General features: G+C 68.2%; 89 protein-coding genes and 4 tRNA genes (1 of these 93 only partly in view). 47 read left to right on the top strand and 46 right to left on the bottom strand.

Annotated features, from left to right (window positions below; genetic code table 11):
- A partial coding sequence (locus V7Z82_RS18105) for a DUF7455 domain-containing protein (RefSeq protein ID WP_442927583.1) occupies positions 1-165 on the bottom strand: 165 nt, incomplete at its 3' end.
- A 183-nt stretch (positions 166-348) separates the two neighbouring features.
- On the opposite strand from V7Z82_RS18105, the gene V7Z82_RS04290 reads away from it, so the two are divergent.
- On the top strand, positions 349-2,427 hold the full coding sequence (locus tag V7Z82_RS04290; protein WP_442927574.1) for a DNA gyrase/topoisomerase IV subunit B: 2,079 nt from the start codon (positions 349-351) through the stop codon (positions 2,425-2,427).
- 54 nt (positions 2,428-2,481) lie between these two features.
- Here V7Z82_RS04290 and V7Z82_RS04285 read toward each other — a convergent pair whose 3' ends face one another.
- Complete coding sequence (locus V7Z82_RS04285) at positions 2,482-4,923, bottom strand: DNA gyrase/topoisomerase IV subunit A (RefSeq protein WP_334148290.1); 2,442 nt, start codon at positions 4,921-4,923, stop codon at positions 2,482-2,484.
- Between the two features lie 46 nt (positions 4,924-4,969).
- Between V7Z82_RS04285 and V7Z82_RS04280 the strand changes: the two genes are divergently transcribed.
- Entirely contained in the window at positions 4,970-6,091 is a 1,122-nt protein-coding gene (locus V7Z82_RS04280; protein ID WP_334148289.1) for an alkaline phosphatase family protein, read from the top strand.
- A 14-nt stretch (positions 6,092-6,105) separates the two neighbouring features.
- On the opposite strand, the gene sepH is transcribed toward V7Z82_RS04280, so the two are convergent.
- Positions 6,106-7,152, bottom strand: coding sequence for a septation protein SepH (sepH, locus tag V7Z82_RS04275; protein ID WP_334148288.1), 1,047 nt, complete (start codon positions 7,150-7,152; stop codon positions 6,106-6,108).
- Between the two features lie 198 nt (positions 7,153-7,350).
- Here sepH and V7Z82_RS04270 point away from each other — a divergent pair, with 198 nt between their 5' ends.
- Positions 7,351-7,644: a DUF4193 domain-containing protein gene (locus tag V7Z82_RS04270; protein WP_105725536.1), complete on the top strand. Its 294-nt coding sequence runs from the start codon at positions 7,351-7,353 to the stop codon at positions 7,642-7,644.
- Positions 7,645-7,733: 89 nt separating this feature from the next.
- Here V7Z82_RS04270 and V7Z82_RS04265 read toward each other — a convergent pair whose 3' ends face one another.
- Positions 7,734-8,207: a DUF3093 domain-containing protein gene (locus V7Z82_RS04265; RefSeq protein WP_334148287.1), complete on the bottom strand. Its 474-nt coding sequence runs from the start codon at positions 8,205-8,207 to the stop codon at positions 7,734-7,736.
- Between the two features lie 3 nt (positions 8,208-8,210).
- Here V7Z82_RS04265 and dut point away from each other — a divergent pair, with 3 nt between their 5' ends.
- The 5 genes from dut to dxs all read left to right on the top strand — a co-directional run bounded on the left by dut (position 8,211) and on the right by dxs (position 15,078).
- Complete coding sequence (gene dut, locus V7Z82_RS04260; protein ID WP_334148286.1) at positions 8,211-8,681, top strand: dUTP diphosphatase; 471 nt, start codon at positions 8,211-8,213, stop codon at positions 8,679-8,681.
- The gene (locus V7Z82_RS04255) at positions 8,674-9,261 is read left to right on the top strand and encodes a DUF3710 domain-containing protein (RefSeq protein WP_045280190.1); all 588 of its coding nucleotides are present in this window, start codon (positions 8,674-8,676) and stop codon (positions 9,259-9,261) included. The genes dut and V7Z82_RS04255 overlap by 8 nt, the downstream gene beginning before the upstream one ends.
- Entirely contained in the window at positions 9,258-9,992 is a 735-nt protein-coding gene (locus V7Z82_RS04250; RefSeq protein ID WP_334148285.1) for a DUF3159 domain-containing protein, read from the top strand. The genes V7Z82_RS04255 and V7Z82_RS04250 overlap by 4 nt, the downstream gene beginning before the upstream one ends.
- Positions 9,993-10,145: 153 nt before the next feature.
- The gene (locus V7Z82_RS04245) at positions 10,146-12,983 is read left to right on the top strand and encodes an aconitate hydratase (RefSeq protein WP_334148284.1); all 2,838 of its coding nucleotides are present in this window, start codon (positions 10,146-10,148) and stop codon (positions 12,981-12,983) included.
- A 154-nt stretch (positions 12,984-13,137) separates the two neighbouring features.
- A complete protein-coding gene (gene dxs, locus V7Z82_RS04240; RefSeq protein ID WP_334148283.1) occupies positions 13,138-15,078 on the top strand; it encodes a 1-deoxy-D-xylulose-5-phosphate synthase in 1,941 nt (646 codons plus the stop codon).
- 9 nt (positions 15,079-15,087) lie between these two features.
- Here the strand turns inward: dxs and V7Z82_RS04235 are convergent, their stop codons facing one another.
- From V7Z82_RS04235 to V7Z82_RS04210, 6 genes are all read right to left on the bottom strand, one after another.
- Positions 15,088-15,576: a hypothetical protein gene (locus V7Z82_RS04235; protein WP_334148282.1), complete on the bottom strand. Its 489-nt coding sequence runs from the start codon at positions 15,574-15,576 to the stop codon at positions 15,088-15,090.
- Complete coding sequence (locus tag V7Z82_RS04230) at positions 15,573-16,178, bottom strand: hypothetical protein (RefSeq protein ID WP_334148281.1); 606 nt, start codon at positions 16,176-16,178, stop codon at positions 15,573-15,575. The genes V7Z82_RS04235 and V7Z82_RS04230 overlap by 4 nt, the downstream gene beginning before the upstream one ends.
- On the bottom strand, positions 16,175-16,849 hold the full coding sequence (locus V7Z82_RS04225) for a TetR/AcrR family transcriptional regulator (protein WP_334148280.1): 675 nt from the start codon (positions 16,847-16,849) through the stop codon (positions 16,175-16,177). The genes V7Z82_RS04230 and V7Z82_RS04225 overlap by 4 nt, the downstream gene beginning before the upstream one ends.
- A 39-nt stretch (positions 16,850-16,888) precedes the next feature.
- On the bottom strand, positions 16,889-17,578 hold the full coding sequence (locus V7Z82_RS04220; RefSeq protein WP_334148279.1) for an SPFH domain-containing protein: 690 nt from the start codon (positions 17,576-17,578) through the stop codon (positions 16,889-16,891).
- Between the two features lie 101 nt (positions 17,579-17,679).
- Positions 17,680-19,122 (bottom strand): glycerol-3-phosphate dehydrogenase/oxidase, encoded by a 1,443-nt coding sequence (locus V7Z82_RS04215; RefSeq protein WP_334148278.1) that lies wholly within the window; start codon positions 19,120-19,122, stop codon positions 17,680-17,682.
- A complete protein-coding gene (locus tag V7Z82_RS04210; RefSeq protein WP_334148277.1) occupies positions 19,119-19,715 on the bottom strand; it encodes a TetR/AcrR family transcriptional regulator in 597 nt (198 codons plus the stop codon). Before V7Z82_RS04210 ends, V7Z82_RS04215 begins: the two co-directional genes overlap by 4 nt.
- Positions 19,716-19,735: 20 nt before the next feature.
- Between V7Z82_RS04210 and V7Z82_RS04205 the strand changes: the two genes are divergently transcribed.
- Genes V7Z82_RS04205 through V7Z82_RS04195 form a run of 3 tightly spaced genes read left to right on the top strand, consistent with a single transcriptional unit; the run spans position 19,736 to position 23,910 of the window.
- The gene (locus V7Z82_RS04205) at positions 19,736-21,370 is read left to right on the top strand and encodes an FAD-binding oxidoreductase (RefSeq protein WP_334148276.1); all 1,635 of its coding nucleotides are present in this window, start codon (positions 19,736-19,738) and stop codon (positions 21,368-21,370) included.
- 1 nt (position 21,371) lies between these two features.
- Positions 21,372-22,271: a YegS/Rv2252/BmrU family lipid kinase gene (locus V7Z82_RS04200; protein ID WP_334148275.1), complete on the top strand. Its 900-nt coding sequence runs from the start codon at positions 21,372-21,374 to the stop codon at positions 22,269-22,271.
- A 1-nt stretch (position 22,272) separates the two neighbouring features.
- Complete coding sequence (locus tag V7Z82_RS04195) at positions 22,273-23,910, top strand: GMC family oxidoreductase (RefSeq protein ID WP_334148273.1); 1,638 nt, start codon at positions 22,273-22,275, stop codon at positions 23,908-23,910.
- 77 nt (positions 23,911-23,987) lie between these two features.
- On the opposite strand, the gene V7Z82_RS04190 is transcribed toward V7Z82_RS04195, so the two are convergent.
- From V7Z82_RS04190 to V7Z82_RS04175, 4 genes are all read right to left on the bottom strand, one after another.
- On the bottom strand, positions 23,988-26,129 hold the full coding sequence (locus tag V7Z82_RS04190; RefSeq protein ID WP_334148271.1) for a 3-hydroxyacyl-CoA dehydrogenase NAD-binding domain-containing protein: 2,142 nt from the start codon (positions 26,127-26,129) through the stop codon (positions 23,988-23,990).
- Positions 26,129-27,334 (bottom strand): thiolase family protein, encoded by a 1,206-nt coding sequence (locus V7Z82_RS04185; RefSeq protein WP_334148269.1) that lies wholly within the window; start codon positions 27,332-27,334, stop codon positions 26,129-26,131. Before V7Z82_RS04185 ends, V7Z82_RS04190 begins: the two co-directional genes overlap by 1 nt.
- Before the next feature lie 73 nt (positions 27,335-27,407).
- The gene (locus V7Z82_RS04180) at positions 27,408-28,601 is read right to left on the bottom strand and encodes a ribonuclease D (protein WP_334148267.1); all 1,194 of its coding nucleotides are present in this window, start codon (positions 28,599-28,601) and stop codon (positions 27,408-27,410) included.
- A complete protein-coding gene (locus V7Z82_RS04175; RefSeq protein ID WP_334148265.1) occupies positions 28,594-29,175 on the bottom strand; it encodes a DUF3000 family protein in 582 nt (193 codons plus the stop codon). Before V7Z82_RS04175 ends, V7Z82_RS04180 begins: the two co-directional genes overlap by 8 nt.
- Before the next feature lie 25 nt (positions 29,176-29,200).
- Here V7Z82_RS04175 and V7Z82_RS04170 point away from each other — a divergent pair, with 25 nt between their 5' ends.
- Positions 29,201-30,355, top strand: coding sequence for an alpha/beta hydrolase (locus V7Z82_RS04170; RefSeq protein WP_442927573.1), 1,155 nt, complete (start codon positions 29,201-29,203; stop codon positions 30,353-30,355).
- Here the strand turns inward: V7Z82_RS04170 and V7Z82_RS04165 are convergent.
- Complete coding sequence (locus V7Z82_RS04165; protein ID WP_334148262.1) at positions 30,339-30,770, bottom strand: SufE family protein; 432 nt, start codon at positions 30,768-30,770, stop codon at positions 30,339-30,341. The two genes, V7Z82_RS04170 and V7Z82_RS04165, sit on opposite strands and share 17 nt — an antisense overlap.
- 19 nt (positions 30,771-30,789) lie before the next feature.
- On the bottom strand, positions 30,790-31,683 hold the full coding sequence (locus tag V7Z82_RS04160; protein ID WP_334148259.1) for a sulfurtransferase: 894 nt from the start codon (positions 31,681-31,683) through the stop codon (positions 30,790-30,792).
- Positions 31,684-31,829: 146 nt separating this feature from the next.
- On the opposite strand from V7Z82_RS04160, the gene zapE reads away from it, so the two are divergent.
- The 3 genes from zapE (at position 31,830) to V7Z82_RS04145 (ending at position 34,842) form a co-directional block, all read left to right on the top strand.
- The gene (gene zapE, locus V7Z82_RS04155; RefSeq protein ID WP_334148257.1) at positions 31,830-32,873 is read left to right on the top strand and encodes a cell division protein ZapE; all 1,044 of its coding nucleotides are present in this window, start codon (positions 31,830-31,832) and stop codon (positions 32,871-32,873) included.
- Between the two features lie 128 nt (positions 32,874-33,001).
- Entirely contained in the window at positions 33,002-34,240 is a 1,239-nt protein-coding gene (locus V7Z82_RS04150; protein ID WP_334148255.1) for an ammonium transporter, read from the top strand.
- Between the two features lie 20 nt (positions 34,241-34,260).
- Positions 34,261-34,842 carry a type II toxin-antitoxin system PemK/MazF family toxin gene (locus V7Z82_RS04145; RefSeq protein ID WP_442927572.1) on the top strand — a complete coding sequence of 194 codons (582 nt, stop codon included), beginning with the start codon at positions 34,261-34,263 and terminating at the stop codon, positions 34,840-34,842.
- Here the strand turns inward: V7Z82_RS04145 and V7Z82_RS04140 are convergent.
- Positions 34,808-35,965, bottom strand: coding sequence for a DUF1611 domain-containing protein (locus tag V7Z82_RS04140; protein WP_334148252.1), 1,158 nt, complete (start codon positions 35,963-35,965; stop codon positions 34,808-34,810). The genes V7Z82_RS04145 and V7Z82_RS04140 overlap by 35 nt on opposite strands.
- Positions 35,966-36,209: 244 nt before the next feature.
- Here V7Z82_RS04140 and V7Z82_RS04135 point away from each other — a divergent pair, with 244 nt between their 5' ends.
- The gene (locus V7Z82_RS04135; protein ID WP_045280209.1) at positions 36,210-36,593 is read left to right on the top strand and encodes an SPW repeat domain-containing protein; all 384 of its coding nucleotides are present in this window, start codon (positions 36,210-36,212) and stop codon (positions 36,591-36,593) included.
- 65 nt (positions 36,594-36,658) lie between these two features.
- Here the strand turns inward: V7Z82_RS04135 and V7Z82_RS04130 are convergent, their stop codons facing one another.
- The 4 genes from V7Z82_RS04130 to V7Z82_RS04115 form a co-directional block, all read right to left on the bottom strand.
- On the bottom strand, positions 36,659-37,996 hold the full coding sequence (locus tag V7Z82_RS04130; RefSeq protein WP_334148249.1) for a flavin monoamine oxidase family protein: 1,338 nt from the start codon (positions 37,994-37,996) through the stop codon (positions 36,659-36,661).
- 79 nt (positions 37,997-38,075) lie between these two features.
- Complete coding sequence (locus tag V7Z82_RS04125; protein WP_334148247.1) at positions 38,076-39,125, bottom strand: 2,3-butanediol dehydrogenase; 1,050 nt, start codon at positions 39,123-39,125, stop codon at positions 38,076-38,078.
- A 25-nt stretch (positions 39,126-39,150) separates the two neighbouring features.
- The gene (locus V7Z82_RS04120; protein WP_334148245.1) at positions 39,151-39,702 is read right to left on the bottom strand and encodes a TetR/AcrR family transcriptional regulator; all 552 of its coding nucleotides are present in this window, start codon (positions 39,700-39,702) and stop codon (positions 39,151-39,153) included.
- 47 nt (positions 39,703-39,749) lie between these two features.
- Positions 39,750-40,175 carry a GIY-YIG nuclease family protein gene (locus V7Z82_RS04115; RefSeq protein WP_334148244.1) on the bottom strand — a complete coding sequence of 142 codons (426 nt, stop codon included), beginning with the start codon at positions 40,173-40,175 and terminating at the stop codon, positions 39,750-39,752.
- Positions 40,176-40,323: 148 nt separating this feature from the next.
- Between V7Z82_RS04115 and V7Z82_RS04110 the strand changes: the two genes are divergently transcribed.
- From V7Z82_RS04110 to V7Z82_RS04100, 3 genes are all read left to right on the top strand, one after another.
- Positions 40,324-41,505 carry an aminotransferase class I/II-fold pyridoxal phosphate-dependent enzyme gene (locus V7Z82_RS04110; protein WP_334148243.1) on the top strand — a complete coding sequence of 394 codons (1,182 nt, stop codon included), beginning with the start codon at positions 40,324-40,326 and terminating at the stop codon, positions 41,503-41,505.
- Positions 41,506-41,580: 75 nt separating this feature from the next.
- Positions 41,581-42,597, top strand: coding sequence for a glutaminase A (gene glsA, locus V7Z82_RS04105; protein ID WP_334148240.1), 1,017 nt, complete (start codon positions 41,581-41,583; stop codon positions 42,595-42,597).
- Positions 42,594-44,258: an MFS transporter gene (locus V7Z82_RS04100; RefSeq protein WP_334148238.1), complete on the top strand. Its 1,665-nt coding sequence runs from the start codon at positions 42,594-42,596 to the stop codon at positions 44,256-44,258. The genes glsA and V7Z82_RS04100 overlap by 4 nt, the downstream gene beginning before the upstream one ends.
- 42 nt (positions 44,259-44,300) lie before the next feature.
- On the opposite strand, the gene V7Z82_RS04095 is transcribed toward V7Z82_RS04100, so the two are convergent.
- Positions 44,301-44,373, bottom strand: a tRNA-Val gene (locus V7Z82_RS04095).
- 151 nt (positions 44,374-44,524) lie between these two features.
- On the opposite strand from V7Z82_RS04095, the gene V7Z82_RS04090 reads away from it, so the two are divergent.
- The 4 genes from V7Z82_RS04090 to V7Z82_RS04075 all read left to right on the top strand — a co-directional run bounded on the left by V7Z82_RS04090 (position 44,525) and on the right by V7Z82_RS04075 (position 45,315).
- A tRNA-Gly gene (locus V7Z82_RS04090) sits at positions 44,525-44,597 on the top strand.
- A gap of 54 nt (positions 44,598-44,651) precedes the next feature.
- Positions 44,652-44,722 (top strand) — tRNA-Cys (locus V7Z82_RS04085).
- A gap of 30 nt (positions 44,723-44,752) precedes the next feature.
- Positions 44,753-44,824: transfer RNA gene (locus tag V7Z82_RS04080), tRNA-Val, on the top strand.
- Positions 44,825-45,120: 296 nt separating this feature from the next.
- Positions 45,121-45,315 (top strand): histidine ammonia-lyase, encoded by a 195-nt coding sequence (locus V7Z82_RS04075; protein ID WP_334148236.1) that lies wholly within the window; start codon positions 45,121-45,123, stop codon positions 45,313-45,315.
- A gap of 119 nt (positions 45,316-45,434) precedes the next feature.
- On the opposite strand, the gene V7Z82_RS04070 is transcribed toward V7Z82_RS04075, so the two are convergent.
- Both V7Z82_RS04070 and V7Z82_RS04065 read right to left on the bottom strand, forming a co-directional pair.
- Positions 45,435-45,731, bottom strand: a complete 297-nt coding sequence (locus V7Z82_RS04070) for a DUF7882 family protein (protein ID WP_334148234.1) — start codon at positions 45,729-45,731, stop codon at positions 45,435-45,437.
- A 15-nt stretch (positions 45,732-45,746) separates the two neighbouring features.
- Positions 45,747-46,100 (bottom strand): hypothetical protein, encoded by a 354-nt coding sequence (locus V7Z82_RS04065; protein WP_334148232.1) that lies wholly within the window; start codon positions 46,098-46,100, stop codon positions 45,747-45,749.
- A 404-nt stretch (positions 46,101-46,504) separates the two neighbouring features.
- Here V7Z82_RS04065 and V7Z82_RS04060 point away from each other — a divergent pair, with 404 nt between their 5' ends.
- The 3 genes from V7Z82_RS04060 to V7Z82_RS04050 all read left to right on the top strand — a co-directional run bounded on the left by V7Z82_RS04060 (position 46,505) and on the right by V7Z82_RS04050 (position 48,376).
- Positions 46,505-46,843 carry a DUF7882 family protein gene (locus V7Z82_RS04060; protein ID WP_334148230.1) on the top strand — a complete coding sequence of 113 codons (339 nt, stop codon included), beginning with the start codon at positions 46,505-46,507 and terminating at the stop codon, positions 46,841-46,843.
- Between the two features lie 119 nt (positions 46,844-46,962).
- Positions 46,963-47,913: a manganese catalase family protein gene (locus V7Z82_RS04055; protein WP_334148228.1), complete on the top strand. Its 951-nt coding sequence runs from the start codon at positions 46,963-46,965 to the stop codon at positions 47,911-47,913.
- 19 nt (positions 47,914-47,932) lie between these two features.
- Positions 47,933-48,376 carry an SRPBCC family protein gene (locus V7Z82_RS04050; RefSeq protein ID WP_334148226.1) on the top strand — a complete coding sequence of 148 codons (444 nt, stop codon included), beginning with the start codon at positions 47,933-47,935 and terminating at the stop codon, positions 48,374-48,376.
- 367 nt (positions 48,377-48,743) lie between these two features.
- On the opposite strand, the gene V7Z82_RS04045 is transcribed toward V7Z82_RS04050, so the two are convergent.
- The 3 genes from V7Z82_RS04045 to V7Z82_RS04035 are packed head-to-tail and all read right to left on the bottom strand — an operon-like array spanning position 48,744 to position 51,027.
- Complete coding sequence (locus tag V7Z82_RS04045) at positions 48,744-49,046, bottom strand: DUF7882 family protein (protein ID WP_334148224.1); 303 nt, start codon at positions 49,044-49,046, stop codon at positions 48,744-48,746.
- 51 nt (positions 49,047-49,097) lie between these two features.
- Positions 49,098-49,415, bottom strand: a complete 318-nt coding sequence (locus tag V7Z82_RS04040; RefSeq protein ID WP_334148222.1) for a DUF7882 family protein — start codon at positions 49,413-49,415, stop codon at positions 49,098-49,100.
- 55 nt (positions 49,416-49,470) lie between these two features.
- Positions 49,471-51,027, bottom strand: a complete 1,557-nt coding sequence (locus V7Z82_RS04035; RefSeq protein WP_334148220.1) for a glycosyltransferase family 2 protein — start codon at positions 51,025-51,027, stop codon at positions 49,471-49,473.
- 205 nt (positions 51,028-51,232) lie between these two features.
- Between V7Z82_RS04035 and V7Z82_RS04030 the strand changes: the two genes are divergently transcribed.
- Together V7Z82_RS04030 and V7Z82_RS04025 are read left to right on the top strand one after the other, a co-directional pair.
- A complete protein-coding gene (locus V7Z82_RS04030) occupies positions 51,233-51,496 on the top strand; it encodes a hypothetical protein (RefSeq protein ID WP_334148218.1) in 264 nt (87 codons plus the stop codon).
- Positions 51,493-51,951 (top strand): BLUF domain-containing protein, encoded by a 459-nt coding sequence (locus V7Z82_RS04025; protein ID WP_334148216.1) that lies wholly within the window; start codon positions 51,493-51,495, stop codon positions 51,949-51,951. Before V7Z82_RS04030 ends, V7Z82_RS04025 begins: the two co-directional genes overlap by 4 nt.
- Positions 51,952-52,020: 69 nt before the next feature.
- On the opposite strand, the gene V7Z82_RS04020 is transcribed toward V7Z82_RS04025, so the two are convergent.
- The 10 genes from V7Z82_RS04020 to V7Z82_RS03975 form a co-directional block, all read right to left on the bottom strand.
- Complete coding sequence (locus V7Z82_RS04020; protein ID WP_334148214.1) at positions 52,021-52,188, bottom strand: hypothetical protein; 168 nt, start codon at positions 52,186-52,188, stop codon at positions 52,021-52,023.
- Between the two features lie 393 nt (positions 52,189-52,581).
- Positions 52,582-53,373, bottom strand: coding sequence for a polyprenol monophosphomannose synthase (locus V7Z82_RS04015; protein ID WP_334148212.1), 792 nt, complete (start codon positions 53,371-53,373; stop codon positions 52,582-52,584).
- Positions 53,374-53,395: 22 nt separating this feature from the next.
- Complete coding sequence (locus V7Z82_RS04010) at positions 53,396-54,022, bottom strand: class F sortase (protein WP_334148210.1); 627 nt, start codon at positions 54,020-54,022, stop codon at positions 53,396-53,398.
- Positions 54,022-55,185, bottom strand: a complete 1,164-nt coding sequence (locus tag V7Z82_RS04005; protein ID WP_334148208.1) for a glycosyl hydrolase family 8 — start codon at positions 55,183-55,185, stop codon at positions 54,022-54,024. The genes V7Z82_RS04010 and V7Z82_RS04005 overlap by 1 nt, the downstream gene beginning before the upstream one ends.
- Entirely contained in the window at positions 55,185-56,030 is an 846-nt protein-coding gene (locus tag V7Z82_RS04000; RefSeq protein ID WP_334148206.1) for a DUF4397 domain-containing protein, read from the bottom strand. The genes V7Z82_RS04005 and V7Z82_RS04000 overlap by 1 nt, the downstream gene beginning before the upstream one ends.
- 28 nt (positions 56,031-56,058) lie before the next feature.
- A complete protein-coding gene (locus V7Z82_RS03995) occupies positions 56,059-58,071 on the bottom strand; it encodes an ArnT family glycosyltransferase (RefSeq protein ID WP_334148204.1) in 2,013 nt (670 codons plus the stop codon).
- The gene (locus tag V7Z82_RS03990) at positions 58,068-59,534 is read right to left on the bottom strand and encodes a glycosyltransferase (protein ID WP_334148202.1); all 1,467 of its coding nucleotides are present in this window, start codon (positions 59,532-59,534) and stop codon (positions 58,068-58,070) included. Before V7Z82_RS03990 ends, V7Z82_RS03995 begins: the two co-directional genes overlap by 4 nt.
- On the bottom strand, positions 59,531-60,007 hold the full coding sequence (locus V7Z82_RS03985; RefSeq protein WP_334148199.1) for a GtrA family protein: 477 nt from the start codon (positions 60,005-60,007) through the stop codon (positions 59,531-59,533). Before V7Z82_RS03985 ends, V7Z82_RS03990 begins: the two co-directional genes overlap by 4 nt.
- A 100-nt stretch (positions 60,008-60,107) precedes the next feature.
- The gene (locus tag V7Z82_RS03980) at positions 60,108-61,457 is read right to left on the bottom strand and encodes a cryptochrome/photolyase family protein (RefSeq protein WP_334148196.1); all 1,350 of its coding nucleotides are present in this window, start codon (positions 61,455-61,457) and stop codon (positions 60,108-60,110) included.
- Positions 61,458-61,496: 39 nt separating this feature from the next.
- Positions 61,497-61,910, bottom strand: coding sequence for a DoxX family protein (locus tag V7Z82_RS03975; RefSeq protein ID WP_334148194.1), 414 nt, complete (start codon positions 61,908-61,910; stop codon positions 61,497-61,499).
- A gap of 118 nt (positions 61,911-62,028) precedes the next feature.
- Between V7Z82_RS03975 and V7Z82_RS03970 the strand changes: the two genes are divergently transcribed.
- Positions 62,029-62,802 (top strand): GIN domain-containing protein, encoded by a 774-nt coding sequence (locus tag V7Z82_RS03970; RefSeq protein ID WP_334148192.1) that lies wholly within the window; start codon positions 62,029-62,031, stop codon positions 62,800-62,802.
- 19 nt (positions 62,803-62,821) lie between these two features.
- Here the strand turns inward: V7Z82_RS03970 and V7Z82_RS03965 are convergent, their stop codons facing one another.
- The gene (locus V7Z82_RS03965) at positions 62,822-63,772 is read right to left on the bottom strand and encodes an alpha/beta fold hydrolase (protein ID WP_334148190.1); all 951 of its coding nucleotides are present in this window, start codon (positions 63,770-63,772) and stop codon (positions 62,822-62,824) included.
- Positions 63,773-63,937: 165 nt separating this feature from the next.
- On the opposite strand from V7Z82_RS03965, the gene V7Z82_RS03960 reads away from it, so the two are divergent.
- The 5 genes from V7Z82_RS03960 to V7Z82_RS03940 all read left to right on the top strand — a co-directional run bounded on the left by V7Z82_RS03960 (position 63,938) and on the right by V7Z82_RS03940 (position 68,773).
- Positions 63,938-65,095 carry a sensor histidine kinase gene (locus V7Z82_RS03960; RefSeq protein ID WP_334148188.1) on the top strand — a complete coding sequence of 386 codons (1,158 nt, stop codon included), beginning with the start codon at positions 63,938-63,940 and terminating at the stop codon, positions 65,093-65,095.
- A complete protein-coding gene (locus V7Z82_RS03955; RefSeq protein ID WP_334148186.1) occupies positions 65,092-65,775 on the top strand; it encodes a response regulator transcription factor in 684 nt (227 codons plus the stop codon). Before V7Z82_RS03960 ends, V7Z82_RS03955 begins: the two co-directional genes overlap by 4 nt.
- Positions 65,776-65,801: 26 nt before the next feature.
- Positions 65,802-66,161: a YnfA family protein gene (locus tag V7Z82_RS03950; protein WP_334148184.1), complete on the top strand. Its 360-nt coding sequence runs from the start codon at positions 65,802-65,804 to the stop codon at positions 66,159-66,161.
- Between the two features lie 122 nt (positions 66,162-66,283).
- Positions 66,284-68,212, top strand: a complete 1,929-nt coding sequence (thrS, locus tag V7Z82_RS03945) for a threonine--tRNA ligase (protein WP_334148342.1) — start codon at positions 66,284-66,286, stop codon at positions 68,210-68,212.
- Positions 68,213-68,239: 27 nt separating this feature from the next.
- The gene (locus V7Z82_RS03940; RefSeq protein WP_334148182.1) at positions 68,240-68,773 is read left to right on the top strand and encodes an HIT family protein; all 534 of its coding nucleotides are present in this window, start codon (positions 68,240-68,242) and stop codon (positions 68,771-68,773) included.
- A 3-nt stretch (positions 68,774-68,776) separates the two neighbouring features.
- Here the strand turns inward: V7Z82_RS03940 and pdxY are convergent, their stop codons facing one another.
- Positions 68,777-69,628, bottom strand: a complete 852-nt coding sequence (gene pdxY / locus V7Z82_RS03935) for a pyridoxal kinase PdxY (RefSeq protein WP_334148180.1) — start codon at positions 69,626-69,628, stop codon at positions 68,777-68,779.
- A 46-nt stretch (positions 69,629-69,674) separates the two neighbouring features.
- On the bottom strand, positions 69,675-71,012 hold the full coding sequence (locus V7Z82_RS03930) for an aminotransferase class I/II-fold pyridoxal phosphate-dependent enzyme (protein ID WP_334148178.1): 1,338 nt from the start codon (positions 71,010-71,012) through the stop codon (positions 69,675-69,677).
- Between the two features lie 104 nt (positions 71,013-71,116).
- On the opposite strand from V7Z82_RS03930, the gene pdxS reads away from it, so the two are divergent.
- Both pdxS and pdxT read left to right on the top strand, forming a co-directional pair.
- Complete coding sequence (pdxS, locus tag V7Z82_RS03925; RefSeq protein ID WP_334148175.1) at positions 71,117-72,016, top strand: pyridoxal 5'-phosphate synthase lyase subunit PdxS; 900 nt, start codon at positions 71,117-71,119, stop codon at positions 72,014-72,016.
- Positions 72,006-72,626, top strand: a complete 621-nt coding sequence (gene pdxT, locus V7Z82_RS03920; protein ID WP_334148174.1) for a pyridoxal 5'-phosphate synthase glutaminase subunit PdxT — start codon at positions 72,006-72,008, stop codon at positions 72,624-72,626. Before pdxS ends, pdxT begins: the two co-directional genes overlap by 11 nt.
- On the opposite strand, the gene V7Z82_RS03915 is transcribed toward pdxT, so the two are convergent.
- Together V7Z82_RS03915 and V7Z82_RS03910 are read right to left on the bottom strand one after the other, a co-directional pair.
- Positions 72,623-74,005 (bottom strand): pyridoxal phosphate-dependent decarboxylase family protein, encoded by a 1,383-nt coding sequence (locus V7Z82_RS03915; RefSeq protein ID WP_334148172.1) that lies wholly within the window; start codon positions 74,003-74,005, stop codon positions 72,623-72,625. The two genes, pdxT and V7Z82_RS03915, sit on opposite strands and share 4 nt — an antisense overlap.
- Before the next feature lie 70 nt (positions 74,006-74,075).
- Positions 74,076-75,002 (bottom strand): aminoglycoside phosphotransferase family protein, encoded by a 927-nt coding sequence (locus V7Z82_RS03910; RefSeq protein ID WP_334148170.1) that lies wholly within the window; start codon positions 75,000-75,002, stop codon positions 74,076-74,078.
- A 219-nt stretch (positions 75,003-75,221) separates the two neighbouring features.
- Here V7Z82_RS03910 and V7Z82_RS03905 point away from each other — a divergent pair, with 219 nt between their 5' ends.
- Positions 75,222-76,100: a DUF402 domain-containing protein gene (locus V7Z82_RS03905; RefSeq protein ID WP_334148168.1), complete on the top strand. Its 879-nt coding sequence runs from the start codon at positions 75,222-75,224 to the stop codon at positions 76,098-76,100.
- Positions 76,101-76,120: 20 nt separating this feature from the next.
- Here the strand turns inward: V7Z82_RS03905 and V7Z82_RS03900 are convergent, their stop codons facing one another.
- Positions 76,121-76,807: a dienelactone hydrolase family protein gene (locus tag V7Z82_RS03900; protein ID WP_334148166.1), complete on the bottom strand. Its 687-nt coding sequence runs from the start codon at positions 76,805-76,807 to the stop codon at positions 76,121-76,123.
- An 88-nt stretch (positions 76,808-76,895) separates the two neighbouring features.
- Here V7Z82_RS03900 and V7Z82_RS03895 point away from each other — a divergent pair, with 88 nt between their 5' ends.
- From V7Z82_RS03895 to V7Z82_RS03860, 8 genes are all read left to right on the top strand, one after another.
- The gene (locus V7Z82_RS03895; protein WP_334148164.1) at positions 76,896-77,657 is read left to right on the top strand and encodes a YebC/PmpR family DNA-binding transcriptional regulator; all 762 of its coding nucleotides are present in this window, start codon (positions 76,896-76,898) and stop codon (positions 77,655-77,657) included.
- 45 nt (positions 77,658-77,702) lie between these two features.
- Complete coding sequence (gene ruvC / locus V7Z82_RS03890) at positions 77,703-78,284, top strand: crossover junction endodeoxyribonuclease RuvC (RefSeq protein WP_334148163.1); 582 nt, start codon at positions 77,703-77,705, stop codon at positions 78,282-78,284.
- A gap of 9 nt (positions 78,285-78,293) precedes the next feature.
- The gene (gene ruvA, locus V7Z82_RS03885) at positions 78,294-78,914 is read left to right on the top strand and encodes a Holliday junction branch migration protein RuvA (protein WP_334148161.1); all 621 of its coding nucleotides are present in this window, start codon (positions 78,294-78,296) and stop codon (positions 78,912-78,914) included.
- Positions 78,907-79,932 carry a Holliday junction branch migration DNA helicase RuvB gene (gene ruvB, locus V7Z82_RS03880; RefSeq protein WP_334148159.1) on the top strand — a complete coding sequence of 342 codons (1,026 nt, stop codon included), beginning with the start codon at positions 78,907-78,909 and terminating at the stop codon, positions 79,930-79,932. The genes ruvA and ruvB overlap by 8 nt, the downstream gene beginning before the upstream one ends.
- A 72-nt stretch (positions 79,933-80,004) precedes the next feature.
- Positions 80,005-80,421 (top strand): preprotein translocase subunit YajC, encoded by a 417-nt coding sequence (locus V7Z82_RS03875; protein WP_334148157.1) that lies wholly within the window; start codon positions 80,005-80,007, stop codon positions 80,419-80,421.
- 56 nt (positions 80,422-80,477) lie between these two features.
- On the top strand, positions 80,478-82,226 hold the full coding sequence (secD, locus tag V7Z82_RS03870) for a protein translocase subunit SecD (protein ID WP_334148155.1): 1,749 nt from the start codon (positions 80,478-80,480) through the stop codon (positions 82,224-82,226).
- Positions 82,226-83,215: a protein translocase subunit SecF gene (gene secF / locus V7Z82_RS03865; protein WP_334148153.1), complete on the top strand. Its 990-nt coding sequence runs from the start codon at positions 82,226-82,228 to the stop codon at positions 83,213-83,215. The genes secD and secF overlap by 1 nt, the downstream gene beginning before the upstream one ends.
- A 68-nt stretch (positions 83,216-83,283) precedes the next feature.
- The gene (locus tag V7Z82_RS03860; RefSeq protein ID WP_334148151.1) at positions 83,284-85,536 is read left to right on the top strand and encodes a RelA/SpoT family protein; all 2,253 of its coding nucleotides are present in this window, start codon (positions 83,284-83,286) and stop codon (positions 85,534-85,536) included.
- Here V7Z82_RS03860 and V7Z82_RS03855 read toward each other — a convergent pair.
- On the bottom strand, positions 85,523-86,074 hold the full coding sequence (locus V7Z82_RS03855) for a type IV toxin-antitoxin system AbiEi family antitoxin (protein ID WP_334148147.1): 552 nt from the start codon (positions 86,072-86,074) through the stop codon (positions 85,523-85,525). The two genes, V7Z82_RS03860 and V7Z82_RS03855, sit on opposite strands and share 14 nt — an antisense overlap.
- 64 nt (positions 86,075-86,138) lie before the next feature.
- Positions 86,139-87,503: a DUF349 domain-containing protein gene (locus V7Z82_RS03850; RefSeq protein ID WP_334148145.1), complete on the bottom strand. Its 1,365-nt coding sequence runs from the start codon at positions 87,501-87,503 to the stop codon at positions 86,139-86,141.
- 232 nt (positions 87,504-87,735) lie between these two features.
- Between V7Z82_RS03850 and V7Z82_RS03845 the strand changes: the two genes are divergently transcribed.
- Positions 87,736-88,974, top strand: coding sequence for an NAD(P)/FAD-dependent oxidoreductase (locus tag V7Z82_RS03845; RefSeq protein ID WP_334148144.1), 1,239 nt, complete (start codon positions 87,736-87,738; stop codon positions 88,972-88,974).
- A 17-nt stretch (positions 88,975-88,991) separates the two neighbouring features.
- On the opposite strand, the gene V7Z82_RS03840 is transcribed toward V7Z82_RS03845, so the two are convergent.
- Positions 88,992-89,276, bottom strand: a complete 285-nt coding sequence (locus V7Z82_RS03840; protein WP_334148141.1) for a hypothetical protein — start codon at positions 89,274-89,276, stop codon at positions 88,992-88,994.
- A 183-nt stretch (positions 89,277-89,459) separates the two neighbouring features.
- Here V7Z82_RS03840 and V7Z82_RS03835 point away from each other — a divergent pair, with 183 nt between their 5' ends.
- A protein-coding gene (locus tag V7Z82_RS03835) for a CAP domain-containing protein (protein ID WP_334148139.1) crosses the window boundary here: on the top strand, positions 89,460-89,972 show its 5' portion. Its footprint extends 348 nt past the window's final position; only the first 513 of its 861 coding nucleotides appear in the window; it begins with the start codon at positions 89,460-89,462; its stop codon lies beyond the right edge, outside the window.

Below are 89,972 nucleotides of genomic sequence, written 5' to 3'. Positions count from 1 at the left end.
GCGGAGCTTCTCTTCGTACTTGCGGCCGTGGTGGGCGCAGAAGAGGAGTTCGGAGCCGTTGACTTCGGCGGCGATGTACGCCTGTGCGCCGCAGGAATCGCAGCGGTCCAAAGCCGTCAGTCGGAACTCGACGGTAGAGGTCTCACGTTCGGTTGTAGCGTTCATCTCGGTGCCTCCTCGAGGTGTCGGGTTCGCTGTTGGAGCGTGCTCAATACAACCACGCAGAACCTGCATGCATGCCCGGATCACGGCGTGTTTCGCTCAGCGCGTACGCGGACCACCCCAGGTCGGCTCCGCCGGGGAGTGTCTGCGGGCCGCGGGGCCCTGTCGAGAATAGACTCGGAGATTGTGACCGCCGAGTATTCCGCCCATCATCTCCAGGTGCTCGAAGGACTCGAAGCCGTCCGCAAACGTCCCGGTATGTATATCGGCTCGAACGGATCGCCCGGGCTCATGCACTGCCTCTGGGAGATCATCGACAACGCCGTCGACGAAGCCGTCGCGGGCAACGGCACCAAGATCGACATCATCCTGCACGCCGACGGCAGCGTCGAGGTGCACGACTTCGGCCGCGGCATCCCTGTCGATGTCGAGCCGCGCACCGGTCTGACCGGTGTCGAGGTCGTCTTCACCAAGCTCCACGCCGGCGGCAAGTTCGGCGGCGGCTCGTACGCGGCATCCGGTGGTCTGCACGGTGTCGGCGCATCCGTCGTCAACGCGCTCTCGGAGCGTCTCGACGTCGAGGTCGACCGCGGCAGCAAGACGTACGCCATGTCGTTCCACCGGGGAGAGCCCGGCATCTTCACGGACTCGGGGGAGAAGCGCCCCGACGCCCCGTTCCGCCCGTTCCAGGACGGCAGCGAGCTGCGCGTGGCCGGCAAGGCCCCTCGCGGCGTCACCGGCACCAGGGTGCGCTACTGGGCCGACCGCCAGATCTTCACGAAGGATGCGGCATTCCAGCTCGGCGAGCTGGAGAACCGCGCACGCCAGACGGCGTTCCTGGTCCCCGGCCTCGAGATCGTCATCCGCGATCACCGCGCGGAAGAGCACATCGAGACGTCCTACCGCTACGACGGCGGCATCTCGGAATTCGTGGACTACCTCGCATCCGATCCTCCTGTCACCGACAACTGGCGCATCCAGGGCTCCGGCACCTTCAAGGAGACCGTTCCGGTGCTCCAGGCCGACGGCCACATGATCGCGACCGAGGTCGAACGCACCTGCGAGGTCGACATCGCCCTGCGCTGGGGAACCGGCTACGAGACCTCGATCCGCTCGTTCGTCAACATCATCGCGACGCCGAAGGGCGGCACGCACCAGCAGGGCTTCGAGCAGGAGATGCTCAAGGTGCTCCGGGCGCAGGTCGAGCAGAACGCCCGGCGCCTCAAGGTCGGCAACGACAAGCTCGAGAAGGATGACGTGCTGGCCGGCCTCACCGCCGTGCTGACGGTCAACGTCCCTGAGCCGCAGTTCGAAGGCCAGACCAAGGAGGTGCTCGGCACCCCGGCCGTACGCCAGATCGTGGCGCAGGTGCTCCGCAAGGATCTCGGGCAGCGGTTCAGCTCGACCAAGCGCGACGACAAGATCCAGGCCACGCAGCTGCTCGACAAGATCGTCGCCGAGATGAAGGCCCGTGTCTCCGCGCGTGCCCACAAGGAGACGCAGCGTCGCAAGAACGCGCTCGAGTCGTCCACGCTGCCGACCAAGCTCGTCGACTGCCGCACGAACGAGGTCGAACGCAGCGAGCTCTTCATCGTGGAGGGCGACTCGGCGCTCGGCACCGCCAAGAACGCGCGCAACAGCGAGTTCCAGGCGCTGCTGCCCATCCGAGGCAAGATCCTCAATGTGCAGAAGGCCTCGGTCGGCGACATGCTCTCGAACGCCGAGTGCGCATCGATCATCCAGGTGATCGGCGCCGGCTCCGGTCGGTCGTTCGACATCGACGCCGCACGGTACGGCAAGGTGATCCTGATGAGCGACGCCGACGTCGACGGTGCGCACATCCGCACGCTGCTGCTGACACTGTTCTTCCGCTACATGCGTCCGCTGATCGAGCATGGCCGGGTGTTCGCGGCCGTGCCGCCGCTGCATCGCGTGATCGTGATGAACCCCGGCTCGAAGCCGAACGAGACGATCTACACCTACAGCGAGCAGGAGATGCACGCGCTGCTGACGAAGCTGCGCAAGGCGGGCAAGCGCTGGCACGAGCCCATCCAGCGGTACAAGGGACTCGGTGAGATGGATGCCGAGCAGCTCGCCAACACCACCATGGACCGCTCCGGACGCCTGCTCCGCCGCGTACGCATGGAGGATGCCGAGGCTGCCGGCCGTGTCTTCGAGCTGTTGATGGGCAACGAGGTCGCCCCTCGTCGCGAGTTCATCATCGAGTCGTCCGATCGGCTGTCGCGCGAGGCCATCGACGCCTGATCCGCCGCGGTGGGATCACCGCGGCGGATCGGAGCGTCGTCGTCGACCGCGCGATCAGACGATCGTGCGGCCGATGCTGCCGATCACACCCTCGATGGGCTGACCGGAGGCGTCGCGACGTGCCCCCGCATCGGGGAGACGGCGGACGGCGCCGGTGGGATCGACCGCCTGCGCGGGAGCGGGGCCGACCCAGGCCACGGTCAGTCGATCCTCGCCCTTCAGGAACGAGTGCGCGCGCACCCCGCCGGTGGCACGGCCCTTGGCCGGGTACTCGGTGAACGCGGTGACCTTCGCCCTGCCGGCATCGGTGCCCGGCAGAATGCCCTCAGCGCCGGACACCGTGGCGACCACGGCGCTGTCGGGAGCATCCACCACGCCGAAGAACAGCACGGACGATCCTGCGCCGAGCTTGATGCCCGCCATGCCGCCGGCCGGCGCGCCCTGCGGGCGCACGGTCGAGGCGGCGAAGTGCAGCAGCTGCGCATCCGTGGTGATGAAGACGAGCTCAGCGTCGTCCGGTGCCTGTGCGGCACCGACAACGGCATCGCCGGCCTTCAGCCCGATGACCTCGATCTCCGGACGCACCGGCAGCGTGGTCGGCACGATGCGCTTGACAGTGCCCTGAAGCGTGCCGAGCGCGATCGGCGTCTCGCTGTCGAAGCGCAGGAAGCCGATGATGCGTTCGCCGCGCGTCGTGATGTTCAGGTAGTCGCGCAGCGGCGTGCCTGCGGCCAGCTGGACGGATGACGAGGGAACGGACGGCAGGTCGACCGGGGAGAAGCGGACCACTCGCCCGGCGCTCGTGAGCGCGCCGACCTCGGAGCGCACCGTGGTCTCGAACGTCGTCAGGATCGCGTCGTGCTTGCTTCGACGCGCCGGGACCGTGAGCTCCTGGCCCTCGCCGAGATCGATCCGCACGGCGCGGCCGGTGGTCGAGAGCACCAGCACGGTCGGTGCATCAGCGATCTGCAGGTCGACGGCGCCCTTGGTCGCGCGGGGCTTGGGCGGCGCCGCGTTCATGAGCAGGGTGCGACGCGGCGTGCCGTAGGCCTCGGCCGCGGCATCGAGCTCGGTGGCGACGGCGTTGCGCAGCAGGGCGGGGCTGCCGAGGAGCTCCTGGAGCTTCGCGATCTCCGCCTTGAGGGCGTCGCGCTCGGCCTCGAGCTCGATGCGGGAGAACTTCGTCAGACGGCGAAGGCGCAGCTCGAGGATGTACTCGGCCTGGAGCTCGCTGAGATCGAACACCGAACGCAGTCGGCTGCGCGCCTGCTCGGAGTCATCGGACGATCGGATGACCTGGATGACCTCGTCGATGTCGAGGATCGCGATCAGGAGGCCCTCCACGAGGTGCAGGCGCTCCTCGCGGCGGGCGAGGCGGTAGCGGCTGCGTCGGGTGATCACCTCGAGCCTGTGGCCCACGTAGACGCTGAGCATCTCCTTGAGGCCGAGAGTCCGCGGCTGGCCGTCGACCAGGGCGACGTTGTTGATGCTGAAGGAGTCCTCCAGCGGCGTCAGCCGGTAGAGCTGCTCGAGCACGGCGTTGGGGTCGAACCCGGTCTTGATGCCGATCGCGACACGGAGGCCGTGGTTGCGGTCGGTGAGGTCGGTGACGTCGCTGATGCCCTGCAGCTTCTTGGACTGCACCGCATCGCGGATCTTCTCGATCAGACGCTCGGGACCGACCATGTACGGCAGCTCCGACACGATGATCCCGGTGCGCCGAGGACCGAGCGGCTCGACCGAGACCTTGCCGCGGACCTTCAGCGCACCGCGCCCGGTCGCATACGCGTCCTTGACGCCGTCGAGGCCCATGAGCACGCCGCCGGCCGGGAAGTCGGGGCCGGGCACGAACTCCATCAGGTCCTCGGTCGTGGCGTCCGGGTGCTCCAGCAGATGCGTGGCGGCTGCGACGACCTCGATCAGGTTGTGCGGCGCCATGTTGGTCGCCATGCCGACGGCGATGCCGCTCGCGCCGTTCACGAGCAGGTTCGGGAATGCCGCGGGCAGCACGGACGGCTGCTGGAACTGTCCGTCGTAGTTCGGGATGAAGTCGACGACGTCCTCGTCGAGGTTCTCGGTGAGCGCGAGGGCGGCTGCCGCGAGGCGCGCCTCGGTGTATCGAGCGGCGGCCGGACCGTCGTCGAGGGAGCCGAAGTTTCCGTGTCCGTCGACGAGGGGCACGCGCAGCGCCCACTCCTGCGCGAGTCGCACCAGCGCGTCGTAGATCGCCGTGTCGCCGTGGGGGTGGAGCTTTCCCATCACCTCGCCGACGACGCGGGCGCTCTTCACGTGACCACGGTCCGGCCGCAGGCCCATCTCGGCCATCTGGTACAGGATGCGTCGCTGCACCGGCTTCAGACCGTCGCGCGCGTCGGGGAGCGCGCGCGAGTAGATGACCGAGTACGCGTATTCGAGGAACGAGCCCTGCATCTCGCTGGACAGGTCGATGTCCTGGATGCGTTCCTCGACGGGCTCGGGCGGCGGAGTTTTCGGCATGGACTTCCTGAGGGCGTGACTGGTGGCCTGTGTCAGACTGGCACGGATGTCACTCATGCTACCGTCCGAGTCGCCGTCGACCCGGAGCGTGGTCGGGGTGGCGGACGACCTGTTCTCGTCTCTCCGTGGCGAGTCCGCCGCGCTGCCGGCCGCCCGTTCGGTCGTGCTCGTCGTGATCGACGGCCTCGGCGCGATCAGCCTCCGCGCGCACGCAGGTCACGCCAGGGCGCTGACGACCGGGATGGCGAAGAAGGACGTCGCGCGCAGCGTGTTCCCGTCGACGACGGCCGCTGCGCTGACCAGCATCCTCACCGGCGAGCACCCTGGCGCACATGGCCTCGTGGGCTACCGAGTCCTCGACCGCAGCCGGGACGTGCTGGTGAACCAGCTGACCGGCTGGGAGACAGACGGACTGGATCCGCTGACCTGGCAGCCGGTGCCCACGATCTTCGAGCGCGCCGCTGCTGCGGGGCATCCGTCCTTCGCGATCGGCGTGGCCGCGTACGCGAAGAGCGGCTTCACGAGGGCGACGCTGCGCGGAGGGGAGTTCGTCGCCGCCGCGACTCCCGCGGAGCGCGTGCAGGTCGCCTACGATCTCGCCGAGCGGCACCCCGGCGCGCTCGTGTACTGCTACCTCCCCGAGGTCGACAAGGCAGGCCACAAGCACGGGATCGCCTCTGCGGAGTGGGTCGCCGCGCTCGAGGACGTCGATGCGGCGCTCGCGCTCCGCGCTCCCGCTGACGTCGGCGTGCTCGTGACATCCGACCACGGCATGGTCGATGTGCCGGCGCGACGCCAGATGATCCTCGACGAGGGGCACCTCGCCGGCATCCGTCACGTGGGCGGGGAACCTCGGATGCTGCACGCCTACTTCGAGCCGGATGCCGATGAGACGTCGGTGCTCGCCCGGTGGCGCGCAGACCTCGACGGCGTCGCCGACGTCGTCACGCGCGACGAGGCGGTCGCCGCAGGACTGTTCGGCCCCACAGTCTCGGAGGCAGCGGCCGCCCGCATCGGCGATGTGCTCGCGATCGCGCGTGGCGTCTGGGCGATCTACGACGGGACTGCCGCCGACCAGCGCGGACGCGGCATGGTCGGGCAGCACGGCGCGCTCACGCCGGAGGAACGCACCGTCCCGCTGCTGCGGCTCGGCGCCTTCGCGCGCTGAGATCGGCGCAGCGACTACTCGTCGGTCTTGGCGCCGAAGACGATCTCGTCCCACGACGGCATCGCGTTGCGGCGACGGCGGCGCGCGCCCGAGTCGGACGGCGACTCCTGCGTCTCAGCGCGAGGGGCCTCGTCGACAGGCTCGACCGGCGCCGTCTCGAAGGCGTCGAACAGTGCGATCGGCGCAGGTTCGGGAGCCTCATGGCTGTCGAGGTCGTCGATCAGCGGAGCATTCTCGCGCTGTCCACGGCGCCGCCGCAGCGCCTCGAGGAGGTCGGCGGTCTCGGGGTTCGTGGATGCCGACTCGGGAGCGCGCTTGATGGCGGCGTGCTGCGCTGCGGCGTTGGAGCGCTCGGGAAGCGACGGGTCCTCGAGGTCGGCCTCGGGCGAGGGGACCAGGCGGGGACCGAAGGCGCCGGAGTCGAAGCGGCTCTCGTCCTTATACGGCGAGGTGGTGCGCTCGGCATCCACGGCGCGCAGACGGGGGATCAGGCCCTCGGGGAGGGCCCCTTGACGTGACAGCTGCGTGGCGTCGGCGTTCAGCGGCGACAGCGCGCTGCGGCGAGGGTCGAAGCTCCAGCGGGCGTCGTGCTCGACCTCGCTCGCGGTGAACTCGAGCTTGACGATCCAGCCGGAGTCGTCCTTCCAGCTCGCCCAGCGCTCGTCGGTCGCGACCACATCGGCCAGCTTCGCGCGCACCGCGGCGCCGAAGGTGGGCTGCGCGTCGGGTTCGACCTCGCTGCCGATCAGCACCGGGACGGCGAGCGCCTGTCCGATGATGTGCTCGCGCTCGGCGAGGACCGGTCCTTCGAAGCGGATGACGTCCTCGACGGTGATGCCGAGCAGCTCGGACACCTCCGGAGCGGTGAGTCCGGCTCGGATCTGAGCCTGGATGTCGCGAGGGCTCGCTGCGAGGCGTTGGACCCCCGGCTCGGCCTGACGAGTGGCTCGCCGGATCTCGCGCTGCAGGACATCGTCGATGGGCAGCGCGAAGCGCTCGCCCGACTCGGTGGCGAGTACGAGCAGTCCTGCCTCTGTGCCGACGATCGTGACGTTTTCCATGCGAATGCCCCTCTGATGGGTGTCCGTTCATGGTGTCACGTGAGAGGGGCTGAGGGCGGGAATAGTCTGGGCGTGCCGTGAGTTTGCTCTGTCGCACCCGGCAGCATTTGCGTATTCGCTTCCGGTCATGCAAACTGTGGCCGCCGAATACCCGACGGCGCACCACCCACTCGCACCATGAAAGTGGAGATCTACCGCATGGCAACCGACTACGACGCTCCCCGAAAGAGCGAAGACGACTCAGAGTCGATCGAAGCCCTCAAGGAGCGTGTTCCGGACAAGTCCTCCGGATCCTCCGGGGACGAAGACTCCGACAACCCTTCGAACTTCGACCTCCCTGGAGCCGACCTCTCCGACCTCGAACTGGACGTCGTCGTGCTGCCCGCGCAGCAGGACGAGTTCACCTGCATGAGCTGCTTCCTCGTGAAGCACCGTTCGCAGCTCGACCACGAGGGTGCTTCCGGCCCCATCTGCAAGGAGTGCGCTGCCTGAGCACGCACGCGTGAATCACAACGCGCCCCCGACCTTCTGGTCAGGGGCGCGTCGTCATCTCCGGCTCGGTCTGCCGGTTGCGTCGTCGCTCAGGACTGCGAGGCGCGGATGGCCGCGGCTAGACGGTCAGGGGTTCGGCTCGAGATTGTCCACGACTCCGCCGGGTCGTCCTGGTCGATGTTCGGCACCACCACGATGCCGTCGATGCCGCCCCGGATGACGTGCCAGCCTCTGGCAGGGAGACCGGGTCCTCGAGCCTGTCGTGCCTCGTCGCCGGTCAGTGCGACCGGTTCCCCGAGGAAGCGGGTGTCGATGTGCGCACGTCCTGCCCGCAGCTCCGCGTCATCGACCGCGACCACCGGGGTGGCTGCGATGAACAGGATGACGAGCAGCGCCGAGACGGCGGCACCTGCCACCAGGGCCACGGTCGAGCCGACGGGGACGAAGATCAGCGAGACCATCGGACCGGCGAGTGCGACCGTCACCAGCAGCCTGAGGCTGGGGGAGAGTCGTTCGCGGTAGAGCGTCCGTGCGCCTGTCGTGGGGTTCTGCATTAGCCTCATGGGGTGACCGATTCCGTTGATGTCCCCATTATCGCCCCTGTTCTGGATGGCGATGTCGTGGTCCCCGGATATGCGCACCCGGGTGACGCCGGTGCCGACCTCGTCTCGGCAGAGGCGCTGCGGCTCGAGCCGGGCGAACGAGCGCTCGTCGCGACCGGCGTCCGCATCGCGCTCCCCGAGGGCTATCTCGCCTTCGTCGTACCGCGCAGCGGCCTGGCTGCCAAGCACGGCATCTCGATCGTGAACTCGCCTGGGACGGTGGATGCCGGCTATCGCGGCGAGATCAAGGTGAGTCTGATCAACACCGATACCCGCAGCGCGTACGATGTGGCCGTCGGCGATCGCATCGCGCAGCTGATCGTGATGCCCGTGTCACGAGCGACGTTCATTCCGGTCGACGAGCTGCCAGACAGCGTTCGTGGCGAGGGCGGCTTCGGATCCACCGGATATCAGGCAGGGAAGAGCAATGACTGACAACACCCCCAATCCCGCGAAGTCCGCACCCGTCAACCGGGCGACGGATGGTCCCTTCGATGACTCCGAGGCGAATCCGGTTCGTCCGTACATCGACCTCGGCGGCATCAAGATCCTTCCGCGCGAAGGCCTGAACCTCCGTCTGGAGGTCGAGGAGCAGTCCAAGCGCATCGTCGCCGTCGGCCTCGACTACGCGGACTCCTCGCTGCAGGTGCAGCCGTTCGCGGCTCCTCGTTCCGGCGGCCTGTGGGACGAGACGCGAGTGCAGCTGCGCGACCAGGTCAAGGCGCAGGGCGGCCGTGTCGAGGAGCGCGATGGCGCACTCGGCAAGGAGCTCCTCGCCGAGGTCCCCGCGACCGCGAGTGAGGGTTCCGGCCTCCGTCTCGCACGCTTCATCGGCATCGACGGTCCGCGGTGGTTCCTCCGCGGCGTGATCGGCGGAGCCGCGGCATCCGATCCCGATGCGGCCGAGAAGGTCGAAGACCTCTTCCGCTCGATCGTCGTCGTGCGCGGCGGATCGCCGATGCCGCCGCGTGATCTGATCCCGCTGAAGATGCCGGCGACCCCCGGTTCCGCGTGAGCGCCCCCGAACCGGGCGCTGAGAAGGAGCAGTCGGCGTCCGACATCTTCGGCGCCGCCCTCGGTGGTGCAGCCCGTCGTGCCGGACTCGACCCGTCAAGCGAGGGAAGCACGTCGAAGGTCGTCTGGTCCGCCATCGGCGGCTGGCGCGGCATACTCGAATCCGTCCTGCCGAGCCTCGCGTTCGTCATCCTGTTCACCCTCAAGCCGGAGCCGTTGATCCTCGCGCTCGGCGTGTCGGTCGGACTCGCAGCGCTCTTCACGATCGTCCGGCTGATCCAGAAGTCGCCGCCGTCCGCCGCGATCGGTGGCCTGGTCGCAGCTGCTGCCGCCGCCGGACTCGCGCTGTGGACCGGCCGCGGCGAGGACAACTTCGTGCCGGGACTGATCACGAACGCGGTCTACGGTTCGGTGCTGCTGGTCTCCGCGCTCATCGGCTGGTCGCTCATCGGCGTCGCCGCGGGTTTCCTGATGGGGGAGGGCACCGCCTGGCGTGCGGATCGCCGCAAGCGGCGCGCCTTCCTCTGGCTCGGCATCGCCTGGGCCGCACTGTTCTTCGCTCGCCTCGCAGTGCAGCTGCCGCTGTATCTCGCGGGCGACGTCACGGCGCTCGGCACGCTCAAGCTCATCATGGGGCTTCCGCTCTTCGCGCCCCTGATCGCGGTGACATGGCTGGTCGTCCGCGCGCTCTATCCCCGCGCGCCGAGTGACGAGGCCGTCTCCCCGACGTGATAGATTTATCTTGATGTCAAGATAAATCGCAGGCTTCTGCTGCGGGCCGGAAAGGCGCAGACTGGTTAGGTACGCCTTGCTAGCCGCAGAACCTCCGAGGCGAGCAAGATGGAAGCGCCTGTCGCTCCCATCAGATCAGAAGGAGACGGATCCGTGTCCACGGTGAACAGCTTCGGTGCCAAGAGCACCCTGACAGTCGGCAGCACCGACTATGAGATCTTCCGCATCGACACGGTGCCCGGTTTCGAGAAGCTCCCCTTCAGTCTCAAGGTTCTCCTGGAGAACCTGCTTCGCACCGAGGACGGCGCGAATGTGACGAAGGCGCAGATCGAGGCGCTGGGGTCGTGGGATGCTGCGGCAGAGCCCAACACCGAGATCCAGTTCACGCCGGCCCGTGTGGTCATGCAGGACTTCACCGGTGTGCCCTGCATCGTGGACCTCGCGACCATGCGTGAGGCCGTCACCGCGCTCGGTGGCGACGCGAACAAGATCAACCCGCTCTCGCCGGCCGAGATGGTCATCGACCACTCCGTGATCGCGGATCTCTTCGGCTCCGAGAACGCACTCGAGCGCAACGTCGAGATCGAGTACGAGCGCAACGGCGAGCGGTACCAGTTCCTCCGCTGGGGTCAGACGGCGTTCAGCGACTTCAAGGTCGTCCCGCCCGGAACCGGCATCGTGCACCAGGTGAACATCGAGCACCTCGCGAAGGTCATCTACGACCGCGACGTGAACGGCGTCCTGCGCGCATACCCCGACACCTGCGTCGGCACCGACTCGCACACGACGATGGTCAACGGCCTCGGCGTGCTCGGCTGGGGCGTCGGCGGCATCGAGGCTGAGGCCGCGATGCTCGGCCAGCCCGTGTCGATGCTCATCCCGCGCGTCGTCGGCTTCAAGCTGAGCGGCGAGATCCCCGCCGGCGTGACCGCGACCGATGTCGTGCTCACGATCACCGATCTGCTGCGCAAGCACGGCGTCGTCGGCAAGTTCGTCGAGTTCTACGGCGAGGGCGTGGCATCCGTGCCGCTCGCGAACCGCGCGACCATCGGCAACATGAGCCCGGAGTTCGGCTCCACCGCCGCGATCTTCCCGATCGACGACGTGACGCTCGACTACCTGCGCCTGACCGGTCGCAGCGACGAGGCCGTCGCGCTCGTCGAGTCGTACGCCAAGGAGCAGAAGCTCTGGCACGACGCGGCGCACGAGCCGACGTTCAGCGAGTACCTCGAGCTCGACCTCGGCACCGTCGTGCCGTCGATCGCCGGCCCGAAGCGCCCGCAGGACCGGATCCTCCTCTCCGAGGCGAAGACGCAGTTCGAGCACGACATCCTCAGCTACGCCTCGGCATCGACGTCGGACTCCGTCGTCGACCTCGAGTCGAAGCACTCCTTCCCGGCATCCGACCCCGGTTCGGTTCCCGGCGAGGAGGAGCCCACGACCACTCGTCCGGTGCACATCAACAGCGGTGCACCCGCGAACGCGTCGAAGCCCGTCCCGGTCACGACCCCGTCCGGCGAGAAGTACATCCTCGACAACGGCGCGGTCACGCTCGCGGCCATCACCTCGTGCACCAACACGTCGAACCCCTCGGTGATGATCGCCGCCGGTCTCGTCGCACGCAAGGCGCTCGAGAAGGGCCTGAAGCAGAAGCCGTGGGTCAAGACCACGCTCGGCCCCGGCTCGAAGGTCGTCACGGACTACTACGAGAAGTCCGGCCTCGACAAGGACCTCGAGGGCCTCGGCTTCTACACCGTCGGCTACGGCTGCACGATCTGCATCGGCAACTCGGGTCCGCTGATCGAAGAGGTCTCCGCGGCCATCAACGACCACGACCTCGCTGTCACCGCTGTGCTCTCCGGAAACCGCAACTTCGAGGGGCGCATCAGCCCCGACGTGAAGATGAACTACCTCGCCAGCCCGCCGCTGGTCATCGCCTACGCGCTGGCCGGATCGATGCACTTCGACTTCGAGAACGACTCGCTGGGCAAGGGCACCGACGGCGAAGACGTCTTCCTGAAGGACATCTGGCCGACCACGGCCGAGGTGCAGGAGCTGGTCGACTCGTCGATCTCGCGTGAGCAGTTCATCAAGCAGTACTCGACCGTCTTCGAGGGCGACGAGCGCTGGAAGAGCCTGCCGACGCCGGACGACGCGATCTTCCAGTGGGACGAGAACTCGACCTACGTGCGCAAGGCGCCGTACTTCGACGGCATGACGATGGAGCTCACGCCGGTGCGCGACATCGAGGGTGCACGCGTGATGGCGACGCTCGGCGACTCGGTCACGACCGACCACATCTCGCCGGCCGGAAACATCAAGGCGGGCACGCCCGCCGCCCAGTACCTCACCGAGCACGGTGTCGACCGCAAGGACTTCAACTCCTTCGGTTCGCGCCGCGGCAACCACGAGGTGATGATCCGCGGCACGTTCGCGAACATCCGCCTGAAGAATGCCATGGTCTCCGCGGTCAACGACGGCCAGGTCGTCGAGGGTGGCTACACCCGAGACTTCACGCAGCCCGGCGGCCCGCAGTCGTACATCTACGACGCGAGCATGAACTATCAGGAGCAGGGCACGCCGCTCGTCATCTTCGGTGGCAAGGAGTACGGCTCCGGCTCGTCGCGCGACTGGGCGGCCAAGGGCACGAGCCTGCTGGGCGTCAAGGCGGTCATCACCGAGAGCTTCGAGCGCATCCACCGCTCCAACCTCATCGGCATGGGCGTCGTCCCGCTGCAGTTCCCCGCAGGGGAGAGCTGGGAGTCGCTCGGCCTCGACGGCACCGAGGTCGTCTCGATCACGGGTCTCGAAGAGCTCAACACCGGTGTGACGCCGAAGACCGTGAAGGTCACGGCGACCCCGAGCGAGCACTCGCCCGAGGGCAAGCAGGTCGTGGAGTTCGACGCGGTCGTCCGCATCGACACCCCCGGTGAGGCTGACTACTACCGCAACGGTGGCATCCTGCAGTACGTGCTGCGTTCGCTGGTCTGACACAGCAGTCGAAGGGGATCCGGCATCTTAGGCCGGGTCCCCTTCGTCGCGCCAGGGGGTGCGCCTCCGGGCTGATTCCCGGAGTCGCGCGATAGGATCGACAGGACGCTCGCGGCTCTGCGGGCGCCTCTGACGGAGCATGTAGGAGGTGCAGATGCCGATTCTTCCGAGCATCTCAGGACCCCGTGATCTGGACGCACTGTCCGAGGATCAGCTTGTCGAGCTCGCGGCTGAAGTCCGCGAATTCCTGGTCGAGAACGTCTCCCGCACCGGCGGGCATCTCGGACCGAACCTCGGGGTCGTCGAACTCACCATCGCTCTGCACCGCGTCTTCTCGTCTCCCGACGATCCCTTCATCTTCGACACCGGTCACCAGTCCTACGTGCACAAGCTGCTGACCGGACGGCAGGACTTCTCGAAGCTGCGACTCCGCGGCGGTCTTGCCGGCTACCCGCAGCGCAGCGAGAGCGCGCACGACGTCGTCGAGTCGTCGCACGCATCCAGCTCGCTGAGCTGGGCCGACGGGGTCTCCCGCGCCCTCACGGCCACCGGTCGTGCCGACCGCCATGTGGTCGCGGTGCTCGGCGACGGATCGCTCACGGGCGGGATGACGTGGGAGGCGCTGAACAACATCTCCGACGACAACGACCGCAACCTCGTGATCGTGGTCAACGACAACGGACGCTCCTACGCGCCGACGATCGGCGGCATGTCGCGCTATCTGAACCGCGTTCGGACGGCGGCTGCGTACAAGGATCTGCACCACAAGTCCGATCGACTGTTCCGTGCCTTCGGCCCCGTCGGACGCGCGGTGTTCCGCGGTGTCCGCGGTGGAACGCACGGCTTCCTCTCGCGCTTCACGAACAACGAGGCGCTGTACTCCAACCTCGACATCAAGTACCTCGGGCCGGTCGACGGCCATGACCTCCCGGCGCTGCTCGAGACGCTCGAGCTCGCGAAGTCCTACGGCGCCCCCGTGATCGTGCATGCGATCACCGAGAAGGGGCGCGGCTACCAGCCGGCGCGCGACGATGACGCCGACCAGTTCCATGCCGTCGGTCGCATCGACCCGATCACCGGCGAGACGCTGTCGTCCGGCGGTCGCGGCTGGACGGATGTCTTCTCCGACGCGCTCGTCGACGTCGGGGAACGGCGCGACGATGTCATCGCCATGACCGCGGCGATGCTGCGGCCGACGGGGCTGGCGCCATTCGCCGAGCGCTTCCCCGACCGCGTCTACGACGTCGGCATCGCCGAGCAGCACGCCGTGGCTTCCGCCGCAGGCCTTGCGTTCGGCGGCCTGCACCCGATCGTGGCCCTGTACGCCACGTTCATGGGTCGCGCGTTCGACCAGGTGCTCATGGACGTCGCGTTGCACCGCGCAGGCGTGACCTTCGTGCTCGATCGTGCCGGTGTCACCGGGCCCGACGGCCCCAGCCACCACGGCATGTGGGACCTCGCAATGCTGCAGATCGTGCCGCACATCCGTATCGCCGCTCCACGCGACGGCGCCCGCCTGGCCGAGGCGCTCGACGAGGCCGTGCTGGTCGACGATGCGCCCACCGTGATCCGTTTCCCGAAGGGCGAGGTCGCAGAAGATCTGCCGGCAGTCGAACGCCTGCACGACGGCGTGGACGTACTGGAGCGCGGCGAGTCGGAGGACGTGCTCCTCGTGGCGATCGGTCCGTTCGCGACGCTCGCGATGGACGTAGCCTCGCGTCTGCGTGCGCAGGGGATCGGCGCCACCGTGATCGACCCGCGCTGGGCGATCCCGGTGCAGCCCTCGGTCGTCGCACTCGCCGCGCGCCACCGTCTCGTCATCACGCTGGAGGACGGCATCCGTGTCGGTGGCATCGGCACGCGCGTCCGTCAGGTGCTCCGCGAGTCGGGCATCGACACGGCGGTGGACGAGCTCGGCCTTCCTGACGAGTTCATCGACCATGCGTCACGCGACGAGATCCTCGCGGATGCCGGGTTGACCGCGTCGAAGATCGCGCAGGACGTTGTGTCGCAGGTGCTCGGCACCCGCATCCCGATCGCTCGCAACGCGGGCGAGACCGGCACGATCGACCTGCCGCTGCGCGAACGGCACTGAGCCGCAGGCTCAGAAGGAGCGTTCGGCGCGGGAACGGGCGAATGTCCACGCCCAGCCGCCGGCGACCGAGATGGCGCACACGGTGATGATGGCGAGCGCGAGTGGCGCGGCCATGACCGGGTCCGTCGATCTGCTGAGCACCTGCGCGATCGCGATCACCGACGCTCCGACGCCACCTCCCAACGCGGCGTATGCGGTCAGGTGCCAGGCGAAGGAATCAGTCCTCAGCAGGAGACGCCCGATGCTCCACGCGACCGGAGCACCGATGAGCATCGCGGTGAGCGAGATGGCGCCGCCCATCGGCACACCGTAGAGGAGCAGGAGGAACGCGAGCCCGAACGGGGAACCGTAGGACCCGTCGACCTCCACCAGCCCGACCGTGATGAGGGAAGCTATGAGAGAGATCATGAAGATCCCCCACGAGGCCCACACACCGCGCCAGAACTCTCGCCTCGTGAAGTCCATCAGCGATCGTTCGGGCGCTTCCGTCGCGATCATGCATCACCCGCCGTGCTGCGTGTTGTGAAGTCGTTCGCCCGATCCTCGTACCGGGCATCCGGATCTGTCTTCCGGCGACTGCGCGGCGCGAAACCTGCATCCTCACGAAGGAGCCCGCGGGCGGTCCACCACCAGCCGAGCGGCAGGGCGAGGGCAGCTGAGGCGGCGGGGAGGATGATGAAGAAGTCCCACGGGATGATCGGGGCGAACGCATATCCTCCGCGCAGGAGTGCGAGGAAGGCGAATCCGATCGCGATTCCGACGACCGCGTAGACGGTGACGTGGAGAGAGATCGTCCCGACGCGACGCAGCACGTGTGCGATCAGACGGACGAGCGGGAGTCCGAGGAGCATGACGATGACGGACACCGTTCCGCCGATGATCGCGACCAGGACGAGGTAGCACAGCACCCCGACGATCAAGAGGGCTCCAGCGGAGCTCTGCGATGTCACCGCCATGAGCGTGAGGTGCAGAACTTCGCTGCCGAGCAGAAGCCCGAGGAACACCAGCCAGACGGTGACGCCGCCTCGCAGGAGTTCGCTCGAGCTGAATGCCATGGGCTCCTCGGCCGTGCGGACCGGCGGGGCGGCGGGCACGCTCATGACCGCACATCCGCGATGAGGCGAAGCAGTTCGCGGGTGGTCGCGTGGACCCCTGGCACGCGGACGAAGGGGAGCGCCACCGCGAGCAGGCGCAGACCGGCATCCATCAGACGCGTCGTCTTCTCCTGCTCGGGCGAGCCGTCGTAGGTCCACCGCAGGACCAGCGCGAGGTAGGTGACGAACAGCGCCTCCGGCAGCAGCGCGGCGATATCGGCGGGAAGTCGATGCTGCGCGCCGTCGACGGCTTCACGAAAGAGGGCGACGGTCATGTCACGCGCGATGTCGGATTCCGCCGAGAGCGGGTTGATGGGGGAGTCTGGCGCGATCATGGCGCTGAGGAAGCCTGGCGCGCTGCGCTGATACGGCAGCAGTGTCGCCAGTCCGGTCTCGAACACGACCCTGAGGCGGTCAACGAGGCCTCGCTGTGCAGCCAGGGGTGAACGAGCCGCCTCTGCGTGCTCGCGCTGCACGCGCACGTACAGATCCTGGACGAGGTGGTTCTTCGACGGGAAGTAGTAGTAGGCGTTCCCGGACGAGACGCCCGCCTTCTCAGCGATCAATCGCATGGTGGTGTCGGCGTAGCCGCGCTCGATGAACGACTCGATCGCGGCTTCACTGATCCTGGCTCGTGTCCGCTCGCTCTTGGAGCGCGGGGCCTCGGTTTCGAACATGTTCAAAAGCGTACACCCGAAGATGCGTGCAGAGGCATATCACTTCAGCGCATGCAGTGCGGCGATCGTCTGGGGACCCGAATCCGACGACCGCAGCGCCTGCGAGAGCAGGTAGCCGTCGGTGAGCGCATCGCCGGTGATCATGACGTCGACCAATTCGACGCCGCAGGACGCGATGACCTTCTCGGCGCATGACTCCCGGACCAGGCCGCTGAGCGTGTCGTTGTGGGGGAGATCGGCACCCTCGTGGGAGCGGATGACATCGCGGAGCGCCGCCGAGATGATGTTCGCCGCACGCTCCTTCACATTGACCACATCGAGTTCGAAGACCCGCAGGTCACGGCCGGAGACCAGGGGGCGCCACTCGAACGAGGCGTGGACGAGATGCTGGTGGCCGGTGGCACCGGTGAGCTGCCGCGCCGGGAGATCGGTCGCACGGCACCGGACGTCGATGAGCTTGTACCAGTAGAAGAGCGGGAACGCCCCGTGCGAACCGGGGGTCAGCACCACGACCTCGCCCACGCCTGGGGCGCCGGGTCTTCCGAGACGGGCTCGGCGGATGATCGGCTTCCCGTTGCGGGTGCGTATCGCCGCCCAGCCCTCGTCGACCGTGACGATGAAGAGTTTGAGCAGCGCCGGGATCACCAGCAGGACGGTGAGCACCGCGGTCCCTGTCTTCACGAGACCGCCCATCGCGCCGCCGCCGAACATGCTGAAGATCGCGTCCACGGTCATACTCTGCACCGCGCCGGGGGCCTGGCATGGGGAAGTCGGTGCGATCGCACCTGACGTTCATCCGATCTTCTCGATCGGTTCGCCGCCCGGTCGTCTCAGCCGAGGTCGGCGAGCGTCTGTGCGACGGTCGTCTCGACGTCGTGGCGCGCCCGCTCTCGGTCGTGCTCGACCAGTCCGATGCGGGTGCGCCGATCCAGGACGTCGTCGGCCGTCATGGCCCCCTCGGACTGCACGGCGAACACGATCCGTGCCGGAGAGATGCCGGCCTCAGCGGAATCGTCGACCGGCTGCGGATCGCGGACCAGCGTGAGCGACGCCGTGCGGCTGGGCGGAGCATCGATGCGGGAGACCTGGACCGCGCGATCGACGGCGTCTTCGGCCATCCGGCGGTAGGTTGTCAGCTTGCCCCCGAGGACCGTGACGAATCCGGCATCCGCTGTCGTCACCAGGTGGCGGCGCGACACGTCTGCGCTCGAGGCGGAGCCGCTGTCGACCAGCGGCCGCAGTCCGGCGAAGGCGCCGCGCACCTGGTCCCGGTGGATCGGCGCATCGATCACCCGGTTGAGGCTGGCCAGGAGAAACGCGATCTCGGTCTCCGTCGGCTCAGCGACGTCAGGGATCGCACCCGGTGCATCTTCGTCGGTCAGCCCGACGATGACCCTGCCGAGCTGCTGCGGAAGCGCGAACACGTAGCGACTGATGGAGCCCTCGTGCGGGATCGTCAGCGCAGCCGTGGGGCTTCCGAGGTCTCGGGCGTCCAGCACGATGTGGGTGCCACGACTGGGGCGCACGGTGATCGAGGCATCGAGTCCGCCTGCCCAGACGCCGGTGGCATGCACGACGCTGCGTGCGCGAAGCTCGAAGCGCTCACCGGTGAGGGTGTCCTCGACGCTCGCGCCGTCACCGCGCAGCTCCCTGGCCCGCACCCTGGTGAGGATGCGTGCGCCCAGCCCCGCTGCAGTCCGAGCGATCGTGACGACGAGCTTCGCGTCATCCACCAGCTGCCCGTCGTACGAGAGCATTCCGCCGCGCAGCCCGTGCGGGTCCAGTGCCGGCGCCAGCCGTCGCGCCACCCGGGCCGAGACCACGTGCGGCGCCGGAAGCACCGAGCGAGGCGTCTTCGCACGCATCCGCAGCGCATCGCCCATGGCCATCCCGAGAGCGCCGGCGGCGCGCTGCTGCAGCGTGACACCAGGGCTGAACGGCAGGAGCTGACCGAGCGGACGGATGAGATGCGGAGCGATCGTCGTCATCAGCAGATGGCGCTCGTGGGCGCTCTCGCGTGCGGTGGCGACGTCGCCGGTCGCGAGGTACCGCAACCCGCCGTGCACGAGCTTCGAGCTGAATCGACTCGTGCCGAAGGCGAGATCGTGGGCCTCGATCAGGGTCACGCTGAGGCCGCGAGCAGCGGCATCGAGCGCGACGCCCACGCCCGTGATGCCGCCGCCGATCACGAGCAGGTCTGTCACGTCGTCCGCGGCCAGGTGGAGCTCCCGTCGGCGACGCTCGGCGTTGAGGTCGGTGGAGACGTTCGTCATGGCCGCAGGTGCCCGTCGAGCGCGGTGCGGAGCTCGCGCTCCCAGGCCTGCTCGTCGATGAGATCGGCGACGGTGCCGTGCGACAGGACCGCGGACTGCGCGATGAGCAGCAGCATCACCGAGATCTGCGCTGGGTCGCCCACGCGCACCGACCCGTCGTCTTGCGCTGCGCCGATGGCCGCGGCGAGCCACTGCAGGATCATCCGCTGGCTGGAGCCGACGCGTTGCAGAGTGTATCGGGTGAACGACTCGGGCTCGGCCTCGAGCAGTTCGCCGTACACGGCATCCGTGCGGAACAGCTCGATGAAGCGGAGGATGTCGTCGACGAGCTGCGTTCGCGTCACGGCAGGCGCGGGGAAGCCGGCGAGGATCACGGTGATACGACGGAGGAGCGCTGCACGGACCACATCGTCGGCGTCGTTCCAGTTGCGGTAGATCGTGGGACGGCTGAGCTCGGAACGGCGGGCGAGCTCGGCGATCGTGACGCCGCTCATCCCGCGACGTCGGATCAGGTCGTCTGCAGCATCGAGCACACGCGACTGGGTCGCGTCCCAGGTCGGAGGACTGATGGCGAAGGCTTGACGTTCTTCCATGATCTGTCACACTGTAACGCATGGGTCACGAGAGCGGCAGGGTCGACGACGACCGGCTGATGCGCTGGAACGGTTGGGGCGACCCGACGAAGGCCAAGGACCTGCCGCTCGCCGTGCGAACGCTGCTGCCGCTCCTGCTCGGCAGGATCCGCAAGCCGGCCGCCTCGGTCGAGCTCGACGACGTGCGGATCGCGCAGACCGCGCTCGACGCCGGTGACATCGCCGCCCTTGCAGCGGTCGTGGGGACCGAGCACGTCGATGGCTCGTCGGAGACCAGGATCCGGCACGCCGGAGGGCGGTCGACACTCGACCTTCTGCGACGCCGGGCGGCAGAACAGCAGGTGCCGGATGCCGTGGTGCGCCCAGCAACACACGAACAGGTGCACGACGTGCTCACCGTCGCAGGGGAGCGAGGCATCGCGGTGATCCCGTTCGGCGGCGGTACGAGCGTGGTCGGCGCCCTCGATCCCGAACGCGGTGCCCACCACGCGGTCGTCAGCCTGGATCTGCGACGACTGTGCGGCCTCATCCACCTCGACGAGCTCAGCGGTCAGGCGACGCTCGCCGCCGGCACCACCGGACCGGATGCCGAGGCGCTGCTGCTCGCGCACGGACTCGAACTGGGGCACTACCCGCAGAGCTTCCGCTACGCGACGATCGGCGGGTTCGCCGCTGCGCGCTCGTCCGGACAGAACTCGGCGGGGCACGGCCGCTTCGACGCCATGGTCACCGGCATCCGCGTCGCGACGCCGACCGGAGACCTCGACCTCGGTCGCTCGCCCGGCTCTGCGGCCGGCCCTGACCTCCTCCGGGTGTTCCTCGGTTCGGAGGGCATCTTCGGCGTGATCACCGCGGTCACGGTGCGCGTGCATCCGGTGCCGCGTGAGCGCGTGCTCGAGTCCTGGTCGTTCCCTGATTTCGCTTCGGGTGCTGAGGGGCTGCGGAGGGTCGCCCAGCACGGTGGAGGTGCGACCGTCATCCGCCTGTCCGATGAGGCCGAGACGGCAGTCAGTTTGGCGCAGGTGGGCCGCATCGGCAAGGCGCTGGCGAAGGGTGCGAGCGTCGTCACCGTGTACGAGGGCGACGATGTGCCGGAGCGCCGTGCGCGGGTGTCGGCGCTGCTGCGCGAGGCGGGCGGCGCCTCGTCCGGCGAGGGCGCATCCGAGGAGTGGCTCGCCGGTCGGTTCGACGGCCCATACCTGCGCGATTCGCTGCTCGACGCCGGCGTCTTCTGCGAGACCCTCGAGACCGCCACGACCTGGTCGAACCTGTCGCACCTGCGAGCCGCGGTCACGAGTGCTCTGCGAGAGGGATTCGACGCGGCAGGGGCGCGTTCGTACGTCATGTGTCACGTGTCGCACGTGTACGCGACGGGAGCCTCGCTGTACTTCACGGTGTTGGCCGGGCTGCGCGGGGATCCGCTCGAGCTCTGGGGGGAGGTCAAGGCCCGCACCAACGACGCCATCCTCGCCTCCGGCGGCACGATCAGCCATCACCATGCGGTCGGGCGCGACCACGCGCCGTGGCTGGCTGAGGAGATCGGCGACACCGGCATCCGCATCCTCTCCGCGATCAAGCGAGAACTCGACCCGCGTGGCATCCTGAACCCCGGTGCCGTGATCCCGTCGGCTCCGGTCTCGGGCGAAAGGCGCTGACGTGGGCGAGCACATCGCGGTGCTGGCGAATCCCTTCGCAGGCAAGGGCCGCGGCGCGCATGCCGCCGCCACTGCTGTCGAGCGGCTGCGTGCAGAGGGTGTCGAGGTGCGTGCCTATGCCGGGGCATCGCCGGAGGACACCGTACGCCTCGCCGCGCACGCGCTCAGCGAGAAGCCGAGCGCGCTCGTCGTCGTCGGCGGTGACGGCACGCTCTCCGGCATCCTGGAGCTCCTGATCCGGCATGCGGTGCCGATCGCACTCGTCGCCGCCGGCACCGGGAACGACCTCGCTCGCGCGCTCGATCTGCCTCGCGACGATCCTGGTGCGGCTGCACTGCTCGCAGTCCGGGGCACGCCGCGCACGATCGACGTCGGCGAGGTGCGCAGCGACATCGGCACGAGGCTCTTCCTGACCGTCGCGGCCCTCGGGTTCGACGCCAGGGTGAGCGAACGGACCAACCGGCTGCGCTGGCCGCGCGGGGTGCTGCGGTACTACCTCGCACTGCTGATCGAACTCGCGCGACTGCGACCGATGGCATTCCGCCTGTCGATCGACGAGGAGACGCCGCGGGGTGCGCCAGGCACGCTGATCGCGGTGGGCAACACCGCGAGCTACGGCGGCGGCATGCCGGTCTGCGTCGGCGCCGAAGCGGATGACGGGCTGCTCGATGTCGTGCACGTGCGATCGATCGGACGACTGCGCCTGATCCGGCTGTTCCCGTCGCTGCTGAGCGGTCGCCATCTCGAGCGCCGGGAGGTCTCGCATCGGCGAGCGCACAGCGTGGCGGTTTCCGCACCCGGCCTCGTCGTCTACGCCGACGGCGAGCGGGTGGGGGCGGGGACGGCAACGATCCGCCTGCGGCCCGCCGCCATCACCATGCTCATGCCGAGCGAGGCCTGAGATGCGCTTCGACGAGGACGTCGTGATCATCGGATCCGGATTCGGTGGTTCGGTCGCGGCGCTCAGACTCAGCGAGAAGGGCTATCGCGTCAGGGTCTTCGAAGCCGGACGCCGTTTCGCCGATGAGGATTTCGCGAAGACGAGCTGGAACCTGCGCCGGTATCTCTGGGCTCCGGCACTCGGATGCTTCGGCGTGCAGCGGATCCACCGACTTCCACACGTCATGATCCTGGCGGGCGCCGGGGTCGGCGGGGGATCGCTCAACTACGCGAACACCCTCTACCAGCCGGGTGCCGCGTTCTTCGAGGACCCGCAGTGGCACGGTCTCGCGGACTGGGAGCGCGAGCTCACGCCGCACTACGCCACCGCCAAGCGCATGCTCGGCGTCGTCGAGCACTACCCGCACACCGGCCCGGTCGAGCGGATCATGGCCGGCGCGGCATCCGACCTCGGCGTCGGCGACACCTTCCGGCACGCGCCGGTCGGGGTCTGGTTCGGCACGCCGGGGGAGCGCGTCGCTGATCCGTTCTTCGGCGGGGAAGGTCCTGACCGCACCGGATGCACGCTGTGCGGCAACTGCATGGTCGGATGCCGCGTCGGCGCGAAGAACACGCTGATGAAGAACTACCTCGCCCTCGCAGAGCGACGGGGAGCCGCGATCGAGGCATTGCGCACGGTCGCCGAGATCCGCGAGCTGCCCGGCGGCGGGTACTCGGTCACGACCGAGCGCAGCGGGGCCTGGTTCGGTCGTGCGCGGCGCACCGTGACGGCGGAACAGGTCGTGCTCGCCGCGGGCACGTGGGGCACGCAGCAGCTGCTCCACCGGATGAAGCATGCGGGGCGGCTCCCGCGCATCTCCGACGCCGTCGGCCGCCTCACCCGCACGAATTCCGAGGCGCTCGACGGCGCCGTGGCGACGCGGGTGCCGCAATCGCTGCAGCTCGCGCGCGGCGTCGCGATCACGACCTCCTTCCACGTCGACGAGCGGACGCATGTCGAGAACGTCCGGTACGGACCTGGCTCGAACCTCATGGGAGCGTTGGCCTCGGTCGTCGTGCCGGGGGATCGTCCGCTGTGGCGACGCCTGGCGAGTGTGGTCGGCCAGGTGCTCCGCGCGCCCGCCCGGCAGTTGCGGCTCGGATCGCTGCACCGCTGGAGCGAGCGCGGGATCATCGCGCTCGTCATGCAGACCGCCGACAACTCGCTCACGCTGTCACTGCGCCGCAGGTTCGGGCGCCTCGTCATGACGAGTGAGCAGGGACACGGTGAGCCGAACCCGAGTCATCTGCCACAGGCGCACCGGGCGGCCCGGGCGATCGCGGCCCGCGTCGCCGCTGACGGCGGCATCTCCGCCGATGCGCGTGGGTCCTGGCCGGAGGTCTTCGGCGTCCCGCTCACAGCGCACTTCCTCGGTGGTGCCGTCATCTCCGCCTCACCGGACGACGGTGTGATCGACATGTATCACCGTGTCTGGGGGCATCCCGGCCTGCATGTGGTCGACGGCGCCGCGGTGCCGGCGAACCCCGGCGTGAATCCCTCGCTCACGATCACCGCGCTCGCGGAACGTGCACTCTCGTACTGGCCCGAGGTCGGCGGGGCGGACGAGCGACCGGCGCAGCAGGATCCGCGCGGGCGCTGACTCGCGAGCACGCGAACCGTCCACGCAACGACGAAGGGGCCGCGCCGAAGCGCGACCCCTTCATGCGAGCAACCGGATCAGCGGTGCTCGACACCACGGATCTGCGGGGTGTGGAACGATCCGCCGAAGGCACGGTCGGACGCGCCCTCGCGGTCGAGGTACGGCGAGGCACCGCCGTCGATGAAGGGCCAACCAGCGCCAAGGATCAGGCACAGGTCGATGTCCTCGACCTCGGGAACGACACCCTCGTCGAGCATGAGCTTGATCTCCTGCGCGAGTCCGTCCTGCACCCGAGTGAGGATCGTCGAGGCGGACGCCGGTGCCGATCCGACGGCGGGCTTCAGCAGCTTCTCGGCCTGCTTCGTCCAGCCGGTGACACGACCGCCCTTGTCCTTCTCGACGACCGAGTCCAGCGCCGCGAGGGCGTGGAAGTTCTCGTTCGCATAGAAGCGGTCCGGGAACGCCTGCACCATCGTGTCCTGCACGTGGGCTGCGACCTTCCAGCCGACCAGGTCGATCAGCTGGAACGGGCCCATCGGCAGGCCGAGCGGGCCGAAGGCCTTCTCGACATCAGCGATCGGAGTGCCCTCGTAGACGGCACGAGCGGCTTCGCCCATGACCTTCGCGAGCAGTCGGTTCACGACGAATCCTGGAGCGTCGGCGGTGAGCACCGCGTTCTTGCCCAGGTTCCTCGCGACGACGAACGCGGTCGACAGCGCGGCGTCGGAGGTGTTCGGCGTCTTCACGATCTCGATCAGCGGCATCACCGCGACGGGGTTGAAGAAGTGGAAGCCGACCAGGCGCTCGGGGTGGGCGAGCTTCGAGCCGATCTCCTCGACCGAGAGCGACGATGTGTTCGTCGCGAGGATCGCGTCCTCAGCGATGATCTGCTCGATCTCGCCGAACACCTGCTGCTTGACGCCGACCTCTTCGAACACGGCCTCGATCACGAAGTCGCAGTCCGCGTACAGGCTCTTGTCGGTGGTGCCGGTGACGAGGGCGCGCAGCTTGTTCGCGGTGTCGGAGTCGAGCCGACCCTTGGCCTCCAGCTTGCCGATCTCTTCGTGGATGTATGCGACGCCCTTGTCCACGCGAGCCTGGTCCAGGTCGGTGATGAGCACCGGCACCTGCAGCTTGCGCACGAACAGCAGAGCGAACTGGCTCGCCATGAGCCCCGCGCCGATGATGCCGACCTTGGTGACCTTCTTCGCCAGCTCCTTGTCGGGAGCGCCGACCGGTCGCTTCGCGCGCTTCTGCACGAGGTCGAAGGCGTACATGGATGCCGCGAACTGGTCACCCGTGACGAGCTCGGCGAGTGCCTCGTCCTCGCGGGCGAACCCCTCGGCCTTGGTGCCGCTCTTCGCCTTGTCGAGCAGCTCGAGCGCGGCGTACGGCGACTTCGGGACGGTGCCGATCTTCGACTCCAGCATTCCGCGAGCCATCTTGATCGCGATCGGCCACTTCGTGAGGCGCTCGATTTTGCCGGGCTCGTTCTTCCGCTCGACCTTCTTGCCGCCGAGGACCGCGTCCGCCCAGGCGAGCGAGTTCTCGAGGTAGTTCGCGGCGGGGAAGATCGCATCGACGATGCCGAGATCGAATGCCTGCTGCGGCTTGAGCATCCGATTCTGCTTCAGCGGGTTCGAGATGACGACCTCGAGGGCGTTCTCGATGCCGATCAGGTTCGGCAGCAGGTATGCGCCGCCCCAGCCTGGGATGATTCCGAGGAAGACCTCTGGCAGGGCGATCGCCGCAGCCGACGCATCGACCGTGCGATAGCTCGAGTTCAGCGCGATCTCGAGACCGCCGCCGAGCGCGAGCCCGTTCACGAACGCGAACGACGGCACGCCGAGCTCGGAGATGGAGCCGAGCACCCGATGACCGAGCTGCGCGATCAGTCGCGCGTTGTCGCGCGATCCGACCTTGCTGATGTCGGACAGATCGGCGCCGGCGGCGAGGATGTACTGCTTGCCGGTGATGCCGACGGCCTGGATCTCACCGGCGGCCGCGCGGGCCTTGAGACCGGCGAGCGTCTCGCCGAGCTTCGTGAGCGTCGCCGGGCCCAGCGTGTTCGGACGTGTGTGATCGCGACCGTTGTCGAGGGTGATCAGCGCGAGCACCTTGCCTGAGGCGAGACGGATGTCGCGAACCGGCGACTGCGTGATCACCTCGCCCTCGGTGAGCGCCTGGATCGGGGAGAAGTCGACGTCTTCGTAGCTCACTACTTCTTCTTCTTTCCGTTGTAGTGCGGGTTCTCCCAGATGACCGAACCGCCCTGGCCGAGACCCACGCACATGGCGGTGAGGCCGTATCGGACGTCCGGACGCTCTGCGAACTGCGCCGCGAGCTGGATCATCAGACGCACACCGGATGCTGCGAGCGGGTGGCCGAGCGCGATCGCTCCGCCCCACTGGTTCACGCGGGGGTCGTCGTCGGCGATGCCGAAGTGATCGAGCAGCGAGATGACCTGGATCGCGAACGCTTCGTTCAGTTCGAAGAGTCCGATGTCGGCGATCGTGAGACCGGCCTTCTTCAGCGCCTTCTCGGTCGAGGGGATCGGGCCGATGCCCATGATCTCCGGCTGCACGCCGGCGAAGGCGAATGAGACCATCCGCATCTTCGGCGCGAGTCCGAGCTCCTTGACCGCGCCGCCGCCGGCGAGCAGCGACATGGTGGCGCCGTCCGTGAGCGGCGATGACGTGCCGGCCGTGACACGGCCGTGCGGGCGGAACGGCGTCTTCAGCGCTGCGAGATCGTCCATCGTCGTCTGCGGACGGCGACCCTCGTCTTCCGAGGCGAGACCCCAGGCGCCGTCGGCACCCTTGATCGCGACCGACACGAGGTCGGGCTGGATCTTGCCGGCGTCGTACGCGGCCTGCACCTTGTGCTGGCTCAGCATGCCGAAACGGTCGGAGCGCTCCTTGGTGAGGTGCGGGAAGCGATCGAAGATGCGCTCAGCCGTGACGCCCATGTTCAGCGCGCCGGGGTCGACCATCTTCTCCGAGACGAAGCGCGGGTTGGGGTCGGCGTTCCCGCCGATCGGGTGGTGGCCCATGTGCTCGACACCCCCGGCGAGGGCGAGGTCGTACATGCCGACGCCGATCGACGCGCCCATGGTCGTGACGCTGGTCATCGCCCCGGCGCACATGCGCTCGATGGCGAGACCCGGGACGGTCTGTGGGAGGCCGGCGAGGATGGCGACCGAACGGCCGAGCGTGAGGCCCTGGTCTCCGGTCTGCGAGGTCGCGGCGATGGCGACATCGTCGATGCGGTCCGCCGGAACGGCGGCGTTGCGCTCCATCAGGCCGATGGTCGCCTTCACGGCGAGGTCATCTGCGCGGGTGTTCCAGTACATGCCCTTTTCGCCGGCGCGCCCGAAGGGGGTGCGCACTCCATCGACGAAGAAGACGTCCGAGATCTCGGCCACTCTGCCTCCAAGTTTGTGCGGTGACCTCAGTCTATGGAGGGCCGAAAACGGGGAGGAATCGGTTGGATCGAACCTACGAAGCGGGGGTGGGCGCCTCGTCGGGCACTTGACCAGCATCTACAAAAGCGTCCGCGATCTTCTGTGCAGTGTGTGCAATCTGCCAGGGGCGCGCGCCGAGGGCGGTCAGCGCATCGCTGATGGCCTCGGGGGTCTCCAGCGTCAGATCCCAGGCGATACGGCGCAGGAACTCCGGTGTCAGCAGGTTCTCGGTCGGCATCGACAGCTCTTCAGCGATCGCTTCGACGACCGGCCGCGCTGCCTTCAACCGTGCGTCGGCCTCGGGGTTGCGATCGGCCCATGCGCGGGGCGGGGGGAGCGCATCGCTCGGCACCCGCTCGCGCGGGAGCTCTTCGGTCGCGCGGCCGTCGACGAACGCCTGCCACCAGCGGTCCAGCTGCGTGCGACTCGCGCGCCCCTGGAACTCCTTGATGCCGGCGAGGGCCTGCTTGCTCTGCGGGTTGCCCAGCAGCGCGGCCATCAGGGAGCGGTCGGGGACCAGGCGGCCGGGGGAGACGTCCTGCTCCTGCGCGTACGACTCGCGGGCCTGCCACAGCGCACGGGCGACGGCGAGGTTGCGGGCGCCGCGCACCTGGTGCAGGCCGCTCAGACGCCGCCACGGGTCTTCGCGGGGCGGCTTCGGCGCCCGGGAGAGCGTGGCCGCGAACTCCTCAGCGGCGATCGAGGTCTTGTCCTGCTCGACGAGCTCTTCGACCAGGGCGTCGCGCACGTCGACGAGGTGCAGCACGTCGAGCGCTGCGTATTCGAGCCAGGAGGCAGGCAGCGGGCGGGTCGACCAGTCGGCAGCCGAGTGCTCTTTCTTGAGCGTGATGCCGAGCGTGTGCTCGACCACAGCGGCGAGACCGACGCGTTCGTGCCCGAGCAGGCGCGATGCGAGCTCGGTGTCGAAGATCGTCGGCGGCTCGAGCTGCAGTTCGCGCAGCGAAGGCAGATCCTGGCTCGCGGCGTGCAGCACCCACTCCTCGGATCCGATCGCGTCCTGGAGCGGTGCGAAGTCGCCGATCGCCGGCGGGTCGAAGAGGAAGACGCCGGCGTCGCGGCGGAACACCTGAACGAGGTACGCGCGCTGGGAGTATCGGAAGCCCGAGGCCCGCTCCACGTCGACGGCGACCGGGCCGGTGCCGGCGGCGAGGGTGGCGCAGGCGGCGAGGAATTCCTCGGCATCCGAGATCACGGAGTATTCAGTCACGTACAGCCTTTCGCGCGCCGATCACGGCGATGCCCTCGGAACCCGGCGGAAGCCCCGCCAGCATTCCGACCAGCTCGGCCCATGCTTCGACGTGCGGTCGGAACGGGCCATCCGGAGTCCAGGACGCCCGCAATTCTATCTGTGCCCCGTCGCCTTCGACGGCGAGACCCCCGAAACCCTTCGACAAGGTCTTCGTCGAGGTGCCAGACGGCGAGTGGTACACGGCCTCTCGCGAGTCGAGCGCGTCGACCAGCCAGGACCACGTGACGTCCGCCAGCAGCGGATCCGTGCCAATCTCGGTCTCCAGCGGTGCCTGCGCGAAGATGATGATCCGCCAGGCTCCGCCCCATGCCCCAGGCTCGTCCGGATCGTGCAGCAGCACGAAGCGCCCGGTGCCGTACACCGACTCGCCGTGGTCGTCAGGGCGCACGTCGGCGGCCAGGGCCAGCGCGAACGGCGCGAGCCCCTGAGGGGTCGCGATCTCGTGCACGACGATGTCGCCGCGGAACGCGGTCTCACGCAGTTCAGCTATGGCGCTGTCGAAGAGCGACCCGGCTTCGGGGTGTGCGGTCACGGCAACAGGCTAGAGTCAGGAGGCGATGAAGAGTCTCAGGCACGCCGTTGCACTCCTTGTCCCCGCGCTGTTCGCCCTCGGGGGCGTCCTTGCGTTCATCGTCCTGCGAGTGGCCAGACGCGTCGTCACGCCGGTGCGTGGCTCCACGGATGCCGAGATCATCGCGGTCGACACCGGGGCGCAGACCATCGAGCTCGGTCGCACGCTCGACACCGAACTGCCAGGCCGATACGGCCTGTTCACCACCGGTACCTCCGGCTATGTGAAGCTCGGCGCCGTGCTCAGCGCCGATGCGACCAGCGTGCGGCGCAAGCTCCTGACGCAGATCGAGCCCGGCGCGCAGGTCGACCGCGCTGCGCGCTTCAGCGGCTGGTACTACTCCTCGCCGTCGGAGCTGCACCTGCCATCGCAGAACGTCCTGATCGGCTCGCCCGCCGGCCCGTGTCCCGCATGGTTCTTCCCTGCCGAGTCATCGACCTGGGTGATCCAGGTGCACGGCCGTGGAGCGACCCGCGCCGAGTGCCTTCGAGCCGTCCCTGTCCTGCACGCCGCCGGGCTGTCGTCGCTCGTCGTCTCGTATCGCAACGACGGTGAGGCTCCGCGCAGTCGCGGTGGCGCCTATTCGCTCGGTGCTGCCGAATGGCGCGACGTGGATGCGGCGATCGCATATGCCCTTCGGCACGGCGCTGAGCGTGTGCTGCTGATGGGCTGGTCGATGGGCGGAGCGGTGGCGCTGCAGACCGCCGTCAACTCGGGCAATCGAGACCGCATCGCCGGGATGATCCTGGAGTCGCCGGTGGTCGACTGGCGCACCGTGCTGCGCTTCCAGGCGAACAAGGCCGGAATGCACGCGCCATTGCCCGATCTGGCCATGGGCGCGCTCTCCGTCCCGTTCACGGCCCGCATGAGCGGTGCGGAGGACGCGATCCACTTCGACCGTCTCGACATGGTCTCGCGCGCCCAGGAGCTCGCCGTCCCGATCCTGATCCTGCACAGCGAGGACGACGGGTTCGTGCCGGCCGACGCCTCGCACGCCCTCGCGGAAGCCCGTCCCGATCTCGTGACGATGCCGCGGTTCTCGGTCGCACGGCATACCAAGATCTGGAACTACGACCAGACCGGCTGGACTGCGGCGATCACCGACTGGCTGCAGGAGCAGGGGTTCAGCGCTTCTGCCTGACCTGCTTCTTCGCGCGCATCAGCATGCCGGTCATGCCGCCGATGCGCAGCGGGGAGACCGACTTCGTGAGCCCGATGGACTGCGGGTAGTCGTCGGGGATCGCGAGGACCTCATCGGCCGTGAGGCCGGAGATGCCCTGCACGAGGATACTTGCGAAGCCGCGCGTCGTCGGTGCCTCCGGCGGAGCGGTGGCGTGCATGGTCACGACGTCGTCGACGACCTCGACATAGATGTAGACGGGGGACTGGCACTCCGCGACGCGCTCGCACATCTCCGGGTGGTTCGCGACCTCGTCGGACACCGGAGGCAGTTCGTCGGCGAACTCCAGCAGGAGCAGCAGACGATCCGGCTCCGGCGTCTCGAGGAACGCGTCTCGGATCTCGGCGAGGGTGTCAGGGACGTCGGTGGTGCTCATCCCTGACATTGTTCCACGCTCAGACGGCGCCAGGCTCGGCACCGGTGACGATCGGCACGCGCACTGCGCTGCCCCACTCGGTCCACGAGCCGTCGTAGTTGCGCACGTTCTCGAAGCCGAGCAGATGACGGAGCACGAACCAGGTGTGGCTGGAACGCTCGCCGATGCGGCAGTAGGCCACGACGTCGTCCCCGTCCTTGAGCCCGGCACCATCGCGGTAGATCGCGTCGAGCTCGGCGCGGCTCCTGAATCCGCCGTCCTCAGCGACGGCCTTGGCCCACGGCACGCTCTGCGCGGTCGGGATGTGGCCGGCTCGCAGCGTGCCCTCCTCGGGGTACGCCGGCGCGGTCGTGCGCTCACCGCTGTACTCCTCCGGAGAGCGGACATCGATCAGCGGGCTGCCGATGTGCGCCAGCACGTCGTCCTTGTAGGCGCGGATGACGGAGTCGTCGCGCTCGACGATCGGGTACTCGGTCGCCGGTCGGTTCGTGGCCTCGCGCGTGAGCTCGCGGCCCTCGGAGATCCAGCGGTCGCGGCCGCCGTCGAGCAGACGGACGTCTTCGTGCCCGAAGAGCGAGAAGACCCATAGTGCGTAGGCCGCCCACCAGTTGTTCTTGTCGCCGTAGATCACCACGGTGTCGTCTCGGGCGATGCCCTTGCGGCTGAGCAGCTCGGCGAAGCCCTCGCCGTCGACGTAGTCGCGCACCACCGGATCGTTGAGCTCGGTGTGCCAGTCGACCTTCACGGCGCCGGGGATGTGGCCGGTCTCATAGAGGAGCACGTCTTCATCGGACTCGACGACCACGAGACCTGGGGTGTCGAGGTGCGCTGCGAGCCACTCGGTGGTGACCAGGCGGCCGGGTTCGGAGTACTCGGCGAACTTGGGTGAAGACGAATCGAACTCGATGGCCACAGGGATCTCCTCCAGGGGTGAGCGGACGATGGTGCGGTGCGGACGGCGTAATGTTGAGCCGTCCCTTCGACGATAGATCGCTGCTGTGCTGCCTGCACCCGATTCGTAAGACTTCGACACAGGTGAGCACCCAATCCAGGACTCTGATGACCGAAACGCATTCCCGCACGGGCGTCGTGCACCTGACCGAGCGTCAGCCCACCGTCACCGGCGCGGAGATGCTCACGAGCCTCGTGCCGCCGCCGCAGTTCGATGGCGCGACCTTCGACAGCTACCGGGCTGACCCCGCGTACCCGTCCCAGGAGGAGGCGAAGGAGACGCTCATGCGCTTCGCCGGGCGCGGCGCGCCGGTCAAGCGCGGCGGATTGTTCAGCCGGGCGAAGAAGGAGCCGGACGTCAAGCCCGGCGTCTACCTCGACGGCGGGTTCGGCGTCGGCAAGACGCACCTCCTGGCTTCGATCTACCACGCGATGCCCGCCCGCCGGAAGTACTTCGGCTCGTTCATCGAGTACACGGCGCTGGTCGGCGCGCTCGGCTACAAGAACACCGTCGATCTGCTCAAGGGCGCCGATCTCCTCTGCATCGACGAGTTCGAGCTCGACGATCCGGGCGACACCATGGTGATGACGCGTCTGCTCGGCGAGCTGGTCCCGACCGGCACCAAGCTGGCGGCGACCTCCAACACGCCGCCGAATGCGCTCGGCGAAGGGCGCTTCGCCGCACAGGACTTCCTCCGTGAGATCCACGCGATGTCCGACAGCTTCCAGACGCTGCGCATCGACGGCGTCGACTTCCGTCAGCGCGCGCTCGACGGTCACGCCGTCGTGCTCGACGACGACGCCTACACGGACGCCATCGCCGGCGCCGGCGGAGACGGCGCGGCATCCGATGACGCCTTCGGCGATCTGGTCCGCCACCTGGCGCAGGTGCATCCCTCCCGGTACATCCGGTTGATCGACGGCATCGACCTCGTCGGTCTCCGTGGTGTTCACCAGCTGACCGACCAGTCGGAGGCGCTGCGACTCGTCGCGTTCGTCGACCGCGTGTACGACGCCCAGATCCCGGTGAGTGCCACCGGGCTCGGCCTCGACTCGGTCTTCTCCGACGAGATGCTCTCCGGCGGCTACCGCAAGAAGTACCTGCGCGCCATCTCTCGACTCAACGCTTTGACACATTCTGCGCAAGCCTGAAGACCCGTGTAACGCGATGTTCACACCCAGAGGCCTCCTGTAACAACGGGGAAACAAACCTCACGCTTCCACGAAACGGTGCGTCGTCACACTGAAGCTCTCAATTACTTCGGATGTGAGGTTTTCCTATGGATGCTCCCGGCAACATCTCGTGGGCGATCACCGCGACAGCGTTGGTTCTGCTCATGACGCCTGGCGTCGCCTTCTTCTATGGCGGTCTCGTCAAGGCGAAGAGCGTCGTCAGCATGATGATGATGAGCTTCGGCTCGATCGGCCTTGTCGCCGTGCTGTGGATTCTCTTCGGCTTCTCCATGAGCGCCGTCGACAGCCCGACCGCCTTCGCCGGCAACCCGTTCGCCGACTTCGGCCTCTCGAGCCTCGCCTCGGGTGAAGGATCGAACGTCGCGCTGCTCGGTGTCGCCTACGGCGCCACCTTCGCGATCATCACGGTCGCCCTGATCTCCGGCGCCATCGCAGACCGTGCGAAGTTCGGCAGCTGGCTGATCTTCGCCGGTGTCTTCGCCACCGTCGGCTACTTCCCGGTCGCGGCGTGGGTCTGGGGCGGCGGTTGGATCATGAACCTCGGCACCACGCTCTTCGGCGAGGACAGCGGGATCGGCGTCATCGACTACGCCGGTGGTACTGCGGTCCACATCAACGCAGGTGCTGCGGCTCTGGCGCTCGCGCTGGTCCTCGGCAAGCGCATCGGCTTCCAGAAGGGCATCCTCAAGCCGCACAACGTGCCGCTGACGCTCCTCGGCGCTGCGCTGCTGTGGTTCGGCTGGTTCGGCTTCAACGCCGGCGCTGAGTGGCTGGCAGAGGACATGGGCGGTGTCGGACTCATCGGCATCAACACGCTCGGCGCGACGGCTGCGGCCATCCTCGGCTGGATCCTGGTCGAGAAGATCAAGGACGGCAAGCCCACCTCGGTCGGCGCTGCATCCGGTGCAGTCGCCGGTCTCGTCGCGATCACCCCGGCGTGCGCAAACCTGACGCCGGGCTGGGCCCTGCTGCTCGGCGCACTCGCCGGTGTCGTCTGCGCACTCGCGATCGAGCTGAAGTTCCGCCTCGGCTTCGACGACTCGCTCGACGTGGTCGGCATCCACCTCGTCGGCGGTCTGATCGGAACCCTGTACCTGGGCTTCTTCGCCACCGACACCGGCCTGTTCGTCGGCGGTGACGCACGTCAGCTCGCGGTCCAGGTGATCGCCGCACTCGGCGTCCTGATCTACTCCTTCGTGGTCGCATTCATCATCGGCTTCGCGATCCAGAAGACGATCGGCTTCCGCGTCACGAACGAGGACGAGATCGCCGGTGTCGACCAGGTCGTGCATGGCGAAGAGGGCTACGCACTCGCAGACGCCTGAGCGGCGGTTAGGGTGACCGTGTGACTTCTTCGCGCGGCATCCTCGCAACTCTCGCGGACATCCTGCGCTCAGCGCTGGGGCAAGATCGGGCGTCTCGGACCACACCAGGTCCGAGGCGCCCGACTGCGCGCGTGCGCACCGCCGCCGAGCGCGATGCAGGCGCTGCACCGGTCGGCGGGGCGGAACGAGGCACCGCGACCATGCGCGTCGATCCGGCACGCATCGGATCCGTGCGCATCCAGTACGCGCCTGATCGAGATGGGGCGCCGGATGCTGGCGAAGTCATCTGGACCTGGGTGCCCTACGAGGAGAACGACGGACGAGGCAAGGACCGCCCGGTGCTGGTGATCGGCCGTGCATCGGCAGACCGCGTGTACGCGGTGCGGATGACGAGCAAGCCGCACGACGGCGACCGTGACTACCTCTCGATCGGCGCCGGCGACTGGGACTCGCAGGGACGCGAGTCCTGGGTCGACGTCGAGCAGCTCTACAGCGTGCACGAACGCGGACTGCGACGCGAAGCCGCAGTCCTGGATCGTCGCCGTTACGACCGGGTCAGTGCCGCGCTCACGCGGCGCTATGGGTGGTCTGCTTCGGGTTGAGTGTCGGGAAGGCCTGCAGCACCATCTCGACGAGCTCGTCGAGCGGGCGGGTCAGCGGATCGGTCGCGGGGAGTCCGGTCTCGAGCTCGATCTCATCGATCGCGGCAGCGAGCTGCTCGGTCGACAGGTTCTCGTGGTTGACGGTGACGCCGATCACACGCGTGTCTGCGAACGCCTCGATCAGCGCGATCTCACTGACGACGGTCGGCATCGCGACCATCGGGAAGTCGCCGAGCACCTTCCGACCGGGTGCGTGCTGCACGATGACGCCGGCGGGCTGGCTGCCGCGGAGGATGTGCGCCGAGGTGATGTAGGCCGGGTGGCTGAGCGCGCCCTGACCCTCGACGATGATGACGTCGGGGTCTTCAGCCTCGAAGGCTGCGACGACCTGGTTCTCGACCTCGCCGGAGCAGAACTGGGGCACGAGTGCGTCGAGAGCGACGCCGTACTTGCCTCCCTGGATGATCGTGGTCTGACCTGTGCCGACCATGACGGCGTGGATGCCGCGTTCGTTCAGCGCGCGCACGAGCAGCGTCGACGTGGTGCGCTTGCCGATCGCGCCGTCGGTGCCGAGGATCGTGATCCGCGGGCAGGTGACGTCGAAGATGCGTCCGGAGAACAGGTGCAGATCCTTCTTGTCCTTCGGGCGACGGACATCGGTGATCGTGACGCCTGCGAGCAGACTGGCTGCGACGAACTCGGCGTCGTCGGTCAGGAACTCGTGGAGCCCGTTGATGATGTGCATGCCTCGGGCGATGCCGTCGAGCAGCACGGTGCGCTGGTCGGCCGAGAGCAGTCCGTCGGCCGGCGCGACGCCGCAGATCAGGTAGTCGGGCACGAATCCGGCATGTGCGATGGCTGATGCGAGGCCGTTGAGGATCGGGATGCCGTTGCCGGCGCCGTCGAGGACCATGCCGGCGTCAGCGCCGGCGTGCGTGGTGTCGATGACGCTGAGGATCGAATACTTCTCGGAGTGGCGGACGAGTCCGTTGGCGGTCTTGCCGTCCTGTTCGCCGAACTGACCCTCGCAATAGACGATCGCGCTCGTGCCGACGGGCAGCTCGATGGGTGCGGCCCAGTCATTCGCGGACGCGCTGAACGAAGGGATGGATGAGACGGGCATGACGCTCCTCAGGTCGACACAGAGGAGGCGACGGAGAACGAAATGGCCGAGAGATGGGCCCGTTGGTCGACAAGAAGTCTTCCCTGACGCCGGCAAGATGCCGACAACCTCACCGTAGCAGTGCGGCCTGGGAGCGCGGCGGGAACTGTTCGGCGGCGGCGTCCGCGGACTCGCGCAATCCGTTCCGGCGGGTGCGTCGAACTAGCTGTGAGTCGCGCAGAGCGGCGCCACACTAGGAGGAATCATGCGTTTCATCCCCACCAAGGTCCACGGAATTCTCGACTACCTGGTCGGCATCGCCCTGATCGCGGCGCCCTGGCTGTTCGGGTTCTCGAGCGTCGGCGGAGCCGCCGTCATCATCCCGATCGTGCTGGGTGTCGGCCTGATCGTGTACAGCCTGTTCACCAAGTACGAGTGGGGCCCCTTCGGCTTCATCCCGATGCCCGTCCACCTCGTGTTCGACATCGTCGCGAGCCTCTTCCTGGCACTGTCGCCCTGGATCTTCGGATTCTCGGGCGAGGCGCTGAACGTCTGGCTCCCGCACGTCGTCGTCGGCATCACGGTGATCATCGTCGTGATCTTCTCGAAGCCGCAGCCTGCGAGCACCCCGCGCACAGCACGCGCCTGACTCGCTGATTCGAAGCGCCTCTTCCGGACGGGAGGGGCGCTTCGCCATGCCAGGGTCGAGCTGTGTCAGCCGTCGGTCCAGAGCCGCTCGATCGGGAGATCTCTGCCCAGGATGCGGGATGCCGCGCGGTGGCCCGAGCACATCGCCGCAGGGACAGTGGCGGGATCGTCGGTCCAGGTCGCCTCACCGGCGATGTGCAGTGCTCCGGTGCCTGCCTCGCCGCCGATCGGGGTGGCCAGGTCGTCGTGGTCGGCAGTCGTGGCTCCGAGGGTCATGTAGGCGTAGGCGCCGTGCGAGTAGGGGTCGTCCTGCCAGGCAGTGCGGGTGACGTGCGTCGGCGCTGGGACGGCATCGCCGTAGAGACGACGGAGCTGGTCGAGCACGGACTCGGCGACGCGATCGTCGTCCCAGTCGCGAGTGGCGATCGCGGCGGGGCCGGCGGCGAACGTCAGCAGCGTCGGTTCGTCGTGCAGCGCGGTGAGGTCGTACCAGGAATGCCACCAGCGCGACTCCGGTCCCTGCTGGCGGATCGCGTAGACGCCTTCGTCCCAGAACCGGGTCGGGAAACGCAGGAAGACCTTCTCGAAGGCGTTCATCTCGAGCCGGCCGAGTGCCCCGGCGTTGACCTCTGGGAGCGGCGGATGAATCTCGAGCGCATCGGACTTCAGGACGCCGACCGGGACGGTCAGCACGGCGGAGTCGGCGGTGAACGTGCCGTGCGGTGTGCGCACCACGATGCCGTCTGTCCAGTCGATTCCCGTCACGGTGTGCTCGAGGCGCACGTCGAGGCCGTCAGCGAGGTGCTCGGGCAATCGGTCGTAGCCGTCAGGGAACACGACCTCGTCCCCGTCGATCGAATCATCGTCGAGGCCGTGGGCGGCGAGCTCCTCGATCCACGCACCGTACTGTTCCTCTGAGCGGTGCTCGAGGTATTCACGCACCCGCTGCACGCGCTCGGCATCCCACGACTGGCGCACGAGTACGGCCTCGGTGACATCGCGGTACGAGGCGTCGGCATCCGACGCACTGATCGTCTCGGCGAGGGCGGCGTCGATGGCGTGCACATCCGCCGCGAAGGCGCGTGCCTCGTCCTCGGTCAGCCGACGAGCATCCGGGCCGTAGTACGCGATCGGCCGGCTGTCGACCTGGTAGCCGCCGACCGTGAACTCGATGGTCTCCATGCCGAAGGCGGCTGCGGCATCCGCCACCGGACTCCCGATGACGCCGTGGATCCAGGAGGCGCCGAGGTCGGTCGCGCCGTGCGATCGGTCGGTGGTGACGCGGCCGCCGATGCGGTCTCTGGCCTCGAGGACGACGACGGAGTGCCCAGCGGCAGCCAGCAGTCGGGCCGCACTCAGGCCGGCGACGCCGGCGCCGATCACGATCGTGTCGAGATGCTCCATGACGATCCCTTCCGCGCCTGCGATGCCACAAGCCCCGCCTCCGACGATAGTCATCGGAGGCGGGACCGCGATAGGAGTGTCAGCTCGCCTGGACGAGGATCTTCGCGCCGGCACCGCCGCGCAGCGACGTGATGGCGTCGACGACGCCCTCGAGCGGCACTTCCTGGACCCATCCGGTCGTGTCGTAGACGCCACGACCCATGGCCTCGATCACCGCGTCGAAGTCCTCCGGCAGATACGCCAGCGCGCCGGCGATCTCGGTCTCCGACATCACGAGCTGCGTCGGCAGGAAGTCCATGGTGCGCTCGTGGATCGCGACGACGACCACCCGCCCTCCGGGCACGAGGCTCACGAGCGACGAGGTGACGGCAGGGCCTGCGCCGGCCGCATCGAAGGCGACGTCGACGCCGTCGCCGTCGCTGAGTTCCGCCACGGCGGCGGTGAGGTCTTCGTTCACCGGGTCGACGACGGTCGCGCCGAGGGCTGCGATGATCGCGCGTCGGTCGGCGCTCGGCTCGGAGACGAGCACCTTCTCGATGCCGCGTGCACGGAGGGCGAACCAGACGCCGATGCCGATGGGGCCGGCGCCGGCGATGAGCGCGGTGCCGCCGCGCTGCACGCCGCTGCGCGACACCGCGTGCCAGGCGACCGACATCGGCTCGACGAGAGCGCCCATGCGCAGGTCGACGTTCTCGGGGAGCACATGCAGCTTCGACGCGTCGATCGTGGTGAACTCGGCCATGCCGCCGCCGTCGGAGCTGAGGCCGTGGAAGCCGATCTTCTGGCAGGCGTTGAACATGCCGCGTCGGCAGGCAGCGCATTCGCCGCAGAAGTAGATCGGCCAGACAGCGACGCGGTCTCCGACTGCGACGTCGGTCACACCCTCGCCGAGCTCGACGATCGTGCCGGAGAACTCGTGTCCGAGGATCTGGGGGAGCGTCGATCCGGTCACGGGGTGCGGGTGGTCGAAGTCGAGTCCCGCAGCCTCCGGGCTGTAGTAGACGTGCAGGTCGGATCCGCAGATCCCAGCGAACGCATTCCGCAGCTTCACCTGCCCCGGTCCTGGAGTGGGCTCGTCGACCTCTTCGATGCGCAGGTCTTCCTTGGCGTGGAACAGCGCGGCCTTCATCGGTTCTCTCCTTGTCCGGCAGCCATCAGTGCAGCCACCATTCGGGTGACGCCGCGAGGATCAGCCGCACGGCGCGGTCTCTGTCGTCATCGTCGCTTCGCAGCCACTCCTCGATCGCGCCGACCGTGCCCGCTGCGGCGTAGGCGACGGCGATCCGCATCGCCGAGGGGTCGTCGACGAACACGCGGGGGACGATGTGCGGATGCAGCTGCGCCCAGAGTTCGAGGCCCGAGCGGATCGACGCCTCGAGGTTGCTGCGGACCGGGGCTGCGAGCAGCGGATGCATCGCCCCGCGGTAGACGGCGGAGCGACGGTGCACGTGCTCGATCAGCGCGCGTTCGCCGTCGCCGATGGCGTCCGCCTGCGGGAGGATCCGCATCGCCTCGGCGATCTCGGCGGAGAGTGCGTCGGCGAGCAGTTCCACCGGGCCGTCGGCGTGACGGTAGAACGTGTCGCGGGTGACGCCGGCTTCGACGCAGATGGCGGATGCTGTGACATCCGCGATCGGGGTCGCAGCCGCCAGCGTCAGGACTGCCTGGCGGAGCAGACCTCGAGAGCGTTGCGACCGTGCATCCATGCGAACAGTTTATCGGACAACTGTCAGATACAGGTCGAGTGGGAGGATCAGCCGCGCAGCGCCTCGCTCAGCAAGCGCGCATACAGCTGCCACGGATCGCCCACCGCGCGCAGCGCAGCGACATGCGCCTGCAGCTCGGCCGTGAGCGTGAACCATTCGCCGCCTTCGCGGACGTCGGCGAATTCCCGGTGGCGGCGCTGTTCCTGCATCCGATCCCCGGCCTCGAACGCGAGCAGCTCGTCATGTCGGATGCTGCGCAGCCGTTGTCGTGGGTTGCGGCTCGTGCCGATCTTCACCCGACGGTCGTAGCGGAGGTAGTAGACGACGTCGACACGGGGGAGTGGGAGGTCGGCATCGGGCACATCGCCGTAGCGCCAGCCGCAGGCGACGCACAACCAGGCGCCCTCGATCCGGGTGCCCTGGAGTCCTCCGCAGAGGTGGCAGGGCCCTGGAAGGCGCGCAGTGTTGTCCACGGCCAGAGGCTACGTCGGGCCTCGGACGTTCCGCGCAGACGAATCCCGACACAGGACCGCGCAGATCGCCGCCGCTCGTGGCATCGTGGCTGGGGAAGGCACCGCGTCGAACCGGCGCCGGCACCCAGCATCCCTGACAGGAGACTCGATGAAACTCGCTCGACGTGCGCTCGATGCCGAGCCGTTCCACGCGATGGCCATCGGCGAGCGGGCAGCGGCGATCTCCGCGCAGGGCCATCACGTGGTCCGCCTCTCGATCGGTGAACCCGACTTCGGGGCACCGCCCGCTGTGCGCGAGGCGATGCGCGAGGTCATGGACGGGCGTGCGCTGCCCTACACGGCGGTGCTCGGTCTTCCGGCGCTGCGCGCCGCGATCTCGGGGTTCTATCGAGACAAGCACGGCGTCGACATCGATCCTGGCCGCATTCTGGTCACCTCGGGCGCATCGACGGCCCTGCTGGTGGTGACGGCGGCGACCACCGAGGCCGGTGACGAGGTGATCATCGCCGACCCCTCGTACCCGTGCAATCGCGAGCTCGTGCGGAGCTTCGGCGGGACCCTCGTGACCATTCCCGCGACCGCGCAGCACCGCTATCAACTCGACATCGACTCGGTGGTGTCGGCCTGGACCGACCGCACATCCGCGGTCATGATCGCCAGTCCGGCGAACCCCACCGGAGCGTCGATTCCGCCCGCCGAGCTGGCTGCGATCTGCGACCTTGCGCGCGACCGCGGTGCGTGGCGGATCGTCGACGAGATCTACCTCGACCTCGCAGACCCCGCCGACGACGGCACGCCGGCGGCCACAGTGCTCGCGACCGACCCGGACGCGATCGTGATCGGCAGCTTCTCGAAGTACTTCGGCATGACAGGCTGGCGTCTCGGCTGGGCGATCCTGCCCGAGCTGCTCGTCCCGGCCGTGGAGCGGCTCGCGGTGAACTACTTCCTCTCGGCGTCGGCCCCGGCGCAACAGGCGGCGGTCGCTGCGTTCACACCCGAGTCGCTGGCGGTCTGCGAGGAGCGACGCAGCGAGCTCGCCGCACGCCGGCAGATCGTGCTCGACGGGCTCGAGGACATCGGCTTACACGTGCCCGTGGTCCCGGACGGCGCCTTCTACGTGTACTTCGACGTGAGCGGTACCGGGCTCGACGCATGGACGTTCTGCGAGCGGGTGCTCGAGTCGGCGCACGTCGCCCTCACTCCGGGGCGCGATTTCGCCACCGAGACCGCCGACACGCACGTGCGCCTGTCGTATGCCGCCTCGCGAGCGGAGCTGGTCGAGGGACTGCGCAGGATCGGCGCCTTCGTCGCACGACTCGACGTGGGGTGAGCGCCAATCCGGGCTCGGGTCATCAGCCGATATACCGCTGTTGCCGGCGTGACCTGAAGGCCTACGCTGAGCAGCATGCGGGCGAGCGAGCTGGACGTTTCCGACATCGAGCAGGCGGTCTCCACCGGTGCTGTGCCGCCGGACGAGCGCCTCGACGATCTGCTGGCTGCCGCACATGCGCGTGCCCTCGCGCACGAGGAAGGTGCGGTCGCCGACTACATCCCGGCGCTCGCGGACGCTGATCCGGCGTCGTTCGGCCTCTGCATCGCGGACGTCCGTGGCGGGCTGCACGAGATCGGCGACACCCGCGTGCCGTTCTCGATCCAGTCGATCTCCAAGGCGTTCGTCTATGCGCTGCTGAGCGAGCAGGTCGGGCACGAAGCGGCGTTCGACATCGTCGGTGTGAACAACTCCGGGCTCGCGTTCAACTCCGTGGTCGCGATCGAATTGAACGACGGTCATCCGATGAACCCGATGGTGAACGCGGGTGCGCTGGCCACGACAGCGCTGCTGCCGGGTGATGCCGACGAGAAGTGGGCGACGGTGCACGAGGGCCTCTCCCGCTTCGCCGGGCGTGAGCTGACGTTGGATGACGAGGTGTACCGCTCCGAGTCGGAGACGAACCAGCGGAACCAGGCGATCGCGATGCTGCTGCAGAGCTACGGACGGATCCGGCACGACCCCGCTGAGGTCGTCGACGTCTACACGCGGCAGTGCTCGCTGCTCGTCGATGCGAGGGATCTGGCGGTGATGGGCGCGACGCTCGCGGATGGCGGCGTGAATCCGGTCACGGGTGAGCGGGTCGTGTCGGCCGAGGTGTGCCGGGACACCCTGGCGGTGCTTGCCGCGAGCGGGCTGTACGAGAACTCGGGGGAGTGGCTGTTCGAGATCGGTCTTCCCGGCAAGTCCGGTGTCGCCGGCGGACTGGTCACGGTCGCGCCTGGCAAGGTCGGGATCGGCGCGTACGCACCCCGGCTGGATGCTGCCGGCAACAGCGTGCGCGGACAGATCGCGACCGCGCACCTCGCCCGCTCGCTCGGCCTGAACATCTTCGCCTCCGATTCGCACTTCCCGGCAGGAGCACGCTCATGAGCACCGAATCCAATCCCGCAGCCCCGGCGTCGACCGAGGGGGAGGTGCGCGCGTCCTGGGTGCCGATGATCGGACTGTTCCTCGCGCAGATCCTGATGTCGTACAACGTGTCGGCGCTGCCGGTGTCGCTGGGCGGAATGGTCGAGTCCTTCGGCGTCCCGCCGACGGACATCAGCACCGCGATCGTCACCTACGGCCTCGTGGTCGCCGCCCTCGTGATGGTCGGCGCGAAGATCGGTCAGCGCGTCGGCTGGGTCATCGTCTTCCGGGTCGTGGTTGCGGTGTTCGCGGCATCCGCTGTCCTGATGATCTCGGCGCAGACCGTGGAGTTCGTGATCCTCGCGCAGGCGCTCGCCGGTGCCTCCGCAGCGATCATCGTCCCCTCGCTGGTCGCACTCATCGCCGAGAACTATCGCGGCGCGCAGCAGGCGACCGCGATCGGCTCGCTCGGCTCGGCGCGCGCGCTCGCAGGCGTGAGCGCGTTCCTCATCGGCGGCACCCTCGCAACCCTGGTCGGGTGGCGTCAGGTGTTCGTCGTCGTCCTGCTGCTGGCGATCGCGGTGTTCATCCTCAGCTTCCGGCTGCGCGGCGAACCGGGCAATCCAGCGATCAAGATCGACATCGTCGCCGCCGTCCTGATCGGCGGCGGCATCGTCTCGCTGACGCTCGGCGTGAACAACCTCAATCGCTGGGGACTGCTGAGCGCTCGACCGGATGCGCCGTTCGATGTGCTCGGGCTCTCGCCGGCTCCGCTGCTCATCGTGGTCGGCCTGGTGCTCGTGCAGCTGTTCTTCCTGTGGACGCGCCGCCGCACGAAGGCCGGCAACGTCCCACTTGTCAGCCTCTCGGTGTTCGGGTCGTCGCGCGAACGCGCTGCCGTGTATGCCATGTTCATCGTGGTCGCACTCGAGGCGGCGCTGAACTTCAGCATCCCGTTGTACATCCAGATCGTGCAGGGGCGCACGCCATTCGACACGTCGATGGCGATGCTGCCGTTCAACCTGACGGTGTTCTTCACCGCGATGCTCGTGGTGCGGTTCTACCCGCGGTTCGCGCCGCGCACGATCGGGATGTTCTCGTTCGGCCTCACCACGATCGCACTCGTCTGGCTCTCGTTCGTCGTGACGAACAACTGGGAGACGCTGCCGACCATCCTGGGTCTGTTCGTGTTCGGCGTGGGGCAGGGCGCGCTCGTCACGCTCGTCTTCAACGTGCTGGTGACCGCGTCGCCGAAGACGCTCGCGGGTGACGTCGGATCCGTGCGAGGCACGACGCAGAACCTTGCCTCCGCGGTCGGCACTGCCGTCGCCGGTGCGTTGCTCGTCGGCATCCTGAGCGTGAATGTCGTCTCCGCGCTCGTCGACCACCCCGAGCTCCCGCCGGGTCTCGTGTCGCAGGTGGACCTCGAGCGCACGAACTTCGTCAGCAACGACCGGCTGAAGGAGGTGCTCGAACAGACGGACGCGACCCCCGCCGAGGTCGACGCTGCCGTGATCGTCAATGAGGAGGCGCGGTTGAGCGCACTGAAGACCGGGCTGCTGGTGCTCGCAGCGGTCAGCGCCCTCGCGATCGTGCCCGCCAGTCGGCTGCCGCGGTACCTTCCTGGCGAGGTGCCGGAGTCGGTCGCTACCGGGCGAGAGCCGGAGCCGGATGCCGACTGACCCCGGGCGCAGAAAAGCCCCCGACGATGCGGGGGCTGACTGTGGGCGATACCGGACTCGAACCGATGACCTCTTCCGTGTGAAGGAAGCGCGCTACCAACTGCGCCAATCGCCCTAAGCCGTGAGGCTCGACAACCGATACTACCGGACGAGGACCGGCCTCGTTGACCAGTCTGGGAGACACGCGCGAGATTCCGTTCGGGTTTGGCGACCGGCGAATCATCGGCTAATGTTTCATGAGTGCCCGGGACACCGGGAAACAAAATGCGGATGTAGCGCAGTTGGTAGCGCACAACCTTGCCAAGGTTGGGGTCGCGAGTTCGAGTCTCGTCATCCGCTCGAGTGCAGAGGGTCTTCTTCGGAAGGCTCTCCGCGCGTGGGGTCAATCCACACGGTGGCGTGGCCGAGCGGCTAGGCACCGGCCTGCAAAGCCGTTTACACGGGTTCGAATCCCGTCGCCACCTCGTCGCACACAAACTGAATAGCCTGAATAGGCGCGATTGGCGCAGCGGTAGCGCGCTTCCCTGACACGGAAGAGGTCACTGGTTCGATCCCAGTATCGCGCACAGACAAACCCCCGGTTCTCCGGGGGTTTTTTCGTGTTCGGGCAGCATCTGGGCGAGTCGATCCGGCAAAGGTGCGGCCCGCAAAACCTTGGTCGAACGTGGCCGAGAAGGCAGTGACCGTCGCGCATGGTCGAGCCGACCGGCGCGTTCCGCGGGATGATGGCGGTTCACCGTGTCGGCGTGGGGCACGCTTCGCTACCCTGAGAGGAGCCTCGGATCCTGACCTCCATGGTCGCTGAGGGCGCGAGAGGAGGAACACGATGGGCGTCGTATTCCCGGCGGGGTCGTTCTCGGTCATGACCGCAGACGGTGACATCGTCATCCTGCGTATCTGTGAGCTGTGCGGTGCAACTGTCGTCGAAGCCGACGGCACCGATCTCGCGTTTCACAAGCGCTGGCACCGGATGACCGGTTCGGGCAACTGGATCGATCCCGAGACCCGCCGTCATCACGGTCCCGAGAGCCCGTTCACTGCGCGCGGATCGGCCTGACGCGAGGCGTGGCCTGCAGTCTTCGGGTCGAGCCGTGATCGCGCAGTCCAGACCCCGTGCTCGACAATGCGGGACCGATCGACTGTACAGAGACCGCGCCATACACGCGTGACCGCGCGCTACTCCAGATCGTCGATCAGGAGTTCGCCAGCGGAGTTGAGGCTCTCCATCATGCGGGCGATTCGCTTGGGGTCGATCTTGGGCATCTTCGCGTTGTCGAAGGCGAGGATCACCGGGATGCTCGGGTGGACCCATGCTGTCAGGCGGCCGATCGGATTCTCGCGGTCCGGGAGCCAGGTCATCATGAAGCTCTCCTGTCGACGCAGCTTCGTGCCGATGATGATCTTCAGGTGCGCGAGCGTGACATCGTCGATCTCGATCGGCGGCCGTGAGCTGTTGTACTCGAGTGTTCCCATGGTGGATCCCCTTCGTCAGCGATCTGCGTGGTGGACGAAATCGTCGTCCGGTCCCCAGGTGCCGAACGGTGGCTCGTCTTCGTACGAGACGGTCCGATCGTCGCGTGGATAGAGCGGGTGCTCGCGGAGCCTGGCGGCTTCCTCCGAGAAATCGGGGTCGACGCCGGCGGATGTCTGCGGGCCGACGAGCACGTCATTGCCGACGCCCACGATGAGATCGGCGCAATCCTTCCGGTCGTCGGTGAGGATCGGGATCTGGACCGCTTCGGAGGTGCCTTCGCTCGCGACGCTGGCCGCCAGCTGCACGAGTGCTTCGGCGACGTCGTCGGTGGTGATCAACTGCTGACCCGCATAGGAAACGATCTTCATGCGTTCCACGTTCTCATCGTTTGCGGACTGTGTCTGGGGGCTTGCGCTTCTTCGGAGCTGCACGATATCGAGTGCCCAGGATCCCGGTCTGGGGGTGCGGGTATCACCGACAACTCGAGACTGTCAATACCCCGAGCCGAATCCGTGTCCTTCCCTAAGCTGGTGAGACGACGAGCAGGACACGTGCCGCTCAGCGTCGGTCGTACCAGGCGGCATCGCCGGCTTTCTCGGGTCGGGCGTCCAATCGGGGGAGGATCCGCATGCGAATCCACCCATTCGACTGTGCCGGTCCTCACCTCGGGGGTGAGGACCGGATCGATTTTCTCGTTCGACCGCTGACGCTCGCGTTCGACGACAGACGATTCGGGTCGGCGGGTGGCCGCCACGGAGAAGGAGCAGCGCCCATGGGTCGGTTCGTGTACGAGGGCGGTCCGAAGGTGGAGATCGAGGACAGGGCGCTCACGCATCTGCAGCTCGTCATCACCGCGAAGCTGCGACGAGGGGAGCCGTTCCCCTTCGCGTGGAAGCTCGACCAGAGCGTCGGCGGCGGTCGGACCACCGTGTGGTTGCATGCCGGCAGCAATCTCGTCTTCAAGTACGCGGGAAGCCGCCAGCCGGCCATCAACCGGAATTGGATCGAAGCGCTCGCCTTCACGGCGAACTCGCCGACCGGTCTCTACCTGGTGCCCGAGCCGGCTGAAGGGGCGTCGACGAGTCAACCGCGCGTCGCAGTTCCGGCTTAGCGGCACGAGTCGGCAAGGGATGCTACGTCCGTTCGGCGCCCACGTCGAGGGCCGCACGGATATCCGTGGTGGGACGCATGATGAGCGCACACCCCAGATGCCCTGCCAACGGAGGCGCCATGTATTTCCACGTTCAAGAGTTCATCAACGAGATCGCTCAGGATGAGCCGGATCCGGCCGCGGCGAATGCGCTGCAGGAGGGGCTCGGCGGGCAGTTCGGTGAGATGCGGACGATGATGCAGTATCTCTTCCAGAGCATCAACTTCCGTGGCCCGGACGGCAAGCCGTACAAGGACCTCATCCAGGGGATCGGTACGGAGGAGATCAGTCACCTCGAACTCATCGGCACCACGATCTCCCGCCTCCTCGACGGTTCGCCCGAGTACACCGGGAAGCCCACTACCCCAGTCGACCAGCCCGGTGCCGGCGGTGCGACGCCACTCGCCATAGCGCTCGACACCGGCAACATCCACCACTACCTCGTCGGCGCTCAGGGCGCGCTCCCGGTCGACGCCGTCGGAAACCCATGGTCCGGGAGCTACGTCTACAACTCCGGCAACCTGGTGCTCGACCTGCTCTACAATCTGATGCTCGAGTCGACGGGGCGGCTGCAGAAGTGCCGACTCTACGAGATGACCGACAACAAGATGGCGCGCAGCACGATCTCGTACCTGATCGTCCGGGATCAGGCCCACGAGAACGCATACGCGAAGGCGCTGGAGACGCTCGGCGTGAACTGGCGGACCTCGCTTCCGATCCCGAAGACGAACGCCGAGCAATTCCCCGAGGTGAAGGCGCTGCTCGATCTCGGGCTGCAGAGCAAGAGCTACTCGTTCGATCTGACCGGTCAGTCGGAGGCAGGCAAGATCTTCCAAGGGGTCTCTCCCTCGAACGACGGCACAGACCTCGATGCCAGCGAGCAGGCTCCTCCGGGATCGCCCATGACGATCTCTCCCGAACGACCGGAGGAGTTCTCGCCGGGCGCAGATGACGAGCTGCGGGCGTTGATCGAAGCGACTGCGGCGATGGAGATGGCCGACATCGACGCGACCTTCGGGCGGATGCAGTGATCTCGCCGGAGCACGTCTGATGGCGACGAACTCTCGGCGCATGCGGTGCCGACCGGAGGACGTGTTCCGGGTGCTCGCCGACGGCTGGCTGTATCCGTCCTGGGTCGTGGGCGCGACGCGGATGCGCGCCGTCGACGCCGAGTGGCCGAATCCGCACTCGGAGCTGCACCATTCGGTCGGCGTCTGGCCGCTGGTCCTGGATGACACCACGCGCTCGGTCGAGTGGGCACCCACCGGACGGTTCGTGCTGATCGCCCGTGGATGGCCGATCGGCGAGGCGGAGGTCACGATCCGGGTGCGCACGGTCGCAAGCGGCTGCGTCGTGCGCATCGACGAGGAGCCGCTGAGCGGGCCGGCGACGCTCATCCCACGCTTGCTCACGACGCCGCTGTTGAAGTTCCGCAACACGGAGACGCTGCGCCGGCTGGCCTATCTCGCAGAGGGGCGACGCGACGGGGCGTGACGGTCAGCTTCAGCCAGCGATCTGCCGCCACGGACCCTTCTCCGTGGCGGCAGCGCGCCGGTGCAGGTCTTCCCTCCACCGCAGCCGTCCAACGCGGCAGTCAGCGGCAACCTGCCATGTCGAACCTACGTCGATGGGCCGTTCGTCTGAATGGGGTTGTCGACTCGTGTGACGTGCGATAACGGGCGGTTCGTTTCGATCCGACACTCACATCCGCCGCGATGTCAAGGCCGTATTCTTCGCTGCCGACAGCGATAGATTGCTCATGGGCCGGGAGCACTTGCGGTCCAGCCGATGGAGTCCCCAGCAAAGTCGGCAGGTGGCCGCGAGCCGGGTTCCCCAGACCCGCCGCGGTCACCATTCCTCCTCACGCCGACTGCATCTGATCGATGAGCAGCTCGCCGGCGGAGTTGAGGCTCTCCATCATGCGTGCGATCCGCTTGGCATCGATCTTGGGCATCGTCGCGCCGTCGAAGGCCAGAATGAGCGGGATGCTCGGATGGACCCAGGCTGTCAGTCGGCCGACGGGATTCTTGTCATCAGGGAGCCAGGTCATCATGAAGCTCTCCTGACGGCGCAGCTTCGTGCCGATGATGATCTTCAGGTGCGCGAGGGTGACGTCGTCGATGTCGATCGGTGGCCGAGAGCTGTTGTACTCGAGTGTTCCCATGTGAAGCACCCTACGCTCGGGGAGAGCGCCCCGGTATTCCGACGGTGCCGCTCAGTCCTCTGGTGCCTCTTCGAGCACCTCATCGACGAGCTGGATGCCGCCTGTCGAGTTCGCCGAGTGCAGCAACTGCTCGATCCATCTCATGTTCAGCGGCGGCGGTTCCGACTCGTCGAAGGTGAACCGGAGCGGGATCGATGGATGCAGCCAGATGGTCGAACGCCCCGGATTCTCAGCATCCACATGCGTCCAGGACACCGTGAAGCTCTCGTTCCGCCGCAGTTTCGTCGCGATGACGACCTTCAGATGCGCGAGCGCGCGATCCTCGATGTGGATCGGTGCGGTGCCCGCGCCGTAGTTCAGCGTGCCCATGCAGACCACGATAGTCCGGGCGTGCCGGTCGAGGGGCGAGCGCGACGTCGTGCCATCAGCGTCGCCGAGCGAGGGTTCGGGCTCGTCGCGCAGCGCGGCCCGCGAGATCCCGGATACCGCCGGCGGGCCCTTCGCGACGCATCGTCACGACGCCGTTCGCACCCGCGATGAGTCTGCAATCGCGGCCGGCGAGCAGCGGCGATCTGCCTGCTCGCGCGAGGACCGATGGGTCGGCTGTGAGCGGCACCTCGAAGGACCATCCTGCACGTCGGATGCGGACTGCGAGCGTCGCGCGCCGGGAGTGCCCGGCCTCGCCGAAGATCTTCAACGGATCGATCGCGACTCTGACGGATTCGACACCGTCGGGACCACGGCGACCCGCGAACCGATGTGCCGTCCCGCTCTGAGGATCCTCGACCACCAGCTCGGCGGTATCGCCGCGGAGGTCGCGGCTCGCATCGAGCGCCGTCGGAGGCAGGTCGCGGAGCCACGTCGGTGCCTGCCAGAGGTGCTGCTTCGGATCGGTGGCGGTGGCCTCGAACACGAGTGCGTCCTCCCCGTCGCTCGTCATGCTGACGCGGACCGTGAGATGGAGCCCACCGCCGCGCGACCAGGCGGCGGACGTGACGGCGGCGCGGCACTCGATCCCGGTCTCGAACTCGGCGAAGCGCAGCAGGTCATCGCGACGGTCGGCACGGAGCAGCGCGGCGCGGATCCGATTCGGGAAGGCGAGCCCCGCGTCCACGCCCGGGCCGAACCGTCGTCGGGCGAGCGGCTCGACCACGTCGAGGAATCGCGTGCGGTACTCCTCGGGGTACCGCAGCATCTGCTTTCCGGTCAGACGCTTCAGGATCTTCCCACGGAACCAGTGCCGAAGCAGTCGATCACGCAGCTTGCCCGGTTCGGTGTTCGCCTCGACGAGGTCGAGCACGGCCTCGAGATGTGGGAAGTAGGTCTCCGGCTCGATGCGTGCGGAGCTCGCGCTGCCCGGCTGCTTGACCCAGGCGTAGCAGGGCTCGCTCGCGAGCACCGAGATCGTGCTCGCCCTGAAGTAGGCCTCCATGACGAAGAGATGATCCTCGAGGCGGACTCGCCCGTTCGGGAAGTGGATGTCGTTGTCGCGAAGAAAAGAGGTACGGAACATCTTGTGCGGGGTGAGCATCTCGAGGATCGGATCCTTGCCGAGCCGGGCATGCGGGATGTCGCGGCTGAAGATCCGACGAGGGAGGGGGCGGCCGATGCCCACCTCCTTGCCGATGATGACGTCGGAGGAGTGCAGGTCGGCATAGTCGCAGAGGCGCTTCAGCGCTCCAGGGAACAGACGATCGTCCTGATCGACGAACTGCACATACGTGCCACGCGCCTCGACGATGCCGTGGTTGCGCGGCGTGCCGGGCCAGCCCGAATGCGGGAGATTCATAACGCGGATGAAGTCGCGGTTGCGCGCGACATCGGTCAGGCGTCGCTGAGTGGATTCGTCGGAGCCGTCATCGCAGAGCAACACCTCGAAGTCGGTCGTGGCCAGCGTCTGCTGATCGAAGGATTCGATGAGTTCATCGAAGCTCGGTCCAGGATTGAAGACGGGGACGATGACGCTCACACGTACTGGCACGGACATCCATTCGGTCGAAGAGAACGCAGACGCTCGCGCGCTGGTCACCCCAGCACGCGACGCGGTCCACCAGCATCGCACTCTTGCCCTTTGCTCGTCCTGGGGGTTGCGTGTGCGAGCAGCAGCAGGTAGCCGTCCCTGCCATACCGACGGCCCGCAGCGCAAGGGTCATCCCTTCTCTGCCCTCACGTCGTAGGGTCAAAGTGTGAACGATTCTGGCCCGCAATCCTCCGACGTCCTCTGGGCGTGCGTCGAGGAGGGATTCCATGTCGGCAGTCGCGGTGGCGACTTCCTCGGTTACGTCGATCGCCAATCGGACGGACGCTACGTCGCGTTCGACGCACGGTCCCACGCGATCGGCAGCTTCGTCGCTCTCGAGGAGGCGACGGCGGCGGTCTCGTCGTCAGGTATCGGCGCGGCGACCACCAATGGCACCGATGAGGGTCTGATGGGCACCGTTCAGCGATGATTGCGGAGAACGACCAGCTGACTTCGCTCGTGTACACGAGCACGGCGTCCGCGCCGTTCCGCGAGACCGCGCTCGCGCATCTGCTCGAGGAGAGCCGAGAGCGCAATGCTGCGCAGGACATCACCGGGATGCTGCTCTACCGCGATGAGCGCTTCATCCAGGTGCTCGAGGGGTCGGCGTCGGCGGTGAGACGCCTTGCCGAGACGATCCGCCGCGACCAGCGCCACCACGGCATGCGAGTGCTCCTCGAGGAACCGCTCGACGCCCGTCGCTTCGCGGATTGGACCATGGGATACCGAACGCTGCAGGACATCGACGCACCGGCAGGCTTCCGGGACTCCTTCGCCGACCTCGAAGCCGGCGATGCCGATGCGAGTTCACTGCGCGCGCTGCGGGAGCTCACGCTGTGGTTCCGCGTCCGTACGGGAACGCTGGCGCCGACGAGTCACGGCTGAGTTCAGCGAGAGGACTCGATGCCCGCGGCGGTGCCGCATCGCATCGAGTCCTGTCGCGTCGCTGATGGATCAGCCGCCGGAGGGGTTCTCCACGGGCGTGCCGTCGTCATCGGTCGTGTGATCGGAGACGTCGTGGTCGGAGTCGGTGTGATCGGGCTCCTCGGGAGCGCCGCCGGAAGCGGTGTCCGCCTCTTCGTCGACGCCGGGCGTGCCCTGGGTGTTCTGCTGATCGCTCATCGTGATCTCCTTCGCTGTCGTTCCGGAGAACCTACGCCCGCCGTCGCGTCCTGGGCAGGGGGTTGACGCCTGTGCTTCGCAGCCTGCTGATCGGCGGCGGGTGGCGCACCGGCCGGATCTGTGGATGTGCACAACAGGGCTCGGGGCTCCGGGGGAGCGAAGCTGTAGATGCCTGACAAGCGATTCGCATGTCAGCCTATCCTTCGAGAGACTGGATTAATTCAGTCGGGGGGCTGAATACTCCCAATGACGGGTCGTGCGCTCGCGCAGCCGTCTGAGGGAGACGGCAGATGCATGGGGATGCGTCCACGTGAGCGTCCACCCGCCGAAGCTCGAATCCCCCTCACGCCGCGACGCTGGTGTGAGGGGGATTCGCATATCTGCGGCCTGCTGTCAGGGGCGCACCGGTGGCAGCATCCGGTGGGAGAGCGCGCGCACCGAGCGCAGGCGTCGGCCATGCCTGAGCAGCATCCCGACCGCGGTCACGCGCCGACGCATGCCCCACCAGGTGACGAGGGCGAGCGACTCCGACACGATCGAACCGCTCATCTTCGACTCGCCGTGCACGCGTTCGACGAAGGTGATCGGCACCTCGACGACGCGCAGACCCCGCTCGAGCGCACGCCAGAGCAGATCGACCTGGAAGCAATAGCCCTGCGAAGCGACGTGCAGCAGATCGATGCGTCGCAGCGCGGCAGCGCTGAAGACGCGGTACCCACCGGTGGAGTCCCGAACGTCGATGCCCAGAGCCAGGCGGGCATACATGTTCCCGCCGCGGCTGAGGATCTCGCGACGACGCGACCAGTTCAGCACGCGACCACCCGGCACCCACCGCGACCCCAGCACGAGGTCGTGGTCGATCAGCTGGTCGACCAGCTTGGGCAGCTCCTCCGGCTGGTGCGAGCCGTCGGCATCCATCTCGACCAGTGCCCAGTAGTCGCGCTCGAGCCCCCAGGCGAAGCCCGCCAGGTATGCGCCGCCGAGGCCGTTCTTCTCGGAGCGGTGCAGGACGTGCACCTGAGGATGACGCTCCGCGAGGCGGTCGGCGAGTGCACCGGTGCCATCCGGCGAGGAGTCGTCGACGATCAGGATGTCCGCATCGGCTGAGGCGAGCACACGGTCGACGATCATCTCGAGGTTCTCGATCTCGTTGAAGGTCGGGATGATGACGAGTGTCTCGTTCATGGGATTCCTTTCAGGGCGGTGCTCAGCGGCGAAGCTGCGCGAAGACGATGAGATTGTCGAGGTAGTGGCCGGTCGAGGTGTCGAAGACGCCGCCGCAGGTGATGAGCCGGAGCTCCGGTGCCGGCACATTGCTGTACACGGCGGCGGTCGGGAACTCGGCCTTGGGGGACTGCACAGAGCCGCTCACCTCGAAGGTGAGTGCCGAGCCGTCCGACATCGTCACGATCACTTCGGCGCCGGGAACGAGCTCGCCGATCCGCGCGAAGACGGCAGGAGCCGTCGGCGAATCGACGTGGCCGGCGATGATCGCGGGTCCGACGTCGCCGGGCACCACCCCGTCGGCGTACCAGCCGGCCAGATCGAAGTCGACCGGGGCGCCGAGTCGCCCGCCGTCGCCGAGCGCGAGGTCTTCCAGGGCGGAGTCCACCCCGATCGACGGGATCTGCACGCGCTGCGGCACACCGGCCGCAGACTCCGGCGACGAGGTCGGAGCCGACGGATCCTGAAGTGCGCCGGCGGAGAACGGGGCAGGGGATCCGCTGGACGACGGCGAGGCCGCACCTCCGGTCGGCGCGCAGGCGCCCAGGAGCAGCGCGATCGTCAACGCTCCTGTCGCGGCCAGCGCGCGGATCCCACTGCCCCTGACCATCAGACCGTTCCCGTCGCACAGCCGCCGAGCGAGTCGCCGGTGAGCATCGCCGTGGCGAGCATGACCCACGCGGTGCCGTAGTAGGTGGGGTACTCGGCACTGAGCGCTGCGGCGCGCTCGAGGTCGGCCATGCTCGCGGCGGCGTCGCCGGACGCCTGAGCCGACGCCGCGCGCGCGGTGAACCCGAGCGCGGACTGCTCGTCCGAGAGCGGGCCGCCGCCGAGGTCGAGGCGGGACGAGACGTCCTCCTCGCGGTCGAGCGTGGCGAACGGCAGTCCTGCGAGTGCGACGTCGTCAGGCGTGCAGGATTCGGCGTACCGCAGCATCAGGCGAGGAGCGTCGAAGGCGTATTGCACGGGGTCGCCCTCGCCGAGGGGGCCGGGCATCGGTTCGATGAGCCCGTCGACGTGCACCTGCGCCCAGTCCGGCGGCAGGTCGGTCGCGCCGAGGATCTCGGCCGTGACGTCGGCGCTTCCCGCCTGGAGTTCGGCCCACCGCGGGTCGCCGGTCGCGTCGCCGAGCACCTCGTACGCCACGGGCGACGCGTAGCTCGGGTTGTAGGCGTACGGCTCCCGGTCGGCAGCCCAGAGGCCGGGGAGCAGGATGCGGCCGCGTTCAGTCTCGACGGTCAGCCGATCGGCGATCACGGTCGCGAGTCCGACGCCTGCCTCGCGCAGATCGGCGCGGTCGAATCGATCTCCCGCGAGCACGAGGGCGCGCGCGGCATCCAGATCCGCATCGGATGCGGGCTCGTCATCGACGACGCTGCCGTCGTCCCAGCGCCAGGCCATCAGACCGTCGCTGCGCACGAGCTCTTCCGTCGTCCAGTCCCAGATCTCGTCGAAGGACTGCTCGTCGTCGGCGATGACAGCGGCGAACAGTCCGTAGGCCTGTCCTTCGCTGACGGTGTCGCCGCCCTCGTCGTGCCGGACGACGCGTCCGTCCTCGACCCACTCGTCGAGGAACGCCGCAGCCAGCGCTGGCGCGTCGAGTTCGGGGGCTCCGTTCCCATCCGAGGGCAGCGGAGTCGAGGTCGCTCCCGGCGCCGGTGCCGTCTCCGGCGGAGCGTGGTCGGACGTGGTGAGCCCGACGGCGAGCACTGCGGCACCCGCTGTCACGGCGACCGCGCCCGCTGCGATCCCGATGATGGTTCCGCGGCGCATCAGAGCAGCCCTCCCCGGAGCTTCGCCGGTGCGACCGTGCTCACCTCAGCGGATGCGAGGTAGCCGCCACCAGTGTCGACACCGCCGTCAGGCGCGGCGCCGACGGAGGCACTGTCGAGCACCGGGAGGATGGTGAGTCCGCCGCTCGAGGTGTCGAGCACGAACAGCGTCGTGACGCTGCCTGGGTCGACGGACACCTCCGCGGTGTCGCTGACGCCCTTGCCGGTGAGCTCGAGCGACCAGTCGCCGGCGGGGATCTCCGCGTAGCCGGTTGCGGAACCGGCCTTCGCATCCTGTGCGATCGAGTCGCCCGTCGAGGTCGACACATCGACCTCGGGAGTGAGGGTGGATGCCTGGATGAGGCGGATGCGCGCAGAGCCGCTGCTCGGCTGGGTGAGGTCGTCCTCGAAGGCGCGAACCTGCAGATCGGCCGTCGGGCCGTAGGCGGCGACGGTGGTGGCGGTGTCAGCCGAGATCGTGACGGTCTCGGAGATCACCGGGACACTCGAACCGGATGCTCCCGCGGGGACCATGCTCACGGTGTAGCTGCCCGCGGGCAGTGACTGGTAGGTCGAGACGTCACCGTAGGCGACGCCGTCCAGCTCGAAGACGGTCGAACCACCGCTGAGGGCGGACACCCTCACGTCGACCGACTTCGTGTCGGGGGAGAGATGGCCGAGCCGCAGCCAGCCGGTCGAGTCGCCGACCGCGGTCGAGACCGCACCGGAGTCTGCGGTCGGCGTCGTCGTCGCGCCGGCGGGCAGGGGAGCGGCGACCGCGACCAGCACTGCGGTCGCTCCCGTCGCCAGGGCGGCTGTCAGGTGCGGGAATCGTGAATTCTTCATGATGTGCTCCTTCGATGGGGGTGAAAGGTCAGGGAAGCGTGGGTTGCAACGAGACCGGGTAGCGGAGCACGATGCTGTCGCCCTCGATCTCGATGCGGCTCGGTTCGTAGGTGCCGGAGAGCGTGTCGACCAGCGCTCGCGCGTCGTCGCTCAGCGCGCCATCTGCGACGGTCGGGAAGCCCCCGATCGAGGAGATGGCGACCTGCCGGAACGGTCGGTCGTCCTCACCGTCGACGATGGGGAAGCCGGAGACCGTGACGGAGCCGGAGCCGGCCAGCGCGCCGAGCACGGCGGTGATCCGGGCATCGACCTGTCCTGCGGTGAGGCGGTCACGATCGACATCCTGCAGCGTCACCTGCGGGTTTGTGACCAGCTGGGTTCCGAGTGCGGCACGGGATGCCGCGGCATCCTCCTGGGAGACCGCCGCCTGCTCGGCTCCGTCCACCGCCACGCGGCGAACCTCGACGGCCTGCGTGCCCGCCCCGAAGGACGCGACCACGACGGAGTTGTCGATCGCGTCCTGCACTTGCGGGAAGGCGCCGGGGAAGGTGCGCATCGAGTCCGTCGTGACGACGTAATCCGCGTCGCGCCAGCCGTTCGGCGACTGGGCCTGCACGGCGGGGTCGGTGTCGAGCTTGTAGTACCAGATCACGTTGTCGCGGTCCCAGCCGGCCTTGACCAGGTCGACCCACATCGCGTCGTCGACGATTACGCGCTGATCGGTCGAGGCGTTCTCGATGAGCCATTCCTGTGCGCCGCGCAGCGGCTGATCGAGGTCGGCGAGCACGAATCCACGGAGCTGCGTGGTCCACAGCGGCACGGCGACGATGGCCGCGATCGAGGCGACGACGACGGTGCCGAGTGCGAGTCGGCGCCGTACGGCGCCCTTTCGCCGCAGTCGGGCGAACGCGGCGTCGACGACACCGGCGATGAGCAGGGCGCCGAAGGGCAGCAGCATGATCACGTAGGGCACCGGCAGGTAGCCGCCTGGGCGGAACATGAACGCCGTCATCGCGAGCACCAGCACCGCGTAGGGCCGCAGTCGTGCGATGAAGAGCGCCGCGACGGCGGCCAGCAGGCCGGCCACGATGAAGACGGGGTCGAGCTGCCACCACATGCCGAGCGTGCGGTTGATGAGCGAGTCCGGGTCGGTGATCGAGCCGCTGCCGTCACGGGACCCGAGCTGGAAGGTGATGCCATCCATCAGGCTCACCCGGCCGGCGCCGCTGAACAGCTCGCCCTTGACAGCGGCGAGCAGCAGATAGCTGCCCCCGATGAGGGTGAGGATGCTCGCGGCGACCGAGAGCGTGTAGCGACGCGTCTCCCGGCGGGCGCTGCGGATCATCACCCAGATGAGGATGGGCAGCGCGAGCAGGAAGGTCTCCTTGCTCAGCACTGCGATCCCGAACGCGAGCGCGGAGCCGGCGAACGCCGCGAGCTGTCCTCGCCGGTTCGTCGCGAGGAAGAACGCCAGCAGCAGCCACGGCACCGCGACGTTGTCGAGGTAGACCGTGCGGTGGAACTGCAGCGCCAGCGGCGAGAGCGCGAACAGCAGGCCGGTGGCAGCGGCGGCGCCACGAGACATGCCGAGTCGGCGGGCGAGGGCCCACAGCAGCACGACCGCGATCAGCGAGGCGACCAGCACGGCCTCTCGTCCTGCGAGCACCGAGATGTCCCAGCGTTCGAAGGCACCGGTGAGCTGCGTGTAGCCGGCGATCTGCAGCCAGCCGAGCGGCGGGTGGTCGTACCAGTAGGTGTAGTGGGCGAGCTCACCGAGGTGGGTGACCGCCCAGGCCTGCGCCGTGTACGTGCCCTCGTCATCGATGCGCTGCGGTGATCCGCCGACGTTGATGAAGCTGACGAGGGTGCTGACCAGCAGCACCGGCAACAGCCAGTACAGATCGCGGGCGTTCGCGCGGATCCACGAGCCGACGCGGCGCACACCCTGGCTCAGCACGACGATCGGCGGACGATGCTCGGCCTGCGGGGTCTCATGCTCGGTGATCTGCGACTCGGTGGGCCGCTCGAGTGTGGTGCTCATGCTGCGACCCCCTCGGGGATGCGGTCCTGCACGGTGACGGTCGTCGAGGGGTCATCCTCCCGGTGCGCGCCGGTGTGTTCCGTCTTCTCCCAACCACGCTCTCCGCGGAGCTCACGGAACACCGCGCGGATGGCGGCGCCGGCCAACAGCACCTGGAAGGGGATCGTGCCGAGCACGAGTCGCACATAGTCGAGCGCTCGCACCTTCTGCCCGTAGAGCCTGCCGAACTCGCCGAGGCCTGCGATCTCGACCGCCACGGTCACGAGGGTCGGCGCGAGCGGGATGAACGTGAGCAGCGCGACGACCGTCGGCACCTTGACCACGAGGATCAGGAACACGGACATCGGGATCAGGAGGCCGGTGGCCGCCTGGAGGAAGGGCATCGCCAGCATGTAGCGGGCGAAGAGCCGCTGCGAGCGGGTCGGCAGCGAACGCCACTCGCCCTTGCGGAGCACCTGGAGGAAGCCCTGGTTCCAGCGCGTGCGCTGCTTGTAGAAGGACTTCAGGGTGCCGGGCGTCTCCTCGCGTGTGACGTACTCGGGACTGTAGGCCACGACGACCTTCTCACCCTGGCTCGACAGGCGGACGCCGAGCTCGCAGTCCTCGGCCAGGCACTCCGCATCCCAGCCGTCGTTGCGCACCAGCGCATCCTTCTTGACGAAGACGGTGTTGCCGCCGAGCGGGATGAAGCGCGCGCCGGCGTGGAAGTGCAGCCGCGAGCGGAACCAGAAGTAGTACTCGAGCACGTTGCGCAGCGACCACCACGTGGTCCGGAAGTTCATGAGCTGCACGCCGCCCTGCACGACCGTCGCTCCGGTCTCGGTGAACCTGGAGTCGATGTGCCGGAGCAGCTCTGGGTGCACCTCGTCCTCGGCGTCGAATACGCCGATGATCGAGCCAGCGGCGTACGGGAGCGCCCGGTTGAGGGCCTTCGGCTTGTTCTTCGGCACGCTGTCGTCGACGACGACCTCGATGCGATCCGGATGCCGGGCGGCGGCCGCTCGGACGACGGCGGTGGTGCCAGGGTCGTCGTCTCCGACGATCGCGATGATCTGCACGTCCGGGTGCGTCTGCGCGGCGAGCGCGTCGAGGGTCTGGCCCATCACCTCCTCCTCATGCCGGCCTGGCACGAGGAGTGTGAAGGTGTGCTGCGGGGCGTGCGGCTCCTTGGAGAACGCGGTGCTGTCGTACGTGGTCTTCGAGCGCCACGCGTAGAGCATCCACCAGAGCGTCGTCACTGCCACGAGCGTGAGCGAGAGGGCGATGGCGACGAGACCGCTGTAGCCGATGACCGCTGTCCAGTCCACACCCGTCATTCCCTGTGTGGGATCTGCGAGCCCAGGGTCGACGACCTCGCGGTTCGGGACGCTGTCGGGAGCGGGGGCCTGATTCGGCTCCGGCGTGAGGAGCGGATCGGGAGCCGGGTCGGTCTCGAACGGGCGGAGAGTGAAGGGGAGGATCATGCTGTTGCCTCCTGCGGGGTCCGGAAGACGAGGAACCGATAGGTGAAGTACCGGAAGAGCGTGCCGAGGACGAGCCCGATGACGTTTCCGGAGATGTTGTCCGCGAGCGCGGACGTGAATCCGAGGACATAGTGCGAGACGAACAGGCAGCCGGCGGCGATGAGCAGCCCGCCGCCGTTGGCGAGCACGAAGAGCAGGAGCTCCTTCGCGACAGCCGGTCGGCGTGTGGTGCGGAAGGTGAGATAGCGGTGCCCGAGCCAGGCCACGCCGGTGGCGACCGTGACGGACACGACCTTCGCCCAGATGACCTGGTCGGCCATCACGGTGGCGCGGAGCAGGTTGTATCCGCCCACATCGACGATGAAGGCGAGCAGACCGACGCCGCCGAACGCGGCGAGCTGCGGCACGGCCTCTCGCACAGCGGTGACGATGCGAGACAGCAGAAATGATGGCGCGGAGGGGGAGAGCGACATACAAGAGGTTCGGAGGGAACCTCTGCGCGGATTGGATTAATTTTGCGGGCGATGAAACTCGCGGCATGTCGCGCCCATGACGCGCCGCGGCGGGGAGTGCTCAGTCGGAGCTTCTGGTCGCCCGCCTGAACTCGTCGTAGGCGGCGAGCGCCGCCTTGCGCGTCTCGCCGAGATCGACCATCGGCTCGGTCGGAGCATCCGCCGCCCACTGGTTGATGTAGAGCCGCTGCGCGTCGAACTTCTTGGCCTGGAGTTCCGGGTTGAACACGCGGAAGTAGGGCGCGGCATCGGCGCCGGAGCCGGCGACCCACTGCCAGTTGAAGGGATTGCTGGCGCCGTCCGCGTCGACGAGCGTGTCCCAGAACCACTGCTCGCCCTGCCGCCAGTCGATCAGGAGGTTCTTCACGAGGAAGGATGCCGTGACCATCCGCACGCGGTTGTGCATGTATCCGGTGTGCCAGAGTTCGCGCATCCCGGCGTCCACGAGCGGGATGCCGGTGTCGCCGCGCTGCCATGCCGCGAGCTCGGTCGGGCGGAGGCGCGGCCAGGGGAAGGCATCGTACTCGCGCCGGAGGTTCTGGGTCGCGAGATCGGGCGAGTGGTAGAGCGTGTGCCAGGCGAACTCGCGCCACCCGAGCTCCGACAGGAATCCGCCGGCGCCGTCGACCGCGACCGCCTCGTCGTAGACCGTGAACGGGCTGATCTCGCCCCAGCGGAGGTGCGGAGACAGCAGCGAGGTGGCTCCGGCCGAGGGCTCATCACGGGCACGGTCGTAGTGCGCGAGGTCTTCGTCGAGGAAGGTGCGCAGGCGCCGCCGTGCGGCCGGTTCGCCGGGCTCCCAGGTCTCGCGCAAGCCGCCGGCCCAGTCGGGACGGGTCGGCAACAGCTCCCAGTCGTCGAGGGAATCGGATGCCGGGAGACGAGTCGGGCGTTCGACCGTTCGAGGCTCTGGCAGCGGAGCGCGAGGGGCCGGAAGTGCGAGGCATGCGCGCCAGAACGGCGTGAAGACGGAGTAGTGCGTGCCGCTGCCGGTCGTCACGGTCCACGGCTCGTGCAGCAGCGATGCCGCGAACGAGGCGACCTCGAGTCCATCGGCCCGGAGCGACGACTTCAGGGACGCATCGATCTCGCGCTCGGCGCCCCCGTACCGGCGGTTCCAGAACACGGCGCCGGCTCCGGCATCCGTCACGGTCTCCCGGACCACCCGCTCGGCCGGACCTCGACGCAGCACGAGCGCACCGCCGCGCTCTCGGAGCCGTTCGTCGAGCGATGCCAGCGAGTGGTGCAGCCACCAGCGCGCAGCGCCCCCGAGAGCGCGGATGCCGGGTGACTCCTCGTCGAGCACATACAGGGCGATGACCGGTTCTCCTCGATCGATCGCCGCCCGCAGTGCCGGGTTGTCGGCCAGGCGGAGGTCATCGCGGAACCACACGAGCGAAGGGGACGTCATGGCACCATTCTCTCCGAGCTCACGGTCACTGCCCGTCCTTCAGCGCCGACGGCGGTTCCGGCGACGCGGCGCCTCGCCACCGGTCGACCACAGCGCCCAGGCGACCAGGAGCGGCTGCAGGAACAGCCTGCCGAACCGTCGAGCATCCGTGTCGAGTCCCGGCGTCGATCGCTTCGTCTGCCACTGGTGGACGTTGCCTGGCATCACGGCGACGAAGAACGCGGCGGTCGCCCAGCCGACTCGGCGGCGCTCCCCTGGCAGTGCGAGGAGCCCTGCGGCGAGCGCGACTTCCGCTGCACCGGACGCGATCACGATCGCATCCTTGTCGAGTCGGGTCAGGCGGGTGGCCCAGTCCGGAACCACCACTCGGAATCCACGGGTGCTGCGGAAATGGCTGACCCCGATCGCGCCGAGCGCGATCGCCAGGATCCATCGTGCGACTGCTCTGTCCATCCGTTCACGCTACGTGAAGTTCTCCGGCAGGGTGCATTCGGACTCATACCCAGGAGGCAGACCACAATGGCACCCCGGTAGCTGTCGTCAGGCTTCGTCGGATACCTACGCTGATGGCATGCGCTCACGTCTTCTCACATTCTCGGCCGCCGTGCTCGTCGCCGCCGCTGCGACGGCACTCTGCGGGTGCTCGTCGATCGAGGCGGGTGCACGCATCTCCGAGCAGCGCGAGATCTCCGATGTGCGCATGGTCGAGCTCAGCACCGAGGGCGACCTGACGGTCTCGGTCGGCGCAGCTCCCGCTCTGACTGTGACCGCCGGAGAGCGGATCATCGACCGTCTCACGGCCGAGGTCTCGAACGGCGTGCTGCGTCTGGACATGAAGGACGGATCGATGCTGCCCGGCGGGAAGATCAGTTACGAGCTCACCGTGACGTCGTTGGAATCGATCACCGTGCTCGGCTCAGGCGACGCGACGGTCGACTTCACGGGCGCGAGCGCGCCGGTGATCGTCTCGAGCGGTTCGGGCGACGTCCTGGCCACGGGCATCGACGCGGCGAGCACCGACATCACGATGGACGGCTCCGGCGAGGTCACCGTCGCGGGCGCGAAGGTGCAGACCCTGACGGTACGCATCGACGGCTCGGGCGGAGCCGCCGTAGACGGGACCGCAGACACGCAGCGGGTCGAGCTGAACGGGAGTGGGGAGTACGAGGCCGCCGACCTCCGCAGCATCAGTGCGTTCGTCGGCGTTCACGGTGCGGGTGGCGCTGACATCACCGCGACTGCGGGGCTCGAGGTCGTGCTCGACGGCAGCGGTGATGTCTCCTACGGCGGCGACGCCCGCGTCACGAAGGACGTGTCGGGATCGGGTGAGCTCAGCCGGCGCTGAGCACACCCGGGTTCCGACGTCACTCGGCGGCGGGCATCCTCGTGCGCTCCCAGGCGCGGAACTCGTCGGCGATCTGCTGCGCGTTGGCGTGATGGAGATAATGCTCCCCGTCGATCGGCACGACGGTGCCGTCCGCGACGGCCGCCGCCTGCTCCTCGTGCAGTTCCAGCCACGTGGGCACGGTCGGATTGTTCGCAACGACGAACAGCAGCAGCGGGAGGTCTTCGGGGAAGCTCGTGCCGAGCGCATCCTCGAAGTTCGCGTGGAGCAGTGACATCGCATTCAGGTAGGTGGGGCTCAGCGTGTTCCGGTTCGTGAGCAGGGCGATCTGCTCCTGCGCCTCTTCCGAGTAGACGGACTCGTCGTAGCCAGTGCCGCGGAACGACGCGATGAGTCGGACCAGCCCCAGATTCTTCGCAGCACCGAAGAGCCCGACCGGCAGCTCCGTCTCCGAACCGGGCTGCCCTGGAACGCTGCTGTCGATCCCGACGAACGCCCGCACCTCATCGGGATACCGGTTCGCGAACTGGATGCCGTAGATGCCGGCGATGGAATGCCCCATCAGGACGTAGTCGTCGACGCCGAGCTCCTGGAGTGCGGCGTGCGTCTCGGTCACGATGTTGTCGGTGGTGCGGGCACGATCCGTGCCATCGCTCAGGCCGTAGCCGAACGGCTCGACCACGATGACACGATGATCCTTCGCGAGGTCGGCGACGAGCGGCTCGAAATCGAGCACGGGCGATGCGGTGCCGAACCCAGGCAGGAGCACGATGTCCTCCGGACCATCGCCGGTGATCGAGACGTTCATCTCATGCCCGTCCACCGTGACCTTCTGGCCGTACGGCTCGATGCGATCCTGCTCGACCGCTGTGGCCACCGCGTTCCCCACGGTGGTGGTCGCCAGTCCGACTGCGATCACAGCGACGACGGATGCGAGTGCGATGAGCACTCTCTTGACAGGCTTCTTCATGCCGACCTCTCTCGACGCACGCGCTGTGCGCCCTCATTCCAGCGTGCCGTTGAGCATCCGCTGCTGCATCGACCTGCCGCAGACACCCGTGTACCGCGATCGCAGTACACGCAGCTCATCCCGGCGGGGGATCCGGGAGCCGGCGGCGCGGGGAATACTGGAGAGATGCCGGCACCTCGTCATCCAGGAATCGCGGCGCCGCTCGGCGACGCGATCGCCGTGGTCGTCGTCGTGCTGTTCGCCGTGTCGCCGTTCCCGGACGAGGCGTTCCGCGCAAGCGGGTGGTGGCTCGTCGTCGCACTCGTCCCTGCGGCCGCGATGCCGTTCCGTCGACGGCGTCCGCTCGTCGTGCTCGCGGTCAGCCTGCTGTGCGCGGTGACCCTGGCCGTCACGGGTGTCTTGTCGCCGAGCGGGCTCATCGCGGTCGCGATCAGCGCGTTCGCCGTCGTCGATCGCCGAGGGCGACTGGTCGGCATCGTGACCGTGAGCGCGGCGACGGCGGTCGTCTTCTTCTCCAACGCGATCCCGCTCGACGGCGATCTCTTCGATCCTCGCGCGCTGCAGTTCATCCTCATCATCGCGCTGGCCGGTGCGCTGGGCGATGCGACCCGGTCGCGACGCGAGTTCGTCTCCGCGATGACCGAACGAGCGGAGCGGGCCGAGCAGGGGCGTGATGAAGAGGCGCGGCGACGCGTCGCCGAGGAGCGGGTGCGCATCGCCCGCGACCTGCACGACGTGGTCGCGCATCAGATCTCGGTCATCAGCCTCAACGCGGGTGTGGCGTCCTCCGCATTGGAGACCCGTCCTGAGCGTGCACGAGAGGCCCTGAGCACCATCCGGCGCTCCTCTCGCACGGTGCTCGCTGATATCGGCGGGCTGATGGCGCTGCTCCGCTCGGATGATCCGGACGACCTCCGCGACCTCCATCCGCAGGTCGGCCTCGCCGGGCTCGACGACCTGGTCACGCAGTTCCGTGCGGCGGGGCTGGACGTCGATCTGCAGGATGATCCCGATCGTCCCACCCTGTCGCCGGCGAGCGATCACGTGGCGTACCTGGTCGTCCTCGAGGGATTGACGAACGCGCACAAGCACGGGGCGGACGGCAGTGCGATCCTGCGACTTCGGGCGGCAGACGGGGCGCTCCGCATCAGCGTCGCCAACCGAGCGGTCGCAGCATCGGACGCCGTGGCGGAGGGCGGTGGGCACGGGCTGCGCGGGCTGCGCGAGCGCGTCGTCGCGGTCCGAGGAGAGGCGCAGACCGCTCGGAACGGCGACGCGTTCCACCTCGCGGTTCGGATCCCCCTCGACGGAGAGACGCGATGATCCGGGTGCTCGTCGTCGATGATCAACCGCTGGTGCGGCAGGCAGTCCGCGACATCCTCGTCGACGGCGGCATCGAGGTGGTCGGCGAGGCGTCGAACGGACGCGAGGCGGTCGCGGCCGTGCACGAGACGACGCCGGACGTCGTCGTGATGGACATCAGGATGCCGGAACTCGACGGCATCGCCGCCACCGCGCAGATCATGAGCACGCCGCTGTCGACGACGACCCGGGTGCTCATCCTCACGACCTTCGAGGAAGACGACTACGTGGTCGCCGCACTTCGCGCCGGTGCGAGCGGGTTCATCGGCAAGGGTGCCGAGCCGGAAGACATCGTCAGCGCTGTGCGGGTGGTCCACCGCGGCGAAGCCCTGCTGTCGTCGGCCGCCACCAGAGCGCTGATCGAGCGCTCTGTGCTGCCGCAGCATCCGCGGGCTGACGCCTGGGAGCGCGAGCCGCTGCGCCAGCTCACAGAGCGGGAGCGGGAAGTGCTGCTGCTCGTGGCCGGCGGGTCGTCGAACCAGGACATCGCAGAGGGTCTCGTGATCTCGCCGCACACAGCGAAGACCCATGTGAACCGCATCATGTCGAAGCTCCACGCACGCGATCGGGCGCAACTCGTGATCCAGGCATACGAGTCGGGGCTCGTCATCCCGTCGAGCGGCTCCGATCAGCGCGGCTGAGCGCGACCGACTGCCACACTGGAGCGATGACAGTGGCGCGCATCCTGATCCTCTTCGTTCTCGCCGCCGTCGCCGAGATCGGCGGCGCCTGGCTGATCTGGCAGGCGGTCAAGGAGAACCGCGGGTGGATCTTCGCGGTGCTCGGCGTGATGGCGCTCGGCGCGTACGGCTTCATCGCCGCACTGCAGCCGGACGCGAACTTCGGGCGCGTGCTCGCGTCGTACGGTGGCATCTTCATCGCCGGATCGCTGGCATGGGGGATCATCGTCGACGGGTTCAAGCCGACGATGTGGGACTGGATCGGGTCGGCGATCGCCCTGCTCGGCGCGGCCATCATCATCCTCGCGCCGACGGCATCCGACGCGGCATCCGATACCGTCGCGTAGCGGTCAGGAGGGCCTGGCCATGCGAGTACCCTGGGTATCGACCCAGATGGAGAGTTTCTGTGCCTGAAAACGCCCGGCCGAATGACGGCTTCGCCCTGTTCACTGACCGAAACGTCGTCGCGATGCGCGTCAACGGCGATCTCAAGGATCTCGCCACGACCGTGACAGACACCGATGAGGTCGAGGCGGTCACGATCGACAGCGCGGACGGGCTGAACATCCTCCGCCACTCCGCGGCCCATGTGCTCGCGCAGGCGGTGCAGCGCATCAATCCGCAGGCCAACCTCGGCATCGGTCCGCCCATCACCGACGGCTTCTACTACGACTTCGGCGTGGAGACTCCGTTCACCCCTGAAGACATCAAGGCCATCTCGAAGGAGATGCAGCGCATCATCCGCGAGGGGCAGCGGTTCGTCCGTCGTGTCGTGACCGACGACGAGGCGCGCGCGGAACTGGCCGACGAGCCGTTCAAGCTCGAGCTGATCGGTCTCAAGGGCCCTGGCAAGGAGGTCGCCGAGGGCGCCTCCGTCGAGGTCGGCGAGGGTGAGCTCACGATCTACGACAACACCACGCGTGACGGCGAGGTCGTCTGGAAGGACCTCTGCCGCGGACCGCACCTGCCGAACACCCGCATGATCGGCAACGGCTGGGACCTCACCCGTATCGCCGCCGCCTACTGGCGCGGCAGCGAGAAGAACCCGCAGCTGCAGCGCATCTACGGCACCGCCTGGCCGACCAAGGACGAGCTGCGCGCCTACCAGCACCGTCTGGAAGAGGCCGCCAAGCGCGATCACCGTCGCCTCGGCAAGGAGCTCGACCTCTTCTCGTTCCCCGAGGAGATCGGCTCCGGTCTGTCGGTGTGGCACCCCCGCGGTGGCATGATCCGTGGCGAGATGGAGCAGCACGCCCGCAAGCGCCACATCGAGGGCGGGTACACCTACGTGTACACCCCGCACATCTCGAAGGAAGACCTCTTCCTCACCTCGAACCACCTCGTCACGTACAAGGACGGAATGTTCCCGCCCATCGTGATGGACGAGGAGCGCGACGACGAGGGCAACATCACCAAGCATGGCCAGGACTACTACCTGAAGCCCATGAACTGCCCGATGCACATCCTGATCTACAAGGAGCGCGCACGCAGCTATCGCGACCTGCCGCTGCGGCTCGCGGAGAACGGCACGGTCTACCGCAACGAGCTCTCCGGCGCGCTGCACGGCCTGACCCGCGTCCGTGGCTTCACCCAGGACGACTCGCACCTCTTCGTCACGCCCGACCAGCTCGAGGAGGAGGTCGCGAAGGTCCTCGACTTCATCCTGTCGATGCTGCGCGACTTCGGTCTGACCGACTTCGAGCTCGAGCTGTCGATGAAGGACGACGAGAAGTCCAAGTGGATCGGCTCCGACGAGTTCTGGGAGTCCTCGACCGACGCACTGCGCCGTGTCGCCGTCGCCTCGGGTCTCAAGCTCACCGAGGTTCCGGGCGAGGCAGCGTTCTACGGCCCCAAGATCGACCTGAAGACGCGTGACGCGATCGGTCGCACCTGGCAGCTCTCGACCGTCCAGGTCGACCCGAACCTGCCGGAGCGCTTCGACCTCGAGTTCATGGACAAGGACGGCCAGAAGAAGCGTCCGATCATGATCCACCGCGCGCTGTTCGGCTCGATCGAGCGGTTCTTCGCGATCCTGCTCGAGCACTACGCCGGCGACTTCCCGGTGTGGCTGTCACCACTGCAGGTCGTGGGAGTCCCCGTCGCCGACGAGTTCGCCGACTACCTGGGCCAGGTCATCACCACGCTGCGGGACTCCGGTGTCCGTGCCGAACTCGACGCCTCCGACGATCGGATGCAGAAGAAGATCCGCACGCACACGACCGGCAAGGTGCCGCTGCTCCTGATCGCCGGCGAGCAGGACCGTGCCGCCGGTACGGTCTCGTTCCGCTACCGTGACGGCACGCAGGAGAACGGCGTCCCGGTCGCGGACGCTGTCGCCCGCATCCGTGCTGCGATCGAGGCGCACACGCTCGTGCAGACGGCAGGGGACCTGGCGTGACCGTTCGACGAGCTCAGGGACCCGACGGTGGCTGAGCTGGAGGAAGCCGGGCTCTTCGCAGGTGTGCCCGACGAGTTCCAGCGGCTGTGGACCCCGCACCGGATGGCGTACATCCAGGCGGGGCCCGAGCCGCTGCGCGAAGAGTGCCCGTTCTGCGAGGCGCCGAAGCATCCGGATGCCGAGCGGCTGATCGTCGCTCGCGGCGAGACCGCCTACGTGCTGCTGAACCTGTTCCCGTACAACTCCGGTCACCTGCTGGTGTGCCCGTACCGCCATATCGCGACCTACGACCAGGCGACGCCGGAAGAGGTCGCCGAGATCGGCGCACTGACGCAGATCGGCATGCGCGTCCTGCGCGAGGTGTCGCGCTGCGACGGCTTCAACCTCGGCATGAACCAGGGCGCCGTGGCCGGTGCCGGCGTCGATGGACACCTGCACCAGCACGTGGTGCCGCGGTGGACGTCGGATGCGAACTTCTTCCCGATCATCGCCAAGACCAAGGCGCTCCCGCAGCTCCTCGGCGAGGTGCGGGAGGCCGTGGCGAACGCCTGGCCGCGCTGAGCCTCAGCGCACCTGTCGAGCGGCGAACTGCATCCGCGGGTTCGCGTAGAACTCCTGCGCCTCGACGAGCTGCAGCTCGCGGTCACCCGAGTCGAGCGTGGCCTTGAGCAGGTCGTAGACGCTGGATGCCGTGCGCTCGAGCGCGATCTGCGCGCTGCCGGTCTCGACGTAGTGCGCAGTGAAGAGCGCGGCGGTGACGTCGCCGGAGCCGTTCGCCTTCATCGGCAGATGCGGGGTCTGCACGATCCAGGCGCCGTTGTCGTCGACGGCGAGCATCTCGATCGTGCCCTCCTCGCGGTCCGGGCGCTCGACGCTCGTGACGAGGATCGTGCGCGGGCCCATCGCGCGCGCCAGATCGGCCGATGCGAGCGTGGACTCCAGGGTGTCCGGCTCGGTCTCGGTCAGGAAGCCGAGCTCGAACTGGTTCGGCGTGATGATGTCGGCGACCGGCACGACCTTCTCGCGCAGCAGCACCGGGATCGCGGGCGCGACGAAGCATCCGGACTTCGCATTGCCCATCACGGGGTCGCAGGCGTACAGCGCCTTCGGATTCGCCGCCTTGACCCGTGCGACGGCGTCGATGATCACATCGCCGATGCCTTCGCCGCCCTGGTAGCCACTGAGCACGGCGTCGATCCTGTCGAAGACGCCGCGGTCCTCGATGCCGGTGATGACCTCGCGCACGTCGTCAGGGGAGATCATGGGGCCGCGCCAGTCGCCGTAGCCGGTGTGGTTGGAGAAGTTCACCGTGTAGACGGGGAGCACCTCGACCCCGATGCGCTGCAGCGGGAAGACCGCTGCCGAGTTGCCGACGTGGCCGTACGCGACGGCGGACTGGATGGAGAGGATCTTCATCTCCCGATCCTTTCATTCAGGGCGGGCCGCTGCCCGCGTCGGGTGGTCATCGCGTCGCCTGTCCGGCGACGGCAGGGATGCCGGCTGCGGAGACGAGGTCGGCGACGAGCGTGTCCGCATCGTCGTCGGACAGATCATGCACGGTCAGGCGCAGGTGGTGCGAGGGCTCCGCTCGATCGCCGAGGGCGAAGTCGTCGCCGGTGCGGGCGAGCCAGCCGCGGCGCATCAGTCGTTCGGAGACCTGTCGTGCGGGCTGGGGGAGTTCGACCCAGAGGCTGAGGCCCTCGGTGTCGGGAGTCGGGATGCCGTGATCGCGCAGCCGTGCCGAGAACGCCTCGTTCCGCTCCGCGTAATGTGCGCCGGCGGCGGCGACGCGGGCGACGGCATCCGGTTCGGTGAGCTGCGCGAGCGTCAGCCGCTGCAGCAGGTGACTCACCCAGGTGGTGCCCGGACTCAGTCGCATCGCGAGACGTTCGGCGGTCTCGGTGTCGGTGGCCGCGATCGCGAGGCACATGTCTGGACCGAGGAACTTCGAGACCGAGCGGATGAGCGCGAAGCGCCGGTGGGTCGCGCTGATCAGACTCTCGTATCGACGCTGCGACAGCATCGAGTAGTGGTCGTCCTCGATCAGCAGCACGTACGGGTGATCGACGAGCACGGCGCGAAGTTCTGCGGCTCGGCCGGCGGAGAGGCTCGCGCCGGTCGGGTTCTGAGCGCGTGGGGTGCAGATGATCGCCCTGACGCCTGCGGCGAGCGCCGCACGCAGTCCATCGACGGTCATTCCCTCGGCATCCACGGGCACCGGCACAGCCCGGTACCCGCCGAGACGAACGGTATGGATGCTGGCGAGGAAACACGGGTCTTCGAGGGCAACCGCGTCATCACGTGTCAGCGCCTGCGCGAGCAGACGCTCGACCGCGTCGACGGCGCCGCTGGTGATCGTGATCCTGAACTCGCTGCCGTCGAGATCCGGTGCGACCCACTCGTTGGCCCAGCGCTCGAGTCCGCGATCGATCACGGGCTCGCCGTACAGCACGGGGCGACCGGCGACCGTGGCGAGTGCGGCTGAGGGATCGGGGATCAGTGCGGGGTCCGGGTTGCCGGTGCCGACGTCGCGCAGCACGGTGTCGGAGGCATATCCCTCCTGCGCGACGGCATCCATCCCGGCGACGACGGTGCCGGCGCGCCCGCGAGAGACGACGAGGCCAGCCTGCGCCAGCTGTCGGTAGGCGGCGACGGCGGTGTTCCGGTTGACGCCGAGCGTCGCGGCGAGTTCGCGCACAGGGGGGAGCAGCGCACCGGAACGCAGGGTGCCGCGTTCGAGCAGCGCGCGCACGCTGTCGGCGATCTCTGCCGCCGTGGTTCCTGTGATCTCGTCGCTCATCCCCTTGATTCTAGGTCGTCCCGGACGGTGCTATCTTTTGACATAGATCAAATCTGACTTTGGATCGCGCAATGCATGCGATCCGTTCTTCCGAGAGGACCGTCATGACCGTCACCGAACAGGCCACCACCGGATCAGCGCGCGTGAAGCGCGGCCTGGCCGAGATGCTCAAGGGCGGCGTCATCATGGACGTCGTCACCGCCGATCAGGCCAAGATCGCCGAGGATGCCGGCGCGGTCGCCGTCATGGCGCTCGAGCGGGTGCCGGCCGACATCCGTGCGCAGGGCGGCGTCTCACGGATGAGCGACCCCGACATGATCGACAGCATCATCGACGCGGTGTCGATTCCCGTGATGGCGAAGGCGCGCATCGGTCACTTCGTCGAGGCCCAGGTCCTGCAGGAGCTCGGTGTCGACTACATCGACGAGTCCGAGGTGCTGTCGCCCGCCGACTACGTGAATCACATCGACAAGTTCGGCTTCACGGTCCCGTTCGTCTGCGGTGCGACCAACCTCGGTGAGGCGCTCCGCCGCATCAACGAAGGCGCGGCGATGATCCGCTCCAAGGGCGAAGCCGGCACCGGCGACGTCTCCGAGGCGACGAAGCACATCCGCAAGATCCGCTCCGAGATCAACGTGCTGCGGTCCATGACGAAGGACGAGCTGTTCGTCGCAGCGAAGGAACTGCAGGCACCGTACGAGCTGGTCGCCGAGATCGCCGAGACGGGCACGCTCCCGGTCGTGCTGTTCGTGGCCGGCGGCGTCGCGACGCCTGCGGATGCCGCGATGATGATGCAGCTCGGCGCCGACGGCGTCTTCGTCGGCTCCGGCATCTTCAAGTCCGGCAACCCGGCTGAGCGGGCCAAGGCGATCGTCAAGGCCACCACGTTCTACGACGACGCGAAGGTCGTCGCGGAGGTCTCTCGCGGACTCGGCGAGGCGATGGTCGGCATCAACGTCTCCGACCTGCCCGCGCCGCACCGCCTGTCCGAGCGTGGCTGGTAACGCTCGAGTCGGAGTCCTCGCGCTGCAGGGCGACGTGCGGGAGCACGCCGCCCTGCTCAGGGGGCTCGGCGCCGAGGTCGTGCTCGTCCGCCGTCCGGACGAGCTCGCGACCGTCTCCGGCCTGGTGCTCCCGGGCGGCGAGTCGAGCGTGATCGACAAGCTCTCGCGCCTGTTCGGGATGCAGGAGCCGATCCGCGCGGCGATCGCTGCGGGGATGCCGATGTACGGCACGTGCGCCGGGCTCATCCTCCTCGCCGACGACGTGCTCGACGGCATCGACGGCCAGGAGTCGTTCGGCGGCATGGACGTCGCGGTTCGGCGCAATGCGTTCGGTCGCCAGACCGAGTCCTTCGAGACGGACCTCGACGTGCCTGCACTCGGCGAGCCGGCGGTGCACGCGACCTTCATCCGCGCCCCCGTCGTCGAACGTGTCGGAGCCGGCGTCGACGTCCTGGCATCGCTGCCTGACGGGACCGTGGTCGCCGTGCAGCAGGGCAGCCTGCTCGGCACGAGCTTCCACCCGGAGGTGGACGGGGAGACGCGCTTCCACGAGCGCTTCCTCGACCTCGCAGAGACGTTCGCCCTGACACGGGAATCGACGCACGCTTAGGCGTCGAACACCAGTGCTCGGATCGCGGCCACCGTGCGGTCGATGTCGTCGGTCGTCGTGGCCCACGACGACATCGAGCAGCGCTGCGTGGCCCGGCCCCGCCACTCCGCCCCGGTCACCGCTGCCGTCCCTTCGTCGAGGATCGCGCGACCGAGGGCGCGCGTGGCGTCGTCGTCGTCGAGTCGGAACATGACCTGGGTGTAGTCGACATCGTTGACGACGTGCACTCCCGGGATGGAGCGCAGTCCTGACGCCATCGCCAGGGCGTTCGCGTGCAGCCGGTCCATCAGCTGGACGATGCCGGAGCGGCCGAGGCTGCGCAGCGCAGCCCAGGCCGGCACACCGCGTGCACGCCGGGAGAGCTCGGGAGTCACGTCCCACGGGTCGAGCCCCGTGTACATCAGGTAGTCACCGCCGGTGCGGAACGCGGCGATCGAGTCGGCGGGGTCGCGCACGATCGCCATGCCGCAGTCGTACGGCACATTGAGGGTCTTGTGCCCGTCGGTCGCCCAGGAGTCCGCGTGCTCCATGCCCGCCGTGAGCGATCGGAGCGCCGGAGAGGCGGCAGCCCAGAGTCCGAAGGCTCCGTCGACATGCACCCAGGCCTCGTGTGCCCGAGCGATCGGGATCAGCGTCTGGAAGTCGTCGAAGGCGCCGGTGTGCACCTCCCCGGCCTGCAGGCAGACGATCAAGGGTCCCGTGCTCACGCGAAGCTCGCGCTCGAGCGCGTCGGACAGCATCCGTCCCTGGTCGTCGGAGTCGATGATGATCAGCTCCGCCCGTCCGATTCCGAGGAAGCGCGCAGCGCGATCGATGGAGCTGTGGCGATCTGCGCCGACGACGAAGCGCAGTGGCGGCGCAGATCGCAGCCCGCGCTCGGCCAGGTCCCACCCGGTCCTGGCCAGCACAGCCTGGCGCGCCGACGCGAGACAGGTGAAGTTCGCGAGCTGCCCACCGGTGACGAACCCGACGCTCGCCGAGGCCGGCAGGCCGAAGAGGTCCAGCATCCACCCGCCCGCAACCCGCTCCATGGCGACCGTCGCAGGAGCCAACGCCGAGGAGCCGGAGTTCTGGTCCCAGGTCGAGACGAGCCAATCGGCGGCGAGTGCCGCCGGGTACGTGCCGCCGATCACGAAGCCGAAGAATCGTCCTCCGGGGATCGCGACGAGTCCGGGGTCGGCGTTGGTCGCGATCTCCTCGATCACCTGCGCCGGATCGGTGCCATCGTCAGGAAGCGGTCCGCCGAAGGCATCCACCATCTCGTCGAGGCTCGCACGCGGCCATACCGGTCGGTCGTCGAGGCTCCCCAGGAACTCCGTCGCGCGACGGTGGGCGGCGGCGAGCGCACGTGTTCTGTCGTCGAAGCCACGCTGGTCCATGCGTCAGGACTACACCCGCGGCCGGTCTCGCGCCACACCGATCTCGGGAGCCGTGCACCGGATCGTCGAGTCAGAGCATCGTGGTCAGCCAGCGCAGGGCCGGCACAGCCTGAGCGCGCTGGAAGGCGCGCAGACCCGGGAGCTCCGGGATGTCGGCTTGCCCCTGCCAGAACCAGAAATACGAGGCGAACCCGGAGGTCACAGTGAGCAGCGCCTCAGCTGGCGGTGCGCCGTGCTCTTCGAAGATGCGCCAGGCATCCTCGCAGCGAGGGCCGCCGGACGCCTCGATGCTCGGCAGCAAGCCGGGGACGTCGATCCACGCGGCGCCTCGACGCGCGTGCGGCCAATCCAGCAGATGTGCTCGGTGATGTCGGATCAGGATGTTGTCGGCGCGGACGTCGTCGTGAACGATGACGTCGCCCGTGACTGCCGCTTGGAAGCTCTTCTCGAGATGCAGCAGGTCCGGCATCCGGTTGCGGAGCGAGTGGGGCAGCCCGCCGAGGAGGCGCGTATCGGCGGCGATATCCCGCCAGCGGGTGAATCCCGGTACCAGCCGGGCCTCCGCGCCGACCATCCCGACCGGGGCGGGTGTCGTGGCGAGTCGCCCGAGGACGGCCGCGATCGCATGAAGGTCGTCGACCGCCCAGGGATCGCCCGGGTGCCTGCCATCGATGGCTTCGATCACGAGAGCGGTGCCGGCCAGGCCGTCGATGGCAGCGATGACTGCCGGGGCGATCGTCGGGGGAAGAAGCGCCAGGATCTCGATCTCCTGTTGGACGAAGTGACGCGAGTCCGCGTGCCAATCGGCCGCGCAGGCCTTGACGAAGGCCCGCCCGGCGCTGGTCGTCACCACACCGGCATATCCGGCGCTGAACCCGCCGTGCGCCGGGGCGTCGGACACGTAGGTCCCGCCGATCGCAGCGATGATACGTGCCCGCAGTTCCGAGGGGAGGGTCTCCCAGCCGGGGCGCAGTCGGTCAGCGCCTGTGATCATCATCCGGCTCCATCTCTCGCGTTCCGTGTCAGCCCGGCTCGCCCGAAGGGTGAGTCCCCGCACGCTGCCGCGGCGGAGCGTCGGGGTGGTTCGTCAGAATAGATGATGCCCTGGGCGGGCTTCCCCGCAGACCGCAGGGGAGTGGCGCTTCCATCGCCGCGTCCTCGATCGAATCACCGCGGGGTGCGGAGCCGCCGCCGGCGCGCCGGGTACGGTGGCGGCATGCGAACGCCACTGGGGACGACCGGAGTCAGCGCGAGCGGAGGCACGGTCGAACTCGTGGGCAGACGCGGTGCCGACTGGGCGCGGATCGCGACCGCGAGTCGTCCGCTTGCCGAGGCGATCGCCGAGCTCGACACGCCTGACCAGGCCGCCGCTCACGCGGACCCCGCGTACGAGCGGTCGATCGCGTCGAGCCGCTCGTCTGCGCCACGTTTCGCCATCGGGCAGCAGATCCTCTGGCGCTACGGACGGGTGCTCGAGACGGCGCGCGTCGTGCGAGATGACGACCGCGGACTCGTGGCCTGGACGCCGTCGGGGTCGGCTCGCCTCGACGCCGTTCCGTCCGACGGCCGACACCCGCGCGAGGTCCCGCTCGAGGAGCGCTTCCTGGTGCCGTGGCAGGCCGTCGAGGGCACCTGGACGGGGCCGGGCATCCTGCGAGTCGCACCGACCGGAAAGCCGTGGTCGGTGTGGTTCTTCCGGCGTGAAGACGGGACGGCCGACGGCGTATACGTCAACATCGAGCTTCCGCACCGACGCATCGCGGGGGAGGAGGCGGCCGTGTTCACCCGCGATCTCGTGCTGGATCTGTGGATCGACGCCGAGCACCGTGGCGAGGAGGACGTCTGGCTCAAGGACGCGGACGAACTCGCAGCCGCGGTCGACCAGGGCCGGTTCTCGCCGGAGCAGGCCGAGGCCGTGCGTGTGCTCGCGGACCACGCGGGAGCGGACCTCGTCATCGATGCCGCCTGGCCGTTGGACGATGGGTGGGACGAGTGGATGCCGGACGGGGAGGCCGATGTTCCGCTCGTGCTGCCAGGAACGGCCGCGATGGCTGCCGCGCGTGCACGCTCCGGCACGAGGAGCGTCGAGGGCTGAGCGAGCGACCCGCCGGGACGTCAGCTGGTGCGCCGGTGGGAGAGCAGCCAGTCATAGAACTCCGGATTCTCGTATGTCTCCGTCCAGGAATCGTGGCCGACGCCCGCATACCGCGTGAACCGCACGTCGGCGTCGAGCGACCGGAGCTCGGTCACGATCTGCTCCGTCGCGGAGATCGGCACGACATCATCGGCGTCGCCGTGGAATGCCCAGACGGGTACGCTCCGGATCGGCGCGGCGCTCTGCAACCACAGCCCGCCGCAGATCGGCGCGATCGCAGCGAACCGATCGGGATAGCGCGCAGCCAGGCTCCAGGTTCCGTATCCGCCCATGCTGAGTCCGGTCACCGATATGCGTGCCGGATCGATCCGGTGCGCCGCGATGACCTCGTCGAGCAGCCCGGACAGCGTCGAGAGCTCCGCGACCCACTGACTCGACTCGGAGCACTGGGGAGTGACGAGGATGAAGGGGAAGTCGTGGCCGGCATCCGCGAGCTTCGGCGGGCCGTGCGTCGCAGCGAGGTCGAGCTCGGAACCCCGCTCTCCCGCACCATGCAGGAACAGCACGAGGGGCCAGCGTCTGCCCGGATCGGCGTCGTAGTCGTCCGGCAGATGGATCAGGTAGCGCAGGGCATCGGCCGGTGTCGGCTCGTCGTCGCGCACGTCGGATGAGCGGTCGGTCGGGGTGATGTGACGGGATCTGCGCATGTCTCCATCCTGCGCCACTCGAGCAGTTCGTTAGAATAGACGATGCCCTGGGTGCGAGCTCCTGGGCGGATACGACGAGCGGAGACATATGTCCGGGCATTCCAAGTGGGCCACCACGAAGCACAAGAAGGCCATCATCGACTCCAGGCGCGCCAAGTCCTGGGCCAAGCTCATCAAGAACATCGAGGTCGCCGCCAAGCTGGGCGGTGCTGACCTGCAGGGCAACCCGACCCTCTTCGACGCCGTCCAGAAGGCCAAGAAGACCTCCGTCCCGAAGGACAACATCGACCGCGCAGTGAAGCGCGGAGCAGGCATCGGCGGCGAGGCCGTCGAGTACCTCTCGATCATGTACGAAGGCTACGGACCCAACGGCGTCGCCCTCATGATCGAGTGTCTGACGGACAACAAGAACCGTGCCGCGGCGGAGGTGCGCACGGCGCTCAGCCGCAACGGCGGAACCCTCGCCGACCCCGGCAGCGTCGCGTACAACTTCAGCCGCAAGGGCGTCATCGTCGTCGGCTCAGAGGGCACGACCGAGGACGACGTCATGATGGCGGCGCTCGAGGCGGGCGCCGAGGAGATCGAACCGCACGCCGAGGGCTTCGAGATCGTCACCGAGGCCAGCGATCTGGTCACGGTGCGCAGCGCGCTGCAGGATGCCGGGATCGACTACGAGTCGGCCGACGTCGAATTCGTGCCGAACCTCAAGGTCGAGATCGACGCCGACACGGCCCGGAAGATCTTCCGCCTGATCGACGCGCTGGAGGACAGCGAGGACGTGCAGAACGTGTTCACGAACTTCGACCTCACCGCCGAGGTGCAGGCCGAGCTCGAGAACGACGACGCCTAGGCGCGGCGGACGGGCGCTGCGGGTCGTCCGGCTTAGCCTGGGGGAGTGACCTCCTCGCTGCGCGTGCTCGGCATCGACCCCGGCCTGACGCGGTGCGGTGTCGGTGTGGTCGACGTCGATCGCACCAGGCGCGGAACGCTCGTGCACGTCGGGGTGATCCGCTCGTCTCCTGGTGCCGAGATCGGTGACCGCCTCGCGATCGTCGCGGCCGGGATCCGCGAGGTGATCGCCGAGCATAGTCCTGACGCGGTCGCCGTCGAGCGCGTGTTCGCCCAGCAGAACACGCACACCGTGATGGGCACCGCCCAGGCGAGTGGCGTGGCACTGCTGGTCGCCGCCGAGCACGGACTGCCGGCAGCGACCCACACCCCGAGCGAGGTCAAGGCCGCCGTCACCGGCTACGGCTCCGCCGACAAGCGCCAGGTGCAGGCGATGATCGCCCGCATCCTGCGACTCGACGCACCGCCGCAGCCGGCGGATGCCGCCGATGCACTCGCGATCGCCCTCTGTCATGCGTGGCGCCGCGGCGCCGCAGGTGCCGCAGGGCAGGCCGCGCTGACTCCGGCGCAGCGCGCGTGGGCCGACGCGGAGCGTGTCGCTCGAACATACCTACGATCAACCCCGTAGGCTGAGGGGATGATCTCCTCCCTGCACGGTGTCGTCCTGCTCGCGACGGCCGACCAGGTCATCGTCGAGGTGGGCGGTGTCGGATTCTCGGTCGCGGTGCCCGCCGATGTCGCGCATACGGCGACCGTGGGGGAGCGGATCCTCCTGCACACCAGCCTCATCGTGCGTGAGGATGCGCTGTCGCTCTACGGGTTCGCCGACCGCGAGGAGCTCGAGATCTTCGGGCTGCTCATCAGCGTGACGGGCGTGGGGCCGAAGTCCGCGCTCGGCGTGCTCTCGCACCTCACGGTCGACCAGATCGCCGAAGCCGTCACCTCCGAGGATGACGCGCCGTTCCGCCGCGTCTCCGGCATCGGGCCGAAGACCGCGAAGCTCATCGTGTTGCAGCTGGCTGGCAAGGTGCACCCGGTCGCGCCGAGCACGCGGGCGGCATCCAGCGGTCCCGCTGACATCACGACGCAGGTCACGGCGGCCCTGATCGGCCTCGGCTGGTCGGAGAAGGTCGCTGCCGAGGCCGCCGCGCAGACGGCGGCGGAGGCGACAGAGGCGGAGCGCAGTTCGGTCGCCTCGCTGCTGCGTCGCACGCTCGCGCTGCTCGGACCGGCACAGGGGGGCCAGGCGCGTGTCTGACGCTCTCGACGCCAACGAACCGGTCGACGAGACAGAGCTCGCGATCGAGGGCGCCCTGCGCCCGACCAGCCTCGGCGAGTTCGTCGGCCAGCAGAAGGTGCGCGGCCAGCTGCAGCTGCTGCTCGACGCCGCACGCATCCAGAGCCGTCCGGCCGACCACATCCTGCTCGCGGGTCCGCCGGGCCTCGGCAAGACCACGCTCGCGATGATCGTCGCGCATGAGAGCGAGCGCCCGCTGCGACTGTCCAGCGGCCCGGCGATCCAGCACGCCGGCGACCTCGCTGCGCTGCTCTCGAGCCTGGTGCCCGGCGAGGTGCTCTTCATCGACGAGATCCACCGCATGGCTCGCTCCGCCGAGGAGATGCTGTACCTCGCGATGGAGGACTACCGCATCGACATCATGGTCGGCAAGGGCGCCGGCGCCACGAGCATCCCGCTCGAGCTCGCACCGTTCACCCTGGTCGGCGCCACCACGCGCTCCGGGCTGCTGCCGAACCCGCTGCGCGACCGCTTCGGATTCACCGGGCACCTCGAGTTCTACGAGGAGCACGAGCTGGAGCGTGTCATCGCACGCTCGGCGATGGTGCTCGGTGTCGACGTGCCGACGGACTCGCTCAACGAGATCGCGCGGCGCTCCCGAGGCACACCCCGCATCGCGAACCGGCTGCTGCGCCGCGTCCGCGACTACGCGCTCGTGCACGGCGACGGGGCGGCGACCATCGACGACGTGCGGGCAGCGCTCGAGCTCTACGACGTCGATTCGATCGGCCTCGATCGACTCGACCGTGCGGTGCTCGAGGCACTCGTCCGTCGCTTCCGCGGCGGCCCGGTCGGCCTCAGCACGCTCTCGGTCGCCGTGGGCGAGGAGGCCGAGACCGTCGAGAGCGTCGTCGAGCCCTACCTGGTCCGCATCGGCTTCCTCGGGCGGACGCCCCGCGGGCGTGTCGCGATGCCGGAGGCGTACACGCACCTCGGGGTGAAGCATCCGGACGGGACGCTTCAGCTCGATGACCTATAATCGCTGAAGACTTACGGTTATGTCTGTGCGCCCAAACGCTGGTGCGTGCACCAAGAAAGGCGCTGAACCACCATGGAAATCCTTCTCTTCGGACTTCTCGCAGTCCTCCTCGTCTTCATGATCTTCAACACGCGCAAGCGCACGAAGCAGATGAAGGCAGAGCAGGAGGAGAAGGCGACCAAGACGGTTCCCGGCGTGAAGGTGCTCCTGCAGGGCGGCATCTTCGGCACCATCGTCGCGTACGACCCCGAAGACCTCGACACGCCCGCGCTCGTCGAGATCGCTCCGGGCACCATCATCGAGGTCCACAGCCAGGCCATCCTCCGCATCGTCGAGCCGAAGGACGTCGTCGTCGACGACGCCATCGCCGCAGATGCCATCGCTGATGACGTCATCGCTGATGACGTCGTCGAGGTCGAGACCGCTCAGGCCGTCGAGACCCCCGAGGAGACGCGCGCCCGTCTCGAGCGCGACGCAGACAACAAGTAGTCCACCGCCTCGGCGCGGTCTCTCGGAACTCCGGTCTTCTAGAAAGCTGAACACACGTGGCTTCATCCTCTCCGGTCCGCCATGCCTGGCGGGTCCTGCTCGGTCTGCTGCTCGTCACGGGGGTGCTGTTCGGGATCAACTCCCTGGGCGTCTACGTCTTCAAGGACGCCAACGGGGGACCGGCGAGCTCGTGGTCGCCTGAACTCGCGCTCGACCTGCAGGGCGGCACCCAGATCGTCCTGAGCGCCGAGACCGAGGATGGAGCGGCTCCCACCGCGGAGCAGCTCGACCAGGCCGCTGCCATCATCCGCCAGCGCGTCGACGCCTCCGGTGTCGCTGAGGCCGACATCACGACCGAGGGCGGACGGAACATCGTCGTGCAGATCCCCGGTGTGGCCGATCAGCAGACGCGCGATCGGATCCAGTCCAGTGCGCAGCTCGAGTTCCGCGCGGTGATCGCGACGACCGCTGCCGCCACGTCGTTCGTCGGTGATGACGGCGTCGAGACGCCGTACCCGACGCCGGATCCCGCTCTCGAGTCGACGCCGTCGCCTGAGCCGACCGACGGCAGCGATATCGCGTGGGCGACTCCCAAGCTCTTGGCCGAGTTCCAGGCGTACGACTGCAGCAACCCGCAGAACGACGCGTCGAAGGGCCCGCAGGACCAGCCGCTCATCGCGTGCGATCCCACGGGTGCCGAGAAGTACATCCTCGGTCCGACGGAGCTCACCGGCACCGCGATCGACGACGCCGTCGCCGGCCGCGACCCGCAGTCCGGTGCCTGGACCGTGCAGCTGACGATGAACGCGGACGGAGCCGACGCGTTCGGCAAGGTCAGCACGCGCCTGAACCAGAACCGCATCGACGGCCAGACGCCGCGTGACCGGTTCGCGTTCGTGCTCGACGGGTCCGTCATCTCGGCCCCGACGATGAACGGCCAGATCCTCGACGGCCGCCCGAGCATCTCGGGCAGCTTCACGCAGGAGACCGCCACGACGCTCGCCGACCAGCTGAAGTTCGGCGCGCTGCCTTTGAGCTTCGCAGTGCAGAGCGACGACACGGTGTCCGCCACCCTCGGCACGCAGCAGCTGCAGGTCGGTTTGATCGCGGGTCTCATCGGTCTCGCACTCGTGGCGATCTACTCGCTCATCGTCTACCGGGCCCTCGGCTCGGTCATCATCGCTTCGATCGCGGTGATGGCGGTGCTCACCTACATCGTCATCTGCATCCTGGCGTGGCGTCTGGGCTTCCGCCTGTCGCTCGCCGGCGTCGCGGGCCTCATCGTGTCGATCGGCTTCACGGCCGACTCGTTCATCGTGTACTTCGAGCGAATACGAGACGAGCTCCGAGACGGCAAGTCGATCACCTCCGCGGTGGAGGACGGCTGGGGTCGTGCGCGTCGCACGATCTACATCTCGAAGTCGATCAACATCCTGGCGGCCGTGGTGCTCTACATCCTCGCCGACTCGACCGTGAAGGGCTTCGCGTTCACGCTCGGCCTCACGACCCTGATCGACGTCATGATCTTCGTGATCTTCACGCACCCGGTGATGCAGCTGCTCGCCAGAACCAGGTTCTTCGGCGGTGGGCACAAGCTCTCCGGTCTCGACCCGGATGCGCTCGGCGCGGTCTACCGCAGCCGCTCCCAGTTCCGCCCCGTGGCCACGGCCACGGTGGGTCGCGGTGCGAAGAACGCCCGCTCGCGCGGAGAGGCAGAACGCCGGCAGACGATCGCAGAGCGCAAGCGCGCCGAGGCCCTCGCCGGCGAACCATCGAACAAAGCCGGAAGTGAGGGAGACAACTGATGCCTTCCATGAATGAGTTCGGCAACAACCTGTACTCGGGGAAGACCTCCTTCCCGTTCGTCGGCAAGCGCCGTCTGTGGTTCATCATCGCGATCATCCTGGTGGTGGGTTCGGCACTCGTGCCGCTGATCCGCCCGATCCAGTTCTCGATCGAGTTCACCGGTGGCTCGCAGTTCACGGTGCAGGCTCCCGACAGCAAGGACCAGGACACCGCGGCCGACGCCGTGCGCTCAGTGGTCCCTGGCGCCGCTGCGAAGGTCGCCATCGTCAGCGGCACCGACGTTCGTGTGCAGACCGATCAGATGAGCGCCGCGGAGACGCAGCAGGTCGCGAACGCCCTCGCTGAGGCCTACAAGGTCGACCCCGCCGAGGTCACGTCCTCGTTCATCGGCCCGGCCTGGGGCGAGAACGTCACGCGGCAGTCCCTCTGGGGCCTCGCGATCTTCCTCGCGCTCACCTTCCTGATCCTCGCGATCTACTTCCGCACCTGGAAGATGTCCGCAGCGGCCATCATCGGTCTGCTCGACGTGCTCATGATCACGGTGGGCGTCTACGCCCTCGCCGGCTTCGAGATCTCGCCCGCGGCGGTGATCGGCTTCCTGACGATCCTCGCGTACTCGCTGTACGACACGACGGTGGTGTTCGACAAGGTCAGGGAGAACACCACAGAGGACGGTGAGAACTCGTCCAGACTCTTCGGTGAGTCGGTGAACCTCGCCGTGAACCAGACCCTGGTGCGATCCATCAACACGTCCGTCGTCGCTGCCCTGCCGGTCGGGGCCGTGCTGTTCATCGGCGCCTTCTGGCTCGGTGCCGAGTCGCTCACCGACATCTCGCTGTCGATCTTCGTCGGCATCCTGGTCGCGACCTACTCGACGCTGTTCGTTGCTGCCCCGCTCTACTCGCTGTTCCGCGAGAACGAGCCGGCGCTCAAGGAGCGCGATGCGCGCGTCCGCGCTGCGCGCAGCAAGGCCGCCGTCGAGGCCTGATCGTCGCCACCGCGCGGGCCGACCACCCGGTCGACCCGCGTAGGATTGAGTAGTTCGGAGGTGAGTGGATGGCGGATGCACCGTCGACATCGCAGGGGTCAAGCCTGCGGCGTCTGGTACCCCGCATCTTCTCGCGCGCGTCCAGGGTCAACGATCTCGACAATCTGATCCGCACGGTCCGCGCCAACCACCCCAAGGGCGACTTCTCGGTCATCGAACGCGCCTACGCGGTCGCGAAGGAGAAGCACACCGGTCAGCAGCGCCAGAGCGGTGAGCCGTACATCACGCACCCGCTCGCGGTCGCCCAGATCCTCGCCGAGCTGGGTCTGGGGCCTCGTGCGATCGCTGCCGCCCTGCTGCACGACACGGTCGAGGACACCGGCTACGCGCTGACCGACCTGACAGCCGAGTTCGGCGACGAGGTCGCGATGCTCGTCGACGGCGTCACCAAGCTCGACAAGGTGAAGTACGGCGAGAGCGCGCAGGCAGAGACCGTCCGCAAGATGATCGTCGCGATGTCGAAGGACATCCGCGTGCTGCTCATCAAGCTCGCCGACCGGCTCCACAACGCTCGCACCTGGGGCTTCGTCCCGCCGGAGAAGGCGACGAAGAAGGCCAAGGAGACGCTCGAGATCTACGCGCCCCTGGCGAATCGACTCGGCATCCAGGCCATCAAGTCCGAGCTCGAGGACCTCTCGTTCGCGGTGCTCCACCCGAAGATCTACAACGAGATCCACAGCCTCATCGCGCAGCGCACCCCGCAGCGCGAGAAGTACCTGACACAGGTCGTCGAGGAGATCGACGAGGACCTGCGCGATCTGCGCATCCGCGGCAAGGTCATCGGGCGTCCGAAGCAGCTGTACTCGGTGTATCAGAAGATGGTCATCCGAGGTCGCGAGTTCGACGACATCTACGACCTCATCGGCATCCGCGTGATGGTCGCATCCGTCCGTGACTGCTACGCGGTGCTCGGCGCCATCCACGCGCGCTGGACGCCGCTGCCCGGGCGGTTCAAGGACTACATCGCCACGCCGAAGTTCAACCTCTACCAGTCGCTGCACACGACCGTCATCGGTCCTGCAGGCCGCACGGTCGAGATCCAGATCCGCACGCACGAGATGCATCAGCAGGCCGAGTACGGTGTCGCGGCGCACTGGATGTACAAGGAGCGGATGAACGGCGGTGGCAAGACCGAGGTCCGCGCCTCCGACACCGACATGGCGTGGCTCGCGCACATCTCCGACTGGCAGGCGGAGACCGCGGATCCCGGTGAGTTCCTGGATTCGCTGCGGTTCGAGATCGGTGCGAAAGAGGTCTACGTCTTCACGCCGAAGGGCCGCGTGATCGGGCTGCCGGCCAGCGCGACCCCGGTCGACTTCGCCTACGCGGTGCACACCGAGATCGGTCACCGCACCATGGGTGCGAAGGTCAACGGACGCCTGGTGCCACTGGAGTCCGAGCTCAAGAGCGGCGACGTCGTCGAGGTCTTCACCTCGAAGAACCCGGATGCCGGTCCCAGCCAGGACTGGCTCGGATTCGTCGCGAGCACGCGCGCTCGGAACAAGATCCGCGGCTGGTTCACGAAGGAGCGCCGCGAAGAGGCGATCGAGCAGGGCAAGGAGGCGATCGCTCGTGCGATGCGCCGCCAGAACCTTCCTCTGCAGAAGCTGATGAGTCACGACTCGTTCGCCGAAGTCGCACAGCAGCTGCGCTACGAAGACGTCTCGGCGCTGTACGCCGCCGTCGGCGAAGGCCACGTGTCGACGCAGTCGGTGCTGGAGAAGGTCACCGCGCTGGTCGAGGCGAACGACCCGAGCACCGGGGCGATCGATCTGCCGGGCAGCGTGCCGACGCGGGAACCGCGCACCGGTGACTCCGGCATCCTCGTGCGAGGCGCAGCCGACATCCTCGTCAAGCTCGCGAAGTGCTGCACGCCGGTACCTGGCGATGCGATCGTTGGCTTCGTCACCCGTGGCAGCGGCGTCTCGGTGCATCGCTCCGACTGCGTCAACGTGAAGGCGCTGTCGTCCGAGCAGGACCGGTTCGTCGAGGTCTCGTGGGCGCCGACGAAGAAGAGCGTGTTCCGCGTGCAGATCCAGGTCGAGGCACTCGACCGTTCCGGGCTGCTCTCCGACGTCACCCGCGTCCTCAGCGAGCACCACGTGAACATCCTCTCGGCGACCGTGAACACCAATGACGAGCGCCTCGCGATCAGCCGGTTCGTGTTCGAGATGGGCGATGCAGTGCACCTCGATCGGGTGCTGAATGCGGTGCGCCGCATCGATGCCGTCTACGACGTGTACCGCGTCACCACGTCCTGAGCAGCAGCCGATCCAGCACCTCCCTGCCGATCCTGGTCCCCGGCACGCGTTCGAGTGACTCCAGCGTGTTGCGCGTCTCGGCCAGGACCGTGGGGATCGCCTCCGCGAGGCTCTCGACCCAGCTCAGCGCGTCGGCGTCCCTGTGCAGTGCGAGCACCAGGTCGAGCATGGTCCGGCTCGGCGCCGCGACGGCGATGCCGCCGAGCTGCATCAGATCCTCGGCATCCAGGGCTGTGTCGTGGAAGACCACCCGCAGACTCGGTCGGGGGCGCACCCGCCGCACACGTGCGCGCTGCACATGATGCACCGACGGGGGAGCGTCTCCTGCACCGTGGATCCATGCCGCCGTGGGTCCTGATGCCGCGGTGCCCTCCTGCACGAATCCGGCGACACTGCTCGCCCGAACGTCCGGGCTCTCCAGGAGATCGGCCGGGATGTATGCGTCTCCGATCTCGACCACGTCTCCGTCGAGTCGAGCGGCGCTCAGCTCGGGGAGGCTCAGACGATGGCCGGGCACATACAGAAGCGCGGGGTGCATCACGCCAGTGTGGCGCAGCGCACCCCGCGCTCAGGATCGGTTCGATCCGACTGTGGAGAAGTGATCAGCCGCCGAGGGCGCTCAGCCACGTGCGGCGAGCCTCGAGAGCATCCGCCGCTTCCTTCGCGGCCTTCTTGTTCCCGGCCTTCTCGGCCGCCGCGAGTTCGGACTCGAGCTTCTCGATGGCCTCGAGCAGCTGCGAGCTCATGTCGTTCGCACGAGCCTTGGTCTCCGGGTTGTTCTTCTTCCAGTCGACCTCTTCGCGGGCCTTCAGTGCCTGCTCGATCACGCGGAGCCGGTCGTCGAGCGCCCGCTCCTTCTCACGAGGGAAGACGCGGCCGATCTCGTCCCACTGACGCTGGATGCCGGTGAGCAGCGCGCGTGCGCGCTTGATGTTCGGCTCGTCCGCGACGGCCTTCGCCTCTTCGAGGAGCGCCTGGCGTGCTTCGATCTTGGGTCCGGACTCGGCTTCTTCGGCAGCGGACTGCTCGGCGCGTGCCGCGTAGAGCGCGTCACCGGCTGCCTTGAATCGAGCCCAGAGTGCGTCGTCGGCCTTGCGTCCAGCGCGGCCGGCCGCCTTCCACTCGTCGAGCAGGGTGCGGTACGCGGGGATGCCGTCGATGCCGCGAGGGGCAAGCGCCTCTGCGCGCTCGACCAGTCGCGACTTGGCGTCGCGTGCGGCCTTGTGCACGTCGTCGAGCTCGGAGTAGAACGCCCTGCGCTGCTTGTCGACCACGGCGCGCGCATCGCGGAATCGCTTCCACAGCTGCTGCGAGATGCCCTTGGACAGGCGAGGGCCGGTCTGCTGCTGCGCCTGCCAGGCGTCGAACAGCTCGCCGAGCTCGGCGGTGACCTGCTTCCACTGCACCTTGCTGAGATCGCGGGCGGCGATCGCCTCGGCGCGTTCGACGAGCACGGTGCGCTCGGCGATGGCCTGGTCGATGAGCTCCTTGGCCTGCGCCGCCTCCTGAGCGGTTGCCTCCGACAGCGACGAGGTCAGGGTGTTCAGGCGGTCACGGAGACCTGCCAGGTCGCCGACCGCAGCCGCATCCGTCGCCTCGGCGAGCACATGGCCGGCCTGCTTGACCAGGTCGCTGGCTGCTGCGCCACCGGCCTGATGACGCTGCTCGAGCGCGTGCACCTTGAAGGCGATGTCGTCGTACTTGCGCACGAAGTAGGCGAGCGCCTCCTCGGGCGTTCCGTCGGGGTACTGACCGACCACGCGCCAGGCGTCGCCCTCGCGGACCTCGACGGTGCCGTCTTCACTGACGCGGCCCCATTCGGTGCCGTCACTCGACGGAGCTGCGGCGGGTGCTGCGGGGGCGGCAGCCGGCGTCGGAACGCGCGGCGGTGCCGGAAGACGCGGCGGACCAGGGACGGGCGGACCCGGTACTGGTGGAGTCGGCTTCGTTGGTTCGGTGGCAGACAAGAGTGCTCTCCTTGCGCGGTCATCCCGCGGGAGGGGGGAAGGGACGGGGTTCAGCCTAGTACGCGCACGGCTGCGGTGCCGGATGCGTTGAGCGGCATCCGGCACGGGGCACCCCGTTACCCATCCGTGATGTGATCGTTCGCTGCGTGAAACACTTCGCGTCACATGCGAGAAACACGGGAGGCCTAGCGTCACGAGTACGGCATGAACGCCGCCGACAGGAGCACCATCGATGAACAGTCCCACCACCACCGAGATCCTGATCGTCGGTGCTGGGATGGCGGCGCGGCGGTTCGCTGAGCAGCTCCTGGCGCGCACGCGCGAGCCGGTACGCGTCACGATGATCGGCGACGAGGGGCGGCAGCCGTACGACCGCACCCGGTTGAGCGATCTGTTCCTCGGCGCGGTGGAGGAGGATCTGACCTTCGACGCGTCGCTCTTCGAGGACGACAGGGTCGAGCTGATCATCGACGACCGGGTGCTCCGCATCGACCGTCGAGCGCAGACGGTGCTGACGCGATCCCGGCAGACCCATCACTACGACGCCCTGGTGCTGGCCACCGGCGCGTATGCGGCTCGGATCGCGGTCGACGGCTCCTCGCTGCCAGGGTGCTTCGCCTATCGGACGCTCGACGACGTCGAGGAGCTCCGCGAGTTCGTCCAGGCGCGCAGCGCCGAGCTCGGGCGCGATCTCCGCGGTGTCGTGATCGGCGGCGGCGTGCTCGGCCTCGAGGCGGCGGGCGCGCTGCAGGCGATGGAGGTCGATGCGACCGTCATCCAGTACGCGGATCGACTCATGGCCACGCAGCTCGACGGCACCGCCGGCAGCATCGTGAAGCGGCACCTGCAGGCGCGCGGCATCGCAGTGCGCACCGGCACGCGAGCGACCAGGATCGACCAGGACGAGTCAGGAGCCGTGACCGCGATCGAATACCAGGACGGTTCGTTCCAACGCGTCGACGTCGTGATCTTCACGGTCGGGATGCTGGCTCGCGACGAGCTCGCCCGCAACGCCGGGATCGACGTGCATCCGCTCGGCGGGATCATGATCGACGACGGATGCCGTACCTCCGACCCGGCAGTGCTGGCGATCGGTGAGGTCGCCAACTACGACGGGCGCTGCGTCGGCCTGGTCGCAGCGGCGTACGAGATGGCCGACGTCGCCGTCGGCGGGCTGCTGGGCGAGGACGTCGCGTTCTCGGGGTACGACGAGTCCGCTGCGGTCACGCTGGCCGGCGTCGAGGTGGTCAGCTTCGGCGACGCGCTCGCGAGCACGCCGGATGCGGTGGACGTGCTGTACGCGGATCCGATCGCCGGTGTCTACAAGAAACTCGTGCTCGCGGAGGACGCCCACACGCTGCTGGGCGGCATTCTGGTCGGGGATGCGTCTGCCTACGGCTCATTGCTGCCGCTGGTGGGAGCGCGGCTGGTGGGAGATCCCTCGTCGTACGTGCTGCCGGTGCGCGGCTGAATCGCCGGCGCCGCAGCCTATTCGGCGGGCGTCTCGCTCGGGACCGGGGCGTCGGAGGGGGCCGGCGTCTCGGTCGGCGTGATCGTCGGGGTCGGCGTCGGCTCGGGGGCCGTCACCTGGGCGTGCACGACCTGGCTCGCGATCGCGGCTGCCACGATGACGACGCCGACGATGATGCCGATCGCGTTGTCGCGCACACGGCGACGGATCTGTCCGTCATGCCAGCTGATGCGGGCCGCATGGATGCGAGCACGTTCCGCGTGCGCGCGCTGCTGTGCGTTCTTGGACCCGCGTGCCGCCATCTGCCCTGGTTCCCCTCACTGCGTCGTCGCTCGACGTCGCCTCAGAGCCTACCGTCGTCACGACGCCACGCCGATGCGGGCGTTCCGCGCACACGCATCGCGCGCCGCAGCAGGGTCGCCATTCCGCTGCCGACCGGATACTTTGTGGTCATTGATCGCCTGCGTCCGAACAGGAGTGCTCCCATGCAGTGGACCCGGAACGTCCTCGTCGCCCTCGCCATCAGCGCGACCGCAGTGCTCGGCGTCGTGCCGTCGGTGAGTGCGGCCGAGATCCCATCGCCGAACGGCGACGTCGCACGCATCCTGGCTGACACGAACGCTGCACGCGCGGCGAACGGGCTGGCTCCGCTGGTGTTGGACGGCTCCGTGACGACGGTCGCGCGGAACTGGTCGGCGACTCAGTCCCGCGAGGGACGGATGTACCACAACCCGCAGTATTCGAGCCAGATCCCAGGCGGGTGGAGTCGCGCAGCGGAGAACGTCGCATCCGGCTATCCGCCATCCGATGTGGTCGGAGCGTGGATGAACTCGCCGGGGCATCGGGCGAACATCCTGGGTGACTACACCACGATCGGCATCGGCTACGTCAACGGGTATGCGACGCAGGTGTTCGCGAAGTACCCGGTGTCGACACCGTCGCCGACGGTGTCGCCCCAGGACGTCTCCGTGCGCAGTCACGTCGCCCAACGAGGATGG

It is taken from the genome of Microbacterium sp., from assembly GCF_036823965.1.
Taxonomy (GTDB): Bacteria; Actinomycetota; Actinomycetes; order Actinomycetales; family Microbacteriaceae; genus Microbacterium.
The sequence above is the reverse complement of the archived record's forward strand: the minus strand, read 5'-3'. Positions and strand labels throughout refer to the sequence as shown.

What these genes read in the sequence shown, in the direction of transcription:
- V7Z82_RS04285 (WP_334148290.1), bottom strand. Translation starts at nt 4,923, where the DNA reads ATGCCGAAAACTCCGCCGCCCGAGCCCGTCGAGGAACGCATCCAGGAC.
- V7Z82_RS04280 (WP_334148289.1), top strand. Translation starts at nt 4,970, where the DNA reads ATGTCACTCATGCTACCGTCCGAGTCGCCGTCGACCCGGAGCGTGGTC.
- sepH (WP_334148288.1), bottom strand. Translation starts at nt 7,152, where the DNA reads ATGGAAAACGTCACGATCGTCGGCACAGAGGCAGGACTGCTCGTACTC.
- V7Z82_RS04270 (WP_105725536.1), top strand. Translation starts at nt 7,351, where the DNA reads ATGGCAACCGACTACGACGCTCCCCGAAAGAGCGAAGACGACTCAGAG.
- V7Z82_RS04265 (WP_334148287.1), bottom strand. Translation starts at nt 8,207, where the DNA reads ATGAGGCTAATGCAGAACCCCACGACAGGCGCACGGACGCTCTACCGC.
- V7Z82_RS04255 (WP_045280190.1), top strand. Translation starts at nt 8,674, where the DNA reads ATGACTGACAACACCCCCAATCCCGCGAAGTCCGCACCCGTCAACCGG.
- dxs (WP_334148283.1), top strand. Translation starts at nt 13,138, where the DNA reads ATGCCGATTCTTCCGAGCATCTCAGGACCCCGTGATCTGGACGCACTG.
- V7Z82_RS04235 (WP_334148282.1), bottom strand. Translation starts at nt 15,576, where the DNA reads ATGATCGCGACGGAAGCGCCCGAACGATCGCTGATGGACTTCACGAGG.
- V7Z82_RS04230 (WP_334148281.1), bottom strand. Translation starts at nt 16,178, where the DNA reads ATGAGCGTGCCCGCCGCCCCGCCGGTCCGCACGGCCGAGGAGCCCATG.
- V7Z82_RS04225 (WP_334148280.1), bottom strand. Translation starts at nt 16,849, where the DNA reads ATGTTCGAAACCGAGGCCCCGCGCTCCAAGAGCGAGCGGACACGAGCC.
- V7Z82_RS04215 (WP_334148278.1), bottom strand. Translation starts at nt 19,122, where the DNA reads ATGACGAACGTCTCCACCGACCTCAACGCCGAGCGTCGCCGACGGGAG.
- V7Z82_RS04210 (WP_334148277.1), bottom strand. Translation starts at nt 19,715, where the DNA reads ATGGAAGAACGTCAAGCCTTCGCCATCAGTCCTCCGACCTGGGACGCG.
- V7Z82_RS04205 (WP_334148276.1), top strand. Translation starts at nt 19,736, where the DNA reads ATGGGTCACGAGAGCGGCAGGGTCGACGACGACCGGCTGATGCGCTGG.
- V7Z82_RS04195 (WP_334148273.1), top strand. Translation starts at nt 22,273, where the DNA reads ATGCGCTTCGACGAGGACGTCGTGATCATCGGATCCGGATTCGGTGGT.
- V7Z82_RS04170 (WP_442927573.1), top strand. Translation starts at nt 29,201, where the DNA reads ATGAAGAGTCTCAGGCACGCCGTTGCACTCCTTGTCCCCGCGCTGTTC.
- V7Z82_RS04165 (WP_334148262.1), bottom strand. Translation starts at nt 30,770, where the DNA reads ATGAGCACCACCGACGTCCCTGACACCCTCGCCGAGATCCGAGACGCG.
- zapE (WP_334148257.1), top strand. Translation starts at nt 31,830, where the DNA reads ATGACCGAAACGCATTCCCGCACGGGCGTCGTGCACCTGACCGAGCGT.
- V7Z82_RS04150 (WP_334148255.1), top strand. Translation starts at nt 33,002, where the DNA reads ATGGATGCTCCCGGCAACATCTCGTGGGCGATCACCGCGACAGCGTTG.
- V7Z82_RS04140 (WP_334148252.1), bottom strand. Translation starts at nt 35,965, where the DNA reads ATGCCCGTCTCATCCATCCCTTCGTTCAGCGCGTCCGCGAATGACTGG.
- V7Z82_RS04135 (WP_045280209.1), top strand. Translation starts at nt 36,210, where the DNA reads ATGCGTTTCATCCCCACCAAGGTCCACGGAATTCTCGACTACCTGGTC.
- V7Z82_RS04130 (WP_334148249.1), bottom strand. Translation starts at nt 37,996, where the DNA reads ATGGAGCATCTCGACACGATCGTGATCGGCGCCGGCGTCGCCGGCCTG.
- V7Z82_RS04125 (WP_334148247.1), bottom strand. Translation starts at nt 39,125, where the DNA reads ATGAAGGCCGCGCTGTTCCACGCCAAGGAAGACCTGCGCATCGAAGAG.
- V7Z82_RS04120 (WP_334148245.1), bottom strand. Translation starts at nt 39,702, where the DNA reads ATGGATGCACGGTCGCAACGCTCTCGAGGTCTGCTCCGCCAGGCAGTC.
- V7Z82_RS04110 (WP_334148243.1), top strand. Translation starts at nt 40,324, where the DNA reads ATGAAACTCGCTCGACGTGCGCTCGATGCCGAGCCGTTCCACGCGATG.
- glsA (WP_334148240.1), top strand. Translation starts at nt 41,581, where the DNA reads ATGCGGGCGAGCGAGCTGGACGTTTCCGACATCGAGCAGGCGGTCTCC.
- V7Z82_RS04100 (WP_334148238.1), top strand. Translation starts at nt 42,594, where the DNA reads ATGAGCACCGAATCCAATCCCGCAGCCCCGGCGTCGACCGAGGGGGAG.
- V7Z82_RS04075 (WP_334148236.1), top strand. Translation starts at nt 45,121, where the DNA reads ATGACCGCAGACGGTGACATCGTCATCCTGCGTATCTGTGAGCTGTGC.
- V7Z82_RS04070 (WP_334148234.1), bottom strand. Translation starts at nt 45,731, where the DNA reads ATGGGAACACTCGAGTACAACAGCTCACGGCCGCCGATCGAGATCGAC.
- V7Z82_RS04065 (WP_334148232.1), bottom strand. Translation starts at nt 46,100, where the DNA reads ATGAAGATCGTTTCCTATGCGGGTCAGCAGTTGATCACCACCGACGAC.
- V7Z82_RS04060 (WP_334148230.1), top strand. Translation starts at nt 46,505, where the DNA reads ATGGGTCGGTTCGTGTACGAGGGCGGTCCGAAGGTGGAGATCGAGGAC.
- V7Z82_RS04055 (WP_334148228.1), top strand. Translation starts at nt 46,963, where the DNA reads ATGTATTTCCACGTTCAAGAGTTCATCAACGAGATCGCTCAGGATGAG.
- V7Z82_RS04050 (WP_334148226.1), top strand. Translation starts at nt 47,933, where the DNA reads ATGGCGACGAACTCTCGGCGCATGCGGTGCCGACCGGAGGACGTGTTC.
- V7Z82_RS04045 (WP_334148224.1), bottom strand. Translation starts at nt 49,046, where the DNA reads ATGGGAACACTCGAGTACAACAGCTCTCGGCCACCGATCGACATCGAC.
- V7Z82_RS04040 (WP_334148222.1), bottom strand. Translation starts at nt 49,415, where the DNA reads ATGGGCACGCTGAACTACGGCGCGGGCACCGCACCGATCCACATCGAG.
- V7Z82_RS04025 (WP_334148216.1), top strand. Translation starts at nt 51,493, where the DNA reads ATGATTGCGGAGAACGACCAGCTGACTTCGCTCGTGTACACGAGCACG.
- V7Z82_RS04020 (WP_334148214.1), bottom strand. Translation starts at nt 52,188, where the DNA reads ATGAGCGATCAGCAGAACACCCAGGGCACGCCCGGCGTCGACGAAGAG.
- V7Z82_RS04015 (WP_334148212.1), bottom strand. Translation starts at nt 53,373, where the DNA reads ATGAACGAGACACTCGTCATCATCCCGACCTTCAACGAGATCGAGAAC.
- V7Z82_RS04010 (WP_334148210.1), bottom strand. Translation starts at nt 54,022, where the DNA reads ATGGTCAGGGGCAGTGGGATCCGCGCGCTGGCCGCGACAGGAGCGTTG.
- V7Z82_RS04005 (WP_334148208.1), bottom strand. Translation starts at nt 55,185, where the DNA reads ATGCGCCGCGGAACCATCATCGGGATCGCAGCGGGCGCGGTCGCCGTG.
- V7Z82_RS04000 (WP_334148206.1), bottom strand. Translation starts at nt 56,030, where the DNA reads ATGAAGAATTCACGATTCCCGCACCTGACAGCCGCCCTGGCGACGGGA.
- V7Z82_RS03995 (WP_334148204.1), bottom strand. Translation starts at nt 58,071, where the DNA reads ATGAGCACCACACTCGAGCGGCCCACCGAGTCGCAGATCACCGAGCAT.
- V7Z82_RS03990 (WP_334148202.1), bottom strand. Translation starts at nt 59,534, where the DNA reads ATGATCCTCCCCTTCACTCTCCGCCCGTTCGAGACCGACCCGGCTCCC.
- V7Z82_RS03985 (WP_334148199.1), bottom strand. Translation starts at nt 60,007, where the DNA reads ATGTCGCTCTCCCCCTCCGCGCCATCATTTCTGCTGTCTCGCATCGTC.
- V7Z82_RS03980 (WP_334148196.1), bottom strand. Translation starts at nt 61,457, where the DNA reads ATGACGTCCCCTTCGCTCGTGTGGTTCCGCGATGACCTCCGCCTGGCC.
- V7Z82_RS03975 (WP_334148194.1), bottom strand. Translation starts at nt 61,910, where the DNA reads ATGGACAGAGCAGTCGCACGATGGATCCTGGCGATCGCGCTCGGCGCG.
- V7Z82_RS03970 (WP_334148192.1), top strand. Translation starts at nt 62,029, where the DNA reads ATGCGCTCACGTCTTCTCACATTCTCGGCCGCCGTGCTCGTCGCCGCC.
- V7Z82_RS03965 (WP_334148190.1), bottom strand. Translation starts at nt 63,772, where the DNA reads ATGAAGAAGCCTGTCAAGAGAGTGCTCATCGCACTCGCATCCGTCGTC.
- V7Z82_RS03960 (WP_334148188.1), top strand. Translation starts at nt 63,938, where the DNA reads ATGCCGGCACCTCGTCATCCAGGAATCGCGGCGCCGCTCGGCGACGCG.
- V7Z82_RS03955 (WP_334148186.1), top strand. Translation starts at nt 65,092, where the DNA reads ATGATCCGGGTGCTCGTCGTCGATGATCAACCGCTGGTGCGGCAGGCA.
- V7Z82_RS03950 (WP_334148184.1), top strand. Translation starts at nt 65,802, where the DNA reads ATGACAGTGGCGCGCATCCTGATCCTCTTCGTTCTCGCCGCCGTCGCC.
- thrS (WP_334148342.1), top strand. Translation starts at nt 66,284, where the DNA reads ATGCGCGTCAACGGCGATCTCAAGGATCTCGCCACGACCGTGACAGAC.
- pdxY (WP_334148180.1), bottom strand. Translation starts at nt 69,628, where the DNA reads ATGAAGATCCTCTCCATCCAGTCCGCCGTCGCGTACGGCCACGTCGGC.
- V7Z82_RS03930 (WP_334148178.1), bottom strand. Translation starts at nt 71,012, where the DNA reads ATGAGCGACGAGATCACAGGAACCACGGCGGCAGAGATCGCCGACAGC.
- pdxS (WP_334148175.1), top strand. Translation starts at nt 71,117, where the DNA reads ATGACCGTCACCGAACAGGCCACCACCGGATCAGCGCGCGTGAAGCGC.
- V7Z82_RS03915 (WP_334148172.1), bottom strand. Translation starts at nt 74,005, where the DNA reads ATGGACCAGCGTGGCTTCGACGACAGAACACGTGCGCTCGCCGCCGCC.
- V7Z82_RS03910 (WP_334148170.1), bottom strand. Translation starts at nt 75,002, where the DNA reads ATGATGATCACAGGCGCTGACCGACTGCGCCCCGGCTGGGAGACCCTC.
- V7Z82_RS03905 (WP_334148168.1), top strand. Translation starts at nt 75,222, where the DNA reads ATGCGAACGCCACTGGGGACGACCGGAGTCAGCGCGAGCGGAGGCACG.
- V7Z82_RS03900 (WP_334148166.1), bottom strand. Translation starts at nt 76,807, where the DNA reads ATGCGCAGATCCCGTCACATCACCCCGACCGACCGCTCATCCGACGTG.
- V7Z82_RS03895 (WP_334148164.1), top strand. Translation starts at nt 76,896, where the DNA reads ATGTCCGGGCATTCCAAGTGGGCCACCACGAAGCACAAGAAGGCCATC.
- ruvA (WP_334148161.1), top strand. Translation starts at nt 78,294, where the DNA reads ATGATCTCCTCCCTGCACGGTGTCGTCCTGCTCGCGACGGCCGACCAG.
- V7Z82_RS03875 (WP_334148157.1), top strand. Translation starts at nt 80,005, where the DNA reads ATGGAAATCCTTCTCTTCGGACTTCTCGCAGTCCTCCTCGTCTTCATG.
- secF (WP_334148153.1), top strand. Translation starts at nt 82,226, where the DNA reads ATGCCTTCCATGAATGAGTTCGGCAACAACCTGTACTCGGGGAAGACC.
- V7Z82_RS03860 (WP_334148151.1), top strand. Translation starts at nt 83,284, where the DNA reads ATGGCGGATGCACCGTCGACATCGCAGGGGTCAAGCCTGCGGCGTCTG.
- V7Z82_RS03855 (WP_334148147.1), bottom strand. Translation starts at nt 86,074, where the DNA reads ATGCACCCCGCGCTTCTGTATGTGCCCGGCCATCGTCTGAGCCTCCCC.
- V7Z82_RS03845 (WP_334148144.1), top strand. Translation starts at nt 87,736, where the DNA reads ATGAACAGTCCCACCACCACCGAGATCCTGATCGTCGGTGCTGGGATG.
- V7Z82_RS03840 (WP_334148141.1), bottom strand. Translation starts at nt 89,276, where the DNA reads ATGGCGGCACGCGGGTCCAAGAACGCACAGCAGCGCGCGCACGCGGAA.